The 115,343-nt window shown below is 68.3% G+C and carries 86 protein-coding genes, 2 tRNA genes and 2 pseudogenes (1 of these 90 running past the window's edge); 37 read left to right on the top strand and 53 right to left on the bottom strand.

Going from position 1 to position 115,343, the window contains the following annotated elements; genetic code table 11:
* On the top strand, window positions 1–922 hold the 3' portion of the coding sequence (locus tag SAZ01S_RS03380; protein ID WP_084580052.1) for an adenosine deaminase family protein. 593 nt of this gene lie to the left of the window's left edge; the window shows 922 of its 1,515 coding nt (coding positions 594–1,515); its start codon lies beyond the left edge, outside the window; it ends in the stop codon at window positions 920–922.
* Here the strand turns inward: SAZ01S_RS03380 and SAZ01S_RS03375 are convergent.
* The 4 genes from SAZ01S_RS03375 to SAZ01S_RS03360 form a co-directional block, all read right to left on the bottom strand.
* Window positions 909–2,303, bottom strand: a complete 1,395-nt coding sequence (locus SAZ01S_RS03375; protein WP_084580050.1) for a nucleobase:cation symporter-2 family protein — start codon at window positions 2,301–2,303, stop codon at window positions 909–911. The two genes, SAZ01S_RS03380 and SAZ01S_RS03375, sit on opposite strands and share 14 nt — an antisense overlap.
* A complete protein-coding gene (locus SAZ01S_RS03370) occupies window positions 2,300–3,661 on the bottom strand; it encodes an 8-oxoguanine deaminase (protein ID WP_084580048.1) in 1,362 nt (453 codons plus the stop codon). Before SAZ01S_RS03370 ends, SAZ01S_RS03375 begins: the two co-directional genes overlap by 4 nt.
* Before the next feature lie 4 nt (window positions 3,662–3,665).
* On the bottom strand, window positions 3,666–4,688 hold the full coding sequence (locus SAZ01S_RS03365) for a purine nucleoside permease (protein ID WP_245824562.1): 1,023 nt from the start codon (window positions 4,686–4,688) through the stop codon (window positions 3,666–3,668).
* Window positions 4,689–4,850: 162 nt separating this feature from the next.
* Window positions 4,851–7,346: a TonB-dependent siderophore receptor gene (locus SAZ01S_RS03360; protein ID WP_084580047.1), complete on the bottom strand. Its 2,496-nt coding sequence runs from the start codon at window positions 7,344–7,346 to the stop codon at window positions 4,851–4,853.
* Window positions 7,347–7,602: 256 nt separating this feature from the next.
* Between SAZ01S_RS03360 and SAZ01S_RS03355 the strand changes: the two genes are divergently transcribed.
* Both SAZ01S_RS03355 and SAZ01S_RS03350 read left to right on the top strand, forming a co-directional pair.
* Entirely contained in the window at window positions 7,603–8,544 is a 942-nt protein-coding gene (locus tag SAZ01S_RS03355; protein ID WP_084580045.1) for a LysR family transcriptional regulator, read from the top strand.
* A gap of 83 nt (window positions 8,545–8,627) precedes the next feature.
* Complete coding sequence (locus SAZ01S_RS03350; protein ID WP_084580043.1) at window positions 8,628–9,152, top strand: phosphoribosyltransferase; 525 nt, start codon at window positions 8,628–8,630, stop codon at window positions 9,150–9,152.
* On the opposite strand, the gene SAZ01S_RS03345 is transcribed toward SAZ01S_RS03350, so the two are convergent.
* The 17 genes and pseudogenes from SAZ01S_RS03345 to SAZ01S_RS24700 form a co-directional block, all read right to left on the bottom strand.
* Window positions 9,129–10,247: a nucleoside hydrolase gene (locus tag SAZ01S_RS03345; RefSeq protein WP_084580041.1), complete on the bottom strand. Its 1,119-nt coding sequence runs from the start codon at window positions 10,245–10,247 to the stop codon at window positions 9,129–9,131. The two genes, SAZ01S_RS03350 and SAZ01S_RS03345, sit on opposite strands and share 24 nt — an antisense overlap.
* Before the next feature lie 221 nt (window positions 10,248–10,468).
* A complete protein-coding gene (gene guaD, locus SAZ01S_RS03340) occupies window positions 10,469–11,761 on the bottom strand; it encodes a guanine deaminase (protein WP_084580039.1) in 1,293 nt (430 codons plus the stop codon).
* A complete protein-coding gene (gene xdhC / locus SAZ01S_RS03335) occupies window positions 11,758–12,669 on the bottom strand; it encodes a xanthine dehydrogenase accessory protein XdhC (RefSeq protein WP_084580037.1) in 912 nt (303 codons plus the stop codon). The genes guaD and xdhC overlap by 4 nt, the downstream gene beginning before the upstream one ends.
* Window positions 12,666–14,975, bottom strand: a complete 2,310-nt coding sequence (gene xdhB / locus SAZ01S_RS03330) for a xanthine dehydrogenase molybdopterin binding subunit (protein ID WP_084580035.1) — start codon at window positions 14,973–14,975, stop codon at window positions 12,666–12,668. Before xdhB ends, xdhC begins: the two co-directional genes overlap by 4 nt.
* A complete protein-coding gene (gene xdhA / locus SAZ01S_RS03325) occupies window positions 14,962–16,401 on the bottom strand; it encodes a xanthine dehydrogenase small subunit (protein WP_084580033.1) in 1,440 nt (479 codons plus the stop codon). Before xdhA ends, xdhB begins: the two co-directional genes overlap by 14 nt.
* Window position 16,402: 1 nt before the next feature.
* Window positions 16,403–16,732 carry a hydroxyisourate hydrolase gene (gene uraH / locus SAZ01S_RS03320; RefSeq protein ID WP_084580085.1) on the bottom strand — a complete coding sequence of 110 codons (330 nt, stop codon included), beginning with the start codon at window positions 16,730–16,732 and terminating at the stop codon, window positions 16,403–16,405.
* Window positions 16,729–18,171 (bottom strand): FAD/NAD(P)-binding protein, encoded by a 1,443-nt coding sequence (locus tag SAZ01S_RS03315; RefSeq protein ID WP_139809913.1) that lies wholly within the window; start codon window positions 18,169–18,171, stop codon window positions 16,729–16,731. The genes uraH and SAZ01S_RS03315 overlap by 4 nt, the downstream gene beginning before the upstream one ends.
* On the bottom strand, window positions 18,168–18,608 hold the full coding sequence (gene uraD, locus SAZ01S_RS03310) for a 2-oxo-4-hydroxy-4-carboxy-5-ureidoimidazoline decarboxylase (RefSeq protein WP_084580031.1): 441 nt from the start codon (window positions 18,606–18,608) through the stop codon (window positions 18,168–18,170). Before uraD ends, SAZ01S_RS03315 begins: the two co-directional genes overlap by 4 nt.
* On the bottom strand, window positions 18,605–18,985 hold the full coding sequence (gene hpxZ, locus SAZ01S_RS03305; protein WP_084580029.1) for an oxalurate catabolism protein HpxZ: 381 nt from the start codon (window positions 18,983–18,985) through the stop codon (window positions 18,605–18,607). Before hpxZ ends, uraD begins: the two co-directional genes overlap by 4 nt.
* On the bottom strand, window positions 18,982–19,869 hold the full coding sequence (puuE, locus tag SAZ01S_RS03300) for an allantoinase PuuE (RefSeq protein WP_084580027.1): 888 nt from the start codon (window positions 19,867–19,869) through the stop codon (window positions 18,982–18,984). The genes hpxZ and puuE overlap by 4 nt, the downstream gene beginning before the upstream one ends.
* Window positions 19,866–21,047, bottom strand: a complete 1,182-nt coding sequence (locus SAZ01S_RS03295; RefSeq protein WP_218018014.1) for a pyridoxal-phosphate-dependent aminotransferase family protein — start codon at window positions 21,045–21,047, stop codon at window positions 19,866–19,868. The genes puuE and SAZ01S_RS03295 overlap by 4 nt, the downstream gene beginning before the upstream one ends.
* A 43-nt stretch (window positions 21,048–21,090) precedes the next feature.
* Window positions 21,091–22,335, bottom strand: coding sequence for an allantoate amidohydrolase (locus tag SAZ01S_RS03290; RefSeq protein WP_084580023.1), 1,245 nt, complete (start codon window positions 22,333–22,335; stop codon window positions 21,091–21,093).
* Window positions 22,329–23,912, bottom strand: coding sequence for a gamma-glutamyltransferase family protein (locus SAZ01S_RS03285; RefSeq protein WP_084580021.1), 1,584 nt, complete (start codon window positions 23,910–23,912; stop codon window positions 22,329–22,331). The genes SAZ01S_RS03290 and SAZ01S_RS03285 overlap by 7 nt, the downstream gene beginning before the upstream one ends.
* A complete protein-coding gene (locus SAZ01S_RS03280; protein ID WP_084580019.1) occupies window positions 23,909–25,258 on the bottom strand; it encodes an NCS2 family permease in 1,350 nt (449 codons plus the stop codon). The genes SAZ01S_RS03285 and SAZ01S_RS03280 overlap by 4 nt, the downstream gene beginning before the upstream one ends.
* Window positions 25,255–26,592: an AtzE family amidohydrolase gene (locus SAZ01S_RS03275; protein ID WP_084580017.1), complete on the bottom strand. Its 1,338-nt coding sequence runs from the start codon at window positions 26,590–26,592 to the stop codon at window positions 25,255–25,257. Before SAZ01S_RS03275 ends, SAZ01S_RS03280 begins: the two co-directional genes overlap by 4 nt.
* Window positions 26,589–27,725: a bile acid:sodium symporter gene (locus SAZ01S_RS03270; RefSeq protein ID WP_084580015.1), complete on the bottom strand. Its 1,137-nt coding sequence runs from the start codon at window positions 27,723–27,725 to the stop codon at window positions 26,589–26,591. The genes SAZ01S_RS03275 and SAZ01S_RS03270 overlap by 4 nt, the downstream gene beginning before the upstream one ends.
* A 163-nt stretch (window positions 27,726–27,888) precedes the next feature.
* Window positions 27,889–28,077 (bottom strand): annotated as a pseudogene (locus SAZ01S_RS24700) (hypothetical protein); the annotation flags it as partial.
* Window positions 28,078–28,345: 268 nt separating this feature from the next.
* On the opposite strand from SAZ01S_RS24700, the gene SAZ01S_RS03265 reads away from it, so the two are divergent.
* Window positions 28,346–28,422, top strand: a tRNA-Trp gene (locus tag SAZ01S_RS03265).
* 319 nt (window positions 28,423–28,741) lie between these two features.
* Here SAZ01S_RS03265 and SAZ01S_RS03260 read toward each other — a convergent pair.
* Window positions 28,742–29,758, bottom strand: a complete 1,017-nt coding sequence (locus SAZ01S_RS03260) for a glycoside hydrolase family 43 protein (RefSeq protein WP_245824560.1) — start codon at window positions 29,756–29,758, stop codon at window positions 28,742–28,744.
* A 355-nt stretch (window positions 29,759–30,113) separates the two neighbouring features.
* On the opposite strand from SAZ01S_RS03260, the gene SAZ01S_RS03255 reads away from it, so the two are divergent.
* From SAZ01S_RS03255 to SAZ01S_RS03235, 5 genes are read left to right on the top strand one after another with little or no spacing between them, the layout of a single operon-like run.
* Window positions 30,114–30,311 (top strand): DUF1289 domain-containing protein, encoded by a 198-nt coding sequence (locus tag SAZ01S_RS03255; RefSeq protein ID WP_084580011.1) that lies wholly within the window; start codon window positions 30,114–30,116, stop codon window positions 30,309–30,311.
* Window positions 30,308–31,102, top strand: coding sequence for a HoxN/HupN/NixA family nickel/cobalt transporter (locus SAZ01S_RS03250; protein WP_084580009.1), 795 nt, complete (start codon window positions 30,308–30,310; stop codon window positions 31,100–31,102). The genes SAZ01S_RS03255 and SAZ01S_RS03250 overlap by 4 nt, the downstream gene beginning before the upstream one ends.
* 36 nt (window positions 31,103–31,138) lie before the next feature.
* Window positions 31,139–33,319 (top strand): TonB-dependent receptor, encoded by a 2,181-nt coding sequence (locus SAZ01S_RS03245; protein ID WP_084580007.1) that lies wholly within the window; start codon window positions 31,139–31,141, stop codon window positions 33,317–33,319.
* Entirely contained in the window at window positions 33,306–34,829 is a 1,524-nt protein-coding gene (locus SAZ01S_RS03240; protein ID WP_245824558.1) for a PepSY domain-containing protein, read from the top strand. Before SAZ01S_RS03245 ends, SAZ01S_RS03240 begins: the two co-directional genes overlap by 14 nt.
* Window positions 34,830–34,838: 9 nt before the next feature.
* Window positions 34,839–36,854: a M1 family metallopeptidase gene (locus SAZ01S_RS03235; RefSeq protein ID WP_245824556.1), complete on the top strand. Its 2,016-nt coding sequence runs from the start codon at window positions 34,839–34,841 to the stop codon at window positions 36,852–36,854.
* Between the two features lie 17 nt (window positions 36,855–36,871).
* On the opposite strand, the gene SAZ01S_RS03230 is transcribed toward SAZ01S_RS03235, so the two are convergent.
* Both SAZ01S_RS03230 and SAZ01S_RS03225 read right to left on the bottom strand, forming a co-directional pair.
* Window positions 36,872–38,014, bottom strand: a complete 1,143-nt coding sequence (locus SAZ01S_RS03230; protein WP_084580003.1) for a CobW family GTP-binding protein — start codon at window positions 38,012–38,014, stop codon at window positions 36,872–36,874.
* The gene (locus tag SAZ01S_RS03225) at window positions 38,011–38,634 is read right to left on the bottom strand and encodes a DUF1826 domain-containing protein (RefSeq protein ID WP_084580001.1); all 624 of its coding nucleotides are present in this window, start codon (window positions 38,632–38,634) and stop codon (window positions 38,011–38,013) included. The genes SAZ01S_RS03230 and SAZ01S_RS03225 overlap by 4 nt, the downstream gene beginning before the upstream one ends.
* A gap of 337 nt (window positions 38,635–38,971) precedes the next feature.
* Between SAZ01S_RS03225 and acpA the strand changes: the two genes are divergently transcribed.
* Window positions 38,972–40,621 (top strand): acid phosphatase, encoded by a 1,650-nt coding sequence (acpA, locus tag SAZ01S_RS03220; protein WP_245824554.1) that lies wholly within the window; start codon window positions 38,972–38,974, stop codon window positions 40,619–40,621.
* A gap of 81 nt (window positions 40,622–40,702) precedes the next feature.
* Window positions 40,703–42,739 (top strand): S46 family peptidase, encoded by a 2,037-nt coding sequence (locus tag SAZ01S_RS03215; protein ID WP_084579997.1) that lies wholly within the window; start codon window positions 40,703–40,705, stop codon window positions 42,737–42,739.
* A gap of 428 nt (window positions 42,740–43,167) precedes the next feature.
* Here SAZ01S_RS03215 and SAZ01S_RS03210 read toward each other — a convergent pair whose 3' ends face one another.
* Together SAZ01S_RS03210 and SAZ01S_RS03205 are read right to left on the bottom strand one after the other, a co-directional pair.
* Window positions 43,168–44,616: an alginate export family protein gene (locus SAZ01S_RS03210; protein WP_084579995.1), complete on the bottom strand. Its 1,449-nt coding sequence runs from the start codon at window positions 44,614–44,616 to the stop codon at window positions 43,168–43,170.
* A gap of 12 nt (window positions 44,617–44,628) precedes the next feature.
* Complete coding sequence (locus SAZ01S_RS03205; protein WP_084579993.1) at window positions 44,629–45,984, bottom strand: dicarboxylate/amino acid:cation symporter; 1,356 nt, start codon at window positions 45,982–45,984, stop codon at window positions 44,629–44,631.
* Between the two features lie 222 nt (window positions 45,985–46,206).
* Here SAZ01S_RS03205 and SAZ01S_RS03200 point away from each other — a divergent pair, with 222 nt between their 5' ends.
* Both SAZ01S_RS03200 and SAZ01S_RS03195 read left to right on the top strand, forming a co-directional pair.
* The gene (locus SAZ01S_RS03200; protein WP_084579991.1) at window positions 46,207–47,889 is read left to right on the top strand and encodes a sensor histidine kinase; all 1,683 of its coding nucleotides are present in this window, start codon (window positions 46,207–46,209) and stop codon (window positions 47,887–47,889) included.
* Complete coding sequence (locus tag SAZ01S_RS03195) at window positions 47,886–49,151, top strand: sigma-54-dependent transcriptional regulator (RefSeq protein ID WP_084579989.1); 1,266 nt, start codon at window positions 47,886–47,888, stop codon at window positions 49,149–49,151. The genes SAZ01S_RS03200 and SAZ01S_RS03195 overlap by 4 nt, the downstream gene beginning before the upstream one ends.
* Before the next feature lie 172 nt (window positions 49,152–49,323).
* Here SAZ01S_RS03195 and SAZ01S_RS03190 read toward each other — a convergent pair whose 3' ends face one another.
* Complete coding sequence (locus SAZ01S_RS03190) at window positions 49,324–50,415, bottom strand: ROK family transcriptional regulator (RefSeq protein ID WP_245824552.1); 1,092 nt, start codon at window positions 50,413–50,415, stop codon at window positions 49,324–49,326.
* Between the two features lie 164 nt (window positions 50,416–50,579).
* Between SAZ01S_RS03190 and SAZ01S_RS03185 the strand changes: the two genes are divergently transcribed.
* Both SAZ01S_RS03185 and SAZ01S_RS03180 read left to right on the top strand, forming a co-directional pair.
* Window positions 50,580–53,087 carry a TonB-dependent receptor gene (locus SAZ01S_RS03185; protein ID WP_084579985.1) on the top strand — a complete coding sequence of 836 codons (2,508 nt, stop codon included), beginning with the start codon at window positions 50,580–50,582 and terminating at the stop codon, window positions 53,085–53,087.
* Window positions 53,087–54,244 carry a YdcF family protein gene (locus SAZ01S_RS03180; RefSeq protein ID WP_084579983.1) on the top strand — a complete coding sequence of 386 codons (1,158 nt, stop codon included), beginning with the start codon at window positions 53,087–53,089 and terminating at the stop codon, window positions 54,242–54,244. Before SAZ01S_RS03185 ends, SAZ01S_RS03180 begins: the two co-directional genes overlap by 1 nt.
* A gap of 835 nt (window positions 54,245–55,079) precedes the next feature.
* On the opposite strand, the gene SAZ01S_RS03175 is transcribed toward SAZ01S_RS03180, so the two are convergent.
* The 3 genes from SAZ01S_RS03175 to SAZ01S_RS03165 all read right to left on the bottom strand — a co-directional run bounded on the left by SAZ01S_RS03175 (window position 55,080) and on the right by SAZ01S_RS03165 (window position 59,279).
* Complete coding sequence (locus tag SAZ01S_RS03175; RefSeq protein ID WP_439951210.1) at window positions 55,080–56,543, bottom strand: MFS transporter; 1,464 nt, start codon at window positions 56,541–56,543, stop codon at window positions 55,080–55,082.
* 273 nt (window positions 56,544–56,816) lie between these two features.
* Complete coding sequence (locus SAZ01S_RS03170; RefSeq protein ID WP_084579979.1) at window positions 56,817–57,707, bottom strand: N-acetylmuramic acid 6-phosphate etherase; 891 nt, start codon at window positions 57,705–57,707, stop codon at window positions 56,817–56,819.
* A 12-nt stretch (window positions 57,708–57,719) separates the two neighbouring features.
* Window positions 57,720–59,279 (bottom strand): sodium:solute symporter, encoded by a 1,560-nt coding sequence (locus tag SAZ01S_RS03165; RefSeq protein WP_245824548.1) that lies wholly within the window; start codon window positions 59,277–59,279, stop codon window positions 57,720–57,722.
* A 175-nt stretch (window positions 59,280–59,454) separates the two neighbouring features.
* Between SAZ01S_RS03165 and SAZ01S_RS03160 the strand changes: the two genes are divergently transcribed.
* From SAZ01S_RS03160 to SAZ01S_RS23930, 4 genes are read left to right on the top strand one after another with little or no spacing between them, the layout of a single operon-like run.
* Complete coding sequence (locus SAZ01S_RS03160) at window positions 59,455–60,765, top strand: serine hydrolase domain-containing protein (protein WP_139809912.1); 1,311 nt, start codon at window positions 59,455–59,457, stop codon at window positions 60,763–60,765.
* The gene (locus tag SAZ01S_RS03155; protein WP_084579975.1) at window positions 60,762–61,826 is read left to right on the top strand and encodes a beta-N-acetylglucosaminidase domain-containing protein; all 1,065 of its coding nucleotides are present in this window, start codon (window positions 60,762–60,764) and stop codon (window positions 61,824–61,826) included. Before SAZ01S_RS03160 ends, SAZ01S_RS03155 begins: the two co-directional genes overlap by 4 nt.
* 12 nt (window positions 61,827–61,838) lie before the next feature.
* A complete protein-coding gene (locus SAZ01S_RS03150) occupies window positions 61,839–62,723 on the top strand; it encodes a glucosamine kinase nucleotide-binding domain-containing protein (RefSeq protein ID WP_084579973.1) in 885 nt (294 codons plus the stop codon).
* Entirely contained in the window at window positions 62,720–62,857 is a 138-nt protein-coding gene (locus SAZ01S_RS23930; protein WP_167693054.1) for a hypothetical protein, read from the top strand. Before SAZ01S_RS03150 ends, SAZ01S_RS23930 begins: the two co-directional genes overlap by 4 nt.
* Here SAZ01S_RS23930 and SAZ01S_RS03145 read toward each other — a convergent pair.
* From SAZ01S_RS03145 to SAZ01S_RS03110, 8 genes are all read right to left on the bottom strand, one after another.
* Window positions 62,843–64,933, bottom strand: a complete 2,091-nt coding sequence (locus SAZ01S_RS03145) for a S9 family peptidase (RefSeq protein ID WP_084579972.1) — start codon at window positions 64,931–64,933, stop codon at window positions 62,843–62,845. The two genes, SAZ01S_RS23930 and SAZ01S_RS03145, sit on opposite strands and share 15 nt — an antisense overlap.
* A gap of 83 nt (window positions 64,934–65,016) precedes the next feature.
* Window positions 65,017–66,426, bottom strand: coding sequence for a D-alanyl-D-alanine carboxypeptidase/D-alanyl-D-alanine endopeptidase (dacB, locus tag SAZ01S_RS03140; RefSeq protein ID WP_245824546.1), 1,410 nt, complete (start codon window positions 66,424–66,426; stop codon window positions 65,017–65,019).
* Window positions 66,427–66,437: 11 nt separating this feature from the next.
* Entirely contained in the window at window positions 66,438–67,322 is an 885-nt protein-coding gene (locus SAZ01S_RS03135) for a LysR family transcriptional regulator (protein WP_084579968.1), read from the bottom strand.
* A gap of 24 nt (window positions 67,323–67,346) precedes the next feature.
* Window positions 67,347–68,597: a dicarboxylate/amino acid:cation symporter gene (locus tag SAZ01S_RS03130; RefSeq protein ID WP_084579966.1), complete on the bottom strand. Its 1,251-nt coding sequence runs from the start codon at window positions 68,595–68,597 to the stop codon at window positions 67,347–67,349.
* Window positions 68,588–69,586 carry an N-acetyl-D-Glu racemase DgcA gene (gene dgcA, locus SAZ01S_RS03125; RefSeq protein WP_084579964.1) on the bottom strand — a complete coding sequence of 333 codons (999 nt, stop codon included), beginning with the start codon at window positions 69,584–69,586 and terminating at the stop codon, window positions 68,588–68,590. The genes SAZ01S_RS03130 and dgcA overlap by 10 nt, the downstream gene beginning before the upstream one ends.
* Window positions 69,544–70,590 carry an N-acetyltransferase DgcN gene (gene dgcN / locus SAZ01S_RS03120; RefSeq protein ID WP_084579962.1) on the bottom strand — a complete coding sequence of 349 codons (1,047 nt, stop codon included), beginning with the start codon at window positions 70,588–70,590 and terminating at the stop codon, window positions 69,544–69,546. The genes dgcA and dgcN overlap by 43 nt, the downstream gene beginning before the upstream one ends.
* A 71-nt stretch (window positions 70,591–70,661) precedes the next feature.
* Window positions 70,662–72,248, bottom strand: coding sequence for an N-acyl-D-amino-acid deacylase family protein (locus SAZ01S_RS03115; RefSeq protein ID WP_084579961.1), 1,587 nt, complete (start codon window positions 72,246–72,248; stop codon window positions 70,662–70,664).
* Complete coding sequence (locus SAZ01S_RS03110) at window positions 72,248–74,581, bottom strand: penicillin acylase family protein (RefSeq protein WP_084579959.1); 2,334 nt, start codon at window positions 74,579–74,581, stop codon at window positions 72,248–72,250. The genes SAZ01S_RS03115 and SAZ01S_RS03110 overlap by 1 nt, the downstream gene beginning before the upstream one ends.
* A gap of 261 nt (window positions 74,582–74,842) precedes the next feature.
* Here SAZ01S_RS03110 and SAZ01S_RS03105 point away from each other — a divergent pair, with 261 nt between their 5' ends.
* Together SAZ01S_RS03105 and SAZ01S_RS03100 are read left to right on the top strand one after the other, a co-directional pair.
* Complete coding sequence (locus SAZ01S_RS03105; RefSeq protein WP_084579957.1) at window positions 74,843–77,794, top strand: TonB-dependent receptor plug domain-containing protein; 2,952 nt, start codon at window positions 74,843–74,845, stop codon at window positions 77,792–77,794.
* Between the two features lie 76 nt (window positions 77,795–77,870).
* Window positions 77,871–79,022: a serine hydrolase domain-containing protein gene (locus SAZ01S_RS03100; protein ID WP_245824544.1), complete on the top strand. Its 1,152-nt coding sequence runs from the start codon at window positions 77,871–77,873 to the stop codon at window positions 79,020–79,022.
* Between the two features lie 2 nt (window positions 79,023–79,024).
* Here SAZ01S_RS03100 and SAZ01S_RS03095 read toward each other — a convergent pair whose 3' ends face one another.
* Both SAZ01S_RS03095 and SAZ01S_RS03090 read right to left on the bottom strand, forming a co-directional pair.
* Complete coding sequence (locus SAZ01S_RS03095) at window positions 79,025–79,456, bottom strand: DUF983 domain-containing protein (RefSeq protein WP_084579955.1); 432 nt, start codon at window positions 79,454–79,456, stop codon at window positions 79,025–79,027.
* Window positions 79,457–79,578: 122 nt separating this feature from the next.
* Window positions 79,579–80,607: pseudogene (locus SAZ01S_RS03090) on the bottom strand (glycoside hydrolase family 43 protein); the annotation flags it as partial.
* A gap of 214 nt (window positions 80,608–80,821) precedes the next feature.
* On the opposite strand from SAZ01S_RS03090, the gene SAZ01S_RS03085 reads away from it, so the two are divergent.
* The 3 genes from SAZ01S_RS03085 to SAZ01S_RS03075 all read left to right on the top strand — a co-directional run bounded on the left by SAZ01S_RS03085 (window position 80,822) and on the right by SAZ01S_RS03075 (window position 84,534).
* Window positions 80,822–82,042 (top strand): NADP-dependent isocitrate dehydrogenase, encoded by a 1,221-nt coding sequence (locus SAZ01S_RS03085; RefSeq protein WP_064312683.1) that lies wholly within the window; start codon window positions 80,822–80,824, stop codon window positions 82,040–82,042.
* Window positions 82,043–82,225: 183 nt separating this feature from the next.
* Entirely contained in the window at window positions 82,226–84,013 is a 1,788-nt protein-coding gene (locus tag SAZ01S_RS03080; protein WP_084579951.1) for a cation:proton antiporter domain-containing protein, read from the top strand.
* A 5-nt stretch (window positions 84,014–84,018) separates the two neighbouring features.
* Window positions 84,019–84,534 carry a hypothetical protein gene (locus tag SAZ01S_RS03075; protein ID WP_084579949.1) on the top strand — a complete coding sequence of 172 codons (516 nt, stop codon included), beginning with the start codon at window positions 84,019–84,021 and terminating at the stop codon, window positions 84,532–84,534.
* An 11-nt stretch (window positions 84,535–84,545) separates the two neighbouring features.
* On the opposite strand, the gene alaS is transcribed toward SAZ01S_RS03075, so the two are convergent.
* A complete protein-coding gene (gene alaS, locus SAZ01S_RS03070; RefSeq protein WP_084579947.1) occupies window positions 84,546–87,197 on the bottom strand; it encodes an alanine--tRNA ligase in 2,652 nt (883 codons plus the stop codon).
* A gap of 101 nt (window positions 87,198–87,298) precedes the next feature.
* Window positions 87,299–87,694 (bottom strand): rhodanese-like domain-containing protein, encoded by a 396-nt coding sequence (locus SAZ01S_RS03065; RefSeq protein WP_084579945.1) that lies wholly within the window; start codon window positions 87,692–87,694, stop codon window positions 87,299–87,301.
* Window positions 87,695–87,778: 84 nt separating this feature from the next.
* On the opposite strand from SAZ01S_RS03065, the gene ftrA reads away from it, so the two are divergent.
* Entirely contained in the window at window positions 87,779–88,807 is a 1,029-nt protein-coding gene (gene ftrA / locus SAZ01S_RS03060; RefSeq protein WP_084579943.1) for a transcriptional regulator FtrA, read from the top strand.
* On the opposite strand, the gene SAZ01S_RS03055 is transcribed toward ftrA, so the two are convergent.
* Entirely contained in the window at window positions 88,767–90,020 is a 1,254-nt protein-coding gene (locus SAZ01S_RS03055) for a M24 family metallopeptidase (RefSeq protein WP_084579941.1), read from the bottom strand. The genes ftrA and SAZ01S_RS03055 overlap by 41 nt on opposite strands.
* Before the next feature lie 97 nt (window positions 90,021–90,117).
* Between SAZ01S_RS03055 and SAZ01S_RS03050 the strand changes: the two genes are divergently transcribed.
* Window positions 90,118–91,743 (top strand): hypothetical protein, encoded by a 1,626-nt coding sequence (locus tag SAZ01S_RS03050; RefSeq protein ID WP_084579939.1) that lies wholly within the window; start codon window positions 90,118–90,120, stop codon window positions 91,741–91,743.
* Window positions 91,744–91,809: 66 nt separating this feature from the next.
* Window positions 91,810–93,132, top strand: a complete 1,323-nt coding sequence (locus SAZ01S_RS03045) for a dicarboxylate/amino acid:cation symporter (protein WP_084579937.1) — start codon at window positions 91,810–91,812, stop codon at window positions 93,130–93,132.
* A gap of 15 nt (window positions 93,133–93,147) precedes the next feature.
* Here SAZ01S_RS03045 and SAZ01S_RS03040 read toward each other — a convergent pair whose 3' ends face one another.
* The 4 genes from SAZ01S_RS03040 to recA form a co-directional block, all read right to left on the bottom strand.
* Entirely contained in the window at window positions 93,148–93,774 is a 627-nt protein-coding gene (locus tag SAZ01S_RS03040; RefSeq protein WP_084580076.1) for a glutathione S-transferase family protein, read from the bottom strand.
* A gap of 98 nt (window positions 93,775–93,872) precedes the next feature.
* Complete coding sequence (locus SAZ01S_RS03035; RefSeq protein WP_084579935.1) at window positions 93,873–95,960, bottom strand: catalase; 2,088 nt, start codon at window positions 95,958–95,960, stop codon at window positions 93,873–93,875.
* Window positions 95,961–96,003: 43 nt separating this feature from the next.
* The gene (locus SAZ01S_RS03030; protein ID WP_245824543.1) at window positions 96,004–96,291 is read right to left on the bottom strand and encodes a hypothetical protein; all 288 of its coding nucleotides are present in this window, start codon (window positions 96,289–96,291) and stop codon (window positions 96,004–96,006) included.
* A gap of 151 nt (window positions 96,292–96,442) precedes the next feature.
* Window positions 96,443–97,513, bottom strand: coding sequence for a recombinase RecA (gene recA, locus SAZ01S_RS03025; RefSeq protein WP_084579931.1), 1,071 nt, complete (start codon window positions 97,511–97,513; stop codon window positions 96,443–96,445).
* A 139-nt stretch (window positions 97,514–97,652) separates the two neighbouring features.
* Between recA and SAZ01S_RS03020 the strand changes: the two genes are divergently transcribed.
* On the top strand, window positions 97,653–98,372 hold the full coding sequence (locus SAZ01S_RS03020; RefSeq protein ID WP_084579929.1) for an MOSC domain-containing protein: 720 nt from the start codon (window positions 97,653–97,655) through the stop codon (window positions 98,370–98,372).
* A 142-nt stretch (window positions 98,373–98,514) separates the two neighbouring features.
* Here SAZ01S_RS03020 and SAZ01S_RS03015 read toward each other — a convergent pair whose 3' ends face one another.
* The 4 genes from SAZ01S_RS03015 to SAZ01S_RS03000 form a co-directional block, all read right to left on the bottom strand.
* Window positions 98,515–100,560, bottom strand: coding sequence for an alpha/beta hydrolase family protein (locus tag SAZ01S_RS03015; protein ID WP_084579927.1), 2,046 nt, complete (start codon window positions 100,558–100,560; stop codon window positions 98,515–98,517).
* Between the two features lie 64 nt (window positions 100,561–100,624).
* Window positions 100,625–101,071 carry a DUF2497 domain-containing protein gene (locus SAZ01S_RS03010; RefSeq protein WP_167693053.1) on the bottom strand — a complete coding sequence of 149 codons (447 nt, stop codon included), beginning with the start codon at window positions 101,069–101,071 and terminating at the stop codon, window positions 100,625–100,627.
* A gap of 37 nt (window positions 101,072–101,108) precedes the next feature.
* Window positions 101,109–102,671, bottom strand: a complete 1,563-nt coding sequence (locus tag SAZ01S_RS03005) for a TolC family outer membrane protein (protein ID WP_084579925.1) — start codon at window positions 102,669–102,671, stop codon at window positions 101,109–101,111.
* A gap of 17 nt (window positions 102,672–102,688) precedes the next feature.
* Complete coding sequence (locus SAZ01S_RS03000; protein WP_245824541.1) at window positions 102,689–103,372, bottom strand: protein-L-isoaspartate O-methyltransferase family protein; 684 nt, start codon at window positions 103,370–103,372, stop codon at window positions 102,689–102,691.
* A gap of 163 nt (window positions 103,373–103,535) precedes the next feature.
* Between SAZ01S_RS03000 and SAZ01S_RS02995 the strand changes: the two genes are divergently transcribed.
* The 5 genes from SAZ01S_RS02995 to SAZ01S_RS02975 all read left to right on the top strand — a co-directional run bounded on the left by SAZ01S_RS02995 (window position 103,536) and on the right by SAZ01S_RS02975 (window position 110,520).
* A tRNA-Cys gene (locus tag SAZ01S_RS02995) sits at window positions 103,536–103,609 on the top strand.
* 478 nt (window positions 103,610–104,087) lie between these two features.
* On the top strand, window positions 104,088–105,068 hold the full coding sequence (locus SAZ01S_RS02990; RefSeq protein ID WP_084579924.1) for a prenyltransferase/squalene oxidase repeat-containing protein: 981 nt from the start codon (window positions 104,088–104,090) through the stop codon (window positions 105,066–105,068).
* 136 nt (window positions 105,069–105,204) lie between these two features.
* On the top strand, window positions 105,205–107,931 hold the full coding sequence (locus SAZ01S_RS02985) for a TonB-dependent receptor (protein WP_084580072.1): 2,727 nt from the start codon (window positions 105,205–105,207) through the stop codon (window positions 107,929–107,931).
* Between the two features lie 233 nt (window positions 107,932–108,164).
* Complete coding sequence (locus tag SAZ01S_RS02980; RefSeq protein ID WP_245824539.1) at window positions 108,165–109,613, top strand: MFS transporter; 1,449 nt, start codon at window positions 108,165–108,167, stop codon at window positions 109,611–109,613.
* A 214-nt stretch (window positions 109,614–109,827) separates the two neighbouring features.
* The gene (locus SAZ01S_RS02975; protein ID WP_084579922.1) at window positions 109,828–110,520 is read left to right on the top strand and encodes a VIT1/CCC1 transporter family protein; all 693 of its coding nucleotides are present in this window, start codon (window positions 109,828–109,830) and stop codon (window positions 110,518–110,520) included.
* Between the two features lie 21 nt (window positions 110,521–110,541).
* Here SAZ01S_RS02975 and SAZ01S_RS02970 read toward each other — a convergent pair whose 3' ends face one another.
* Window positions 110,542–111,144: a DUF1772 domain-containing protein gene (locus tag SAZ01S_RS02970; protein WP_218018011.1), complete on the bottom strand. Its 603-nt coding sequence runs from the start codon at window positions 111,142–111,144 to the stop codon at window positions 110,542–110,544.
* A gap of 150 nt (window positions 111,145–111,294) precedes the next feature.
* On the opposite strand from SAZ01S_RS02970, the gene SAZ01S_RS23500 reads away from it, so the two are divergent.
* Complete coding sequence (locus SAZ01S_RS23500) at window positions 111,295–111,441, top strand: VIT1/CCC1 transporter family protein (protein WP_439951208.1); 147 nt, start codon at window positions 111,295–111,297, stop codon at window positions 111,439–111,441.
* Between the two features lie 546 nt (window positions 111,442–111,987).
* On the opposite strand, the gene SAZ01S_RS02965 is transcribed toward SAZ01S_RS23500, so the two are convergent.
* Window positions 111,988–113,484, bottom strand: a complete 1,497-nt coding sequence (locus SAZ01S_RS02965) for a replicative DNA helicase (RefSeq protein WP_084579920.1) — start codon at window positions 113,482–113,484, stop codon at window positions 111,988–111,990.
* An 81-nt stretch (window positions 113,485–113,565) separates the two neighbouring features.
* On the opposite strand from SAZ01S_RS02965, the gene SAZ01S_RS02960 reads away from it, so the two are divergent.
* The 3 genes from SAZ01S_RS02960 to dcd all read left to right on the top strand — a co-directional run bounded on the left by SAZ01S_RS02960 (window position 113,566) and on the right by dcd (window position 115,239).
* Complete coding sequence (locus SAZ01S_RS02960) at window positions 113,566–114,048, top strand: UPF0262 family protein (RefSeq protein WP_084579918.1); 483 nt, start codon at window positions 113,566–113,568, stop codon at window positions 114,046–114,048.
* A 5-nt stretch (window positions 114,049–114,053) separates the two neighbouring features.
* On the top strand, window positions 114,054–114,503 hold the full coding sequence (locus tag SAZ01S_RS02955) for a cytidine deaminase (RefSeq protein ID WP_084579916.1): 450 nt from the start codon (window positions 114,054–114,056) through the stop codon (window positions 114,501–114,503).
* A gap of 181 nt (window positions 114,504–114,684) precedes the next feature.
* Window positions 114,685–115,239 (top strand): dCTP deaminase, encoded by a 555-nt coding sequence (gene dcd / locus SAZ01S_RS02950; protein WP_084579914.1) that lies wholly within the window; start codon window positions 114,685–114,687, stop codon window positions 115,237–115,239.
* Window positions 115,240–115,343: the final 104 nt, after the last annotated feature.

Genomic DNA, 115,343 nt, shown 5'->3' with positions numbered 1-115,343 from the left:
TTTCGCCGGGATGCTGGCGAAGCTGGAACCGCTGCTTCCCCAGGCAGTGGCTGCCACCCGCGCCGATTATGACGCGTTCGAGCGCGACGCCGCCATGATCGACGGCTGTAGCGGCGCCTCCCCTGCCCCGGCCTGCGGCGTGGAGATGCGCTATCTCTACACCGCGATCCGCACGCTGGCGCCGCGACAGGTGTTCGCCGAACTGGCGCTGGGCTTCGCGCTGGCCCAGGCCGACCCCCGCTTCGTTGGCGTCAACATCGCCGCACCCGAACATGATCCGATCGCCGTCCGCGATTATGCGCTGCACATGCGGATGCTCGCCTTCCTCAAGGCGCGCTATCCGGCGGTGCGGCTGTCGCTCCATGCCGGCGAACTCACCCTCGGCTTGGTCCCGCCCCGCGACTTGGCATTCCACATCCACGATGCAGTGGCGGTCGCCGGTGCGCGGCGGATCGGCCATGGCGTGGACATCAGCTATGAGACGGATGCGCCCGCACTGCTCCACCGCATGGCCCGGGAGAAGGTGGCGGTGGAGATCAACCTCACCAGCAATGCGGTGATCCTGGGCGTGAAGGGCACCGCGCACCCGCTGTCGCTCTACCGCGAGGCGGGCGTGCCGGTGGTGCTGTCGACCGACGACGAGGGCGTCTCGCGCAGCGACATGACCAACGAATATCTGCGCGCGGTGACCGAACAGGGGCTGCGCTACCGCGATCTCAAGCAGATCGTCCGCAATGGGATCGAGTACAGCTTCCTCCCCGGCGCCAGCTTGTGGCGCGACCGCGTCGGTGGCGCGCGGGTGGCGGCGTGCCAGGTGATCGCGGCACCCGCCTGCACGGCGTTCCTCGCCGGCAGCGTCCGCGCCACCCAGCAGCTGCGGCTGGAGCGCGAACTCACGGCGTTCGAAGCTATCCCGCGCTGACCGCCAGCGCACCGGCGCTGCGGCCCGGCACGACAAGGTTGAGCACCACCGCGATCAGCGCGGCGGGCAGCACGCCCGAGGTCAGCATGATCCGCAGCGTTTCGGGCAAATGGCCCACCGCCTGCGGCTCCAGCTCCAGCCCGATGCTCGCCGAAAGCGCCAGCCCGAAGATCAGCATGTTGCGCTGGCTCCACTCGACGTCGGAAAGGATCGAGATCGCCGCGGCGGCAACCATGCCGAACATCACGATCACCCCGCCGCCCAGCACCTCGATCGGGATCGTCGTCACCAGCGCCCCCACCTTCGGCACCAGCCCGCACAGCACGAGGAAGCACGCGCCGATCGTGACGATGTGGCGGCTCATGATCCCGGTAATCGCGATCAGGCCGACATTCTGGCTGAACGAGGTGTTGGGCATCGCCCCGAACACCGCCGCCAGCGCGGTGCCCACGCCGTCCGCGCAGGTCGCGCCGATCAGTTCGCGATCGGTCGCGCGCCGCCCGGCGGTGCCCTCGCAGATCGCCGAAACGTCGCCGATCGATTCGATCGCCGAGATGAAGCCCATCAGGCAGAAGCCGAGGATCGCCGAGGCCGACAGGGCGAAACCAAAATGGAAGGGCGACGGCACCATCACCCAGCCCGCGCCCGCCACCGGCGCGAGCGAGACGCGCCCCATCGCGGCCGCCGCCGCATAGCCCGCGAGCAGCCCGAGCAGCACCGCCGCGGTCGACCAGATGCCCCGGCCGAAGAAGCTCAGCGCCACCGTCGTCACCACCACGATCCCGGCAAGCAGCCAGCTCGCCCCGCTGCCATAGGCCGCCGTGCCCTGCGCGGCGACGCCGCCGGCGGCATAGACCACCCCGATCCGCATCAGCGACAGGCCGATCAGCAACACCACCAGGCCGGTCACCATCGGCGGCAGCGCGAAGCGGATGCGCCCGACGAAGAAGCTGAGGCAGGTGTGGAATAGCCCGCCGATCATCGCGGCGGTGGCCAGCTCGGCCATCGCTCCCACCCCGCGCCCGGCGACGATCGGGATCATCACCGGCAGGAAGGCGAAGCTGGTGCCCTGCACGATCGGCAACCGCGCGCCGACCGGGCCGATGCCGATCGTCTGCAGCAGCGTCGCGACGCCAGCGAACAGCATCGACATCTGGATCAGGTAGATCATCGGGCCGGGATCGGCCGATCCGAAGCCGAACCCCGCCGCGCCCGCGACGATGATCGCCGGGGTGAGATTGCTGACGAACATCGCCAGCACATGCTGGATGCCCAAAGGCATTGCGACCGCGAGGCCGGGGAAATATTCGGTGTCGCGCGCCTGTTCGGCGGTCATCGGGCCGCGGCTGGTTGCCAGTGTCATCGTCCGCTCCGCTGTCATGCCAGTTCCTTCAGCCGCGCGACCGATGCCTGTGCGGCACGCACCACGTCCTCGCGCCGGGCCTGGACGAGGTCGCCGTCGCGCACCACCGCGCGGCCATCGACGAACACGTCGCGGGCTTGCGGCGGCGGCGCCAGCACCAGCCCCGCGACCAGATCCCAGGCGCCGAGCGACGACGGCCCGGCCATGTCCCAGATGGCGAGATCGGCGCGCTTGCCGGGCGCGAGCACGCCGCACTCGTCGCGCCCCAGCACCGCCGCCCCGCCGCGCGTCGCGAGAAACAGCGCCTGCCGCGGATCGAACACCGCCGCGCCGCCGACAACGCGCTGGAGCAGCATCGCCTGCCGCGCCTCGAGCAGCAGATTGCCGCTGTCGTTGGACGCCGAACCGTCCACGCCGAGGCCCAGCGGCACCCCGTGCGCGACCATCGCCGGCAGCGGCGCGATGCCGGAACCAAGCCGGCAGTTGGAGCAGGGGCAATGCGCCACGCCGGTGCGGGTCCGCGCGAACAGCGCAATCTCGCGCGCATCGAGCTGAACGCAGTGGGCATGCCACACATCGGGCCCGGTCCAGCCCAGCCGCTCGGCATAGTCGCCGGGGCGACACCCGAACTGCGCGAGCGAATAGGCGACGTCGTCGGCATCCTCGGCGAGATGGGTGTGGAGCATCACCCCCTTGTCGCGCGCGAGCAGCGCGGAATCGCGCATCAGCCCCTCGCTTACCGAGAAGGGCGAACAGGGCGCCACCGCGACGCGCACCATCGCGCCCTCGGCCGCATCATGGAAGCGGTCGATCACCCGGATCGTGTCGCGCAGGATCGCCGCCTCGTCCTCGACGAGCGCGTCCGGGGGCAATCCGCCCGCGCTCTCCCCCACGCTCATCGATCCGCGCGTCGCGTGGAAGCGAATGCCGATGCCCTCAGCGGCGGCAATCGAATCGTCGAGCCGCACGCCATCGGCATAGAGATAGAGATGATCGCTGCTCATCGTGCAGCCCGACAGCGCCAGTTCGGCGAGGCCGAGCTGGGTGGCGGCGAACACGTCCTCCGGCCGATACTGGCCCCAGATCGGGTAGAGCCGTTTGAGCCAGCCGAACAGCGAGGTGTTGATCGCCCCCGGCAGCGCGCGGGTCAGCGTCTGGAACAGATGGTGGTGGGTGTTGACCAGCCCCGGCGTCACCACGCAGCCGCGCGCCTCCACCACCAGATCCGCCGCCGTGCGCAGGTCGGCGAGCTCCGCGCTGGTGCCCACCGCCTCGATCACGCCGTCGCGGAACGCCACCGCGCCATCGGCGATCTCGCGGCGGGCATCGTCCATGCAGACGAGCATTTCCGCATGATCGACGACGGTCAGGCCCATGCGGTCACCGCGGCACGGTTTTTTCGTAGCGGTCCCAATGGTCGCTGAGTTCGTCGACCACCCTGGAGCCCACCGCGTACAGGCTCTCCAGCGCCGCCCGCATGCCCGAATAGCCCTCATTCTCGCGCAGCAGATAGTCGGCGGCACCGATGCCGGGCGGCGGCCGGGTGTAGTTGCTGCCCGCGCGCAAAACCATGAAACGGTTGCGGTCGACCCGGCCGATCCGGTCGAGATACAGGATCGACTGGTAGGTGCCGGTCTCCTCCATCGCCGAGGTGACGAACTCGCCCTTGCCGCCGGTCCAGCGATTTACCCAATCCTCCGCCCAGCGCGTCAGCAGCGCGCCGTGCCAGAAGGTCATCGCCGCAAGCTGGTCGCCCTTCAGCACGAAGGGCGGGCGCTGCGCCATCGAGTCCTCGGTATAGCGCATCCGCTCGGCGGCGACCTTGGCGTCGTCGGGCAGCACCATGTCCTTGGTGAGCGCGAAGGCCCAGTCGCGCAGGCCCGAATTGATCTCGTAGACTTCGCCTTGCCCGGTGGGCGGCGCGGGGTCGTTCGGCCCCTTGCTGTGCAGCGCGAAATAGCCGGTGCTCCAATCCTTGGGGATTTCGCGCCCGTCGATCTCATGCGCGAGATCGCCGTCGACGAGGAAGCGCGCCCAGGCCGCCGAGCCGATCGAGGCCTTGGCCGGATCGATGCCGGCAATGCCCGCCACCAGCCAATAGGCGTGCCGCAGATCGAACCGCTGGTCGAGCCCGAGCGCCAGCGTCGCGGTCGCCGAGCGGATCGACCCCATGCCGGTGACCATGCCGAGGATCTTGGTCTTGGGGTTGTAGTAGAGATCGTGGTGCGACTGCGGGAACGGGATCCGCATATCAAGATGGCGCCGTTCCTTCCAGAACTGGAACTCGCCCGGCGCATCGCCGCTGTCGGCGCCGATCTCGAACATGGTGACGATGACAATGCGCACCGGCAGCGGATGCGCGCAGGGAGCGCCCGGCGCGCACGCCGTGGTAGGCTGCGCCATGGCGGCGTTCCCGAGCAGGAGCCCCAGCAAGGCCGCGAAAAGGGTAACAAGAAAACGCATGGGTTCGAACATCCAACCGGGAGGGAGCGGGGTGCAGTGCAACCGCCGCTTCGCCTCCAAAAATCGCGGGACGGCGCCGGGCAACCCGGCGCCGTCCTCCCATCAGAACTTGTACGAAACGGTCGCCTGGTAGCTGCGCGGCTTTTCCGGAAGCACGATGGTGCTGCCGAACAGCTCGGTGAAGTTGGCGCGATAATAGGTCGCGTCGGTGGCGTTCTTCACCGTCACCCGGAACAGGAACGGCCCGGTCGTGTACGAGGCGCCCAGATCGACCAGCGTATAGGCCGGCAGTTGCACCACGCGCGACTGGCCCGAGAACACCGAATCGACATGCACGACGCTGCCGCTGAGCGCGATGCCGTTGTCGAACGCATAGGTCGCCGTGCCCGAGACGAGGTTGGTCGGGATGCCCTGGCGGCGCGACGCCTCCTTGTTCGGGATCGGCACCAGGCCACCCGGCTGGCCGCCCAGGAACAGCGCCGGATTGGTGACGTTGATCAGGTCGCCGATGCCGAAGAAACTGAAGGTCGATCCGGCATCCAGGAAGGTGAGGTTGTACACCTTGGTGCGGGTATAGGCGCCGGTGAGCAGCAGGTGCCGATCCACCGACCAGCGCGCCTCGGCCTCGAGCCCTTGCGTCTGCACCGACTGGTTGACCGTCGACGACTGGATGTTGTGGTCCGTGCGCTCCTGATTGTAGACCGACAGCGCCGCATAGAGCCGCCCGCCCAGCCAGCTGCCCTTGATGCCGCCTTCGGTAAGCTTCGAAGCGGTGAGGAAGGTGCCGCCGGCTGCCGTGACCGGATCGATTTCCGATCCCTGGCCGGCGATCACCGTGGTCTGCCGCGACGCGGTAAAATAGGGGATCAGCCCCAGCGGCAGCTTGTACGAAACGCTGCCGTTCCACGACCAGCCGCCCTTGCTGCCCGATCCGGTCGGCCGCACGCCATTGGTGACGCGCAATTTCTCCAGGATGTTGACCGACTTCACGTCGACCGTGTCGTAGCGCGCGCCCAGGATCACATCGAGGCCGAAGGCGAAATCGGCGTCGAGCAGCCCGGCGAAGCCCCAGTCGGTATAATGGCCCTTCAGATAATTGGCATAGTCACAGCCGCACTCGTTCGACAGCAGCCGATCGGACAGCGGCGTATAGCCCACCGACAGATCGACGCGGTGGAAATATTCGAAGTTGAAGTCATCGCCGTGCAGGAACTTGGTGTAGCGCAGCGAGGGTGACAACTGCAGCGAGAACTTGCCCAGCGAATTGGTGAAGGTGTTCGACGCAACCACCTTGTCCTCGATCGCATAGGAATCGTGGAACTGCGAGAAGCCATAGGCATTGTTGTTGTGATTGACGGTGCCGTCATAGAAGAACTGGTTCTTGATCTCGAGATCGCCGGGACCCTCCCAGATAACGTCGAAATATGCGGTCTTCTGCTTGTTCTTCAGGAAGTCGTTCGGGCCGGTGAGCACGTCCTTGCGGCTGAGCGTGGTGGTGCCGACATTGGTGAGGCCCAGATAGGGATAGGCCTGCTGGAAGCACGCATTGGTGAACGATGCGGCGGACGTGGGCGAAACGCCCGGCGTGGTGGTGCCCGCCGGGCAGCCGAAGGTGCCGAACGGCGAGAAGGTGCCGACCGAAGTGAATTCGCTCGGCGAGATCTGGCCGTCGCCATTGGTATCGAGCGGCTTGGCCGCGCCGGTGATATAGGTGCCGTGATCGACCAGCGCCTGGGTCAGGCGGTTCCAGCCGCCATTCTGCTGGCCGTCATATTTCTGGTACATGCCGCCGAATTCGACGCGCAGGCTGTCGGTGATGCGGTTGTCGAACGCCGCCTGCAGCACGACGTTGCGGGTCGACATGTTGCGATAATAGCTGCCCGAATCCTCGATCTCGCCATAGAGGCTGTAGCCGAATTCGGTGGCGCCCACCTTGAGCGGGCCGCGCACCTGCCCCTTGATGACGTTGTACGACCAGCTGCCGCCGGTATAGCTCAGTTCGCCCTCGGGATGATCGAGCAGCGCGCCGTCCTTCACGCGCGCCGATTTCGGCACGAAGTTCATGTAGCCGCCGGTCTTGGACGGGCCATAGATCGGCGAGGAAGGACCGCGCACGATGTCGATCCGGTCCGAAGCGCCGATCGGCGTGGGATAGTTGCCCGGATTGTCGAGGCGCCGCATGCCGCGGAAATAGACTTCGCCGGGCGTACCGCGAATGTCGAGCGCACCGCCCACGCCGAAGAACGAGTTGGTGAAGGTGCCGGGCGCCTGCGAGACGAGATCGTAGATGCTGGTGACGCCGAAGCGCTCGATCTGGTCGCTGCTCACCGTCGATGCGGAGCGCGGCGTCTCGACCAGCGTCTTGGCGAAGCCGAAGATCGAGCCGACGTCCTTGTTCGGCAGCGCGTTGAGCGCGCCGGTGACAACGATCTCGCCATCGTCGGACTTGTCCTTCGTCGTGCCTCCATCCTGCGCAAAGGCGGTCCCGGTCATCGCCGTTGCCGCCAGCAGGCTGGCCATCACGGTCGCCAGACGACGACCGGCCGCACCTCGCGCCGTGCCGCGGTGCAATACATATTCGATATGGACGTGTTTCATGGATGCATGCCCCCGATAATGGCCCTTCCCGGAATGCCCCGGCATTCCGTGACCCGTTTTCCTTCGCGCATCCTCACCCGTTCCTCACAAGACTTTGTGATTACACAATATTTCTATCTTTTTCGCATGCTGTACGAGCTGAACGGAGGATGCGAATTGTGTTTCACAATGGTCCAATCGTGAGCCTAGGGGCTTGACGTAGTGCTATCAAATGCAATGAATTCGATACCGCGTTGCAAAAAATAGGACACATTCGATGCCCGCGTTCTCGCGCTTCCTTCGCTATTTCGTCGCAGTCGGGCGGCTGGGGTCGATCCGCAAGGCGGCCGACGAGCTCAACGTCTCGGCATCGGCGATCGACCGGCAGATCCTCAACGTCGAGGCGGATCTGGGCATGCCATTGTTCGAGCGGCTTCCCTCCGGCCTGCGGCTCACCGCGGCGGGCGAAATCATGATGGCGGCAGGCGGGCGCTGGCAGAAGAGCATGGCCGAGGTGCGCAGCCAGATCGAGGATCTGCGCGGACTGAAGCGCGGCCATGTCGAGATCGCGGTGATCGATGCGCTCGCCAAGGGCTATGTGCCGCAGGCGCTGTGCGCGATTCGCGAACGCTATCCGGGCATCACCGTCAACGTGCGGGTGCTGAACAACGATGCGGTGCGCCTTGCGATCATGAACGGCGAGGTCGATTTCGGCATCTTCTTCGAGCCCCAATCCTATCGCGGCATCACCGTGCGCGCGTTCGTCGACGTCGTGCTCGGCCTGCTCACGCCGCCAGGCCATCCGCTCGGCGCCCTGCGCGAGACGCGCTTTTCCGCCTGTGCCCAGTCGCCGCTGATCGTCCCCGCCGACCCCCTCGCCGTCTGCCAGCAGATCGCGGTGCTGGAGGGCACCACCGGCATCGAACTCCACAAGACGGTGACGTCGGACAATATCCAGATGATCGTGTCGCTGGTGCTGCAGGGCGTCGGCATCGGCATCCTCACCTCGATCGACGTCGTCACCGAGGTGGAGCGCGGCCTGCTCTCGTTCACCCGGATCTCGGATGCGATCCTGCGCCCGATGACGCTGGCGCTGTGCACCGCTTCCACCCGCACCCCGTCCTACGCGGCGGGCATCGTGCTGGCCGAGATCGAGAACGGCTTTTCGCGGCTTGGCTATCCTGCTTCGATCGGCAATGATGATCCACATCCCGCATGATGCGGGGACACCACAATTGCCCGGCGGACGGGTTGCGCATATCTCCGCCCGCTTCTTCCTTCCGCCACCTTGGATTCGCGCAGATGAGCAGCACCCCGGAACTCCATTATATTGCCTATGAACAGTTCCTCGCAAATGCGCGTGCTGTCGCGCAAAAGATCGCCGGCGATGGGTGGCAGCCCGATTTCGTGATCGGCATCGGCCGCGGCGGCCTCGTCCCGGCTGTCTACATTTCGCACCAGCTCAACCTGCCGATGCTGTCGATCGATCATTCGTCGAAGGTGCCGGGTTTCGCCGACGAGCTGCTCGGCAAGGTCGCGGAAAAGAGCGCCGACGGCACCAAGCTGCTGTTCGTCGACGACATCAACGACAGCGGCGGCACGATCGACTATATCCGTCGCCTGCTCGCCGACGATGGCGGCGCGGCGGAGAACCTCCGCTTCGCGGTGGTGCTGAGCAACACCCGCTCGAAGGTCGCGGTCGATTACTGGGCCGAGACGATCGACCGCGAGATCGATAAGCGCTGGTTCGTCTTCCCGTGGGAAGCCGTGGGCAAGAGCGACACGATCGTCGAGGAAGCGCTGTCAGTGCCCGAGCGGCTTGCCTGATCCTGCGTGCGCGCGGCCGGTACTGTTGCCGATCGTGCGCACCATCCAGCCTTCGAGCCGGGCGACGTCGATGCTGCGGACGATCGTCGCCGGCTGCTCGCCAAGACCCGGCTGATAGCCCTCGCGCCATGACAGCATGTCGCCATAGCCGGCGGAAAACTGCGTGTTGTAATCGACATAGCGGCGATCGCTGGCGGTGACGATCGAGGGATCGAGCCACACCCCGGCGGCAATCTCGTCCCACAGCGGAAAGCCCGGTTCTAGGCCGGCGATGAAGCGCCCGACCTCGGGGCTGGCGGCCTTCGCAAGCCGGTCAAGCAGGTCCCGCCGCAGCTGCGTTGCGGTCGAGGGATCGACCGGCACCACGGTGATCTTCCGCCAGGGGCTGTGCGACACGATGCTGGCGGCCTCGGGATCGAAGCGCATGTTGAACTCGCGGCGCGGCGTATCGACGAACTCGCGCGCGAAATCGGCGGCGGAGCGGTTGTCCAGCAGCTGATGCGGGTTGAGACTGCCGCCCATATAGACCAGTTCCTTGGCCAACCGGGCGAAGTTCGGATCCAGCCGCTGCGCCAGCGCGAGATTGGTCAGCGGCCCGGCGGCGAGAATGGTGATCTCGCCGGGATGGAGATGCACCATCCGGATCAGGAAATTGGCGGCGATCTCGGGCGAGGCATGGATCTTGGGATTGCCGCCCGGCAGGTCGACGGGATCGTCCGGCCCGTAATGGCGCGGCGTGCTCTGCTGGGTGGGCTCCACCCAAGCCCGCATCCACGCGCCCTTCCAGGTGAGCTTGCCGTACAGCGCCTCCCAGCGTTCGGTCAGCGCCTCCGAATTGACCAGCGGGAAGGTCGCGCCCTGCACCACCGGCACGTCGGTGCGCCCGGCGATCTCCAGCCCGCGCAGCGCCATGGCAGTCGCGCGGTTGGCCCAGGCATTGCCCGAGACCGTGGTGATGCCGAGCACGTCGACATTTTCCGCCTCCAGCAGCATCAGGTGCATCAGCGCGAAGCCCTCGTCGTCGATGATCACCTTGCGCTTCGCCGGCTGTGCCTGCGCCGCGCCGGCGCCGAGCAGCACCAGGCCGCACAGCATCACCGTCCGCAACAGCGCGGCGTGCCAGAGCTTCGCAGGACGTATCCCGGAGCGAATGAAAGCGCGAGCCTTCCCCCTGGGTTCGTCATCCCGGCGGAAGCCGGGATCCAGACGCCTTTCGGCTGCAGCAAGAGCCTGGACGGAGCACCCAATGGATCCCGGCTTACGCCGGGATGACGGGCCCTCGGGAGGCGACTGGATCCTGTCACCGAATCCTTGCCTCACGCGCGCGTCCCCCTTTCCCATGCACATTCCCCCAGAATATAGGTTCGCCGGATCGCGCGGTCGTCGCCCAGGATCTGGAGCGCGAACAGCCGCTCGGCGAGCGTGGCGCCGGCGGTGCGGCGCGCCAACAGCGGCGTCGCAGCGGGATCGAGCTGGACGAAATCCGCCTCCTGCCCAGGCTCGAGCGCGCCCACGCGATCGTCGATATGCAGCAGCGCCGCCGATCCGGCAGTGGCGAGATACAAGGCGCGGAACGGATCGAGCGCGGCTTCACGGGAAAGCGCCGCCTCATAGGCATGGCCGGCGGTGCGGAGCATCGAAAAGCTCGTCCCCGCGCCGACATCGCTGCCCAGCCCCAGCCGAAGCCCATGCGCATCGGCCTGGCCGAAATCGAAAAAGCCGGAGCCGAGGAACAGGTTGGAGCTGGGGCACACCGCGATCCCCGCCCCGCTTTCCGCGAGCCGGGCGCAGGCGCGATCGGGCAGATGCACGCCGTGCGCGAACACCGAACGCGCGCCGACCAGCCCGAACCGGTCATAGGCGTCGAGATAGTCGCGCGCCTCAGGGAACCGCGCCGCTACCGCCGCGCATTCATGGACGTTCTCGGCAAGATGGGTGTGCAGCAGCACCTCGGGATGCTCCGTCAGCAGCGCACCCGCCGCGTGCAGCTGCGTATCCGAGGAGGTCAAGGCAAAGCGCGGCGTCACCGCATAGCCGAGCCGCCCCCGACCCCGCCACCGCCGGATCAGCGCCTCGCTTTCGGCGCGTGCGCTGTCGGGCGTGTCGGCCAGCCCCTCCGGCCCGAGGTCCATCAGCACCTTGCCCGAGACGATCCGCATCCGCCGCGCCAGCGCTGCCTCGAACAGTGCGTCCACCGAATGTTCGTGCACGGTCGCGAACACCAGCGCGCTGGTCGTGCCGTTGCGCAGCAACTCACCCAGGAACGCCGCCGCCACCGCATCGGCATGCGCCCGATCGGCAAAGGCCTTTTCCGCGGGGAAGATGTGGCGATCGAGCCAGTCGAGCAACTGCGCGCCGTGCGAGGCTATCCGGTCCATCTGCGGATAATGGACATGCGCGTCGATGAAGCCGGGCACGAGGATGCCGTCCAGCCTCTCGGTCGGCACATCGGCATGCGCACCGGCAAGCTCGGCATAAGCCCCGCGCGCGACGACGATGCCATCCTCGACGACGAGCAGCCCATCGGCCTCGTGGCGCACCGCGTGCGGATGGTCGCGCGGATCGTGCGCGACCGAGAGGATCTCACCGCGAAAGGCTCGACGGGTCATGGCGTCCCCAATTGCAGCAGTTGCGCCAGCGCCGCGATCGCGATGACCTCGGGTTCCTTGCCCAAGATGCCGGGCACGCCGATCGGGCAGGTCAGGCGCGCGCGGGCATCCGCATCGATGCCGTCGCCCTCCAGCCGGTGGAGGAAGCGCGCGCGCTTGGTCGCCGAGCCGATCAGCCCGACAAAGGCGAGCGGCGAGCGCGCCAGCGCCGCCCGGGTGAGCCGGTAATCGAGCGCATGATCGTGGGTGAGGATCAGCATCGCCGCCTCGGCCGGCGCATCCTCGACGCAGCGCTCGATCGAGTCCGCCTCGACGATCACCGCGCCGGCCTCGGCATAGTCCGCACGCGTGTCGAACCAGGCGAGCCGCAGCGGCAGCGCGCCGGCATGGCGCGCGATCGCCTGGCCGACATGCCCGGCACCAAACAGATAGACGACGCGCCGCGCCTGCCCGATCGTCTCGACAAACTGTGCCCCCACGCCCGGCCGCTCGCCCCGCGCGCCCACCGACACCGGCACCGCATCGTCGCACACGCGCCGCTCGACGCGCGGGACGGTGAGCGTCGAGACGAGCCGCCGCCCCTCGGCCGCCTCGCCCAGCCAGCCGAGCGCTTCGGGATCGACATGCTCGACCAGCAGCCGCACCCGGCCGCCGCAGCATTGGCCAAGCAGCGGCCCGAGCGGATAATCCTGCACCCGCCAGCTTCCCGGTGGATGCCCGAGCAGCGCCCGCGCCTGCTCGACCGCGCGATATTCGAGCTGCCCGCCGCCGATCGTGCCGCTGCTACCCGTCGCCGTCACCAGCATCCGCGTGCCGCTGCCGCGCGGTGCCGACCCTTCGGTCGCCAGCACGGTGATCATCGCCCGCGGCGACTCGGCCTCCGACAGCCCTGCCAGCCAGTCCGTCATGCGGCGCGCTGCGCGGCCACGGCGCGGAGGATGCGTTCGGGCGTCGCCGGCGCATCGAGCAACGGCAGGCCGCGAACCTCCGGTGCCACGGCAGCAATTGCTTGGTTGAGCGCGGAGAAGACCGAAATGGCGAGCATGAAGGGCGGCTCCCCCACCGCCTTGGACCGATGGATGGTCGGCTCGACATTCTCCCCGTCCCACAGCGCGATCGACAGATGCCGCGGCCGATCGGAGGCGGTCGGGATCTTGTAGGTCGCCGGCGAGTGGGTCAGCAGCCGGCCGCGCGCGTCGAACACCAGTTCCTCGGTGGTCAGCCAGCCCTGTCCCTGGAGGAACCCGCCCTCGATCTGGCCGAGATCGATCGCCGGATTGAGCGAGCGCCCGACATCGTGGAGGATGTCGACCGCCAGCACGCGGTGCTCGCCGGTCAGCGTGTCGATCACCACTTCTGACACCGAGGCGCCATAGGCGAAATAGTAGAAGGGCCGCCCCCTATGCGCGACGCGGTCATAGGCGATGTCGGGGGTGGCATAATAGCCGGTGGCGGACAGCGAGATGCGGCCGATATGCGCCTTGCGGCACAGGTCGCCGAACGGCATCTCGGTGCCGCCTACCCGCACCAGCCCGTCAGCAAAACGCACGGCGTCCGCATCGCAGCCGAACGTCCGCGCGGCGAAGGCCGTGATCCGGTCGCGGATCGTCCTCGCCGCATTGTAGGCCGCCATACCGTTGAGATCGGCGCCCGAAGACGCCGCCGTCGCCGAGGTGTTGGGCACCTTGTCGGTGCGCGTCGCGGTGATCCGCACGCGGGCCACGGGCACACCGAACACGTCGGCCACGATCTGGGCGACCTTGATGTACAGGCCCTGCCCCATCTCGGTGCCGCCATGGTTGATCTGGATGCTGCCATCGGCATAGACATGCACCAGCGCCCCCGCCTGGTTGAGGTGGGTGGTGGTGAAGCTGATGCCGAATTTGACCGGCGTCAGCGCGATCCCCTTCTTGAGCACCGAATTGCGCGCGTTGAACGCGGCGATCTCCGCCCGGCGCGCACCGTAGCGGGCGGTGGTACGCAAGCGATCGATCAGTTCCGGCGCGATATTGTCGGCCACCGTCATGCCGTACGGCGTCGTATCGCGTGCCGGGCCGTAGAGATTGGCGATCCGCACCGCGAGCGGATCGCTCCCCAGATGCGCCGCGACATCGTCCAGCACCCGCTCGATCGCGAGCATCCCCTGCGGGCCGCCAAAGCCGCGAAACGCAGTGGCAGAGACGGTGTTGGTCTTCAACCGCTCCGAGACGATCTCGACATTGGGCAGGAAGTAGCAATTGTCGGCATGGAACATCGCCCGGTCGTTAATCGCCGGCGACAGGTCGACCGTGGCGCCGCAGCGCGAGGCCAGCGCGAGCCGCAGCGCAAGGATGCGGCCCTCCGCATCGAAGCCGACGCGATAGTCGACGCGGAACTCGTGGCGCTTGCCGGTCATCACCATGTCGTCGTCGCGGTCGCAGCGGAACTTGGCCGGCCGCCCGGTCTTGTCCGCCGCCAGCGCCGCCGCCGCCGCGAACAGCGCCGCCTGGGTCTCCTTGCCGCCAAACGCGCCGCCCATACGCCGCACCTCCACCGTCACGTCCGCCGACGAACGGTGGAGCAGATGCGCTACCAGATGCTGGACTTCGCTCGGATGCTGGGTGGAGCTGAGGACATGGACCTGCCCGTCCTCGCCGGGCGTCGCGACCGCCACCTGCCCTTCCAGGTAGAAATGATCCTGGCCGCCCATTGCGAACCCGCCGACCAGCCGGTGCGGCGCGGTCGCCAGCGCGGCTTCGGCATCGCCCCGCGCCATGCGCTGGGTCGGCTCGATCAGCGACCCCGCCGCGCGCGCTTCGTCGATCGTAACGTGCGCCGGCAGCGGCGCATAGTCGATCCGCCCGAGCCGCGCCGCCTTGCGCGCCGCGCGCTGGCTGGTCGCGGCGACGAGGAAGACCGGCTGGCCGATGCTGATCACCGCGTCCTCGGCGAGCAGCCGGTCGTCGCCCGCCACCGGGCTCACATCGTTGGCGCCGGGGATGTCGGCGGCGGTAAACACCGCAACCACGCCCGGGGCGGCACGCACCTCGCTGAGGTCCATCGCCACGATCCGGGCATGCGCTTCGCTGCTCTGGCCGAAGGCGAGGTGGAGCATATCGGCGGGTTCCGGCTCGTCATCGGCATAGCGGGCGGTGCCGGCGACGTGGAGATGCGCGCTGTCGTGCGGGTGCGACGGCCTGGCGCGCGTCGTGCGGGGGGCGTCATGCTCCGCCAAGCGCGTCCTCCAGTTCCAGAACGGAGACGGCCTCGCCCTGCGCCTTCGCCCAGAGCCGCAGCAACAGGTTCGCCGCCGCGTCCAGCCGATAGGCGGCGGAGCCGCGCACGTCGCTCACCGGGGTGAAATCCGCGCGCAGCGCCGCTGCGGCGCGCTCGATCGTCGCCAGGGTGAAGGGCTGGCCGGTCAGCGCCGCCTCGCACGCGGAGGCGCGGCGCGGCGTCGCCGCCATGCCGCCGAACGCAATCCGGGCGCTGGCAACCACCCCCTGCTCCACCCGCAGCGCGAACGCGCCGCACACTGCCGAAATATCGCTGTCGAAGCGGCGCGAAAGCTTGGAGATGTGGATCAGGTCGTTCGCTCCCGGCCGGGGCACATGGATCGCCTCGATGAACTCGCCCGCGCGGCGGTCCTGCCTGCCATAGTCGAGGAAATAGTCCTCCAGCGGCATCGTGCGTTTGCCGCCCGCGCTGCGTAGCGTCAGCGTCGCACCCAGCGCGATCAGCGCCGGCGGCCCGTCCCCGATCGGCGAGCCATTGGCGATGTTGCCGCCGATCGTCGCCGCGTTGCGCACCTGCAGCCCGCCGATCCGCCGCACCAGTTCGCCCAGATCGGGATGCAGCCGCGCAAAGGCCGCATGGGCATCGGCATAGCGCACGCCGGCACCCAGGGTCAGACCCTCGCGGCTTTCGTCGATATGCTGCAGTTCGGGAATGTCGCCGATAAAGATCAGGGTCTCGAGGTCGCGCAGGCCCTTGGTAACCCACAAACCGACATCCGTCGCCCCCGCGACGATCCGCGCCTCGGGCCATGCGGCGAGCAAATCGGCAAGCGCCGCGGCGGTGCGCGGCACGAACCAGCGCTGGCCCGCGCTTTCGCCCGAGAGCGTCTCCGAACGCGCCAGATCGCGCAGCGTCGCCACCATGGCAGCATCGTCGCGCGGCAGCCGCTCCACCGTCTGCGCCGCCGCCAGGATCGGGCCATAGCCGGTGCAGCGACACAGATTGCCCGCGATCACATCGGTCACCGGCAGCTCGGCGCCCTTCGCACCGATGCAGCGGCCATAGAGCGACATCACGAATCCCGGCGTGCAGAAGCCGCATTGCGAGCTGCCATTTGCTGCCATGCAGGCCTGCAAGGGATTGAGCGCGCCCGCCGCGCCCAGACTCTCCACGGTGAGCAGCGCCTTGCCGTCGAGCATCGGCAGGAACAGGATGCAGGCATTCACCGCCCGCCACGTAATCGCGCTACCCTCGGCGTCAAGCGTGCCGACCAGCACCGTGCAGGCGCCGCAATCGCCCTCTGAACAACCTTCCTTGGTGCCGGTCCGCCGCAGGCGATAGCGCAGATGATCGAGCAAGGTCGCGGTGGGCAATACCGCGTCCAGCGCCACCACTTCGCCGTCGAGAAGGAAACGCACCATCATCTCAACTGCCCCGATAGGTCGAATAGCCATAGGGCGCGACGAGCAGCGGCACGTGATAATGGCCATCGTCGGCGACGCCGAACTCGATCGTCACCACGTCGAGAAACGGCGGATCGGCGAGCGTGACGCCGTGCGCGCGAAAATAGTCGGCGATGGCGAACGACAGCCGATAGCGCCCCGGTGCGGCACCCGGCAGGCCGGGGCAACGCCCGTCTGCATCGGTCGCGCCTTCGAACAGCAGCGTGCCGGCGGCATCGGCGAGTTGCAGCGCAACGCCCGCCGCCGGTCGGCCATGGGCGGTATCGAGAACATGGGTCGAAAGGCTGGTCATGCCGCCGCCTCCGCGGTCTGGCGGGGCCATTCGCCGAGAAATTCGGGCTCGTCATAGGCGATCAGCGCGCCCAGCAGCGCGTCGCGATCGTCGAGGAACAACTGGTCTGCCACGCCCTTCACCAGCCGCGGCAGTGCCGTCGCCAGCCCCGAAAGTGCCGAGGCCGAAAGGCCCAGGCTGATCAGCGCCGAATAGTTGAACGCGAATAGGCCGTGCAGCTTGGCCGCATCCTCAGGTGTGCGCGGCAGTAGTTCGAAGCCCTCCCCCAGATAGGGATGCGCATCGATCAGCGCATTGCGCGCCTCGGCAGGCGCCGCAAACCGATCGGCCCAGCGCGCAATGCCATCCGCCACCAGCGCCAGTTCGGGGCGCAGCGCGGGATCGCTGACCAGTCCGGTCGACAGCACGACGAAGTCGAAATCATGCTCGCCCTGCGGCGTCACCACCTGCACCCCCTCGCCGCGCTGCGCGACCGACAGCCAGGGCGCTCCAAGGTGCAGCGCAAAGCCCGGCCAGGCGGCGGCGCGCGCGAAGGTGTCGTTGGTCGGCGGCTGGTTGTGGCCGAGGAAGGTGGCCATCACCGCATATTTCTCGGCATCGCCCAGCGCCGGAAACCGCCCGGTGAAACCCACGCGCTCCATGAAGCGGATCGGGTTGATCCGCGGCAGCACCTTGCGGCGCAGGAACACCTCGACCGCGCCCGCGCCTTGCCCAAGCGCCGCATGCGCATTGTCGAACGCCGAGGCGCCACCGCCGAGGATGCCGATGCGCTTGCCTGCCAGCGCGGCGAAGTCGATCGGCTCGCTGGTATGGGCATAGAGATGGCGCGGCAGCGCCTCGCGGATCATCGCCGGCACATGCCATTCGCCGCCTCCCTGGATGCCGGTAGCGAGCACCACCTTGCGCGCCAGCAGCGGCGCCTGCCCCTCCAGATGCAGCCGGTGCAGCCCCTCGCCGATCGGCTCGATCAGCGTTGCCCGCGTCTCGTTGCGCACCGGCAGCGCCAGCACCCGGCGATACCAACGCAGATAGGCCATCCAGTCGCCGCGCGCGATCTTGTCGAGCGCCGCCCAGCCCGCTGCACCATGCTGCGCCTCCCACCAGGCGCGGAAGCTCAGCGCCGGCACGCCGTAATCGATCGGGTTCAACCCCTTCGGCGTGCGCAGCGTGAGCATCCGCGCATAGGTTTCCCAGGGTCCTTCGAAACCCTCCGGATTCTCGTCGAGGATCAGCAGGTTCGCAATGCGCTCGCGCTTCAGGCCATAGGCCGCGGCAAGCCCGCTCTGCCCGCCGCCGACGATCACCACGTCATAGACATGGCCCTCAGGATGCTGGCGGGGCTGCGTCCAGTCAGGTCCCTCGCGGCCGATCAGCACCAATTGCCGGGCAAGCTCCGCCTCCAGCCGGGGCAGGCCGATCGCGTCTTCGATGGCGTTCATGCTGCATCTCCCAGGCGCAGGCGCACGATCTCGCCGATCTGCGCGATCGCTTCTGCCCGCTCGGTTTCGGAATCGCGGGTGAGCCGGTGCTCCATCGCGGCGAGGATGCCCGCCTTGTCGGTCAGGCGGACGCAGATGATGAAGGGGAACCCGAAGCGCGTGCGATAGGCCGCGTTGAGTTCGTGAAACCGCGCGAACTCCGCCGGGGTCAGCCGGTCGAGCCCGGCCGAGGCCTGTTCGGCGGCAGAGGTCTCGGTCAGCGTGCGATCGATCGCCGCCTTGCCCGCCAGCTCCGGATGCGCGCGGATCAGCGCGAGCTGCTCCTCGGCGCTCGCGGCATGGACCACCGCCATCAGATCGGCATGGCGATCGCCCGAGGACGGCGCCGCGTCAGCCCGCGCCTCCACCCAGGGGCTATGTTCGAACAGTGCGGTCAATGCGTCGCCCCCTCCAGGCTGACATGCGCAGAGACGACCTTCCAGCCATCGGTGAACTTGACCCAGCTCTGCGTCTGGCGGCCGCGCCGGTCGCTGTTCTCGCGGAAGAATTCGGCATCGGCGGTGGCGAAGGAGTCGCCATAGACGGTGATCGAGACGGTCCCGAGCCGCCGCTGCGGCGATCCGCCGCGCCCCTTGCGGAATTCGCGGATCGCCTCGATGCCGTACAGCACTTCGCCGACGCCGTAGCGGTTGGTGGTCGGCGCATCGTGGAACAGCGAGTCCATCGCCGCCACGTCGTCGGCCATCAGCGCGCGCTCATATGCGTGGAAGGCTGCGGTGACTTCCTGCAGCAGAACCGGATCGTTGATCTTCATGCCGGGTGTACCTCCCTCCAGTGTCGCGCGATATCGATGCGGCGCGCCACCCAGGCACCGCCGCTGGCCAAGACGTGATCGAGGAAGCGGGCGAGCGCCGCAGCACGCGCCGGGCGGCCGGCGACGCGGCCGTGCAGCCCCACCGACATCATCCGCCCGCCTTCTTGGCGCAGCTGGTCGAACGTGTCGCGCAGATAGCGGAAGAACTGTTCGCCCTCGGTGAAGCCGTTGAGCGCGACCATCTTCATGTCGTTCGCATCCAGGCTGTAGGGCACGATCAGCTGGGCGCCGCCATTCCGTCGGTCCCAATAGGGCAGGTCGTCGGCATAGCTGTCGGCATCGTAGAGAAAGCCGCCTTCCTCGGCGACCAGCCGGGCGGTGTTGGGCGAGGTGCGCCCCTGATACCAGCCAAGCGGACGGCTGCCGGTCACGCGGGTGTGCAGCGCGATCGCCTCAGCGATGTGCGCGCGCTCCACGTCCTCGGGGACGGTCTGATAGTCGATCCAGCGCAGCCCGTGGCTGGCGATCTCCCACGCGGCCGCCTGCATCGCCGCGACTGCCTGCGGGTTGCTCTCCAGCGCCTGGGCCACCCCGAACACGGTGACGGGCAGACCGCGCGCGGTGAACAGCCGGTGCAGCCGCCAGAAGCCGGCGCGGCTGCCATATTCGTACAGGCTCTCCATCGCCATCGCCCGCGCCGGATGGCTGGCCGCGCCGACCATTTCGGAGAGGAACGCCTCCGAGCCGGCATCGCCGTTGAGCACGCTGTTCTCAGCGCCTTCCTCGTAATTGATCACGAACTGCACGGCGATGCGCGCGCCGCCCGGCCAGCGCGGGTCCGGCGGGGTCTGCCCATAGCCGACCAGATCGCGCGCGGGCATCATGCCTCCCATGCCGCGAGCGCCGCCGCGACCGCCGCGCCGGCGGGCAGCGTGACGCCCTCCATCCGCAGACACGCCTCCAGCGCGCCGAGGGTGAGCAGCACCTTGTGCTTCATCGCATTGTAGCCCATCGCGCCGAGCCGCCAGATCCGCCCCTGGAGCGGGCCGAAGGCGGTGCCGATCTCGATCTCAAAATGGTCGCGCATGGCGGCGCGCACCCGCTCGCCATCGACGCCTTCGGGGATGAACACGCCGGTGACGTTGGTCATGCGGTGCGCGTCGTCGCCGAACACGGTGAGGCCCATCGCGCGCAAGCCCGCGGTCATCGCCCGACCGGCGGCGGCATGGCGGGCGAAGCGCGCAGCCAGCCCCTCGCCCAGCGCCACCCGCGCGCATTCCCGCGCGGCATAGAGCATCGAGGTCGCCTCGGTATGGTGGTTGAGGCGCTTCTCCGACCAATAGTCCATGATCATCGCCAGGTCGAAATAGTTGGAGGCGATGCGCGCGCCGCTGCCGTCCGCGATATCCGCCCGGCGGATGCCCCGCTCGACATGGCGGCGCGCGGAAATGTGACGTGCGGCAGCGTCCGAGATGGTGATCGGCGCCGAGCCCGAGGGACCGCCCAGGCATTTCTGCAGGCCCCCGGTCACCACGTCCACGCCCCAGCGATCCGCCGCGATTTCCATCCCGCCCAGTGTCGCGGTCGCGTCGACATAGCTGAGCGCCCCCGCCGCCCGGCACAGCGCGCCGAGGCCATCGAGCGGCTGCGCCATCGTCGTCGAGGTATCGCCGTGGACGCAGGCGACGAGCTTCGGCCCGCTCCGCTCGATCGCCGCCGCAACCGCGTCGAGCGGCACCACTTCCCCCCAGGGCGCATCGACCGTCTCGATCACCGCGCCGATGCGCGTCAGGATCTCGGTGAGCAGCAGCCCGAACCGGCCGAAATTGAGCACGAGCACCCGGTCGCCGGGCTCGACCAGACTGACCAGCGATGCCTCGATCGCCGCGCGCGCGGTGCCGTCGATCAGCATCGTCCAGCGGTTCCCGGTGCCGAACACCGGCCGATACAGCGCCATCACCTGGTTCATGTAGCCGGTCATCTCGGGATCGAACTGGCCGAGCAGATCGGCCGACATCGCCCGCAGCACGCGCGGATGGGCATTGACCGGCCCCGGCCCCATCAGCAGCCGCTGCGGCGGATCGATCTCTCCGAACAACAGGGGGTCAAGCTGGCTCAAACGTCGCTCCCAATCGATCGATGAAGCCGAGCATCCCCTGCAGCGCGATCTCCGCATCGGCAGGGTCGACATGCTCGGCCGGGTTGTGACTGATCCCGCCCCTACACCGCACGAACAGCATCGCGGTGGGGCACAAGGCGGCCATCACCATCGCGTCGTGCCCCGCACCGGAGACGATCCGGCGCGGCAACTGGCCTGCCGCCGCGAGCGCGGCATCCATCAGGTTCATCAGCGCGGGGTCGCACGGGCTCGCCGGCAGATCGTGAACCGGCTCGATCACGCTCTGCAGGCCACGCGCCTCGGCGATGGCGGCGATCGCCTCGACGATCGCATCCGCCGCGCGATCGCGCCGCTCGATATCGCCGGAGCGAATGTCGATCGTGCAGCGCACCGCGCCGGCGATCACGTTTGCGGCACCCGGCAGCGCCTCGATCCGTCCGACCGTGGCGACCAGATCCGAGGCATCGTCGCGCGCGATCCGCTCGACCGCCAGGATCATCTCCGCAGCCCCCGCCAGCGCATCGCGGCGCAGCGGCATCGTCGTCGTGCCCGCATGCCCCGCCATGCCGGTGACGGTGAGCTGCAAGCGCAATTGCGCGGCGATGCCGGTGACGGTCGCGACGGCCAGCCCCTCGGCCTCCAGCAGCGGGCCCTGCTCGATATGCGCCTCGAGATACGCGAGCGTCGTGCCCGGCGCTCGGGCCGCATCCAGATAGGTCACCGGATCGATCAGCGCGGCCAGCGCCACGCCCTCCGCATCGGCCATGTCCAGCGCCTCGGCAGCCAGGGTGCCCGCAACCGCGCGACTGGTCAGCATCGCGGCAGGGAAACGCGAGCCCTCCTCGTCGCCGAACGCGATCACTTCGATCGGGAAGGGCAGCCGCCTGCCGGCGCGGTGCAGCGCCGCGACGCACTCGATCCCGAGCAGGATGCCCAGCGGCCCGTCATAGCGGCCGCCGTCGCGCACGCTGTCGATATGGCTGCCGATCAGCAGCGCGGGCGCGTTCGCAATCGTGCCTTCGTAGCGGCCGATACAGTTTGCGGCGGGATCGCAGCGGACCTGCATGCCCGCATCGTCCATCCATGCGGCCAGCCGCTCGCACGCCGCCCAATAGGCCGGGGTCAGATAGCCGCGATACAGCCCGCCCGGCATGTCACTATAGGGCGCGCTGCCCAGCAGATCGCACCGCGCCACCGCGCGCGCGCCGCCGGAGAGGGACGCGCTCACCACGCCGCCACCGCGCCGTCGCTGCGCGGATCGGTCGCCCCATCGAGCCGGCCATCGCCGTGGCGCACGATCGCGCCGGCATGGCCCATCATCGCGGTCAGCGGGCCGACCCGCTCGACTTCGTGCCCGGCCTCGGCAAGCTGGCGGTAGAGGTCGTCCGCGAAGCCATCCTCCAGCTTGAGCGTGGTACTCTGCTCGCCCCAGGTGCGCCCGAGCAGCCAGCGCGGCGCGCGGATCGCGTCCTGCAAATCGACGCCGTAGCGGGCATAGCGGGTGAACAGCGCCGCCTGGGTCTGCGGCTGCCCCTCGCCGCCCATCGTGCCATAGGCCATCACCCGGCCGTCATCGAACGCGGCCAGCGCCGGGTTGAGCGTATGGAACGGCTTGCGCCCCGGCCGCAGCGCGTTCCAGCCAGATGCGGCGAGACGGAAAGAACTGCCGCGATTCTGCCAGGTGATCCCCGTTTCCGGCAGCACCAGACCCGATCCGAATTCGAAATAGGTCGACTGGATGCAGCTTACCACGCGGCCCGTGGCGTCGGCGGCGCCGAACCAGCAGGTGTCGCCCCATTGCGGCGGCTGCGGCCAGGGCAGCGCACGGGCAGGATCGATCGCCGCCGCCATCGCGTCCAGCACCCCGGCATCGTCGAGCAGCGCCTGCGGATCGGCATCGCCATGCACCGGATCGCCGCAATGCCGGTCGCGCCACAGAAACGCCTGCTTGGTCGCCTCGACCAGGCCGTGGACATGGTCGAATCCATCGCACGCCGCCGCTTCCAGCCGATCGAACAGCGCCAGGATCAGCAGCGAGGCGATGCCCTGCGTTGGCGGCGTGCTGTTGTAGAGCCGCGCGCCGCGGATGGGCACCGACAGCGCTGGTGGCGTGGTCGCCTGGTGCGCGGCGAGGTCGGCGCGTGACACCGGACTGCCCAGCGCGGCAAGGTCCGCCGCGATGCGCTCGGCAAGGCTACCGCGATAGAAGCCGTCGAGCCCCTCCGCCGCGAGCTGCCGCAGCGTCGCCGCAAGCCTAGGCTGGGTCAGGATGTCGCCTGCCTGGAGTGGCCGGCCCTGCGGCTCGAAGGTCGCCGCATAGGCGCCGGGTTGCGCGCGCAGTTCCTCGCCCTTGGCGGATGCGATCGCCGCGCCTCCCGCCGTCACCGCCACGCCGCCTTCGGCATACGCGACGGCATCGCGCAGCAGGCGGTCGAGCGGCAAGGTGCCGCCAGCCTCCGCCAGCGCCGCCGCCCAGGCCGAAACCGTACCCGCCACCGTATTCGCCGCGAGCGGCCCGCGCGTCGGCACCGCCGACAGTCCAGCATAGCGCGCGAGATCCGCAGCGGCTGCCGCGCCGCCGCAGCCATGCACCGAATGCACCCGACCATCGGGCTCGCGGATCACCCAGAAGCCATCGCCGCCGATCCCGGTCATGTGCGGATAGACCACCGCCAGCGCCGCCGCGACCGCGACCGCCGCCTCCACCGCGTTGCCGCCGTCGCGCAGCACCGAGAGCCCGGCCTCGGACGCGAGGTAATGCGGCGCGGTCACCATGCCGCGCGTGCCGTGGCGGGTGGCGAGGCTCATGCGCCTGCGCTCAGCCAGACGAAGCGGACCACGAACAGCCCGGCCAGCACGAACAGGAACCAGTCGCTCTTCACCGCGCGGCCGCGCAGCAGCTTGAGCAGCGCATGCGCGGTGATCCCGAACGCGAGGCCATTGGCGATCGAAAAGGTCAGCGGAATCATCGCGACGGTGAGGAAGGCCGGCAGCGCCGCCAGCGGATCCCCCCATTCCACCTCGCGCAGCGGCAGCAGCATCAGCCCGCCGACCACGATCAGCGCCGGCGCCGTCGCCGCAAGCGGCACGATCTGCGCATAGGGCGCGACGAACATCGTCAGCAGGAACAACACGCCGGTCACCACCGCGGTAAGCCCGGTGCGCCCGCCTGCCTGCACCCCCGCCGCGCTCTCGACATAGCTGGTCACCGTGCTGGTGCCGGCGGTCGCGCCGACCATCGTCGCGGTGGCATCGGCGATCAGGATGCGGTTGAGCCCCGGGATCCGCCCCGCCGCGTCGATCAGTCCGGCGCGCTTGGTCACCGCCACCAGCGTGCCGATATTGTCGAACAGGTCGACGAACAGGAACACGAACAGGATCTCGAACAGCCCCAGCCCATGGCTGCCGGTGAGCCCGAACACGCCCGGCAGGTCGAGCTTGAACGCCGTGCCGGTCAGCGCCGAGAGGCTGTAGGGCTCGGGCTTGAGCACCACCTGCCCCGTCGCCCAGCCGATGATCGTCGTCGCGACGATACCGATCAGCATCGCCCCGCGCACGTTCCAGATGCTCAGCGTGCCGATCAGCGCCAGCCCGAACAGCGCCAGCGCCGCGCCCGGCGCCTTGAGGTTGCCCAGCGCCACGAAGGTCGCGGGATCGGCGACGATGATCCCGGCATTCTTCAGCCCGATAAAGCCGATGAACAGCCCGATCCCGCCCGCCACCGCAGCGAACAGATGCTGCGGGATCACCGCGACGATCTGCTGCCGCACGCCGGTCAGCGTCAGTGCGAGAAAGGCGACGCCCGAAATAAACACGCAGCCCAGCGCCACCGGCCACGGCACGCCCATGTGCTGAACGACGGTGAAGCTGAAATAGGCGTTGAGCCCCATCCCCGGCGCGAGCCCGAGCGGCGTGTTCGCCACCAGCCCCATCAGGATCGAAGCGAACGCCGCAGCAAAGCACGTCGCCGCCGCCACAGAGGCCACCGGCATGCCCGCCAGCCCGAGGATCGACGGGTTGACCAGCACGATGTACGCCATGGTTAGGAAGGTGGTGAACCCCGCCAGCACCTCGGTCCGCACGCTGGTGCCGCGCGCCGACAGCGCGAAATATTTCTCGAGTGCCCCGGCCTGCGCCGCCCTCGCCTCGCTCATTGCATGCTTCCCTCAAATCCCCCGGGCGGCGGGGAGACCCCGACCACCCCCTGTTGCTCCAGCCACGCAGCATAGGCGAACAGCGTCGCCTCCGAACCCGGTTTGCCGATCAGTTGCAGCCCCAGCGGCAGCCGGCCGGGGCGCAGCAGCGGCACCGCCAGCGAGGGCAGCCCCAGAAAGCTGATCGGCTGGGTATGGATGCCCAGGTCCGCGCGCGCCGGCACCATCGCGCCGTCGATGCAGATCCGCGGATCGGCGACCGCGGGCGCCGTGCAGGGCGTCGCCGGAGCCAGCAAGATGTCGATATCGGCCATCAGCACTGCGACCTGCGCCCGGAAGGTGGCACGGAAGGTCTGCGCTTCGTCATAGAGCCCGCGCGGCAGCAGTGCGCCAGCGATCAGCCGGTCGCGCGTCGCCGGATCGAACAGCATCGCATGCTCGGCCAGCGCGGCGCGGTGCAGCGCGCCGCCTTCGCAGGCGGTGATCAGGAACGCCGCCGATCGGGCGCGGGCGATGTCCGGCAGCGTCACCACCGGCGCATCGGGTGCGATCGCCGCCATGGCCGCGACCTGATCGGGATCGACATTCTCCGCGAACCGACCGCCGAGCCGCGCCACGCGGACCTCGCCTGGCTGCGGCGCTGTCTCCGCCCCGCGCAACACCGCCCAGATCTGCGCCATGTCAGCGGCGGAGCGGGCGAAATGGCCGACATCGTCGAAGCTCTCGGCGAACGGGAACACGCCCGCCAGCGGCAGGTCGGCATGGGTCGGCTTCAGGCCATAGACGCCGGTCAGGCTCGCCGGCACCCGCACCGATCCGTTGGTGTCCGATCCCAGCGAAAAGGGCAGCAGCCCCGCCGAAACCACCGCCGCCGATCCGCCCGACGATCCGCCCGCGAGCCGCTCGCGATCGTGCGGGTTGCGCGTGGTGCCGTGGCGCGCGTTGATCGTCGCGAAGCCATAGGCGAACTCGTCCATATTGAGCGTCGCCACCAGCACCGCACCGGCCGCGCGCAGCCGCGTGACGGCTTCGGCATCGGCGGCGGCGGGCGGCGCGTCGGCATAGAGCGTGGATCCGGCGGTCGTCGGCAGGCCGGCGATGTCGAACAGGTCCTTCACGCCATAGGGTACACCGGCGAGCGGTCCGGGATCGCGCCCCGCCGCCGCCGCCGCATCCACGGCCTGCGCTTCGGCACGGGCGCGCTCGGCAAGGGTCCGCGTCACCGCGACCAGCGGCGCCGCCTCGGCCAGTCTGGCAAGACACTGCTCGAGGATGGCGGACGCGGTGGTGCGGCCGCCACGAACCGCCTGCGCGATGTCGATCGCGCCCATCATGCGACGGTCGTGCCGCGCAGCGTCGCAGCGTGACGCTCGAGCAGGGCGAGGTTCGCCGTCACGCCGGCCCGGCACGCCTCGGGGATCGGCAGTCCGGTCCTTGCCGACGCCTCGGCGATCTCCGCATCGCTGCGCGGGACCGCCACGGCGTCCCGCTGCTCGGCCTGCTGGCGGTAGCGTCCGGCGAGCGCGGCACAGAGGAACAGCTGGAGTTGGTGGAAAATCATCAGCGGCAGCACGATCAGCCCCACCTGCGCCGGCGCGAACAGCGCGCCCGCCATCGGCACGCCGGAGACCAGGCTCTTCTTAGATCCGCAGAACAGCAGCACGATCGCGTCCTCGCGCGGCAGCCTGGCCAGCCGGGCGACCAGCAGGTTCGCCCCCATCACCCCGCCCAGCAAGATCGCGCTGAGCACCACCACTGCGAGCAGGTCCACCCCGCCGACGCGCCGCCAGATGCCGTTCACCACCGCGGCGCTGAACGCGGAATAGACCACGAGCAGGATCGAGCCGCGATCGACCGGCTGGAGGAGCTTCCGGTGCCGCTCGACGAAACCGCCGATCACCGGGCGAAGCAGGTGCCCCGCCAGGAAGGGCGCCAGCAATTGCAGCAAAATCGATTCTACCGCCTGCCACGAAGACACAGCCGCACCGCCGCCCGTCCGCAGCAGCAGGCCCACCAGCAGCGGCGTCAGGAAGATGCCGATCAGGTTGGACAAGGATGCGCTGCACACCGCTGCCGCGACATTGCCGCGGGCGATCGCGGTGAACGCGATCGACGACTGCACCGTCGATGGCAGCAGCGTGAGATACAGCAGCCCCGCCACGATCAGCGGATTTCCGGCGCCACGCAGCCCGGCGAGCAGCGCCAGTCCCAGCGCCGGAAACAGCAGATAGGTGGAGCCGAGCACCAGCCCGTGCAGCCGCCAGTTACCGACGCCCTGCACGATCGCGCTTCGCGAAAGCTTTGCTCCCTGCAGAAAAAACAACACCGCGATGGCAAGATCGGCAAGGATTCCGACCGCGCCGGCCACCCTTCCCTGCGCAGGAACGACCGACGCCGCTGCCACGACGGCGATCAGGTACAACAGAAATGGATCCAACCGCAGCGGCACGTGCATCACTCGCGTCATTGGCGAGGCTATGCCCGACCGGCGGCGCGCGATCCAACGCAATGAGCTGGATGGATCGTTGCAAAAAATAGAACACTCACCTCATCGTGCTTGTGGGTATTTGCCGAAAACGCACCGCGATAACGGCTGGCTCTTCAATGGTGGATAGCATCGTGCTGCATCATTCCTTCGGACCCATCGGCGTATCTTCCACAGACTGCCGATGCCGCATTTCAGGACGTCTTCTCGTTGCTCCCATACCCCTTCGCGAGGCTTGCGGTCGCTGTAGCTCGCGAATGGCGTGCGTAGTCGTGGCACTGCCGTGAAGAAATCTGCCCCATAGCTCCCTCCACGGCGATGGCGATAAATCCACACCGTCACATGCTACGACGCCAGCCGAAGCGGGCATCCACCCCATCAGTTCAGACATCCACAGTCGGTGACACAATCCTGCGCACAAGCTGTGCCCTTCTGTGCCCCTACATGTCTTGCGGTGTCCTTCGAGCTGCGCTTCGCGGCGGGGGAGCCCGAACAGACCCCGAAATAATTATTGTTTTTCAACACCTTACCAAAATATCCAAGCCCGAGAGCGGATCACTCTTGCCCTTGCCGAGGGCGCGCGCTAAACGCGCGGTCCGCACAGGGGTGTAGCTCAGCTGGTTAGAGCGTCGGTCTCCAAAACCGAAGGCCCTCGGTTCGAATCCGAGCTCCCCTGCCACTTCCGGTAAGCGCCGGTTCGCGCGCGCACTCCCCCCCTCCAGCCAAGTCTTCTCGGCGAAGATTGACGCGGAGCGCATCATGGCGAACACAAAAGCGCTGGCAAGCAAACCGGTACGAAGCGAAATGTGCAACGCCAAGTCCCTTGTGCCTGGTACGGGCACCGGCCCCGGTCGTGGCGCCCCCTTCCGCAACGTCCGGCGACCATCCGGCCCGCCAGCGACACGATATGTTGTGACGCTATGCGAACCGCTGCACAAGCGAGAGGATTGTCACGGAATGTTGCCGCGCACCGAAGCAGCGGCGCCCAGGCGGTGGCGTTACCGGCCGCGCGGTGCGGTGACGCCTGCCTCGGTCTGCACCACCGGCTTCATCGTGCCATCCGCATTGTACTCCAGCCGCTCGACGGTCACCCCCCGGCGGCCGATCGCGCCGCTCAGGTCGCCGATGGCCAGTGTGGCGTTGTGCAGGAACAGGTACCAGTCGCCCTTGAACTGAACGATGCCGGGATGGATCGTGAAGCTGTACTTGCCCGAGCCGGTCAGTTCACCGCGATAGGTCCAAGGCCCCTGGATCGACGGTGCAGTGGCGTAGGACACCTTCTCGTCGCGATGCTTCGAACGGTCGAGCGAGGCATAGGTGAGGTAGTAGAGGGCGCCGCGCTTGTGCAGCCATGGCCCTTCCTCGAAATGCGGCGGCGTGATCTCGGTGATCGGCCCGTCAATCTCGATCATGTTGGGCTTCAGTTTGGCGATATAGCATTGGCGGTTGCCCCAGGCGAGCCAGGTGGTACCGTCGTCGTCGGTGAATACAGTCGGGTCGATGTCTTCCCAACTGTGCGTTCCCTTGGGCGTCATGCTGTTGGTGATCAGCGCCGAACCCTTGGCATCGACGAACGGCCCGGTCGGGCTGTCGGATACCGCCACCGCGATCGACTTGCCCGGATTGGTCGCGTCATGCTCCACGGCGGCGTAGAACCAGAACTTGCCGTTCTTCTGGATCGCCTGCGAGGCCCAGGCATCCTTCTTCGCCCATTTGAAATCGGCGACGTTCAGGATCGGACCGTGGTCGGTCCAATGGCGCATGTCGGTCGTGGAATAGACCAGCCATTCGCGCATGTTAAACATCTCGTCGCGCTGCGCCTCGTCGTGCCCGACATAGAGGTACAGCCGGTCTCCCACCACCAGCGGGGCAGGATCGGCGGTAAACTTGTCGCGGATGATCGGGTTCGATCCGGGCACGGGTCCCGCGGCTGTCTGCGCGGCGGCCGAGAATGTGGCGCCAAGCGGCACCAGACACGTGACCGCCAGCAGCGCGCGCGAAAATGCCTTGGTCATCATCCTCTCCTTGGGGCCAAGATGCGACAATAGTCCGAGTAGATCGGGCGTCAATAAAGGATGCCCACCGCGTATCGGGCTGCGGCGAACTTCGCACTGCTTCGAACCGGCTATGGAACCGGCAAGGCTTTTGCGAGACTTGGAGTATACACCTCATACACCATGCAGCAGGTACCGGGTCGCGTGCCACGCGCCCGGCCACCGTGCGACCATCGCCGCGGACGTCGAAGCGCTTGATTTCCGCAGCGACATCCGCAAGAGTAATGATACATTATATCATTCGAGCGTTCATGGCCTGCTGTTTCTCCCCGTTCTCTCCGATCTGCGCGATCGCTATGCCCGCTGGAGCGCGCGCATGAAGAGCCCATGCATCAGCATCTGTCGGTTCGACGGTCGCACCGGCTGGTGCGTCGCCTGCGGGCGCACGCTGCCCGAGTGCCGCGAATGGAAGAAGGCGCCCCGCCCCCGGCTGCTGGCGATCGGCAAGGCGCTGCCGGCGCGGCTGGCCAAGCTCGACGCGCGCGGCGTGCGGGTCACCGAGGAAGAGGCATGATCGAGCTTTCCGCGCTCTGGCTGGTGTTCGTGCTTGGGCTGCGCCACGGCCTCGATCCCGATCATGTCGCGGTGATCGACAATATCGTGTTCCGCACCGTGGAGGCCCGTCCCCGGATCGCCTTGTGGACCGGCACGCTGTTCGCGCTGGGCCACAGCCTTGCGGTCGCGTCGGTCGCCATCGGCGTGTCGCTGGCGGCGGATGCCTTCGCCCTGCCCGCCTGGTCCGCACCGATGATCGACCTCGCCGTGATCGGCCTGTTGCTCATCGTCGGTACACGCAACCTCCACGCATTGTGCACACAGACGCGCTATGCGCCGATCGGCTGGCGGAGCGGGCTGGTGCCGAAGCGGCTGCGTACCAGCACGCATCCGCTGGCGGTGATCGCGATCGGGGCAGTCTTCGGGCTGGTGTTCGATACGGCCACCCAGGCGGCCGCCTGGGGCGCCGCAGCGACGGCAAAGGGCGGGACGATGGCCGCGCTGGCAATCGCCGCAAGCTTTGCGATCGGCATGATGCTGGCCGATACGCTGGACAGCCAGATCGTCGGTCGACTGCTGCGCGCGGGCGGCCGCGCCACCGCGACTGCGCAGCGCTATCGCCGCGCGGTGGGCTGGGTGGTGGTGGCGCTCAGCTTCGGGACCGCCGGCTATGCGCTGGCCGAACTGGCAGGGCTGGATGTGGTGCTTTCCGATGGCGCATTCACCGCGATCGGAGTCGCTGCCGCGACGACGATCATTTTCCTGCTGCTCGTCAGCCGCTGGCGCGCCCATGCGAGCAAGCGCGCCTGACGGCAGTTCAACGATGGTTCGAGGGGGTATTTCTGCATGACGACGAACGTGCGGGGCGCATCGCGCCTGGCGCTGGCCGCATTCGCGGCCCTGGCCGCGGCGCCCGCATTCGCCCAAAACGCTTCGCCGGGCGGCACGGCCACGAGCGCGAGCGACGAGATCACCGTCACCGGCTGGCGCCTGCGCCAGCTCGACACGATCGCGCCGACCGGCAGCCGCCTGGATCTGACGATCCGCGACACCCCCGCGACGCTCGACCGGATCGGCGCCGACGAGATGCTGACGCGCGGCTTCCGCACGGTGGAGGAAGCGACCGACAGCCTGCCGGGAATCACCTCCGGCGGCTCGCCGGGCGATCCCTCGCTGTTCTCGATGCGCGGCTTCACCGGCGAGCAGATCACCATCCTGCACAACGGCCTGTATCTGGGGCCCGCCAACATGATCAACCGGCCGGGCAACAGCTTCAACCTCGCCGGCATCGACGTGCTGAAGGGACCGGGCTCGGTGCTCTACGGCCAGGGCGCGGTGGGTGGCGCGGTCAACATCGTCAACAAGCGGCCGGACTTTCAGGGCAATAGCGGCCAGGCGCTTGCCTCCTATGGCGAGTTCGACACGGTCAGCCTCGGCCTGGGCGGCAACCGCGTGCTGAGCGACACGCTCGCCGCGCGGGTCGATGCGAGCTATCATCGCTCGAGCGGCTATGTCGACGATACCGGTCCGCATTCGTTCAACGTGACGGGCGGGCTGCTCTACCGCCCGTCGAGCACGCTCTTGGTCGAGCTCAGCGTCGACTATCTGCGCGATCGGCTGTCGACCTATTACGGGACCCCGCTCCTGCCCGCAGGCGCGGCAGCGGATCCGATCGGCGGCATCCTCACCAGCGCGAACGGCGCGGTGGTCGATCGCCGCACCCGCTTCGTCAACTACAACGTGGCCGACAGCCGGGCGAACAGCTGGCAGGTCTGGCCGCGGCTTGCCGTCACCTGGTCGCCCTCGGATACGGTGACGCTCGCCAACACCGCCTATTATTTCCATGCCGACCGCCAGTGGATCAACGCGGAGAACTTCACCTACAATGCCGGCACCGGCCGCATCGACCGCGACCGGTTCTTCGTGTTCCACCGGCAGGACCTGATGGGGGACCAGGGCAGCGCCACCTTCCGCCACCACCTCGCCGGGCTTTCGAACAAGCTGGTGATCGGCTTCGACTACAGCCATCTCGATTTCGTCCGCAGCCGCGGCTTCCCGGACGGCGACAGCGTCGACCTGCTGCGACCGGTGCGCGGCAGCTTCGGCCCGCTCGACCGGCGGGTGAGCCCGACGCGCTGGGACCAGCTCGCGCTGTTCGCCGAGGATGCGCTGGACCTGACGCCCAGGCTCAAGCTGGTCACCGGCCTGCGCGCCGAGCGGCTGTACCTGACGCGCGAGAACTTCAACCTCGACGGCAGCTTCAACGCCCGATCGAGCTTCCGCCGCGTCTACAAGCCGTTCAACTGGCGCGCCGGCCTCGTCTATGACGTGACGCCGACGGCGACCGCCTATGCGTCCTACAGCACCGGGCAGGATCCGGTGGGCGCGAACATCTTCCTGGTGAATGCGGGCCAGAATTTCGCGCTGTCCAATTCGCGGCAGGTCGAGGCGGGGGTGAAGGCGTCGCTGCTCGGCGACCGCGGATCGGTGACGCTCGCCGCCTATGACATCGAGCGCCGCAACATCCTCACCCAGGTCGCGATCGACACGGTGAGCAATATCGGCCGTCAGCGTTCGCGCGGGATCGAGCTTTCGGGCGAGGCGCGGCTGACGCCGCACTGGGCGGTCACCGCCAGCGGCACCTATGTCGATGCCCGCTACGACGACTTCGTCGATCCCAATTACGGCGTCGCCGCATCGGGCAACCGGCCGCCGAACGTGCCGGACTGGACGGCGAATGTGTGGAGCAGCGTCCAGAAGATCGCCGGGTTGCCGCTGGAGGCGGGTGGCGGGGTGAAGTTCGTGGGCAAGCGCTTCGGCAACACCGCCAACACGCTGGTGCTGCGCCCCTATGCGACCGGCATCGTCTATGCCACCTGGGCGCTCACCCCGCGCCTGTCGCTGACCGGGCGGATCAACAACCTGTGGAACAAGACGTTCGTGCAATGGGCCGACATCTACTATCCGGCACAGGTGATGTTGGGAGAACCGCGCCGGGCCGAGGTGAGCCTGCTTGCCCGCTTCTGAGATGCATCCGTCACGGCGCCTGCTGGCCGTGCTGGTCTGGTTCCACCGCTGGATCGGCATCGCCACCTGCCTGATCTTCGCCGCCTGGTTCGCCAGCGGCGCGGTGATGCTGTTCCAGCCCTTCCCGTCGCTGCCGCATGGCGCGCAGATGGCGTTGCAGGCGCCGGTCGCCCCCCAGACCGATCTGGTCGCACCCGCGCAGGCGGCAGCGGCGGTTCCGGGCGCCGAGACGCTGCGGCTGATCCAGCGTGCCGCACGCCCTGCCTATGTCGTGGAAGGCGGCGGCCTGATGCGGGCTTTCGATGCCCGCACGGGCGCGCCGCTCCCGCTGCTTTCGCCTGCACAGGCGCTCGCCGAGGCGCGCCGGATCTTCGGCCACGCCGCCAGCGCCACCGGCCCGTTCGACTATGACCAATGGGTGGTCCACAACCGGTTCGACCCCGCCCGCCCCTTCTATCGCCTCGACGCGAACGACACCGACGGGACCCAGCTCTATCTGTCCGCGCGCTCGGGCGAACTGCTCCAGCGCACCAGCCGCAGCGCGCGCGCATGGAACTGGCCGGGCGCCGTCCTTCACTGGGCCTATGTAACGCCGCTGCGCAAGCACTGGCGCGCCTGGGATGCCAGCGTCTGGTGGCTGTCGCTGGTCTGCATGCTCGTCGCGATCGCGGGCATGGTCCTGGGGATCGTGCGCATGCTGGCGGCGCGGCGCCTCCATCCGCCCCGGCTCACCTTCTTCCGGCGTCCATGGCTCCGCTGGCACCATCTGCTCGGACTCGGCGCAGGCGTGTTCGTGCTCGGGTGGATCGTGAGCGGCTGGCTGTCGATGGACCATGGCCGCCTGTTCTCGCGCCGCACGCCCAGCGCAGCGCAGGCGCAGGCCTATGCCGGCTGCCCGCTGGCGGCAGTGCTCGGGCAGGTGGATCCCGCCCGCATGGCGGCCGGGCCGGTTCGCGAGATCGGCGTGACCCCGCTCGCCTGCCGCCCGGTGGTCACGCGCACCGCCGCGGACGGCAGCATCGAACGGGTCGACGGCAGCGGGCGCCGGATCGACGACGCGGCGATGCAGGCGCTGGTGCTGCGCGCCGTGGCAGCGGGCTGGCCGCAAGCGGCGGAGGCACGGATCCTGCCGGCCGATCCCACCGCGACCGACGCCTTGGCGGAAGGCTGGCCTCCCACGGCCTGGCGGGTGCGCCCGCACGCTCCCTCCGCAGCCGATCTCTATCTGGACGGCAACACCGGCCGGCTACTGACGGTGATGGATACCAGCCGGGCAGCCTATGCCTGGGCCTATTATGCGCTGCACACCGGCAATGTCCCCGGCCTGACGACACGCCCTGCGCTGCGCCGCACCCTGCTGCTCATTCCCCTGGCGGCGGGCTTGCTGTTCAGCGTCACCGGGGTCGTACTCGGCTGGCAGCGGCTGCGCGCTGGCGCTGCGCGAGCGGACGGTGCAGCGAGCGATGCCGATCCGGCGCGCCGCCCGAAACGCCACCGTGCGCGTCGCTGACAAGAGACTTTGCGCCGTGCCAAGGCGGTGGACGCGGCGGCGCATCCTCTTATGCTTGCCCCGCAACCCATATGGAGCCGTTCGCTGAAACACCTGGCCTATCCCCTCGCCGGCGCGCTCGCCCTTGCGGCGCTGCCCGCGGCCGCGCAGACGCGCTACGATCCCGCCGCGGCCTTCGCGCCGCTCACGCTGCCCAGCGCCGCGAACACGATCCGCGGTGCGAACGGCCTGCCGGGCCCCGGCTATTGGCAGAACCGCGCGGACTACCAGATCCACGCCACGCTCGACCCTGCCGTCAAGCAAATCCGCGGGACGGCGACGATCACCTACACCAACAACAGCCCCGATCGACTCGACTATCTCTGGCTTCAGCTCGACCAGAATCTCTACCGGCCGGGATCGCGCGGGGCGATGGCGAGCGGGCGCGTGCCGGGCGGCACCACCGAGGGGATGGTGATCGAGGCGGTCGAGCTGCTGTCCGGCGGCAAGACGATCGCGGTCACGCCGGTGATTTCGGACACGCGCATGCAGGTGCCGTTGCCGGCGGCACTACCCTCGCACGGCAAGCTGAGCCTGCGCATCCGCTACCATTTCACCATTCCCGGCGAATGGGGCGGGCGCATGGCCTGGGGCAAGGCGCAGGGCGGCGAGGTCTACAACATCGCGCAATGGTATCCGCGCATGGCCGTGTATGACGATCTGCGCGGCTGGGATCCGCTCCCCTATCTCGCCCAGGAATTCTACCTCGATTATGGCGACTTCGATTATTGGGTGACGCTGCCCGCCACCATGATCGTCGCGGGATCGGGCGAATTGCAGAACCCGCAGGACGTGCTCACCGCCACCCAGCGGGCGCGGCTCGCCAAGGCGCGGACCAGCGATGCGACGGTCGAGGTGATCGCGCCGGGCGAGATCGGCACCCCGGCTTCCCGCCCCCGGCAGGACGGCACGCTCACTTGGCATTTCCGCATGGAAAACAGCCGCGACGTCGCGTTCGCCGCCTCCTCCGCCTTCGCCTGGGATGCGGCGCGGATGAACCTGCCGGGCGGCAAGACCGGCCTCGCCATGTCGGTCTATCCGGCCGAGAGCCAGGGCCGCGACAAATGGGGCCGCTCGACCGAATATCTGAAGCACGCGGTCGAGGAATTCTCGCGCCGCTGGTATCCCTATCCCTGGCCCAACGCCGTCAACGTCGCCGGCATCGCGACCGGCATGGAATATCCCGGCATCGTGTTCGACGGGATCGAGGACAGCGGCAAGGAGCTGTTCTGGATCACCGCGCATGAGATCGGCCATAGCTGGTTCCCGATGATCGTCGGCTTCGACGAGCGACGCGACGCCTGGATGGACGAAGGCTTCAACACCTTCATCGACGTGTACGAATCCGATGCCTTCAACCACGGCGAATATGGGCCGAAGCGTGACAGCGAATATGCCGAAGGCGGCGGCAATCCGGTGGACGAGATCCTGCCGATCCTCGCCGATCCGAACGCGCCGCCGATCCTCTCGCGCGCGGATACGGTGACCGAGAAATACCGGCACGCGGTGACCTATTTCAAATCGGCGCTGGGCCTCACTCTGCTGCGCGAGCAGATCCTGGGCCCCGAGCGGTTCGATCCCGCCTTCCGCCGCTTCATCGCCGCCTGGGCGTTCAAGCATCCCAAGCCCGCCGATTTCTTCCGCGCGATCGAAGACGCCAGCGGCGAGGACCTGAGCTGGTGGTGGCGCGGCTGGTATCTCCACAATTGGACGCTCGACCAGGCGGTCACCCGGATCAGCCCGGCGCGCGGCGGCGCGGGCTCGCTGGTGACGGTGGAGAATCGCGATCCGATGGTGATGCCGGCCACGCTGCGCGTCACCTTCGCGGACGGTTCGAAGCGCGACATCGCCCTGCCGGCGGAAACCTGGATCCGAAAGGCCAGCACCGACGTGTATGTGCCCGGCCCGCAAGCTGTGGTTCGCGCCGAGATCGACCCCGACCACAAGCTGCCCGACCGCGACAGGAGCAACAACGTGGCAAGATGATATCGGGGCGGCCGCCGTTAGGCCCAGCTGCTCCCGATCACACCGCCCGGTACGCCAGGCGCCGGGATCTGCTCCACCAGTCCCTGCAGCTCAAACTGGTCGAGGCCAATCGTCATCAGCGCCAGCGTGCCGCGCAGCTGATCGGCGGTGATGTTGCGGGTGATGAACACCAGCCGCGTCCGCCGGTCGTCGGTAGGCCAAGCGTCCAGCTCCACCGGCGGGTGGAACAGATGCTGCACCCCGTGCACCACCACCGGCCTGGGGTGATCGAGCAGATGCACGATCCCTTTCACGCGCAGAATGTCCGCGCCCTTCAGGCTTGTCAGGATGTCGATCCACCGCTCGAACGCCTCGACGCGCAGCGGCGCGTCAAAGGTCAGGCAGGTCGCGCGGATGTGATCGTCGTGGCGGTTCACGTCGTGATGGTGATGATGGTGATCGTGGTCACCATGCCCGTGCGCGGCGTCATAGGCCTCGGCCTGCAGCCAGCGCTGCACGTCGAGGCTCTTAGTCTCGGGATTGTACAGGCCGGCGTCAAACAGCCGGTCGGCCTCGACCACGCCGTGGAGCACCGACACGATCGGCGCGGCCGGGTTGATCGCGCGCAACCGCGCCTCGATCTCCCGCCGGGCGTCGCTGGACAAAAGATCGATCTTGGTGAGCACGATGCGATCTGCGACCGCGGCCTGGCGCACCGCCTCTGCCTGGGTGTCGAGAGTCGCCATGCCGTTGAACGCGTCCACCGTGGTGATCACGCCGTCCAGTCGGTAGAGCGTGCGCAGCTGCGGATCGGCCATCAGCGTGTGCAGGATCGGCGCGGGATCGGCGAGGCCCGTCGTCTCGATCACGACGCGATCGAACCAGCAGCGGCCTTCGCGCGCGAACCGCCAGGGCGCGTCGCGCAGGGTGGCGCGCAGGTCGCCGCGGATGGTGCAGCACAGGCAGCCGCCCATCATCTCGACGACCATGTCCTCGTTCGATCGCGCGATCAGATCATGGTCCAGCCCCACGGCGCCGAACTCGTTGATGATCACCAGCGCGCGGCGCAGCGTCGGCGTGCGTACCAGATGGTTGAGCAGCGTCGTCTTGCCGCTGCCCAGGAACCCGGTGAGCACGCTGACCGGGATCAGCGCCTGTTCGCCCGCGATCACGCCGCTCATGCCGGAAGGCCGGGCGCGGGGGCCGGATCGATCGCGAGCAGCAGGCGCGTCTCGCCGGTGTCGCCGATCGGCGGCGAACGATGCAGGATCGCCAGCGCGTCGGTCGCAAGCCGGCCCTTGAAGATGGCGACGTCGGCGGTCCGCATCTGGCGGATCGGCGTGTCGGGGCCCGCCTCGACATGGACCCACTGCGTGCCCGATCCCACCAGGGTGGTGAGCAGCCGGGCGATCACATGATCCGCATGGAATTTGCGGCAGGCGTCGGTCTCGATCACCTCGAGCCGGATGGCGAGCGCGTCGATCTTCTGGATCGCGCCGAAGCGGCGGGCATGGCCGACGATCTCCCCGGCCAGCGCGTCCGCGCGGGCGCCCGCCGGGTAGCCTGCTTCGGCGAGCCCCTCGGCGACGTCCGCCTCCAGCATCGCCAGCGTCGTCGCGAAGTCGAGATCGTCGATCTTCCGCCAATCGAGCTGCGGCAGCCAGGCGAGCGCGATGGGCAGCCGTCGGTTCCAGATCGCGAGGTGTACCTCCGGTCGCGCCACGGCTTCCAGCACGCTGGGATCGCCGCGCTCCACCGCTATCGCCGATGGCGCCCTGCGCGCATGTGGCCACGCGATCATGCCGCCGCCGCGCAAGGTACGACCGGGCGAAGCAGCGGGTTGTGCGGCACCGTCTCTCCGGCTTCGCGGAAGCCGAACGGCGATGAGGAACAAGGCTTGGGCGCGCGGCCGGGGCCGGCAAAGGCGATGGGAACCAACCGACAATCCTCGATGGTATGATATGATGTATCATCCCTATCAACGAAGACGTCGTAGCTCAAGTCGCCGCGCGACGGGAAAGCCGGACATGGCGCAGGCCCTCGCGATCGGGCCTGCCGACTCGCGCGCGGCTGACAAACTGGCGTAATAAAATATTGTCACCCACCCCTCGCCACGCCACAGGGCGCGGAGCGGAGACATGACGATGCACGACGACAAGCCCCTTGCCCCCGAACCGGCCGACGCCCCCGAGGCGGTGGCGAACCCCGAGCGGCGCGCGCTGCTCGGCGCCGTCGGCATGGCCGGCGTGCTGGCGGCAGCGCCGTCCGAAGCGGCGCGTCGCAGCGCCGGAGGATTGGCCGAAATCGAGACCGTCGTGGTGATCTACGCCGAAAATCGCAGCTTCAACAATCTGTTCGCCGGCTTCCCCGGCCTTGCCGACCCGCTCGCGGCGGCGCCCGCTGCCCGCACCGCTCAGCGCGATCGCGACGGATCGGTGTTGAAGGCGCTGCCCAAGATATGGGAAGGCATGGTGCCCGACGAACAGGTGGTGGAGCATCGCCGCTACAAGATTGGGCCGGACGATCTGCCGCCGCTGGCCAATGCACCCTTCGCGCTGGCGACACCCGAGGGCGATCCGCTGCCGCACGGCGTGGTGACCCGCGACCTCGTCCATGCCTTTTACCAGAACCAGCTGCAGATCAACGGCGGCCGCAACGACGGCTTCGTCGCCTGGGGCGACAGCGGCGCGCTGGTGATGGGCCATTATGGCGAGGCTTCCGCCAAGCTGCGCCTGTGGCAGATCGCGCGCGAGTTCACGCTGTGCGACCGCTTCTTCATGGGCGCGTTCGGCGGGTCCTATCTCAACCACCAGTATCTCGTCGCGGCGCGCCCGCCCTTCTATCCCGATGCCGACAAGAGCCCGGCGCGCGGCCGCATCGCCCAGGTGGAGGGCCAGGATCCCAAAGGCATCCGCCTCAAGCTGAAGCCCGCTTCGCCCAGGAGCGCGATGGACGGCCCGCCCGATTTCGTCCCCAGCTCGCTGACGCCCGATTTCTGGTCGGTCAACACGATGCTGCCGCCCTATGCGCCGACCTACCAGCTCGATCCCGAGCGGCCCGGCTATGCCGACTGGAGCGACGCCAAGACGATGGTGCCGCAGCGGCACGCGACGATCGGCGACCTTCTTTCCGCCAAGGGCGTGTCCTGGGCCTGGTATGCCGGCGGCTGGGCCGCCGCGCTGGCGGGCCATGCCAATGACGGCAGCTTTCCCAGCCGGCCCAATTTCCAGCCGCATCACCAGCCGCTCAACTATTTCGAACAGTTCGCGCCCGGCACCGCCGCGCGGGCCGCGCATCTGCGCGATGCGGGCGAAGGCGAAACGCCGCGCACCAACCACTTCCTCGCCGACGTGGCAGCCGGCACCCTGCCCGCGGTGAGCTTCTACAAGCCGCAGGGCAACCTCAACATGCATGCCGGCTATTCGGACGTCGAAGCGGGCGACCAGCATATCGCGGTGGTGGTCGATGCGCTGCGCCGGAGCCCGCAATGGCACAAGATGGTCGTCGTCATCACCTTCGACGAGAATGGCGGCTGGTGGGACCATGTGCCCCCGCCCAAGGGCGACCGCTGGGGCCCGGGCACGCGCATCCCCGCCGTGATCGTCTCCCCCTTCGCCAAGCGCGGGCATGTCGACCACACCACGTACGACACCGGATCGATCGCGCGCTTCCTCACCCGCCGCTTCGGCCTGCCGACGCTGCCCGGCCTGGTGGAGCGCGAGCGCGCAATGGTCGCCGCGGGCGGGCCGGCACCCGGCGACCTCACGGGCGCACTGACGATCGGCTGAACGGCGAGCGAGAAGGATATATTGTATCATTCCCGGGCACCCGCTAGGGGGCGATGCGTGATCAACAACATTGGACCCTGCATGCGCGCCTCTCGTCTTCTCGCTCTCCTCGCCACCTCGATGCTGGCGCACCCGGCCTATGCCGACGAGGGCATGTGGACCTTCGACAATTTCCCCGCCGCCAAGGTGAAGGCGACGTACGGGGTGACGATCGACCAGGCATGGCTGGACAAGGTGCGCGGCGCGGCCGTGCGCCTCTCCGGCGGCTGCTCCGCTTCGGTGGTGGGCGCGCGCGGGCTGGTGCTGACCAACAATCACTGCGTCGCCGAATGCGCGCAGGACCTCTCCTCCAAGGGCAACGACCTGTACATCCAGGGTATCGTCACCGCCCGCCCCGAGGAGGAGCGCAAATGCCCCGGCATGCAGGGCGAGATCCTCGAGGGCATCACCGACGTGACCGCGCAGGTCCGCAAGGCGGGCGACGGGCTGGCCGGCGCGGCGCTGATCCAGGCCCGCACCGCGGCGATCGGCGCGATCGAGGTGCAGGGCTGTGCGCAGTCCCCGGCAACGCTGCGCTGCCAGGTGGTCGATCTCTACCATGGCGGGCAGTACAAGCTCTATCGCTACCGCAAATATGCCGATGTCCGGCTGGTCTTCTCGCCGGGCGTGCCGACCGCCTTTTTCGGCGGCGACCCGGACAATTTCAACTTCCCCCGCTATGCGCTCGATGCCGCGTTCGTGCGGCTCTACGAGAACGACAAGCCGGCGGCGACCCCGCAGCATCTGCGGTGGAACCCCATGGCTCCCAAGGCGGGCGAGCCGGTGTTCGTCGCCGGCAATCCCGGCGGCACCGATCGCCAGCTGACCGTCGCCCAGCTGGAGCGCCAGCGCGACCGCACGCTGCCGCTCACCCTGCTGCGCATGGCCGAACTGCGCGGCCGGCTGATCCAGTTCGGCGCCGAATCCGACGAGCATCGCCGTCTCGCCCAGGATCTGCTGTTCGGCATCGAGAATGGCTACAAGGTCTATTTCGGCCGGCTGTTCGCGCTGAACGACGCGGCCTTCCTGGCCGACAAGCGCGCCCAGGAGGCGGCGCTACGCGCCAAGGCGGGCATCGGCGATGCCCCCTGGCAGCAGATCGCCGGGGCGCAGGCGCAGGCGGAGAGGCTCTATCTCGACTATAGCTATATCGCCGGCGGCCCGATGGGATCGTCGCTGTTCGGCTATGCCCGCGCGCTGGTGCGCGCCGGCAGCGAGCGCGCCAAGCCGGCGGCGCAACGCCTGCCCGGCTTCGCGGACTCGCAGTTGCCGCTGCTCGAGAAGCAGATCCTCGACGCAACCCCCGTGTCGCCGGAACTGGAGCAGCTGACCCTCACCTTCTGGCTGTCCAAGGCCCGTGAATATCTCAGCAGCGACGGCGCCGGCACCCGGCTGCTGCTCGGCAAGGACAGCCCGGAGACGCTGGGCGCGGCGCTATCCCGCTCGCGGCTCGGCGATCCTGCCTATCGCAAACAACTTTGGGAAGGTGGCTCCGCGGCGATCACGGCGTCGGACGATCCGCTGATCGTCTTTGCCCGCCGCATCGATCCCGAGGCGCGCCGGCTCCAGGCGGCGTGGAACGACACGGTGACCGGCCCGACAGTGGCAGCGAGCGAGCAGATCGCCCAGGCGCGCTTCGCCGCCTTTGGCGACAGCCTCTACCCCGACGCGACCTTCACGCTGCGGCTATCCTATGGGAAGATCGCCGGCTGGAACGAGCGGGGCAGCGCGGTGCCGCCCTTCACGACCTTCGCGGGGCTGTATGCGCGGGCGACCGGCCAGGCGCCGTTCAAGCTCGATCCGCGCTGGGTCGCGGCGAAGGACCGGCTGAACCCGAACACGATCTTCGACATCAGCACCACGAACGACATCATCGGCGGTAATTCGGGTTCGCCGCTGATCAACGCCAAGGCCGAAGTGATCGGGGCGGTGTTCGACGGCAACATCCACAGCCTGGGCGGCAACTATGGCTATGATCCCGCCACCAATCGGGCGATCTCGGTATCGGCGGCAGCGGTGAGCGAAGCACTGCGCAAAGTCTATGGTGCCACCGCACTCGCGGATGAACTCGGCAGTTGAGCTGGTTGGGGAGAGGCTTCGCTCCCCGACCATAGCCTAGATGGTTGATCCCAGCATGTGGAGGGCCGTGACCTGAGGGGGTGGGCGGCCCTCCACCAACGTAGCTGTACAAGGATATGGCCGTTGAACCATGTGGGAGCCGCAATCGACGTGCGGGTTGTCAAAATGGCGGTCCCGGGGGAAACCGCCGAGCAAATGTATTTCGGCAGCCTTCGTAGAACGGTTTTTCGCGATCGCATCAGCCCGCTATCCTGGGGTTTGTATCGCCACCGGATAGGCAGCGACGGACGACTGTCCGCATGCGGGTGACCACCTTCGCCTGCTCCTTGTTCGTGGCCATGGTACGGTGTCCTGTTCCTTGATGCGGCACGACATTCGTCTCGGCGGCGTTGCGCAGGCTTGAGCAGCCTTGCGCATCGCGAGCGCGATCAGAAGCGGAAGCTGATCCAGCCGGCCACAAAGTCCGAACTGGCATATCCTGCCTTGGTCAGCGAAGGGCCTGCGGCGAGGTGCTCGTAACGCCCCGTCACCGACAGACGCGGCGTGACCGTCCAGATCGCCTGCAACTGGAGCACGTCGCCGATCCTGGCATCGGGCACCTTCTGCGTGCCGGCGAACGGGGCGCCGTTGGCGCGGTACACCGCGTCGTGCACATCCGCCCGCCATGCCCGCTGCAGCGCGCCCGACAGGCGAAGCTTCGGCGTCGGCGACACGCTGAAGGTCGGCGCCACGGCGATCAGGTTGCTCGGCGTCAGGAACAGCGCATAGCTGTAATAGATGTTGTTGCCGAACGGGGCATAGGCATTGCGCAGCTTGCCGTCGCCATAGCCGCCCCCGCCGCTGGCATAATCGGCATGGAAGCCGATCCGCGGCGCGGCAGCGCTGTTCCCCAGTCGGACATTCTGGGCGAACAGCAATTGCCATGCGTCAATCGTCTGGTCGCGATAGGTCCCCCATTGATGGTTGGCGGTCCAGTCGATCGTCACCCGCCCCGCCTCGCCGAAAATATGGGTGCCGAGATAATAGCGCGTCGCCGGACCGACGCGACCGCCCCAGGCGCCCACCTTGTTGCGACGGCGCCAGAAGAAGGGATCGACATAGAGCTTCGAGCCACCGAACCAGCGCTTGGGCACGACGAAGCCCAGCGTCACGCCCGAAAAGCGCCGCGCGGGATCGATGACATCGTCGTCGGTCCCCAGATCGCCATATTGGGTGGGCTTGAGGTCGAACGCGTCGACCCGCATCGTCGCGGTGCGCGCCCAGGCGCGCAGGCCGTTCACGGTATAGCGGATCGTGTTGTTGTCGCGCTGGGAGACGAGCAGATTGGGGCCGTCGACGAACTCTTGCCGGCCATAGCGCGCGCCGACCTCCACGTCCGCGATTCTGCCCTTTGCCTCGACGAACAGCTGCTGCATGGCGACGGCGTTGCGCAGCGTGGCGGCGGGCGCGCCCAGTTCCACGCCGCTGATGCCGCCATGCGCCAGCTCGGCATAGACGCGCAGATGCTCGCCGACATGCACATCGGCACCGCCGACCAGCCGGACGATGTCCTGGCGCTGGGCGCGACTGTCGCGGAGGTTGGGGTTGGTCGTGTGGTTGACGCGCAGCCGCGCCTCACCCGAAAGCGTGACGTACACGTCGCCGCTGGGCGTGACCTTCACGCATTTGAGGGCGTCGATCGGATCGTCGCGCTTGGCGGGGTCGCACAGCTTGCGCCAGTCCTCCGCCCAGCGCGAGAGGTTGTAGCCGCCGGTGGTGGCACCGTCGCCGGCGGCAGCGGCGGGATAGAGGCTGGCCTTGTCGGCGGTCTGCGCGGAGGCCGACATCGCCAGGACGAGCGCCGGGGTGGCGCCGAGGGCGCGAAGCAGAAGCTGCATGGAGGCGCTCCCTTATTCGGCCGGGAAGGCGGTGGTGGGACGCTGCTCGATGCCCGGCGCGGCGGCGACCGCCGGGCCCTTCAGCGCGGCATGCAGAGCCGCCGCATCGAGCTGGCCTTCCCAGCGGGAAACGACGATCGTCGCGACCGCATTGCCGATGAAGTTGGTAAGGCTCCGGCATTCGCTCATGAACCGGTCGACGCCGAGGATCAGCGCCATGCCGGCCACCGGCACGCTCGGCACGATCGACAAGGTCGCTGCCAGCGTGATGAACCCCGCGCCGGTGACGCCCGCCGCCCCCTTGGACGACAGCATCGCCACACCGAGCAGCAGCACCTGCTGCTCCAGCGATAGGTGCACGCCGGTAGCCTGCGCGATGAACAGCGCCGCCAGCGTCATATAGATGTTGGTACCGTCGAGATTGAAGGAATAGCCGGTCGGGACGACGAGGCCGACGATCGTCTTCGGGCAGCCGGCACGCTCCATCTTGTCGATCAGCGCCGGCAGCGCGCTTTCGGACGACGAGGTGCCGAGCACCAGCAGCAATTCCGTCTTGAGATAGGCGATCAGCCGGAAGATCGAAAAGCCCGCCAGCGCCGAAACCGCGCCGAGCACCACGACCACGAACAGTGCCGAGGTGAGGTAGAAGGTGCCGAGCAGCATCGCCAGGTTGGCGAGCGTGCCGACGCCATATTTGCCGATGGTGAAGGCCATTGCGCCGAACGCGCCGATCGGGGCCGCCTTCATCAGGATCCCGACGACCTTGAACATCGCCAGCGACACGTCCTCCAGTGCCGCGACGATGCGGGTGCTGCGATCCCCGAGCAGCGCGAGGCCGATACCGAACAGGATCGCGACGAACAGCGTCTGCAGGATGTTGCCCTCGGTGATCGCCGACACGAAGGTGTCCGGGATGATGCCGAGGAGGAAGCCGGTGATCGTGGTATCGTGCGCCTTGGCGGTATATTGCGCGACCTTGCCGGCATTGAGCGTCGCCGGATCGATGTTAAGCCCCGCCCCGGGCTCCACGACATTGCCGACCACCAGGCCTACGACCAGCGCGAGCGACGAGAAGAACAGGAAATAGGCGAACGCCTTGCCCGCGACCCGGCCGACCGCGCGCAGATCGCGCATGCCGGCGATGCCGGTGACGATGGTGAGGAAGATCACCGGCGCGATGATCATCTTGACCAGCTTGATGAAGCCGTCGCCCAGCGGCTTGAGCGCCTCGCCGGTTGCCGGCGCGAAATGCCCGATCAGCACGCCGGCGACGATCGCCGCCAGCACCTGGACGTAGAGATGGCCATACCAGGCCCCAGCCTTGGTGGGCGGTGCAGTTCCGGCGCCGGATTCGATGATGCGTGCCATGATATTCCTCTCCCCGCTCCGGCTGCATTGCCGGTAGCGTCTCACGCCTCGCTTTTCGCTCGTCCTTCAGCGCGGTCAAAATATTGACCCCTCCCCATTATATCTATGTTTTTCAGATTCTTATGAAATCCGCAGGCAGACCGATGGCTAAAATCTGACACAGCGCGCGGGCGAGATGTGCCAAAATTTGCACATCCCGGTGCAGCGGCGATAGGCTGCGGCATGGCCGATGATTCGCTGCACAACTGGCGCTTTTGGGCGATCACTGCGCTGATCGCCGTCGCAGCCGGGATCGGCGCGGGCTGGCTCAGCGGCGAACGCACGCGGCAGGCCGTGGCGGCGACGGCCGCGACCGGCGCGCAGCTTCGCGCGACGCTTCTCGACAGCGAGATGGCGCGGTTCCGGCTATTGCCCCTGGCGCTGGAGGACGACCGCGACGTGGCAACGGCGCTGGCCGGTGGCAGCGCCGCGCCGCTCGACCGCAAGCTGGAGTCGCTCGCGCAGACGACGGGCGCGGCAGCGATCTATCTGATCGCGCCGGGCGGGGTCACGCTCGCGTCGAGCAACTGGCGCTCGCCGCGCAGCTTCGTCGGCTCGGACTATCGCTTCCGTCGCTATTTCCGGGAGGCGCGCAGCCGGGGCGAGGCCAGCCAATATGCGCTCGGCACGGTCAGCGGCCATTCCGGCCTGTATCTTTCCCGACGAACGCGGCTGGGCGGCGTGCTCGTCGTGAAGCTGGAATTCGATGCGATCGAAGCAGCATGGCGGCGCGCGGGCGGCGATACCTTCGTCAGCGACACGGCCGGGCTGGTGCTGATATCGAGCAACCCGCGCTGGCGTTTCGCGGCGGCGCGTCCGATCCTGCCGGCCACGCTCGCCCGGCTTCGGCAGGAGGCCGCGCTTCCGGCCAGCGTCGCGCCGGGCCAGCTTCCGCCCGCGGGTGCCGAGATGGTCGAAGCCTCGGTTGCGACGAGCCAGCCCGGCTGGTCCCTGTCGCTGCGTCGGCCGGTGGCGGAGGCGGTGCGGGTCGCGCAGCGCACTGCAGGGTTTGCGGCGTTGTTCGCGGTCCTTGCGCTCGCCGCGCTGCTCTGGGGCCTGCGCCAGCGCGCGATCCTGATGCGCCGACGCACCTCGGAACTCGAAGCGGCGGTGACGGAGCGCACCGCCGCGCTGCGACGCGAGATCGAAGAGCGCGCGGCCATCGAAACCCGCGCGGCCGAATTGCGCGAAGGCCTGCGCCAGGCCAACCGTCTCGCCACGCTCGGGCAGGTGACCGCCAGCGTCGCCCATGAAACCGCCCAGCCGGTGGCCGCGATCCGCACCTATGCCGAGAACAGCATGGTGTTGCTGGAACGTGCGTCGATCAGCCAGGTGCAAGCCAATCTGGAGGCGATCCGCCGCCTGAGCGACCGGATCGGTGCAGTCACCGCGCAGCTGCGGGGCTTCTCCCGCCGGCAGCCCGGTGTCATTCGCCCCTTGCCGCTGGGGGACGCGCTGGACGGCGCCCTGCTCATCCTGAAGGAACAGTTGCGCCCCATCCATCTCGTCCGGCCCGCGCTCGATCCGGCGCTGCTGGTGCTCGGCGGGCGCGTGCGGCTGGAGCAGGTGTTCGTCAACCTCCTCCAGAACGCAGCCGAGGCGTTGTCCGGGCGCCCGGACCCGACGGTCACGATCACCGTGAACGCGGACGCGGATCGGGTCCGGGTCCGCATCGCCGACAACGGCCCCGGCATCGCGCCGGACATCGCCGCAAGGCTGTTTACCCCGTTCGCCACCAGCCGCAGCAACGGCCTGGGACTGGGCCTGGTGATCGCCAGCGACATCATGACCGACCTTGGCGGCAGCTTGCGCTGGTGCCCCGACGAGGCCGGCGCCTGTTTCGAACTGGAGTTGCAGCGGGCATGACGGTGACGATCGCCCTGGTCGACGACGATCGCGATTTCCGCGCGGCGCTGGCCCAGGCGCTGGAACTCGCCGGGCACAGCGTGCAGCCGTTCGTCGACGCGGCCAGTGCGCTTGCCGCGATCGATGCCGGCTTCCCGGGCGTGGTGGTGACCGATGTCCGCATGCCAGGCATGTCCGGGATCGACTTGTTCCACCAGCTCCGTGCGATCGACCCCGAGCTGCCGGTGATCCTGATGACCGGGCATGGCGACGTCGCGATGGCGGTGGATGCGATCAAGGCGGGCGCCTGGGATTTTCTCACCAAGCCCTTCCCCGGTGAGGCGCTTGCCGCCGCGTTGCAGCGGGCCGGCACCGCGCGGGCGCTGGCGCTGGAAAACCGGCGACTCCGCGCCGCCGCGAACGCGGCAGACATCGCGCTGGTCGGCGAGGCGCCTGTCATCCGTCGCCTGCGCGAGATGATCCCAATGCTGGCCGAGACCGCCCTCGACCTGGTGCTCGAAGGCGCGACCGGCACGGGCAAGGAGCTGTTCGCCCGACTGCTGCACCGTGCCGGCCGGCGCGGCCGCCATCGCTTTCAGCTGCTCGATTGCGCGACGGTGCCGCTGACGATCGTCGAACGCGAGCTGTTCGGCCGGGGTGGCATCGTTGCGCGGGCCGATCGCGGCACCTTGTTCCTCGATCACCTCGATCTGGCGCCGGCCGAGCTCCACCACCGGCTCGCCCAGTTCGCCGAGGCACGCACCGTGGCGACCGATCAGCGCGATCCCGATCCGGTCGACATCCGCATCATTGCCGCGATCGACGATGGCGCGGCCACCCGCCTGCCGCCGGGGCTGTATCATCGGCTCGCGGGCGTTTCGCTCCGATTGCCGACGCTGGCGGAGCGCACAGACGACATACCTTTGCTGTTTGCGCACCTCGCCGCGCAGGCGGCGGAGCGCCATCGCCGACCGCTCCCCGCCCTGTCCGAAGCGGCGCATGCCGCGGCAGCGCGCGCCTGGCCCGGCAATGTGCGCGAGCTGGAGCGCGCCGCCGAACGTTTCGTTCTCGGCCTGGACGCACCGGCCGGGCCGTCCCCCGTCGATGCGCAAACACTGACCGAGCGACTGGATGCCTATGAGCGCATGTTGATCCTGGAAGCCATTTCCGCGTCGAACGGCGAGATCAACGCTGCCATCACCGCGCTCGGCCTGCCGCGCAAGACCTTTTATTATCGCGTCAAGCGACTGGGCATCAATCTGCGCGAGGCGCGCGGACGATGATGTCATCAACATCTATATTGCGTTGGCGGTACATCTTGCACGATTCTTAATGGATATTTTCGATATTACTTGACATCCCCCGCATCCATCGACAGCATCTTCTCGCTGCTTTCGGAAAATTCCAGCACGGCTGAACAAAATCTATCAATGCCTGGCGGATGCCGCGCCCAGGCTACACCCGGGCGATCGATGCGTGGATCGGTAACAGCGCAGCGCCGAGCGCGGAGCCAGCACCGCCCAGCTGCGAAATCTCGATATCGAACCGTCCCCGCTCGCTATCCGCGATATGGTCGCCCCAGGCGAGCGCGCTGCCGTTCAGCCGGGCGGCGAGGCCGTGCATGATCGTCGCGGGCAAGGGGCTCATCAGCCGAATCGCCCCCGGATCGAACCACGCCAGCGCCGCGTTGATCGTGGGCAGGAGTTGATCGGCCGCGCGCTCCATCCAGCTATCGATCACCGACTCGTAACCGGCGATCGCCTCGGCGAAATCGGCCAGCGACTGGACCGCGCAGCCTGCCGCCTGCAGCGTGGCGATGAGGTCGAGCGTCGTCGGGCGCGGACGGTGGCCGGGGTAGAACATGCCGATCTCCCCCGCCCCGCCGCATTCACCGCGCATCAGCCGCCCGTCATGGACGATCCCGGCGCCAATGCCATGCCCGAGCAGGATCACCACGGCGGTGGTGCAGCGACCGATCAGCCCGCCCAGATAGAATTCCGCCAGCGCCGCCGCGGTCGCATCGTTTTCGACCCATATCGGCAGGCGCAGCGCCTCCTCGAAGATCGTGCGCAGAGATGCTTCCTTCCAGCCCGGCAGGTTGTGGACGACGTGCCAGCGATTGCCGTCGCGCGACAGCGCTGGCCCAGGCACGCTGAAGCCGACGCCGTAGAGCCGGCTGCCCAGCAGACGATGCTCGATCGCCAGATCATGGATGCGCCGGTCGACATGCCGGGCGAAGCGGTGCGGATCGATCGGCGCGATCTTCTCGGCGGTCAGCGACACCACGCCGCCGGCATAATCGACCAGCGCGATCTCCAGCAGCCCGGCATGGATCGCCAGCCCGACCGAATAGCCGCCGGCCGGCGAGATGCGCAGCGGCACCGTCGGGCGACCACGCCCCGCCAGCGCCTCGGCCGGCAGTTCCTCGATCAGCCCTTGGGCGAGCAACCCCTTGGTGAGCTTGGAAATACCGCTATTGCTAAGCTGCAAGGTCTCCGCCAGCGCCGAACGCGGGCGGGGTCCGCGCGTGCGCAGCTGCCAGAGCAACCTTTTCTCTTCGTCGAGCAGGTTCGGCGGCGGGTATCTCATCCTCGGTAGCGAATAGCAGGCCGCCCGACGCGCTGCGATTTATTTCTTCAGAAATAAATAAATCTGTCATCGCCGCCGCCCATCGGCGCCCCAGTCGATAAGAACCAACGGGGAAGCCACCAATGAAAACGTTCCATCTCGCCGCGGGCTGCGCGGCGATCGCGCTGTGTGCGCTCACCACGCCCGCCTTCGCCCAGGCGGCCGATACGCCTGCCGCCGATCCGGCCCAGGCCGACGACGCCGCTGGCGCCGGCACGGACATCATCGTCACCGGCTCGGCCCGCGCACAGCGCCGCTTCGACGTGTCCTACGCGATCAACTCGCTGAGCCAGGCCGACGTCCAGAAGATCGCGCCGAAGAGCTTCGCCGATCTGCTCGGTACCGTGCCCGGTATCCAGGTCGAGGCGACCGGCGGTGAGGTGCAGAACATCACCCGCATCCGCGGCATCCCCACCGATCGCGGCTATCTGATCTTCCAGCAGGACGGCCTGCCGCTCTATCACGAGATCGACGGCGTCTTCTTCAACTCCGGCGAAGGCATGAACCGCTATGATCTGATGACCGAGCGGGTCGAGATCGTGCGCGGCGGCCCGGCGCCGATCTACGCCAGCAGCGCGGCGGCGATCGCCAACAACATCACCGTCTCGGGTGGTCCGGTCGCGCGCGGCAAGGCGCAGCTCACGCTCGGCGATACCGGCCTCTACCGGCTCGACGCGATGCAGTCCGGCCCGATCAGCGACAACACCTTCTTCGCGATTGGCGGCTTCCTGCGCCAGCATGACGGCTATCGCTATGCCGGTTTCCCCAGCGACAAGGGCGGCCAGATCCGCGCCAACATCAAGCGCCAGCTGAGCAACGGCACGCTCAAGGTATCGGCCGAATATGTCAACGACCATAACGTCTTCTACCTGCCAATCCCGACCAACGATCCGCGCAACCCGTCGGTCTCGCTCAACCAGTATATCGACTATTTCGAGGGCACGCTGAACTCGCCGTCGCTGCGCAACGTCAACATCAAGTATCGGGACGGCGCCGGCAACGTGCAGAGCATGCAGCGCGACCTCGCCAATGGCCGCTACATGCGCTTCTTCAACGCGGCGCTGGATTACGAGGCCGATTTCAGCGGCTGGCAGGTTTCCGCGAAGATCGGCGGGACCAAGGGCAAGGCGAGCTTCGACGCCTTCTACTCCACCACCAACCCGGCCGACGCCAACAGCTTCGCCGCGGGCTATCTGAGCGCCGCGCGCACCGCGTTCGGGCCGAACGTCGCGCGGCTCGGCTATGCCTTTGCGGGCACGGGCGGCGCCTCGGTCTATGATCCGTCGACCGCCTCGGGCCTGGTCATGTCGGGCCAGTATCGCGCCTCGGAATCGAGCTTCTACTCGGTGCAGGGCGATCTGAGCGTCACCCGCAAGTTCGAGACCGGCCTCGGCACGCATGACCTGCGCGTCGGCCTGTACAGCAGCTTCTACGGCAACACCCTGCTCCAGGCCTATGACGACATGCTGATCGAAGTGCGCAGCCAGCCGCGCACGCTGGACCTGGTTGCTTATTCGGCAACGGGCCAGGTGCTGGGCTCGGTCACCCAGAACGGGGTGCTGCGCTACACCACCACGCTCGCCCAGGGCAAAGCCGATGCCCAGATGATCGCCTTCTACGCCAACGACACCTGGGACATCACCCGCGGCCTGCGCGTCGATGCCGGCATCCGCACCGAGCGCTACGACTATAAGGGCTATGCGCTGCCGACGACCCAGGTCAATCTGGGCGACGCCACCACGCTGGCCGACGACACCACCCGCGCCTTTACCGGCCAGGTGCTCGACCAGCGGCGCAAGCCCAAGGCGACCAACTGGACGGTCGGCATCAACTACGACCTGAACGGCCATTTCGGCGCCTATGGTCGTATCTCCAACCTGGAAGTGCCGCCCCAGATGGGCGTGGTGAGCAGCATCAATCCGACGATCCTCAAGACCAAGGCCCGCCAGTACGAAATCGGCCTCAAGGCCAGCTTCGGCCCCAACTATCTCTACGCCACCGGCTTCTACACCAAGTTCAACCCGTTCAACGCCTCCTTCGCGGCGTTCAACCCGGTGACCGGCCGCAACGACCAGACGCTGCCGTTCATCGGCGAGGCCTCGGTCAAGGGTGTCGAGGTCGATGGCCGGGTGGTGCCGATCCGCTGGTTCTCGCTCGATGGCTCGGTGACCTGGCAGAAGCCGGAATATGCCAATCTCCAGAACAGCTCGGGTGCCGATCCCAGCGCGGTGAACGGCAACCAGATCATCCGCGAGGCCAAGTTCTTCGGCAATCTGCGCCCGAGCTTCGATTTCGACCTGGGCGACAAGAAGGTCTCGATCTTCGGCCGTTTCGAATGGGTCGGCCGCCGCTATGTCGACCTGTTCAACCGCACCGCGATGCCGGGCTACCAGACGACCGGCGCGGGCGCGTCGCTCGATTGGGGCGCCTGGCGGGTCCAGGTGGTCGGCGACAATCTGTTCGATGCGCACGGTCTGACCGAGGGCAATACCCGCACCGACCAGTTCGCCGGCCAGGGTACCTCGCAGGCGATCTATGGCCGCCCGCTGTTCGGCCGCAACTTCCGCCTCATCGTCAGCCGCAGCTGGTGATGCGGCCCCTCGTCTTCGCCGCCGCGCTCGCCGCAACGGCCCTCGCTTCCCCGGCTTCGGCCGGGGAGGTTGGCGACGGGGTAATGGCGGCACTGTCGGCACGGCTGTTCCCGATGCTCGACGCCGCCGGGCACGATCCGGCGGCGCTCGAGCGCCTCGCCCGCGCGCCCGGCATGGCAGCGGTGCTGCAGGCCCGCCGCGACCGCCACGCCGCCTGCGCGCAGGATCTGCCCTGCCGCGCCCAGGCGCTGCTGTGGAACGATAGCGAGGCGGAAACCCTGCGCCGCGCGGTCGCGGCGCTTCCCGGCCTGCCCGTGGCCGATGACGGCGCCGCCGCACAGGCAGACCGCGAGATCGCCGGCATCAACCAGATCCTGCGTCTCTATGCGCTGGGGGTAAAGCCCGCCAACCCGATCGACGGCCCCGGCCCGGTAACGCCGCAGGACCAGCAGGCGCGCCTCCAGGCCGCCGACTGGATCGCGGGCACGCCGCGCGCCGGATCGGCCCAGCCGCTCGATCCCAGCATCGACTATGCGCTGGCCCTGCTCGATGTGAGCGACCGCACCGATGCGATCGGCCATGAACCGCTTGCCGGCGGCGCCAATGCCGCCGCGACGGCACGGGCAAAGACGCTCGACTGGAAGCGCTATCGCTACAGCGCGATGATCGTCACCGGCGTCGGCCCAGAGATCGAGGGCGAGCCGCTCAGCCCATTCGGGAAATACCATCTGCGCCTCGCCGCGCAGCATTTCGCGCGCGGCGATATCGCCTTCCTCCTCCTCACCGGCGGCCGCGCCCACCCCCGCGCGACGCCGTTCACCGAGGCGGACGAGATGCGCAAGGCGCTGATCACCCGCTACGGCATTCCCGCGGACGCGATCCTCAGCGAGCCCTATGCCCGCCACACCACCACCAATTTGCGCAACGCCAGCCGTCTGCTCGCGCGGATCGGCGCGCCGCTGGCGCAGGAGACGGTGATCATCTGCAACCCGCTGCAGAGCGCCTATATCGAAAGCCCGCGCTTCACCGATCGCAACGCCGCCGAACTCGGCTACCAGCCCGGTACCGTGATTCGCCGCATATCGCCCACCGAACTGGTTTTCCGCCCGTCGCGCGCTTCCGAGCGCGTCGACCCGCGCGATCCGCTCGATCCCTGAAAGGAACCGCGATGCGCCGCTTTGCCCTCGCCGCCGCCCTCACGCTCTGCCCCGCCGCCGCCCATGCCTGGGGCGGCACTGCGCATGCGGTGATCGATCGCGCCGCGATCCAGGCCATTCCCGATGGCGGCCCGGTGTTCCTGCGCCGCTATGTCGACTATATCGCCGCCTCTGCATCGCTGCCGGACAGCTGGCGCGGCGATGCCGAGGGCTTTTCGAAGATCGAGGAGGACCCCAACCATGGCTGGTTCCGCGAGCAGTTCACCTTCCTCAAGCCGATCCCGCGCTCGCGCTATGCGTTCGTGATCGCGCTCTACAAGCACTATGAGACGATCAAGGACAGCGACCCCGCCACCGCGGCGCGCACCAATGTCCGCTGGACTGGCACGCTACCCTATGCGGCGATGGAAGCCTATCAGCGGCTGATCGTTTGCATGCGCTATGTCCGTAAGGCGCAGGCGAGCGGCGGCGACACCTCCGTGCCCGAGCAGCATTGCGCGTTTCAGGCAATCCGACTCGGCCATTATATCGGCGACGGATCGCAGCCGCTGCACGATTCGGTGAACTCCGATGGCTGGCTCGGCGCCAATCCCAACAACTATACCCGCGACCGCACCATCCACAGCCGGTTCGAGAGCAGCTTCGTCGACGGCATGGGGCTCACCGCAGCGGACATCGCCCCCCGCATCGGCGCACCCGAACACCAGCAGGGGGACATGTTCGATGCGGTGCTCGGCTTTCTGGACCGGTCGGGTGACCGGATGGAGTATGTCTACCAGCTCGAAAAGCGCGACGGCTTCAGCAACTTCGCCGACAAGGACGTGCGCGGCCTGGTCTATGAACGGACGGCGGCCGGTGCGGCGATGCTGCGCGACATGCTGTGCCGCGCCTGGGCCGAAAGCGCGCTGCCGCCGGCCAAGGTCACGCCCTCGCCGCTCGATTTCACCAACCCACGCTTCGATCCGGAGACCGGCTCGGCCCCGGCCTGACGCCGGCGCAAGGCGCGCAGCAGCCGTGCATGGCGGCCATGGTCGAGCGTGAAGCGGCGCAGCAGCAGCATGGCGAGCAGCGCCCCCACCATCGGCAGGCCCAGCCCCAGGCCCAGCATGCCGAGGCGCACCCCGGTCGGCTGGGCGGCGCCGGGCACATAGCCGAGCGCATTCAGGGTCCAGCCGATCGTCGCGGTGGAGGCCGCCCCGCTCGCCTTCACCAGCACCAGGTAATAGGCGAACAGTCCCGTCTCGAACCGGCGCCCATGCCGCCACTCGACGACGTCGACCGCGTCGGCGAGCAGTCCCCAGGGCAGCATGAACACGCTGGCAAAGCCGAATCCGATCAGCGCAGCGCCGGCCAGCTGCCAAACCGGCCACGCCAGGCACAGGCCGAACAGAACGAGGCCCGCGGCGCTGACCGCATGTCCCGCCGCAAGCAATCGGCTCTTGCTGAACCGATGGGTGAGCGCGGTCCAGGTGAGCACCCCGGCTAGCTGACCGGCGGTCATCGCCGTCAGCAGCAGCGTGACCGCCCCCGGGCGATCGAGCACATAGCTGCCGAGATAGATCAGCATCCGGCCGAAAGCTGGCATCGCAAAGCCGGTGATCAGCGCGAGCGCCCCCAGGCCCAGCACCATCGGGTCGCGCAGCGGCACGGCGATGCCGTCGCCGTGCAATCCCCGATCCTCGCCGTGACCGTCGCGCGCACCGGAGGCCCAGACGCACAGCAACATCGTCGCGGCGAAGGCGCAGCCTGCGCCGATGCCGGTCAACGCCAGCGCACCGAAGTGCCTTGCATGGCCCGCCTGCTGCACCAGCGGCGTCAGGATAGCAGCGATCGCCAGCGCGCTCGCGGTGCTGAACAGGAGACGATAGCCGGAGACGCGCCCGCGCGCGCGGCTGTCGCTGGTGACCTGCGCCATCAGCGCATTGTGCGGCACGTCGACCAGCGCATAGGCACCGCGGAACACGAGGGTCGCCGCTGCCAGCATCCAGCCGCGATGCAGGCCCAGCGCCGGCATCGCATAGATCAGCGCGAACGCCGCCCCGCAGGGAAGCGCGGCAAAGGCAACCGTCCAGCGATAGCCGCGCCCCGCTGCCCGCCAGTGCAGGACGAGGCGGGCCGCCAGCAGATCGAATACCAGATCGCCGAGGATCGCGAACAGCATCAGGCCGGCTGCCTGGGCACCGCTCAGCCCCAATATGTCGGTCAGCAGAAACAGGATGGTCAGGTCGGCGCCGCTGAAGACCAGCGCCTTGCCGAAATTGCCGGAAGCATAGGCCAGCATCCGGCTCTCTACGGCCATGTGTGCGATCGGAGCATCTTTCAACCAATTGGCGGCGAGGGCGTCCTCGCCAGCGTCGCAAGGCACCGTCTACCGGCCGATGATGTCAGTTTGGCGAACCAGCCGGCGCGCGAAAGGGTGAACGGACAATTATCATCGGCAAGCGCTCGAACCATGCCGCGCCCTGAAAGCGTGTCACCGTAACGCGACGGTGAAACGTTCATGTTTGTCGAGAGCTGCCGGACAAGCGTGCGACGATCGTTCCTGCAGCAAAGACTCAATCCGCACCAGCGGCTATTCAGCCCCACACCACGCAAGCAGCGCCGCCCGCAAATTTGCGTTGTTTGCGCTCAAGAGCGCCCTAGCCTCGTCCACATCTGCCCCGGATGCGATCAAAACCCCCGTCTTGATGTCATGGTCGCCGCGCTCGAGGGCTGCCCCTGCCGCACCGAGATCGACCTGGGCCAGATCCGCCACCATGCGCTGCGCGCGGATCCGCAATTTCGCGTTCGACACGCGCATGTTCACCATCCGCCCGCGATAGATCAGACCCATCCGCAGCATGATCGCGGTCGACAAGAGGTTCAGGATCGCTTTCTGGGCGGTCCCGGCCTTCATGCGAGTTGAGCCTGCGACGATCTCCGGCCCCGTGTCCGCGACCAGCGGATGCTCCACCGCGTCCAGCAGCGGCGTGGCGGGATTGTTGGCGATGCCGATCGTCAGCGCGCCGCTGGCCCGCGCCGCCTGCAGTGCGGCGACGGTGAACGGCGTGCGGCCGCTCGCCGCGAGGCCGAACACCACGTCCGCCGGCGCCAGCTGCGCGTCGCGGCTGGCCTGTGCACCCGCTTCCGCATCGTCCTCGGCACCTTCCACGGCTTCGGTAAGCGCGCGCAGTCCGCCGGCCATCAGGAAATGGACCCGCGCCGGCAGCCAGTTGAAGGTCGGATAGAGCTCGACGCCGTCCTGCACCGCGATCCGGCCGGACGTGCCCGCGCCGACATAGACCAGGCGCCCCGTGCTCCCGAGCCGCGCCGCTGCCGCTTCCGCCGCTGCGGCGATCGCGCCGGTCAACGGCCGTACGCTGGCGATCGCCGCGAGTTGGCCTTCCACCATCGCCTCGATCGCGGAGGCGGTGGGCCATTGGTCGAGGTCTTCGTAACGGGGATCGATCGCTTCGGTCGCCATGAGTCTGCGTCCTTATCCGTGGGCAGCAGCGGTGGGGGAGCGCGGCGCGATGCATATCAGGAAGGCGACGAGCGTCCCGATGCAGAGCTGGAACGGGAACGCCAGCGCGCTCAGCACGCCCGGCAACCCGATCGCCTGCGCGATGGCCGGCTGGAGCAGCGCGACGGTGCCGAACCCGGCGAGCAGCGCGGCGATGACCGAGCCGGTCGTGCCCCGGGCGGTGAATACCGCCGCGAAATAGACGCCGAGCAGCCCTGCATAGGCGAACACCATTACCTGCAGCGCGAACTCCAGCAGCCCCATGTTGGAATGGTGCTGCCAGAAATAGGAGGCCACCGCCATGGCGAGCATCGCCAGCCCGATCACCGCCATCCCCGCCCGCCCGGCCACGACATAATGCCGGTCCGAGGGACTGCCGCGCTTCTCGCGCCACGGGCGATAGAAATCCTCGATCAGCACCGACGACATCGCGTTGAGCGCCGAGTTGGTCGTCGCCACCGCCGCCGCGGTGATGCCGACGGTGACCAGCCCGCGCAGCCCGGGCGGCACCTGGGTGAGGATATAGTGCATGAACACACTGATCTTCTCGCCGCCGAAATGCTGCCCCGCCTCCGCGGTCGCCCCCCGCATCAGGTCCGGCCGATCGTAGAACACGTAGAGCAGCAGCCCGATGGTGACGAACAGCGCGACCACCGGCACCGTCGCCAGCACCGAGAAATAGAGGCCGCGCGCGCCGGTCCGTGCGTCGCGGCAGGCGAGCAGACGCTGCGTCATGTCCTGGTCCATCCCGGCCGAGGCGGTGTGGAGCAGCGCGACCCCGGTGACGATCGCGAGCAGCGAGAAGGGCTTGTCCAGGCTGGTCGACAGATCGAACAGCCGCAGCTTGTTGATGCCCTCGGGCGTGTGCGCCAGACCCTGGAGGATTTCCGCGTTGGAGGCGGGGATCGACAGCCGCAGGAACACCAGCACCGCGATCGCCGATCCCAGATAGATCACGAACTGTACCAGATCGTTCCACAGCACCGAGCGCAGGCCGCCGACAAAGGTGAACAGGAAGCTGGCGGCAACGAGCGCGGCGGCGGCGAACAGGATGCTGGTGGCGCTGACCGTCATCGTCGCGACCATCGCGATGGCGATCGCGGCGAGATAGATGCGCGCGCCCCCCGCGAAGACGCGACCGACCAGGAACATGCCGCCCGCCCAGCGGGTCGCGCGCATGCTGAAGCGCTGGGTGAGCAGTTCATAGGCGGTGGTGACGCGCGCGGCATAGAAGCGCGGGATCAGCACCCGCGCGACGAAGACCGCCCCCAGCAGCACGCCCAGGTTGGAGGCGACATAGCTGAAGTCGCCGCGATAGCCGTAGTCGGGCGCGCCGAGAAACGTCGCGGCCGATTGCGTGGCGGACAGGACCGACACCGCCGCCAGCCAGGCCGGCACCGTGCCGCCGGCGAGGAAATAGTCGCGCGCGTTCTCAGTATGACGCGGCATGAACACCCAGCCGCCGATCACCAGGATCGCGACATAGGCGGCGATCACGATCCAGTCGGCCAGGGTGAAGGAAAGAGCCATCATCGTCGCAATCCATGCCCGAGGGGTGCCCGCGCCCCTCGCAGCCTCCGCTCCCCCAACGGGTCGCACATCTTTCCAAGGCCTGTAAAGCTGCGCCCATGGCCGACCGTTATGGCCGCCCGCCATGGTGGAATGGGTCGCACACAACCGCCATGCTATGGCTGGGAGGATGGAGCGCATGAAGATCCGCGCGGCGCGAACGGGCCTTTTTCGAAGCGCGCTGCTGCTGGCGTGGCTGGCAGCCGGCACCGCACAGGCCAACGCGGCGCCCGCCGCCTGCCCGATGCTGCGCAACCAGCCCGCCGCGCGCCCGGACACGCGCTTCGAGGCGATCGACGCGGCAGTTCGGAGCGGTGTCGGAACGCTCTATCCTGGCGCGGTCCTGCTCGTCACCGATAGGGGACGGATCGTCCACCGTGTCGCCTTCGGCCATGCCCAGACGCTGGCTTCGGCCCCCAATGGCTCCTTGCGGCCGCTCGCCTCGCCACGCCTGATGACCGTCGGCACACCCTTTGACATGGCCTCGATCACCAAGATCGAGGCGACGACCGCGGCGATCCTCCAGCTGGTCGGCAGCGGGCGGCTGTCGCTCGACGACCGGCTCGGCGCGCTGCTGCCGGGCTTCGAAGGCACCGACAAGGCGGCGATCACCGTCCGGCAGTTGCTCATGCACCGTGCCGGCCTGTGGGAATGGCAGCCGACCTGGCTGCACCGCGATGCATCCGGGGCGGTGCTGCCCTATCTCGCGGCGCTGCCGCTGCGCTATCCGGTGGGTACGCGCTACGCCTATTCCGATCTCGGTTTCATGCTGCTCGGCGCGATCGTCGCGCAGCGTAGCGGCATGCCGCTCGATCGCTATGTGCGCGAGCGGCTCTACCGACCGCTCGGCATGCGCGACACCGGCTTCCGCCCTGCCCCCGCGCTGCGCCGGATCGCCGCCGCTACATCGGAAGGCGACGGCTACCAGCGGCGCATGGCGGAGACCGGCAAGCCCTACCCTGCCGCCCCCTTCCCGCCCGCGCAGCCGTTTACCGGCTATCGCACTCATATGCTGGTCGGCGAGGTGAACGATGCCAACGCCGCGCTCGGCTGGAACGAGGTCTCCGGCCATGCCGGGTTGTTCTCGACCGCTACCGACCTTGCCCGCTATGCGCAGGCGCTGCTCAACGGCGGCTGCTATGGCCGCTGGCGCCTCGCCCCCGCCGCCACGGTCGCCACGTTCGAGCAGACACCGTTCGACGCCGATCAGGCGCTCGGCTTCCACAAAACGCAGCTCACCGGCATCGCCGCGTCCTTCTACGGCCACACGGGCTTTACCGGCACCTGGTTCGCCTTCTCGCCACAGCTGGAAATGAGCGTGGTGCTGCTCACCAACCGGCTTCACCGGCCGGACGGCGAACCCTATCCCGCGCTCGACGCGCTGCGCGAGACGGTGCTGCGGGGTGCGGTGGCAGCGGTGCATGCGAGCCGGAACAAGGAGACCCCATGACGCTGAACCTGGGCGTGATCGAAGGCTTTTTCGGCAAGCCGTGGAGCTGGGCGGACCGTACGACCGTCCTGCACACGCTGGCCGGCGCCGGCTACCGCTTCTACCATTACGGCCCCAAGGCCGACCCGTTCCTGCGCCGCCGCTGGCGCGAGCCGCATCCGCCCGAGCAGTTCGCCGCGCTCGCCGCCTTCGCCGCCGAGTGCCGGGCGCGCGGCGTCCGCTTCGGCGTGGCGCTGACGCCGGTCGGCAGCACCCACCCGTTCGGCGAGGAATCGCGCGCCGCGCTGAAGCAGAAGCTACGCCAGCTCGATACGCTGGGCCTCGACGATCTCGCCATCCTGTTCGACGATCTTCCCGCCGAACTGCCCGACCTCGCCCGCGGCCAGGCCGAGCTCGTCGATTTCTGCGCGAACAACAGCCGCGCCACCCAGGTGTTCTTCTGCCCGAGCTTCTATTCGGACGATCCGATCCTCGAGCGCGCCTGGGGCAAGCGCCCGCCGGCCTATCTGCCCGAGCTGGGGCGCTATCTCGATCGCGCGGTGCGGGTCTACTGGACCGGCGAGGAAGTCGTCTCGCGTGAAATCGGCGTCGCCCATCTCGAACGGGTGCAGCACGAACTCGGCCGCAAGGTCTGCCTGTGGGACAATTATCCGGTCAATGACGGCGTCCGCATGTCGCAATATCTGCATCTGCGTGCCTTCACCGGCCGGCCCGCGGCAATCCGCCACCATGTCAGCGGCCATGCGATCAACCCGGCCTCGCAGCCGATCCTGTCGTGCATCCCGGCGCTGACGCTCGCTGCCAGCTACCGCGAGGGCGAGCGTTATGCCTATGGCACGGCGTTCCTCGATGCGGCGACCAAGGTGCTGGGCAGCGAGCTCGCGACCATTCTCCGCCGCGACATCCTGCCGCTGCAGGATACCGGGCTCGACAATCTCGGACCCCGCTTCGCCGAGTTGCGCACGCGCTATGGCGCGATCGACCATCCGGCGGCGCGCGAGATCACCGATTGGCTGGACGGCCGCTTCCGCACCACGCTGGAAGAAGTGCAGACGCAGTAGCGGAGGACCGGAGTGACGCAATTCTACCTCGGCGTGGATGCAGGCGGCAGCAACTGTCGCTGCCGCCTGACCGATGCGCGCGGCCGCGTGCTCGCCACCGCCCAAGCCGGCCCGGCGCACGCCGTGCTCGGACTGGAGGCGCTCTACGCCACGCTGCGCGATGTGACCGACGCGACGATCGCGGCGTCGGGGCTCGGCGCGGCGCAGGTCGCGGAGATCCATGCGGCGATGGGGATAGCCGGCATCTCGCGCCCCGGCGTGCGCGCGGCGCTGGAGGAGGTGGCATTTCCCTTCGCCTCCACCGTGTTCGATACCGACGCCGCCATCGCCAATCTGGGTGCGCACGGCGGCGGCGACGGCGCGGTGCTGATCCTCGGCACCGGCAGCGTGGCGCAAGTCCAGCTGCGTGGGGAGCGCTTCCGCATCGGCGGCTATGGCTTTCCCATCTCGGACGAAGGCAGCGGCGCGGCGCTCGGCCTGAGCGCGATGCGCCACGCGCTGCGCGCGCTGGACGGGCGGACCCGCGCGACGCCGCTGAGCACCGCGGTTACCGAACGCTTCGGTCACGACACCGCGCGCGCCATCGCCTGGATGGACCAGGCAACCCCGCGCGATTACGGCAGCTTCGCGCCGCTGGTGATGGACTATGCCGAGGCGGACGACGCCATCGCCCGCTCGATCGTCGAGGATGCGGCCGGGCATATCGAGCGGTTCATCGAAACCATCTTCGAACGCGGTGCTACCCGCTGCGCGCTGCTCGGCGGCCTTGCACCGAAGATGCGGCCGTGGCTGCGCGCCCGCACCGTTGCCCGCCTCAGCGAGCCGCTGGGGGACGCGCTGAGCGGGGCGCTCTATCTCGCGGGCCTGCCCGCCCAATCGCAGGAAACCCAGCCATGATCGCCCGCCGCCAGTTCCTCACCGCCGCCGGCGCCGCCGCGCTGGCACCCGCCACAAAGCCGGTGGTGCAGGCGCTGCCCGCGCCCGCCCCCCGGCCGCTCGCCTCCAACGCCCTCGCGCTACTGCGTGGCTGATCCGCCGAGGGTGCGGGCGAGGAACGCGTCGGTCGCGGCATAGGCCGCCAGCCAGCTCTGGTAGCGGAAGAATTCGTGCCGCTCGTCGGGCAGCATCAGCGTTTCCAGCGGCACGCGCCGCGCGGTTAGCGCCTCAGCCAGCCGCACCGACTGGGCGAAATCGACATTGCGATCGTCATCGCCATGGACCAGCAGCACTGGCGAGCGCCAGCGATCCAGCGCCGCCGCCGGGGAGGATTGCCACGCCGTCTCGCGCCAGCGGACCTGCATGTCGGGCGGCAGCATCGGCGGCGGTGTACGGACCAGATCATGGACGCCGTGCAGATCCACCCCGGCGGCGAAGGTGCCGCTGTCGCGCGCCAGCCCCAGCGCGGTCAGATAGCCGCCCCAGCTGCCGCCCCACAGCCCGATGCGCCGGGCGTCGACATCCTCCCGCGCTGCCAGCCAGCGCGCAGCGGCCAGCACGTCGCGATATTCGCTGGCGCCCTCGCGCCCCGTTTCCGCCGCCTCGCGAAAGGCGCGGCCATAGCCGGTACCGCTGCGATAGTTGATCGCCAGCACGTCGAAACCGTCCATCGCGAGATGCTGGTTGAGCAGATAGGCGCTAGCGTAATAGGGCATCAGGTGGAAGGCAGGCAGCATCTGCCGCCGCGGGCCGCCGTGCAGGAAGATCAGCGCCGGATGCCGGCCCTTCCCACGCGCCCGGAACAAGGTGGCATGGACGATAACGCCGTCCTCGGCAGTGAAGCGCACCGGCTCGGGCAGGACAAACTCCGCGGTCTCGGCGGGTGCGCCGCCGGTGGCCAGCGGCATCAGCCCACCCCCGAGGGGGACCAGCGCGACATGCGGCGGCGTGCGCACGCCGCTCGCCACCAGGGCCAGCGCGTCGCCCGCGACGGTCGGAAAGCCCTCGATCCCGTCGCCGGCCGTCACTTGCTGCGCGCTGCCGCCGGCGAGCGCCCTCCGCCAGAGGTGCCGCCGCTCCAGATCGCCCTGGTTGCCGGCGTAGAGGAGCGTGCGGCGATCGGCGGACAGGGTAAAATTCTCCACCTCGGCCGCGCCCGGTGTCAGGTCGATCGCCGCGCCGCCGCGCGCCGGCACCGCCAGCACATGCACCCAGCCGCTCGCTTCCGAGGGGAAGAGCAACCGGTCGTCCGCGCTCCAGAACAGATTGGCGGTGCGGGTGCCGTAATAGCTCCCGCCCTCCCCAGGCGCGGCACGCCAGGCGGTGTGGGCGGCGCCCGTTGCCAGATCGACGACGCGCACGCTCCAATAGGCGGCCTCGGTGCCGGTCGCGCCGTAGGGCGGCGTGGTGGTGCGGACAAAGGCGATCGCGCCGCCATCGGGCGAGAAGATCGGCGACACGTCCTGCGTCATCGCCGGATCGGGATAGGTCAGCGTGCCGCTCGCCAGATCGAACAGCGCGACCAAGCCATGGTCGCCGCGCCGGCTGACGAACAGCAGCCGCTTGCCGTCCGGCGACCAGGACAGGTCCTCGATCGCGCCCGGCAGTTGCGCCAGCTTCGTCGTCGCGCCCTCCGACACCGGCGCGAGCAGCAGCGCCCCGCCTGAGACGAACGCCAGGCGGCTGCCATCGGGCGAGAAGACCGGTGCATGGCCCTCCCCCAGCGAGCGCGGGGCTGCTCCGACGGTGGTGGCGCGAACCCACACCGTCTCGCTGCCGCCACCCGGCGCATGGGCGCTGTTGGGCGGGGTCAGATCGGGGAACTCCGCGTCGCCGCCTTGCGTCCAGGCGATCCGCGCACCGTCGCGGCTGAGCGCCAGGCTGTGGAGGTCGATACCGTCATCCGCGGCGCGGTCGGTCAGCCGACGCGGTTGCTCCCCAGGGGCCGGCAAAAGCCAGATGTTGCGGACGCCGGCGCGCATCTCCACCCAGGCAAACACGGGCCGTTCGCTGGCCCCGACCAGCCCCACTGTCACCGGCAGCGCAAGCAGCCGGGCGATGGCCGGGCGATGATCGGGGGCAGCCGGTGCGCCGCCGGCGGTCAGCAGCGCGACCCCCAGCAGCAGCGCGGGTCGCAGGAGCAGGCGAGCAGGAGCGGCGCGTCTCGACATGCCCGAACTATGCGCGGGCCGTCGCGGCGCGACCAGATACCTGGGGGCTATGGCCTGCCTATCGGCAGGTTATGCACCCGCACTCAATTGGCCGCGGCGATCGCCACCAGCGCCGCGTCGATCGCCGCGGTGGCGCTCGCCCCACCCGGCATGTCGTTGGCATAGGCCGCGAAGGTCAGCGTGCGCCCGCTCGCCGCGATCATCGTGCCGGCGAGCGCATTGGCCGCGTTGAGCGTGCCGGTCTTCGCGAACAGCCGCCCGGCCAGCGGGGTGCCGACGAAACGGCGCGCGAGCGTCCCGTCGGTGGCACCGACCGGGAAGGTGGCGCGCCATGCCGCGCCCCAGGGCTGGGTCTCGGCCCAGCGCAGCAGCGTCACCGTCGCGCGCGGCGTCACCCGATTGTAGCTAGACATGCCCGCGCCATCGGCAAAGTCGTAGTTCGTGCGAGCGATACCCGCACGCGCGAGCAGCGCATCGACGGCCGCATGACCATCGGCGACCGAGCCGCTCGCCCCCAGCCGGCGCAGCAGAAGCTCGGCATGGAGGTTCTGGCTCGTCTTGTTGGTCTGGCGCAGATCCTCGACCAGCGGCGGCGGGGTCAGGGCGGCCAGCACCGGCACGGCAGCCACTGCCGGGGCAGGCGCACCGCCGCGCTGGGCCGGGTCGTCGGCAGCGGTCAACGGCCGGTGACGCACCGTGATCCGCCCCATGACCTTCACCCCCGCCGCCCGCAACAGCTGCGCGAACCGCCACGCCGCCCGGTGCGCCGGATCCTCGACCCCCATCGTCAGCACGATCGGCGCATGGCCCACGGCGATGCTGCCGGTCAGGCGGACCACGTCGCTGCCCGGCCTGCGCTCGGCCGAGAGCGTCCGCGGGCTGCCCGACTCCCCGGTCGTCGCGGCATTGTCGATCCGGTAATAGCCATCGCCGAGAACCTGCGGCGGCGCCCCCGGTGCAGCGGGCGCCACGCTCAGCGTCGCGACATTGTCGTCCGACGTCAGCGCCGAGATGCCGGTGCCATAGGGGCTGTCCATGTTGTTCCAGCTCATCCCCAGCGGCCAGCGCTCGTCGGGAAAGGCCGTGTCATCGCCGACCACGTCGCGCACCACCCGTGTCTTGCCCGCCACCGCCGCCGCGAGATCCGCGAGGCAATCGACGCGGCACTCGGGCGCCGACGAGAGGCGCGCATCGCCGTGCCCCGCCAGCACCACGGTCGGCGTGTCTCGGCCCTCCAGCCGCACGGTCGCGCCGCCCGCCGCGTCCGGTGCCGCAACGTTCAGCGTGGCAAAGGCCGCGGCGGTGGTGAACAGCTTGGTGTTGGAGGCCGGGACGAAGCGTTCGTCGGGTCGCAGGGCAACGATTTCACGACCTTGCGCATCGACCACCACCAGGCCGATCCGCGTCCCCTGCGGCGCATTGGCCAGCGCTTCCGCCACCGCCGGCGGCAGCGGGGCATCGGCTGGCGCGGCCGCCAGAAGCAAGGGCAGCATCAGGCTCCACATCATCGACGCTCGATCTCTTCGCTCAACAGGGTCAGGAACTCGGCGGCCAGCGCCGAGGGCGGGCGGTCGAGCAGGTGGATGGCGTGGACGTCGAAGGTGATCGACGGGCGCAGCGGCCGCATCGCCAGCCCTGGCACCATCGAGGCGGCGGCAGTGAAGTTGTCGACGATCGCCAGCCCCACGCCCGCGCGGACCAGTGCGGCGGCGATGTAGAAGGTCCGCGCAACCACCACCTCGTCCAGATCGACGCCGAGCCGGTCGATCTCCTCGGACAGCAGCTTGCCGATGGGGCCGCTCCCCTTCAGCGAGATCAGCGGCCGCCCGGTGAGCTGCGACAGTTCCAGCCGCGGCGGCGCGTCCGGCATGTCGCGCTCGCGGTACAGCACCATCAGCTCGCCCTCGCCCAGCCAGCTATGGGTGAGCGCGACGCCGCGCGGCGGCTCGCTGGCAATCGCGATGTCGCTTTCGCGCTCGTAGAGCTTGCGCAGCAGATCGTCGTGATGCACCGTCTGCAGGTCGAAGCGGACATTGGGCCGCCGCACCAGGAAGCGCGACACCGCGTCCGGCAGCACCCCCAGCCCGAGGCTGGGCAGTGCCGAAATGCGCAGCGTCGTGCCCGCGCCCATCCGCAGGTTGCGCCCCGCCTCGCGCAGCGCGCGCACCCGCTCCTGGATGTCGGCGACATCGGCGAACAGGGCATGGGCGTCCTCGGTGGGCAGCAGGCGGCCGTTGGAGCGCTGGAACAGCTCGAACCCCAACAGGCTCTCGGCATGGCGGAGCGTCTTCGAGACCGAGGGCTGCGATACGTTGAGCGCTCGGGCGGCGGCGGAGACCGATCCGTTGACGTACACGGCGTGGAAAATCTCGATATGGCGCAGGTTCATGGATGCAGCCTAGCGACCCCTTGCCTATTCGACCACAGGGCCGCGAAAGCGCGCCGTATCGAGCTCGCCCTCGCTGCGCGCGACCAGCATGGCGACTGCCAGATTAGCCGAGGCCGAGGGCACGGTGCGGGTCATGTCGAGCAGCCGATCGAACGGCAGCACCAGCCCGACGACCAACGCCGTCTGCTCCGCCCCCACCCCCACCGCCGAGAGCATCGCCGCCAGCATGAACAGCGAAGCCGACGGGATCGGCGCGGTGCCGAACGCCGCCAGCGCGCCGGTGAGCAGCATCGTGACGAGCATCGTCGCGTCGGGCACGATCCCCAACGCCTGGAGCGCGAACTGGCCGAGCAGCCCTACATACATGGCGGTGCCGTCCTTGCCGATCGAGGCGCCGAGCGGCAGCACGGTGGAGGCAACGCCGCGCGACACCCCCAGATTGTCCTGCGCCACCCGCAAGGCCACCGGCAGCGTCGCCGAAGACGAGGCGGTGGAAAAGGCGACGACCAGCGCGTCGACGATGCCGCGGAAGAAGCGGACCACCGGCAGCCGCGCGACCAGCCCGATCAGCGCGGCATGGACCACCAGCATCTGGATCAGCGAGGCGAGCACCACCCCCAGCGCCAGCCAGCCGACATGGACGAACACCGCCGCGCCGTTGGCCGCCACCGCCTGGGCGATCAGCGCCAACACGCCGAACGGCGTCACCTCCATAACGGCGCGAACGATATGTAATAGCACCGTCGACAGGCCGTGCAGGAGCGCGACGACCGGCTTCCCCGCCTCGCCTGCCAGCACGCTGCCGCTGCCGAGCAGCACTGCAACGAAGATGATCGCGAGCATGTCGCCGCGCACCAGCGCGTCGAAAATGTTGAGCGGGACGATCGCGAGAAGCTGCTCGGCAGGCGGCACCGGCGGCCCGAGCGGGTGCGACACGACGCCGGCCAGCGGCATCGCCAAGCCCGGTCGCAGCAGCAGCCCCGTTGCCATGCCGATCGAGACGGCGATCAGTGTCGTGAGAGCAAACAGCCCGACGGTGCGCCCGCCGATTGGCCCCAGCCGCCGCGGATCACCGAGCGTCGCGATGCCCGCCGCGATGGTGACCAGCACCACCGGCACCACCAGCATCTTGATCAGCCGGACGAACAGCTCGCCGACCAGCCGGATCGCTCCCGCCGCCTCCGGCCAGAACAATCCGATCGCAACGCCCAGCAGCAGGCCACCGACCACGCGCTGCCACAGCGGAATGGCGAACCAGCCCCGGATCAGGCGCAAGCGTGGGTTCCCCAGAAACCAGGCACGGGCGCGGTCAGGATGCCAGCATGATCGCGCGCGCCGCCCGGCCGGTCCTCGGCCAACCAGAGCGGGCCGTCGAGATCGACGAAATCGGCCCCGCCCGCCACCAGCATCGCCGGCGCGATCCCCAGCGACGAACACACCATGCACCCCACCATCACGCCAAATCCCCGCGCCCTTGCTTCCGCCACCAGGGCCAAAGCTTCGGTCAAGCCGCCGGTCTTGTCGAGCTTGACGTTGACATGGCTGTACAGCCCGGCGAGCCGATCGAGATCGGCGCGGGTGTGCAGCGCCTCGTCGGCGCAAATCGGGATGGCACCTCCCAGCGCGGCCAGCCCGGCATCCTCGCCGGCGGGCACCGGCTGTTCGAGCAGGTCGACCCGGTGCGCGCGCAGCATCGGCAGCCGCGCCGCGATATCCTCCACGCGCCAGCTTTCATTGGGATCGACGATCAGCCGCGGCGTCGGCGCGACGGCGCGGACGGCGGCGATCTGGTCGGCCGCCCCGTCGCGATCGACCTTGATCTTGAGCAGCGGCACCTGCGCCGCACGGCTCGCAGCCCCGGCCATCGCGTCCGCCGTGTCGATGCCGATGGTGATCGCCGAGGCAATCGCGTCGACCGGCCTGACACCCGCCAGCGCGGAGACACTGGTGCCCGCCAGCCGCGCTTCGAGGTCCCACAGCGCGCAATCGACGGCGTTGCGTGCGGCCCCCGCCCGCAACGCCGCGGCGATCTCCGCGCGGGTGGCGCCGTCCTCGATCAGCGACCGCACCGCCTCGATCTGGGCAAGCGCGCCGTCGATCGTCTCGCCATAGCGCGGATAGGGGACGCCCTCGCCGCGCCCGACCATACCGCCCTCGCCGATCGTTACCGACACCACATCGGCGGCGGTCTTCACGCCGCGCGCGATGCGGAACGGCGTCCTTAGCGGGAAACGGTCGTGGCGAGCGTCGAGGGTGCGGCGCATGGCGTCTCCAGCAACAGGTCGATGATGGCATCCGACCCGAAGCGATAGGGATCGGTACAGGGCAGGCCCAGCGCGTCCTCGGTCTCTCGGCACAGCCGGCGCGCCTCCGCCTCGTCGAGCTTGGCGGTGTTGAGCGCCACGCCGACGGCGCGCACGTCCGGACTGGTCAGCCGGGCGACGCGGAGATTGGCTTCGAGGCATTCGGCAAGCCCAGGCATCGGATAATGCGGCAGGCCGCGCATGTGCGGGCGCAGCGGATCATGGCACAGCACCAGCGCCGACGGTTGGGCACCGTGGAGCAGCCCGGTCGAAACCCCCGCGAAAGCGGGGTGGAACAGCGACCCCTGCCCTTCGATCAGATCCCAGCCATCGTCGGCACGCGCGGGCGCGAGCGTCTCGATCGCGCCGGCGATGAAGTCGGCGATCACCGCGTCGAGCGGCACGCCGTCGCCGGCGATCAGGATGCCGGTCTGGCCGGTCGCACGGAAATCGGCAGCGACGCCGCGCGCCCGCAGCGCATCGCGCAGGCACAGCGTCGCATACATCTTGCCGACCGAGCAGTCGGTGCCGACGGTGAGCAGCCGGTTACCCGCGCGCCGCCGGCCATTGCCGACCGGCAGTTCCTCGGGCGCGTCGCGCACATCGAACAGGGTGACCCCCGCTTCGGCCGCCGCCGCAACCAGCTCGGGCACGTCGCGCAGCCGCTGGTGCAGCCCGCAGGCGATGTTCAGCCCGGCACGGATCGCGGCGAGCGCGTCGCCGATCAGCCACTCGGGGAAGCGTCCGCCCGGATTGGCGATGCCCAGCACCAGCGTCCGCGCGCCCGCGGCACGACCGACGGCCGCATCCATCCGCGGCAGGCCGAGGGTGAACGGGCAATCGTCGTGCCGCCACTCGCCGACGCAATCGTCGCGGCGAAAGGCGGCGAGGCCGCGCGACGTCTTGAGGCCGATCTCGTCCTGCGAATGGCCGAGATAGAGGAGATAGGGGGCGGGAATGGTCATGATGCGAGCATGATAGGAGCGGTGGTGCGCGCGCCGCCAATCGCGCTCGCACCACCGCCTATAACGCGCGGCTATTGGCTGCAGTTCTGGGGCCGCGGCCGCAGCAGCGCCCGCCCCGCCGCCACGCCGGTCGCCGCACTGTCGGACAGCGCCAGCCGGCCGTTGACGAACAGCGCCGTGACACCGACGCTCGGGATGCGCGGATGGAGGTAATCGGCCCGCGGCGCGTAGTGCTTGGGATCGAGCACCACGACATCGGCATAATAGCCCCGCCGCAGATAGCCGCGCTGCGGAATGCGGTACATGTCGGCGGTGGCACCGGTAGAGCGGCGGATGAACTGCTGGAGGGTGATCACCTTCCGCTCGACGACATAGGTGCGATAGAGCCGCGGGAAGGTGGCGTATTGGCGCGGGTGCCCGTTCGACCCGTCCGACGAGGTGACCACCCAGGGTTGCCGCATGATGAGGTCGACATCGCGATCGATCATGTTGAAGCTGGCCACGTCGGTACCCGCCGGACCGGTGCCCGCCGCATCGGGCGTGCGCAGGATGCGGATCGCCGCGTCGATCGGCGAGATCTGCCACTGCGTCGCCATCTCCGCCAGCGTCTTGCCGGTCCAGGGCTGGCCCTGGGCGGTCAGCAACAATGACTGTGCGCCGCCGCGCCGGCGCAGATTCTCCGCCATCTCGACCTTCAGCCGCGCCATCGTCGGCGGATCGTCGAAGCGGGCGAGCAGCTTCTTGTAGCCGCCGTCCATCGCCCAGCCCGGCACCAGCGACGCATCGACGCTGGACCCCGAGGCGAGCCACGGATATTGATCCGCAGTAACAATCTGGCCCGCCCGCCGCGCCGCCTCGATCGTCGCGATCAGCGCCGGCGCCTGCCCCTGCACCGGCACGCCGAGCGCCTTGAGATGCGCGAAATGAACGGGCGTGCCGGCGACCCGGCCGATCTCGATCGCTTCCCTGGTCGAGGCGAGCAGGCCGATCGAATAGTTGGATTCGTCGCGCTGGTGGGTGTCGTACATCCCGCCGCGCTTGCCCGACTCGCTGGCGACCGCAGTCACTTCGTCGGTCTTGGCGAAGCTCTGCGGCGGGTAGAACAGGCCGGTGGACAGACCATAGGCGCCCTCGCACATCGCCTTCGCGGCGAGGCGCTTCTCCTCGGCGAGCTCGCCCGACGTGGGCGCGCGGGCGTCCTGCCCAAGGACATGCTCGCGGATCGCGCCGAAGCCGACGAACGGCACCACGTTGGTCCCGATGCCGCTCGCCTCCAGCGCGTGCGCATCCTTGGCGACCTCGAACGTGCCATAGCCATCGACGCCGATCACCACGGTGGAAACGCCTTGCGCCAGCCAGGGCAGGTTGAGCCGCGCCTTGGGATCGGCCGAGCGGATATAGCTGTCCGGGTGGGTATGCGCGTCGATCAGCCCCGGCGCGACGATCATGCCGCGGGCATCGACCACCTTGGCGGCGGCGGTGCCTCGCCCGCGGCCGACATAGACGATCCGGTCGCCCTCCAGCTCGACATCGCCGACAAAGGGCGGCGCCTCGGCACCGGTGTAGATGGTGCCGCCCCGGATCACGACGTCGACACGCGGCGCGCTCGATGCCGTGGCGGCGCACCAGACAAGGGCAATCAGGGCAAGGCGCTTCATCAAAGGCTCCTATCCGGCTGGAGGCGGGTGGTCGTGACCGCCGCCGCATCGACGGCGGCGCGACTGAACGGCATGGGCTGCATCGTGCCGGCGATCCAGGGCGCAACCTGGTCGCGCGCATGCGGCGACCGCGGATCGTTGGACTGCCCCGGCAGGTTGAGCATCACCGAACGATCCCAATCGCCGACATCGATCACTTCAAGGTAGCTCGCGCCGCCGCCGACCCGCCAGTCCGGTCCGCTGCCGAGCCAGCGCGCCATCACCGTGAAGCTGTCGCCGCCCGATCCGCCCGCCTCGATCGGCGGAAATGCGGCAGCGATCGCCGGGATGCGCGCCAGCGGGTGGGTGATGCGGACGCGGTGAAGCGCATCCCAGCGCCACGCCGCCGGATCGCTGCCGAGCAGCTTCCCCGCTTCCGCCCAACCCGCGGCGAGCGCCGCATCGATCAGGTCGGGCCGGTCGGCGGCGACGCGAATGAGTTCGGGCGGCTCGATCGCCGGGATCAGGCTGCGCGCCCGCTCCGGCACGAGCGCCGCGAGCATCCGCGCGTTCAGCTGGCGCAGCACGATCTCGTAGAGCGCCGCCGCGGCGCTCGCGCCATCGATCCGGGCATCCCAGCGAGCCAGCATTGCCGCGGCGGGCGCGGCTTCGGGCGACGGCGAACGCGGCAGCATGGCCTGGAAGCGCTGCGCGAGCACCGACAGCGTGTCGTGCTGGAGCGCGACGCTGTCGGCAATGCTGTGCCGCGTCTGCGTCGACAGCACCTGCGCGATGCGGTCGTAGCGCGCGGGATCGCGGAACGAGAAGGCCGGGCTTCGCTCGGCGGGCCAGCCGGGCGGCAAATTGTCCTGGTTGGCGGAGGCGGACCAGCCTGCGGGTGGGTCATAGTCACCGGGCAAGGCGCGGAAGTCGCGCATGCCCACCCAGTCATAGCGACCGTCGCCGGGCACCGGCAGCAGCCCGTTTCCGCGCTTGCGTTGCGGCCAGAAGCCGATCGACTGGCGACCGTGATGTCCGTGCACGTCGGCATAGTGAAAGTTGGTGGGCGACGGGTGCAGCTTGAACGCCGCACGCAGGTCTTTCCAGTCGCGGGCAAGATTGATCGCGACCATCGAGAACGCGCCCGATCCCCCCGGCTGCATCCCCACCGAGGCGAGCGCAGTCGCCCGCGAGCGGGCGGGATCGTGCGAGATCACCGGGCCCTGCACGGCATAGCGGAGCACCGCCCGCTGCGGCGCGGCGTCCTTTACCGGGATGTCGACCACATGCTGCTCGAACCGCTTCCAGCCGCCGTCATGGCGGTAGCGCTCGGGATCGGCGGGGTCGAGCTCCAGCACGAACAGGTCTTCCTGGTCGATGTGGAAATTGGTGCGGCCGAAGGCGAAGCGATCGGTGTGCCCCTGCATGATCCCGGCCAAACCCGGGGCGCCGCCGCCGATCACATCGAGCCCCGGCGCAGTGAGGTGCGCGACATGGCGCGGGCCGAACCCGCCGATGCCGAGATGCGGATCATTGGCCAGGATCGGGCGCCCGGTGGCGGTACGGCTGCCCGCGACCGTCCAGGCGTTCGATCCCGCATTGGTGGCGCTCAGCCGTTCGTCCGGATCCTGGGTCGGCGTTTGCCGGCTGAACGGCAATGGGCCCAGCCGCAGCACGCCCATGTCCGCCTCGCTGACCTGGGCAGGATCCAGGCCGTCCGGCACGGACATCGCGAACGCGGGGCGCAGCGGCGCCACCAGCCGGTCGAGATCGAGCAGCCCCAGCGCCGCCAGCCGCGCGCGGCGGATCTCGTCGTCGACATTGCCGACCGATCCGCCCCGCGCCAGCACCAGGTCGCGAACGTCCCAGCGCAGCGGCATCACGCCGAGGATGCGATATTCCAGCGGCAGCAGCGTCGGATCGCGCTCCACTTCGGCGATGCGGGCGTTGATCCCCGCGACATAGCCACGCACGCAGTCCAGCACCGGGCGCGGGATCCGCGCCAGCTCGGCGTCGAGATCGCCGCGATAGTGGAACAGCCGCGCCGCCGCGTCGTGGGCGGCAAATGCTGTGCCGAACGCCTCGGCCATCTGCCCCATCTCGCGGCGATGGCTGAAATCGATCTGGAACAGGCGGTCGCGCGCGACGACATAGCCCTGGCCGAAAAAGGCATCCGGCTTGGTTGCGGCCCGAATGTGCGGCACGCCCCAGCGATCGTCGACGATCTCGACCGGGTGCGACAGTCCGGCAACTGTCGCATAGGACGGCAAGCCGCTCGGACGCGCGACCGCACGCACCGGCAGCAGCGCGCCGAACGCGGTGGCGCCGAACAGGAAGCTGCGGCGATTGACCATGATGTCCCCTTGTTGCGGTGCGCAGCGACAGGCGCGGCGAACGTATTGGCGTGGCGCTTGCAAGGGGAGCATAGAGCGGCGGCGCGCCGGTGCAATCGCACCATAATCGAAGGCTATGGCATACCCAACGATCGATTGTCGGGTAAGCCTTGACCTGCTTCGCATTCGGCCTGCACCATCGCCTAAAGCACGGATCAGCGACAAGAACATGACCGTCCGCAGGGAAATCAGGCTCCAAACGCATAAAAAGGGGGATTGCAGATGACCGACGGATCATGGCGAAGGCAGTTCGCAACCGGCGCAGGGCTGGCTGCCTTGTCGCTGGCCCTGGCGACGCCCGCCCTGGCGCAGACAGCGCCGCCCGCCGATAGCGCGGAATCTCCGTCGCAGGCCGAGGCGGATCGGGTTTCGCCGGACGATCTGGTCGTCACCGGCACGCGCATTCTTCGCAATGGCTTCCAGTCCCCGACGCCGCTGACGGTGGCGACGCAGGAGGACATCCGCAACACCTCGCCGACCAACAACCTCGCCGATTTCGTCAACCAGCTGCCGGCGCTGGCGGGATCCACCCGCCCTTCCAACTCGCGGCTGGCAATCAGCTCGGGCCTGGCCGGCATCAACGCGCTCAATCTGCGCGGGCTCGGCGAAATCCGCACGCTGGTGCTGCTCGACGGCCGCCGTACGGTGGGGTCGAGCGTCACCGGGCTGGTCGATATCAACACCTTCCCCCAGGCACTGGTGAAGAGCGTCGAGATCGTCACCGGCGGCGCCTCCGCCGCCTATGGCTCGGACGCGGTGGCCGGCGTGGTCAACTTCGTGCTCGACAAGAAGTACCAGGGCATCAAGGCCTCGGCCGATAGCGGCATCACCGGCCACGGCGACGGCGGCAACTATTCCTTCAGCCTCGCCGCCGGCACCGCCTTTGGCAGCGACGGGCGCGGGCACGTGCTGCTCAGTGGCGAATGGGCGCACCGCGACGGCATCTTCCAGGTCGACCGCGACTGGAATGCGCGCGGGCGGGTGCGCATCACCAACCCGGCCTACACCAACACCAATGGCCAGCCGCAATATCTGATCCGCCAGCCGGTAGGCGTCGCCAATGCGACGCCCGGCGGCATCATCCTCAACTCGGCCGGCGGCGTCGCGAACCGGCTGCGCGGCATCTATTTCGGGAATGGCGGTGCGCCGAGCCTGTTCCAGTACGGCGCGCTCACCTTCCCCGCGGCGGGCGGCACCACGGCCCCCTCGCTGACCCAGGGCGGCGACTGGCAGCTCAACGACCAGGGCCGCAACATCGGGCTAGATGCGGACGACGATCGCCGCGGCGTGTTCGGCCGGGTCAGCTACGACGTCACCAGCGGCATCTCGCTGTTCGCCGAGGCCTCGTACAACTGGCAGAAGACGCTGTTCAACGCCGGTCCGCAATTGACCACCAGCACGACGCTTGCCGCCGCCAACCCCTATCTGCAGGCGGCGCTGGGCAATGCGGTTTCGGCCGGCCTGATCACCGCGGCGGAGCGGGCTGCCGTCACCTCGGTGACGATCGGCACTACCGCGGTCGACCTGCCCTATCGCAAGAACAACAGCAGCCGCGACGTGCAGCGCTACGCGATCGGCGCGGAAGGTGAGTTCCAGGCGTTCGGCCACAAGGCGATCTGGAACATCTATGGTCAATATGGCGAGACCAACGCCCACGAGCAGTTGCGCGACATCATGAACACCACGCGCATGGCCAATGCGACCGACGCGGTTGCCGCGCCGGCGGGCAACACGCTCGGCGTTCCGGCGGGCACCGTCGTGTGTCGCTCGTCGCTGACCGCGCCGACCAATGGCTGCGTGCCGCTCAACCGGCTGGGCATCGGCGTCACCAGTTCCGCCGCGATCGACTATGTGCTCGGCGACCCCTATCGCGACCAGAGGCTCAAGCAGACGGTGGCCGGCGCCAACCTGTCGCTAACCCCCTTCGCCACCTGGGCGGGCGACGTCAGCGTCGCGGTGGGCGGCGAATATCGTCGGGAGTCGGTCTCCGGCTATGTGCCGACCGACTATCAGACCGGCTGGTCGGTGGGCAATTTCCTGCCGACTTTCGGCAGCTATCACGTCAAGGAAGCCTATCTCGAGACCGTCGTGCCGCTCGGCCTCGGCATCGAGTTCAACGGCGCGGTTCGCGCCACCGACTATTCGACATCGGGCTATGTGACGACCTGGAAGGTCGGCGCGAGCTGGCAGCCAATCCCCGACATCCGCTTCCGCGCCACCCGCTCGCGCGACATCCGTGCACCCAACCTCAGCGAGCTGTTCCAAGCGGGGACCTCGCGGACCAACACGCTCACCGATCCGGCGACCGGCCGGACCACCGTGACCTTCCGCGAACTGACCACCGGCAACCCCAATCTGCGTCCGGAAAAGGCGGACTCGGTCAATATCGGCGTCGTGCTCCAGCCGCGCTTCCTGAGCGGGTTCTCGGCGTCGGTCGACGGCTTCGACATCAAGCTGAAGGATGCCATCGGCCAGTTCTTCGCGCAGGACATCATCAATCGCTGCTATGAAGGGCGCAAGGAGTTCTGCAACGCCTATGGACCCGATCCGACGGGCGATCGCGAGCTGTTCTTCCGCGCCAGCCCGTTCAACTTCGCGCGGCAATGGGTGCGCGGAATCGACTTCGACGCGACCTATCGCGTCGACCTAGACCGGATCTTCGGCAAGGCGCCCGGCGCTGTCACGCTGCACGGCCTCGCCACCCGCTATATCCACAACATCACCGACAGCGGCGTGCCGAACGTCGTGCCGGTCGACGCGGTGGGCCAGTTGAGCGGGATCAGCCCGCCCAAGTGGATCTATCGCATCAACGCCACCTATGAGACCGAGCGCTTCTCGATCACCGGCACCGCCCGCGGGGTGAGCAGCGGTACCTATGGCAACAACTACATCGTCTGTAACGGCAATTGCCCGGTCGGCCGCCCGGCCGCGACCGTTTCGCAGTTCCCGACGATCGACAACAACCACATCTCCGGCGCCGCCTATGTCGATCTGAACCTCACCGCCAAGATCACGCAGGGCGAGAAGATTCGCGGCGAGGTCTTCCTCAACGTGACCAACCTGTTCGATCGCGATCCGATCCTGCTGCCAGAAACCGGCTTGGCGGCGAACAGCACCTATTCGGACCTGCTGGGCCGCGCCTTCCGCGTCGGTTTCCGGTTCGAAATGCGGTGAGCCGGCCCGGCGGGGTGTTCGCACCTGCGGGGCTGCACGCGCGGCATCCCAGCCGCGCCGTCGAGTTTCGCTCGTGATGATCGACCGGCGGCGCTTTGTGCAAGCGATGGGCCTTGCACCGCTGGTCGCAAGCCTGGCGGCACCCGTGGAGGGTATGGCCGCGGCACGCGACCCACGGTTCGGCGCGGCCTTCGACGTTATCAACGGCTGGGTGGGCAAGGCCTTTCCGGGCGCGGTCGTCGCGATCGGGATGCAGGGGCGCCTGGCGGCGCTGCGCAGCTTCGGGCGGATGTGGTCCGCACCGAATGCCCCGGCCATGCCGCGCGACGCGATCTTCGACCTCGCCTCGCTCACCAAGGTGGTCGGCACGACGACCGCCGCCGAGTTGCTGTACGATCGCGGCCTGCTGGACCTCGACCGCCCGGTGATCGCATACCTGCCACGCTTTGCCGGCACGCCGGGGCATGCGCAGATCACCGTGCGGCACCTGCTCAGCCACAGCTCGGGCCTGTTCACCACCGATCTTCTTTGGCAGCACAGCGACAGCCGGCAGGCGCTGCTCGCGCTCATCGATCGCATGCCCGTCGCATGGGCGCCCGGTTCGCGCTACCAATATCGCGACGAGAACATGATCCTGATGGGCGAGATCGTCGAGCGCCTCTCGGGCAAGCCGCTCGACCGTTTCCTGCACGACCATGCGTTCGTACCACTGGGAATGAAGGATACCGGCTTCAACCCGCCGGCCCGCCTGCTACCCCGGATCCCGCCGACCGAGCAGGACGATGTCTTCCGGCACCGGCTGGTGCGCGGGGTGGTGCATGACGAGAATGCCTATGTGCTCGGCGGCGTCGCCGGACATGCCGGGCTGTTTTCGACCGCGCACGATCTCGCGAAGCTTGCGGAACTCTATCTGCGCGGCGGCAAAGGCTTGCTGAAGCCGGCCAGCATCGCCGCCTTCACCACCCGCCAGGCCGAGCCGCCGGGCACCTCGCGGGCGTTGGGCTGGGACATGCCGGACGCCGCCGGCAGCTTTGCCGGCCCCCGCGCCTCTCCCGACGCGCTGATCCACACCGGCTTCACCGGCACGTCGCTCTATATCGATCGGCAGCGCGACGCGTTCATCGTGCTGCTGAGCAATCGGGTCAATCCGACCCGCGACAACAAGGGGATTTTCGACGCCCGGATCGCGATCCACACCGCGATACTGTCGGCGATCGACGGCCGGTAACCCTATCCCTCGAACAGATCGCTGCCGGCCGCGCGGCCGTCCAGCCGGTTCCACAGCGCCTCGGTGCCGGCCTCGCGAGCGCGGTTCACATATTGCGAGGCGACCAGCCACCCCTTGATCGGCCGCAGCGGCAACAGGCTACCGAGCACCATCAGCGGCAACGAAGTGAATAGATGCAGCCACAGCGGCGGTTCGAATGCGACCTGCACCCACACCACCACGAAGGTGAGCGGGAACACCACGATGCACAGCGAGAAAAAGGCGGGGCCGTCGTCCGGTGCGGCGAACCGATAGTCGAGACCGCAGGCCTCGCACTTGTCGACGACCTTGAGCCAGGATCGGAACATCCGCCCCTTGCCACACCGCGGACAAACACCTTTCCAACCGGATTTCAGGATCCAGGGGAACGCGCCCGTTTCGTCTGACCTCGCCATAGCCGTTGCTCCAGAAGCGCCAGTGACGGCCCGAACATAGGGAGGGGAAGATGCATACACAATGCCACTGCAGGCATTATGCATGCATTTTGCAAGGGAACGCCCGCTCCTCAGCGCAAGAGCAAGCGGCCATTCGCGACCGGTTCGCCGAAATCGGGCGAACCATCGGGGCGATAGCGGAAATATTGCAGCCGCGTATGTCGGTTGGGGTCGAACAGCGGGTCGCCCTGGATCGCCTCGTAATCGCGGGCGTGATAGACGAGCACGTCGCGGCCCCGCTCGTCGACGGTGAAGCTGTTGTGCCCCGGGCCGAACACCTGGTTGACGGCGGAGCTCCGGAACACCGGCACCGGCGACTTGGACCAATTGGCAGCGTCCATAAGCTCGACATCGGCCGCGCAGCTCAGCATCCCCATGCAATAGCGCGCATCGGTGGCACTCGCCGAATAGGTCATGAACAGCCTGCCGTTGCGGGCGAGCACCGCCGGCGCTTCGTTCACCTTGAACCCCTGGACCTCCCAGTCGAGCGTCGGGATCGACAGGCGTACCGGCCTGGCGGCGAACGTCAGCGGCGTCGCCAGCGGCGCGAGATAGAGATTGGAGTTGGTGTCGATGCCCGGCTCGTGCTGCGCCCAAGCCAGATAGCGGCGCCCGCGATGCACGAAGCTGGTCGAATCTAGGGTAAAGCTGTCCCATTCGGTCTGGAGCTGGCCCAGCACCTGCCAACTGCCGGTCATCGGGTCCGGGCCGCTGCACGCGATCGCAAAGGTGCGGATGTGGAACACGTCCTCGCCGCCGCCGCTGGGCCCCGCGGCAAAATACATCACCCAGCTGCCGTCGATGCGATGCAGTTCGGGCGCCCAGAGAAACCCGGACATCGGCCCCCGCGCCGGATGCCGCCAGAGCACTTTCTCGGCTGCAGTTGCCAGGCCCGCCAGCGTCTTCGACCGGCGCAGCACCAGCCGGTCATATTCGGGGACCGACCCGGTCATGTAATACCAGCCATCGGTGTGGCGAAACACCTGCGCGTCGGCCCGCTGCCGCACGACGGGATTGACGATGGCATTCTGCGCCCCTGCCCGCGCCGCCGCCGGCATCGACGAAGCCGCGGCAGCGCCAACGATGAATCCGCGTCGTGTCAGCAAGCACATCCTCCCCTGGTTCCATGTCCCGGATACCGGCGGTCGCCGGTCAATTTGTCTGACATATCCACGAAGTGGTTCTGACATCAAGGCCGTATCGGTGCCCCCCCCAACCATCACCGGTGGGCGCGACGATCCCGCTTTGCGCCCGCAGCCGCTTGATCCCCCCTGCCCTTGCCCCTAGACGCTGCCGGGAACCCACCTGTCTCAGGAAAGCGAGCTTATGGCGAAGATCAAGGTAGCAACGCCCGTCGTGGAGATCGACGGCGACGAAATGACGCGGATCATCTGGGAATGGATCCGCGAGCGCCTGATCCTCCCCTACCTCGACATCGATCTGAAATATTACGACCTCTCCGTGCAGAAGCGCGACGAGACCAACGACCAGATCACGATCGATTCGGCCAACGCCATCAAGCAGTACGGCGTCGGCGTGAAGTGCGCGACGATCACCCCGGACGAGCAGCGCGTCGAGGAATTCAGCCTCAAGAAGATGTGGAAATCGCCGAACGGCACGATCCGCAACATCCTGGGCGGCGTGATCTTCCGCGAGCCGATCGTCATCTCGAACGTGCCGCGCCTGATCCCGGGCTGGACCAAGCCGATCGTCGTCGGCCGCCACGCCTTCGGCGACCAGTACAAGGCGACCGACTTCAAGGTGCCCGGCAAGGGCAAGCTGACCATGAAGTGGGAAGGCGAGAATGGCGAGACGATCGAGCACGAAGTGTTCGACTTCCCGCAGGCCGGCGTCGCCATGGGCATGTACAATCTCGACGAGTCGATCCGCGATTTCGCGCGCGCCTCGATGAACTATGCGCTCGGCCGCAACTGGCCGCTGTACCTGTCGACCAAGAACACGATCCTCAAGGCCTATGACGGCCGCTTCAAGGACATCTTCGCCGAGGTGTTCGAGACCGAGTTCAAGGACCAGTTCCAGAGCGCCGGCATCGTCTACGAGCACCGCCTGATCGACGACATGGTCGCCTCGGCGCTCAAGTGGCACGGCGAATTCGTCTGGGCCTGCAAGAACTATGACGGCGATGTCCAGTCGGACCAGGTCGCGCAGGGCTTCGGCTCGCTGGGCCTGATGACCTCGGTGCTGATGACCCCGGACGGCAAGACGATCGAGGCGGAAGCGGCGCACGGCACCGTCACCCGCCACTATCGCCAGCACCAGCAGGGCAAGGCGACGTCGACCAACCCGATCGCGTCGATCTTCGCCTGGACCGGCGGCCTCAAGTATCGCGGCAAGTTCGACGGCACCCCCGAGGTGACCCGCTTCGCCGAGACGCTGGAGAAGGTGTGCATCGAGACCGTCGAGAGCGGCAAGATGACCAAGGATCTCGCGCTGCTGATCGGCCCGGACCAGGCCTGGATGACCACCGAGCAGTTCTTCGAGGCGATCCGCGTCAATCTCGAGACCGCGATGGGCAGCTGGCAGTAAGCCGCTTCCCGCTACGTAATGCTACGGAAAAGCCCGCCATTGGCGGGCTTTTCTACTTGCAATGCCGGGCCTCGCATCGTCTCTAGGGGGCATGACCGAGCGAGCAAAACCCGCCACCGGCCATCGGCCTTTCTGTTCCTCCCATTCCCGCCCCGCGCCCGCACCTCGCCACCGGGACATCACATGCTGAGTCTGTCCAATCACGGCTTCAGCGACACGTTGGTGGTCCTCGGCGCGGCCGGCCTCGTCATCCCCGCCTTTGCGCGCTTCCGCATCAGCCCCGTGATCGGGTTCATCCTCGCCGGCCTGCTGGTCGGGCCGTTCGGGCTCGGCAGCTTGGTAGGCAAGGCGCCCTGGCTCTATTACCTCACCATCTCGGACGCGCACTCGATCGAGCCGTTCGCCGAGTTCGGCATCATCCTGCTGCTGTTCTCGATCGGCCTCGAGCTCTCGTTCAAGCGGCTATGGGCGATGCGGTCGCTGGTGTTCGGCACCGGTGCGGCCGAACTGTTCGGATCGGGACTGATCCTGGCCGCGCTCCTCTACCTGACCGGGCTCAGCACCGGCGGCGCGATCGGGCTGGGGCTTGCGCTCGCGCTGTCTTCCACGGCGCTGGTGATTCCGATCGCCGGCACGACCAGCCCCGTCGGCCGCGCTGCCTTTGCGATGCTGTTGTTCGAGGACCTGGCGCTGGTGCCGATCATCTTCGGCCTCGGTGCCATGGCGCCCAATCCGGATGGCGCTGGGCTGACCAAATTGCTGATGACGCTGGGTATCGGCGCGGCGACCGTGGCTGCCCTGTTCATCGGCGGCCGGATCGTGCTGCCGCGCATGTTCGCCCAGGCGGCGCGGACCAAAAGCCCCGAACTGTTCCTCGCCGCCAGCCTGCTGGTGGTGATCGTTGCCAGCCTCGCCACTACGGCGGCCGGGCTCTCGCCGATCGTCGGCGCGCTGATCGCGGGCCTGCTGATCGCCGAGACCGAATATCATGGCGAGGTCGAAGCGATCACCGCCCCGTTCAAGGGGCTGGCGCTTGGCGTGTTCCTGCTCACCGTCGGCATGCAGCTCGATCTCGGCTTCGTCGCGGCAAACTGGGCGGCGCTGCTCGGCGCCAGCCTCTTGGTGATGGCGGTGAAGGTAGCGGTGACGACGGCGCTGCTGCGGTTTTCGGGCGCTCGCATGGGCACAGCGGCGGAGACCGGCGTGCTGATGGCAAGCCCCTCCGAGACCACGCTGATCGTACTCGGCGTGGCGGGCGCGGCGGGGCTGATTGCGCCGGCCACCGCCGCCTTCTGGAGCGCCGTCACCGCAATCGGCCTCACCGCGACGCCGCTGCTCGCCCAGGCCGGCCGCAGGGTCGCGCGCAGGATCGAAGGCAAGGACGGCGCGCTGATCGCCGATGAGGATCTCGCCCCCGTGCAAGGCGGCACCGTCGTCATCGGCTTCGGCCGGGTCGGCCGCACCGTGGCGGATATGCTGCGCCGGCACGACAAGCCCTATGTCGCTGTCGACGCTGATATCGACACGGTGGTGCGCGCCCGCCGCGCCGGCTTCCATGTGCTGTTCGGCGACGTGACCCGCAGCGAGCTGGTCGACCAGCTCCAGCTCGGTCGCGCCCGCGCGCTGGTGCTGACGATGGACGATCCAGTGCTTACCGTGCGGCTCACCAAGCGGGTGCGCGGCTGGGTCCCGAACCTGCCGATCATCGCCCGCGCGCGCGACGCCGGCCATGCCGCCGAGCTCTATCGCGCCGGCGCCACCGATGCCGTACCCGAGACGCTGGAGAGTTCGCTCCAGCTCTCCGAGGCATTGCTGGTCGATCTCGGGCTCGGCGTCGGCCCAGTGATTGCATCGATCCACGAAAAGCGCGACGAGATGCGCCGCTCGATCAAGGAAGCCGCCGGGCTGCAGCGCGAACCGCGCCTCAACCGGTCGCGCCTGAACCCGAGCACCGAACCAACCGAGGCCTGAACCTGATGCTGCTTCCCCTTGCCCTTGCCCTGCTCGCGCCCGTGCAAGCCGATTCCGTTCCCGATCCGCTAGCGCCAGCCAAGGCCGGCAGGATCCGCTGCGTCGATCCGGATCGTACCGCCCGCACCTGCAGCACGATCGTGCGCTATACGCTGCGCGGCGACGGCGCGTTCGACGCGCAGGTGACCGGTGTGGTCAATCGCGATCCGCTGATCGTACTGGAATATTCGACATTTGGGCAAGTTCGCGACGGTGCGGTGTGCAGCCGCATCCGCCCGGCCGATATCAACGCCGGCAAGCTGACGAGCAACGGCACCGCCCTCAGCCCAGCACTGGAAGCCAACACGCGAATGAAGCTGATGGATGTGCTCCAGCCGCTGGCCGGGCATGAGCGCTGCTATCGCGATTCGGGCGCGGGGGAACTCTCCGTCAACGTGCTGATCGACGGGCTGCTGCGCCCCGACATGGCGCAGACCGCGATCTGGGTGCTGCCCGAGGACGGCTACGCCCCCGGGCGCTGACCCTCTGAGGATCAGGCGGCGACGGCAGCCTCTGCCAGCGCCGCCTTCACCGCCGCGAGCGCATCCGCGCCCTTGGCACCGTCCGGACCGCCGCCCTGCGCCATGTCCGGACGGCCGCCACCGCCCTGGCCGCCGAGCACGGCGACGGCGACCTTCACCAGGTCCACCGCGCTGACGCCGATCCCGTCGGACACGCCGACCGCGACCGAGGCACGGCCTTCGTTCACCGCCACCAGCGCGACCACGCCGCTGCCGATTCGCGCCTTGGCCTCGTCGACCGCGCCGCGCAGCGCCTTGGCTTCCAGCCCATCGAGCACCTGGCCGACGAAATTGATGCCGTTCACCTGTTCCGGACCCGCCGGGGCAGCCCCCGCCCCGCCGCCGAGCGCCAGCGCCTTCTTGGCCTCCGCCAGCTCGCGCTCGAGCTTGCGGCGTTCCTCGACCAGCGCCGCGACACGCGCGGGCACGTCGTCGGGCGACGTCTTGAGCGCCGCCGCAGCCTCACGCAGCCGCTCGTCGCGAGCGTTGAGCCAAAGCCGCGCGCCCTCGCCGGTCAGCGCCTCGATGCGGCGCACGCCCGAGGAAACGGCGCTTTCGGAGATGATCTTGAAGATCGCGATGTCGCCCGTCGCATTGACGTGCGTGCCGCCGCACAGCTCGACCGAGTAGGACGCATCCTCGCCCAGGCCCATCGAGAGCACGCGGACCTCGTCGCCATACTTCTCGCCGAACAGCGCCATCGCGCCGGCGGCGATCGCATCGTCCGGCGTCATCAGCCGCGTCTCGACCGTGCCGTTGTGGCGGATCTGCGCGTTTACATCGGCCTCGACCAGCGCGATCTGCTCGGGCGTCAGCGCCGAGGGGTGCGAGAAGTCGAAGCGCAGCCGCTCGGGCGCCACCAGGCTGCCCTTCTGGCTGACATGGGTGCCGAGCCGCTTGCGCAGCGCCGCGTGCAGCAGGTGCGTCGCCGAGTGGTTGGCGCGGACCTGGTCGCGATGCTCGACATCGACCGAGAGGTGCACCGCGTCGCCCACGGCAACCTCGCCGCTCTCGATCTTGGCGTGATGCGCATGCAGGCGGCCGAGCGGCTTCGACGTGTCGTCGACGAGCGCGCGCAGCTTGTCGTTGCCGATCACGCCGACATCGCCCATCTGGCCGCCGCTTTCGCCATAGAAAGGCGTCTGGTTGGTGAGGATGGTCACGGTGTCGCCGGCAACTGCCTTCTCCACCCGCGCGCCGTCCTTCACCAGTGCCACCACCTGGCCCTCGCCCTCGGTGCTGACATAGCCGGTGAACTCCGTCCCGCCGAGCTCGTCGGCGAGGTCGTACCACAGCTCTTCCGACGCCTTCTCGCCCGAGCCCTTCCAGGCCGCGCGGGCGGCGCGCTTCTGCTCGGCCATCGCCGCATCGAAGCCGGCGCGATCGACGCCGATCTCATGCACGCGGAGCGCGTCCTCGGTCAGGTCATAGGGGAAGCCGAAAGTATCGTAGAGCTTGAACGCGGTCGCACCGGGCAGCGTGTCGCCGGCCTTCAGCCCCACCGTCGCCTCGTCGAGCAGGCGCAGGCCGTTGGCGAGCGTCTGGCGGAAGCGGGTTTCCTCCTGCAGCAAGGTCGCCTCGATCAGCGGCTGCGCGCGAACCAGCTCGGGATAGGCGGCGCCCATCTCGGCGACCAGCGACGGCACCAGCCGGTGCATCAGAGGATCCTTGGCGCCGAGCAGATGCGCATGGCGCATCGCGCGGCGCATGATGCGGCGGAGCACATAGCCGCGGCCCTCGTTCGCCGGCAGCACGCCGTCCGCAACCAAAAAGCCCGAGGAGCGCAGGTGATCGGCGATCACGCGGTGGCTGGCAACCTGCTCGCCGGTGGCCGAGGTGCCGGTCAGCGCCGCCGACTGGTCGATCAGCGCCTTGAACGTGTCGATGTCGTAATTGTTGTGGACGCCCTGGAGCACGGCGGCGATGCGCTCCAGCCCCATGCCGGTGTCGATGCTCGGCCGCGGCAGGTCGCCGATGATCTCGTCATTTTCCTGCACGAACTGCATGAAGACGAGGTTCCAGATCTCGACGAAGCGGTCGCCATCCTCCTGCGGAGAGCCCGGGGGGCCGCCATAGATGTGCTCGCCGTGATCGTAGAAGATTTCCGAGCACGGGCCGCAGGGGCCATCCGCGCCCATCGCCCAGAAATTGTCCTTGGTCGGGATGCGGATGATCTTGTGATCGGGAAGCCCCGCGATCTTCTTCCACAAGTCGAACGCCTGGTCGTCGGTGTGGTATACCGTGACCGTCAGCTTCTCGGCCGGGATGCCCCATTCCCTGGTGAGGAGCGTCCAGGCATGCGTGATCGCCTGCTCCTTGAAATAGTCGCCGAACGAGAAATTGCCGAGCATCTCGAAGAAGGTATGGTGCCGGGCGGTATAGCCGACATTGTCGAGATCGTTATGCTTGCCGCCCGCGCGCACGCACTTCTGGCTGCTGGTCGCAGTGCTGTAGGGCCGCGATTCCAGGCCGGTGAACACGTTCTTGAACGGCACCATGCCCGCATTGACGAACATCAGCGTGGGATCGTTGTGCGGCACCAGCGGCGCGCTGGGGACGCGGGCATGGCCCTGGCCCTCGAAATAGTCGAGAAACGAGCGGCGGATATCATTGGTCGACGTCATGAGGCCGACTTAGGGGCGAGCGGGCTTTCGCTCAAGCGAAACACGTCGATTGACGCGATCGTTCCTGATGCGCGATCAGACGCGGTGGATCCGACACCAGTTCACGCCTGGGCGAGCGCAAAGCCCTCGTTGATCCAGCCGGTGATCCCGCCAGCCATCAGCTTCACCGGGCGCCCAAGCTGCGCCAGCCGCAGCGCCGCCCGGGCCGCGCCGTTGCAGTGCGGCCCGGCGCAATAGACCACGAACAGCGTATCCGCCGGCCATGCCGCCAGCTTCGAGGCGATGATTTTGCCATGGGGCAGGTTGATCGCGCCCGGCACATGCCCCTTGGCGAACAATGCCGGTCCGCGGACGTCGAGCAGCACAAAGCCGGGGTCGCCGCTCGCCAGCGCGTCGTGCGTGTCCCAGCAATCGGTCTCGTAGGCGAAGCCGGCGGCAAAATGCGCCGCGGCATCGGCACTGGGCGCGGCGGGAATGGCGGTCACGGCATTGGTCATCGGTGCAAGGCCTCCTTTAGGGGACCTTATCGCCACGCATTTCATCACTCGCCAGCGGCAGCTTTGCCGATTATCGAAAGGATTATGCCAAGCGCATCGCCCCGCCCCAACCGCCGCGTCGTCGCGCTCGCCTATCCCGGGCTGTGCGCCTTCGAATTCGGCATCGTGGCCGAAGTGTTTGGGCTCGATCGACCGGAGATGGGCACGGACTGGTACCGCTTCGGCGTTTGCGCGGAGAATGCCGGGACGCTCGCGACCAATGCAGGGCTCAGCGTCACGGTCGAGCACGACCTTGCGATGCTGGCCACGGCGGGAACGATCGTCATCCCGGGCTGGAGGAGCGACGGTGCGCCACCCTCGCCCACCCTGCTGGAAGCGCTGCGGGCGGCGCATGATCGTGGCGCGCGGCTGGTGACGATCTGCTCGGGCGCCTTTCTGCTCGCTGCGACCGGGCTCCTCGACGGTCGCCGCGCGACGACGCACTGGCGCTACGCCGAGCGGCTCGCCGCGGCGCATCCGGCGATCACGGTCGAGCCCGACCGCCTCTATGTGGAGGACGGTGCGCTGTTCACCTCGGCAGGGTCCGCCGCCGGCATCGACCTGCTGCTCCATCTGGTCCGCCAGGATTTCGGCGCCGATGCCGCCAACAGCGTCGCCCGCCGGATGGTCGTCGCCGCGCATCGCGCCGGTGGACAGGCGCAGTTCATCGAACGCCCCGTGCCTAAGAGCCCGGACCATCGCTTCGCCGCGCTGCTCGATCGCATCCGTGCCGAGCCCGCACGCGCCTGGACGATCGCGGAGATGGCCGCAGCGGCGATCCTCAGCCCGCGCACCTTCGTCCGCCGCTTTCGGCAGCTGACCGGCACTACGCCGGGCGCATGGCTCGTCGCGCAGCGTCTCGATGTCGCGCGCGTCCTCCTGGAGACCAGCGATCTGGCGATGGAGCAGGTCGCCGAGCAGGCCGGCCTGGGTACCGCCGCCAATCTGCGGCTGCATTTCGGCCGCCAGCTCGGCATTCCACCCGGCCAGTATCGTCGGCAGTTCCGGGCGCAGGCGGCTCGACCTGCGCGGATCAGCCCATCGGCTGATCGATCGAGACCGGCGGCGCACTGAACCATTTCGGCCCCGCCTCGGTCATGTGGAAGCAATCTTCCAGCCGCACGCCGAAGCTGCCGGGGATGTAGATGCCGGGCTCGTTCGAGAAGCACATGCCCGACGCGAGCGGCGTCTTCTCGCCGCGGACGAGGTTGACCGGCTCGTGCCCGTCGAGCCCGATGCCGTGGCCGGTGCGGTGCGACAGGCCGGGCAGCTTGTAATCCGGTCCATAGCCGAGCGAGGCATAATAGCCGCGTACCGCGTCGTCGACGCTGCCCGCCGCCGCACCGAGCTTGGCCGCGGCGAACGCCACCTGCTGGCCCTTCGCCACCGCGTCCCACACCTTGCGCTGCTGCGCGCTGGCGGCGCCGTGCACGAAGGTGCGCGATACGTCCGACTGATAGCCCATCACGTTGCACCCGCAGTCCATCAGCACGATCGCCCCGTCGCTCACCGGCGCGGGCGTCTTGGTGCCGTGGGGATAGGCGGCACCCTCGCCGACCAGCACCATGCTGAACTCGGGATCGCCGCCGAGCTTGCGCGTCGCCGCATCCATGAGCTGCGAGACGTCGCGCTGGCGCATGCCCTTTTCGACGCGTGCATAGACAAAGCGATAGGCGGCGATGGTGATATCGGTTGCGAGCTGCATCAGCGCCAGTTCGGCCGGGCTCTTGATCATCCGGCAGCCACGCACGACCGGATTGGCCGAGGTCACCCGCAACCCGTTCTTCTGCAGCCCGTCGACCGCGAAATAGCGCACCGTTTCCTCGATCCCGACCGGGCGCCCAGCCAGCTTGCGGTCCTTGAGGAAGCCGGCGACGATCTTGAGCGGATCCTCGTCTTCCTGCCACACCCGCACCTCGGCCGGGATCGCCAGCGTCTCGCGGGTGCGCGGCTCCTCGAAGAACGGCGTAACGATGCACGGCTCGCCCTCGGCCGGCAGGACCGCCGCGGTCAGCCGCTCGCTGCGGCCCCAGCGGATGCCGGTGAAATAGACGAGGCTCGCGCCGGGCTCGATCAGCACCGCACCGATGCCTTTCGCCTGCATCAGCGCCTGCGCCCTGGCCAGCCGCACGCGGCGCTCGTCGGCACCGATCGGCCGGGCATTGCCGGTCATGTCCTGCAATTGCGCGAGGTCCGGTTCGGCGGCGCGGACAATGGCGGGCAGCCCCAGCAGCGGCAGCGCCGTCATGCCGCCCAACAGATTTCGCCGCGTCGTTTCCCAAGCCATCCTGCTGCGCCCTCGTCTTATGTGACCAAATCGGGTAGGACGAAGCAGGGTTTGACGGCAAGCACTTCAAGCGCGTCGAAAAGGGGTTTGATCTGCCATGCGACTCATTGCGCTCACGCCAGCACTGTTGCTGCTCGGCGCCACCGCGGCGCCGGCACGCCTGGAAACCGCGCCGGCGTTCAGCCCGCGCTGGTGCGGCGACGCGATCGAGACCGGCGAGCACCCCAAGATTCTCAGTGGCTATGGGCCGGGAGGCTTCGAGGTGCGGACGCACAGTGCCGAGGCGCAGGCCTTCTTCACCAACGGCATGCAGCTTGCCCATGCCTTCGCCCACAAGGCCGCCATCGCGGCGTTCCAGGAATCGCGCCGGATCGATCCGGACTGCGCGATGTGCGCCTGGGGCGAGGCCTATGCCGCGGGCCCGACGATCAACTATCCGATCGACGACAAGGAGCGCGCGCGCCTTGTCGAAGTGAGCGCAACCGCCGAGCGCCTTGCCGCCACCGGTCCCGAAAAGGAGAAGGGCCTGATCGCGGCGATGAAGCTGCGCTATACCGGCAGCGCCGATCAGGGAAACCGCGCCTTTGCCGATGCGATGGAAGCGCTTGCAAAGACCTATCCGGACGATGACGCCATCGCCACGATCGCGGCGGATGCATCGCTGGTCGCCTCGGGCGAGAATGCCGTGCTGGCGGCGCGGCCGGTCGCGCTGCTGGAAACGGTGCTCAAGCGCAGTCCGGACTATGCGCCTGCCATCCACTTCTACATTCACGCGACCGAGATTGCCGGCTATCCCAAGCGCGCCGAGCCCTATGCCGATCGGCTGGGCAGCATCGCACCGGCTGCGAGCCACCTCGTCCACATGCCCTCGCACACTTTTTACTGGGTGGGCCGCTACGAGGACGCAGCGGTCGCCAATCTGCGCGCGGTCGAACTCGGCTTCGCCAACGCGCGCCGGCTGAACCTGGCCGAGCCGGACGGCGTGTGGACGCTCGCCTATCACGCCCACAACGTCCAGTTCGGCATCGGCGGCGCGCTGATGGCGGGTGACGGGGTGCGCGGCCTCGCCATCGCCCGGCCGCTCGTCGCGATGGGCACGCGGGCCAAGAAGCTCGATCCGTTCAAGCAGGCGGTGCTCGGTCAGGGCTATATCGCCCTGGCGCGTTTCGCGCCCCTCGACGAGGCGCTGGCGATCCCCGCCCCGCCCCAGGATGCGACGCTGGCGCAAGCCTTCTGGCACTATGCGCGCGGCGAAGCCTATGCCCGCGCCGGCCGACGCGCCGAGCTGGAGGCGGAAACGCGGGCGCTGCCCGGCAAGATCAAGCCCGACGGGCTGGAAGGCAGCGCCACCGCCGCCGTCCGCCTCGCGCGTCTGGTGCTCGAAGGCCGCGCGGCCATGCTCGACAACCGCCCGGATCGCGCCGCCAAGGCGTTTGCCAAGGCGGCGGCGATGGAGGAAGCCAAGCCGCTCGCCGAATGGACCGATCCGCCATTATGGTGGTATCCGGTCCGCCGAGATCTCGCCGCGGCGCTGCTCGCGCAGGGCAAGACGCGGGAAGCATTCGCGGAAATCGAAGGCTCGCTACGCCATCGTCCGCTCGATCCGGTGGCGCTGGCGACGCGCGGCCAGATCCAGGCCAAGCTGGGCAATGCGAGCGCCGCAAGGCGGGATCGCGCCGCCGCCTTGGCGCGCTGGCAGGGGACTGCCGTCACGCTCGGTTAACCCAGCGGGCTTGACCCGGGCCCAACAATCCCCTTCCCTCCCGCGACGATTCTTCGGGGAGCAAAAGTGGGTAAACGACTAACCTGGTTCATCCTTGCGGCGCTGCTGCTGGGCGGACTGATCGGCTGGGGCCTCAACCTCGGCTATGGCGGCACTGCCGCAGGCAAGGCGACGCTGGCGTCGATCGCCTATGGCCTCGACATCCCCACCCAGATGTTCCTCCATCTGATCAAGATGATCATCGCGCCGCTGGTGGTTTCCACCCTCGTCGTCGGCATCGCGCATATGGGCGGCGGCGGCGCGATCGGCCGTGTCGGGCTGAAGGCGTTCTTCTGGTTCGTCTGCGCCAGCCTGGTCTCGCTCACACTCGGCCTGCTGCTCGTGAACCTGCTCCAGCCGGGCACCGGATTGCACCTGCCACTGCCGCCCGCCAATGCCTCGAGCGGCGTCGACCGCACGGCCTTCGACGCCGCCAAGTTCTTCACCCATATCGTGCCGACCAGCGCGATCGAGGCGATGGCGAGCAACGACATCCTCCAGCTGGTGATCTTCTCGCTGTTCTTCGGTGTCGGCATGGCGGCGGTGGGCGACAAGGCCAAGCCGCTGCTCCAAGGGCTCGAAGCGCTGGTCTCGGTGATGCTTACCGTCACCGGCTATGTGATGCTGTTCGCGCCGGTCGCGGTGTTCTGCGCCGTCGCGCGGACGCTGGCTACCCAAGGGCTGGGCGTGGTCGGCGATCTCGCCTTCTTCATGGGCAGCTTCTATATCGGCCTTGCAGCCCTTTGGACGGTACTGCTCGGCGCCTGCTTCCTGGTGATCGGGCCGCGCACCGGCCTGCTGTTCCGCTATCTGCGCGATCCGATCCTGCTCGGCTTCTCGACCGCGTCGTCGGAAGCGGCCTATCCGCGCACGCTCGATGCGCTCGATCGGTTCGGCGTGCCGCCGCGCATCGCCAGCTTCGTGCTGCCGCTCGGCTATTCGTTCAACCTCGACGGCTCGATGATGTACATGACCTTCGCGTCGATCTTCATCGCGCAGGCTTACGGCATTCATCTCGACTGGGCGACGATGATCCAGATGCTGCTGATCCTGATGGTCACCAGCAAGGGCATCGCCGGCGTGCCGCGCGCCAGCCTGGTGGTGATCACCGGCACGCTGGCCCATTTCAACATCCCCGAGGCAGGCGTGCTGCTGATCCTCGCGGTCGACCATTTCCTCGACATGGGCCGCACCGCGACCAACGTCGTCGGCAATGCCGTGGCAGCGGCCGTCGTGGCGCGGTGGGAAGGCAAGCTCGACGATCCCGACGAAGCCGAACCGGCGGTGCGGCCGCTCCCCGCCGGGGGGCCGCACGATGCCGAGCGGTTCGAGGATTATGCCGGGCGCTGAACGCACCCGGCGAGCTTACGCATAGGCGTACGGCCCGCCCGCCTTCAGCGCCCGCTGATAGGCCGGGCGGGCATGGATCTTCTCGAGGAACGCCGCGATGTGCGGGCGGTCATCGAGAATCCCGGCACGCTTGACGGCCGCCTCGATCGGGAAGCTCATCATCACGTCCGCCGCGGTGAACTGGTCACCGGCGAACCAGGGGCGGCTGGCGAGCTCGCCCTCGACATAATCGAAATGCACCTCGGCCATCGGGCGGAACTTCTTGAGGCCGAGCTTGCCGAAGATCGGCACGCGGGCGAGCACCAGCATCACCAAGAGCGGCGGCATCAGCGATCCCTCGGCATAATGGAGGAAGTGGCGGTAGCGCAGCGCATCCTCGCGGTTCGCCGGGGCGCCGAGCTTGCCCTCTGCCTTGTCGACCAGATATTGCAGGATCGCACCGGTTTCGGCGACCACCGTGCCGCTATCCTCGATCACCGGCGACTTGCCAAGCGGATGAACTTTCTTGAGTTCGGGCGGGGCGAGCATTGTCGCCTTGTTCCGCTCGTAGCGCTTCACCTCATAGGGAAGCCCCAGTTCCTCGAGCAGCCACAGCACCCGCTGCGAGCGGGAATTTTCGAGATGGTGGACGATGATCGTCAAGTCGGCCCCTCCGGTCGGCGCGGCATTCGCCGTCGCTTGCTGCACAAGCTTGCAGCTTGCGCGACGGCGGTGCGCCGCGCAAGCTGGGCTGGTGCCGGTCAGGCGAGCGTGCGTACCTTGGGCTCGCGATCCCAGTAGCGCCGCTTTGCCGCTTCGACGAAGCCGGCGAGATCGGTAACGCCCTCGTCCGCCTCCACACCCGCCTTGTCGAGCAGCGGCTGGGCGGCGGCATTGGCACCGATCGCCTTGAGATGGCCGAATGCGTCCATCACCCACTGCACCGCCGCGCCCTCCTTGACGAGCTTCGCCGCGGCTTGCTCCGAAAGGATCACCGCGCAGGCGTCGACCGTCACCGAGGGCTGGCCGAACAGCTGCGCATCGGCGGCGATCTTCGAGCCGTCCGAGAGCGGCACCGCGCCCACCTTGGGCGCGATCGTCATCGCCTTGCCACCGGCCGCCTCGATCGCGTCCTTGAGCGTCGCGAGGTCGTCCGCATCGGTGCCGTCGGCGATCAGGATACCGACAGTCTTCCCCTCCACCGTGTGCAGTTCGCGCGGGCCGCGGATGATGCGGAGCGCGGGCGACGGCTCCATGTCGAGCACCGGCGCTGCCGTCGGCGCGGCCTCGGGGAGATCCATCGCCAGACCATCGGCGACGCGCTGCGCCAGCGTCTCATCGACGTTACGGAGGTTGGCCATCACCTGCACCCGGACATGCTCAAGGCTGACCTTGGACAGCTCGAACACCAGCGCCGAGGCGATATGCGCCTGCTCGGCCGGGTCCATCGAGCGGAAGAACAGCCGGGCCTGGCTGTAGTGGTCGGCGAAGCTCTCCGGCCGGATGCGAAGCTTCTCGCCCTGCTCCTCCGACGGGAAGGTCTTGTAGCCCTTTTCCGGATCCTCACGCGCGCCGCCTTCCTCGCCGGCTTTGGCAAGGCTGTTGGGCTCGTAATTGGCGCGCCCCTTGGGCACCGCCATCTGCATAAGGCCGTCGCGCTGCTGGTTCAGGAAGGGGCAGCCCGCCGCCGCCGCACGACCCTTGGCGCTGTTGATCGGCAACTGATGGAAATTGACCGAGCCGAGCCGCGACAGCTGGGTGTCGGTATAGCTGAACAGCCGGCCCTGGAGCAGCGGATCGTTGCTGAAGCCGATGCCGGGGACGACATGGGCAGGCACGAACGCGGCCTGCTCGGTCTCAGCGAAGAAATTGTCGGGATAGCGATCGAGCACCATCCGGCCGACAATGCGCACCGGCAGCACTTCCTCGGGGATCAGCTTGGTCGCGTCTAGCACGTCATAGGGCTGGGCGTTGGCGAAGTCCTCGTCGAACAGCTGCACGCCCAGTTCCCATTCCGGATAATCGCCGCGCTCGATCCGCTCGAACAGGTCGCGGCGCTGGAAATCGGGATCGGCACCGGCGATCTTCACCGTCTCGTCCCAGATCGTCGAAGCGAGCCCCGCCTTGGGCTTCCAGTGGAACTTGACGAAGGTGCTCTTTCCCTCGGCATTGATGAAGCGGAAGGTGTGGATGCCGAAGCCTTCCATCGTCGCGAAGCTACGCGGCAAGGTGCGGTCCGACATCGCCCACATCACCATATGGGTGGATTCGGGCATCAGGCTGATGAAGTCCCAGAAGGTGTCGTGCGCGGTCGCGGCCTGAGGATAGCCGCGATCGGCCTCCATCTTGGCGGCGTGGATCAGATCGGGGAACTTGATCGCGTCCTGGATGAAGAACACGGGAATGTTGTTGCCGACCAAGTCCCAATTGCCCTCGCGGGTGTAGAATTTGACCGCGAAGCCGCGCACGTCGCGCGGCGTGTCGACCGAACCGGCGCCGCCCGCGACGGTGGAGAAGCGGACGAACACCTCGGTGCGCTGGCCCTTCTTCTGGAACAGATCGGCGACGGTGATGTCGGCGAGGCTGTCGGTGCATTCGAAATAGCCGTGCGCGGCCGAGCCGCGGGCGTGGACGATGCGCTCTGGGATGCGCTCGTGATCGAAATGGTTCATCTTCTCGCGGAAGATTTCGTCCTCGATCAGCACCGGGCCGCGGGCGCCCGCCTTCAGCTGGTTCTGGTTGTCGCTGATCGGCGTGCCGTGGTTGGTGGTGAGCACCGGGTGCTCGGCATCGGTCACCTGGTGGGTCTCGCCCCCGGCGGGGGCGTTGCGGCTGTTCTGATCGGTCATGGGGAGTCCTCGCAAAGCGTGCGAAGGCCCAACGAGCCGTGGATCAAGCAGTTGCGCCAGATTTGGGGTCCATGTCGATTTCGGTCGTGGCAGAGGTGCTAGCCGCCGCAACAGCGATCAGCGCCCGCAGCGCCGGTTCGTCGCCCGAAGCAATGGCGCCCAGGCAGACATAGCGCCCACGCCGCCCCTCACCCCGCAGCAATCCCGCCGGGTCGGGTAACCGGGCCCCTTCGGCAAAGTGGAGCAGCAGGTTGGGCGGATCGAGGACCAGCCGCAGTACCGCCGTGCCCCCATCCGACGGGCCGCCACCCGACGACGTGTAGAGAAACATCCGCCCAGCCCCGCGCGCGGCTACCCGCTCCACCGCCTCGGGCCATGCCGACTGCAGCAAGGCCCGGGCAGCAGCGAGGCGGGTGGTGAGGTCCGCCGAGGACGCGGCATCGCACGCCTCGGCCGTCCCCGCTACGGCGGAGGTTCCCAGATCAGATATCGTCGTCGGGCTCCGGACCCGCCATCAGACCCTCGGCGACCTGCTCGGTACGCCCGCGGATCGCGGCCTCGAGCCGGTTGCAGACCTCGGGGTTCTCGCGCAGGAAGTTCTTCGAATTCTCGCGCCCCTGGCCGATGCGGATGCTGTCATAGCTGAACCAGGCACCCGATTTCTCGACCAGCCCGGCCTTCACGCCGAGATCGAGGATCTCGCCGATCTTCGAGATGCCCTCGCCGTACATGATGTCGAATTCGACCTGCTTGAACGGCGGCGCGACCTTGTTCTTCACCACCTTGACGCGCGTGGCGTTGCCGATGATTTCGTCGCGGTCCTTGATCTGGCCGGTGCGGCGGATGTCGAGGCGGACCGAGGCGTAGAACTTGAGCGCGTTGCCGCCGGTCGTCGTCTCCGGGTTGCCGTACATCACGCCGATCTTCATGCGCAGCTGGTTGATGAAGATCACCATGCAGCGCGAGCGGCTGATCGAGCCGGTCAGCTTGCGCAGGCTCTGCGACATCAGTCGCGCCTGCAGGCCGACATGGCTGTCGCCCATCTCGCCCTCGATTTCGGCGCGCGGCACGAGTGCGGCCACCGAATCGACCACCAGCACGTCGATCGCGTTCGAGCGGACCAAAGTATCGGTGATCTCGAGCGCCTGCTCGCCGGTATCGGGCTGCGAGACGATCAGTTCGTCGATATTGACGCCCAGCTTCTTGGCATAGACCGGGTCGAGCGCGTGCTCGGCGTCGACGAACGCGGCCACGCCGCCATTCTTCTGCGCCTCGGCGATCACGTGCAGCGCGAGCGTCGTCTTGCCCGAGCTTTCCGGACCATAGACTTCGATCACGCGGCCGCGCGGCAGGCCGCCGACGCCGAGCGCGATGTCGAGCCCGAGCGAACCGGTGGAGATCGCCTCGACCTGCATCGTCTCCTTCGAGCCCAGCCGCATCGCCGAGCCCTTGCCGAAGGCGCGGTCGATCTGCGCGAGGGCGGCGTCGAGCGCCTTCTGCTTGTCCGTGGGAGTGGCCATGTTGCCGTCGATCACCTTGAGAGATGCTGCCATTGGGAAGCCCCGTCGCTAGAGGGTTTACGCACTGCGTTCAACCGTGTTGGGCCTTGTGTATCGCATTTGTTCCATGAGAACAAGAGCGGAACGCGCGGGAACATTTGCAGCGGCGCGCGGGGCTGGCTAGCGATGCGGCATGACCATGATCGTCGGCCATGTCTCCGCGCTCGCCCGTTTTCCGGTGAAGTCCATGGCAGGGGAGGCCTTGTCCATGGCGGAGATGGACTGGCAGGGCATCGAGGGCGACCGCCAATATGCCTTTGTCCGCGCGAGCAACGGCACGCGTTTTCCGTGGCTTACGGCGCGCGAAGTGCCGGGCATGGTGCTCCACCGCGCCCGCTTCGCCGATCCCGCGGCGCCCAAAACCAGCGCCATCGCGGTCGAGGCGCCCGATGGCGGTGTCCGCGCGCTGCACGACCCTGGCCTGCATGCCCACCTCGCCGAAGCGGCGCGTGAGCCGGTTTCGCTGATCCAGGTAGCGCGCGGCGTCTATGATTCCATGCCGATCTCGCTCCAGACCAGCGCCGGCCACCGCGCGCTGGAGACCGCGCATGGCGGCCGGATCGATCCGCGCCGCTTCCGCATCAACGTCACGATCGAGAGCGAGCTGCTGCCCGAGCAGTGGCAGGGCCTGCGCCTCGGCTTCGGCGACACGAGCGAGGACGGTGCGATCGTGCACTGCGCCGATCCGATCCAGCGCTGCGTGCTGGTCACGATCGATCCGGACACCGGCGCCAAGGACCCGACGATCCTGCGCACCGTCGCGCAGCGGTTTTCGGCCTGTTACGGGCTCTATTCGGCGCCGGCGCGGCCGGGGCTGATCCGGGTGGGCGATCCGGTGCGGGTGCTCGGGTAACCTCTCAAATGGTCACCCCGGCGGAAGCCGGGATCCAGACGCCACTCGAGCTCGGCAAGAGCCGCGACGGAGGCCCCAATGGATTCCGGCTTTCGCCGGAATGACGGAAGGAGGGGACGGTCGCCCGGCTCCCCTCCCCCTCTTACTTACCCGACTTGCCCGTCCACTGGTCCATCCAGCCGAGCACCGTGCCATACCATTGCAGCGAGTTCTTCGGCTTGAGCACCCAGTGGTTCTCGTCCGGGAAGACCAGCAGCTTCGAGGGGATCTCGCGCCGCTGAAGCGCGGTGAAGGCCGCCAGCCCCTGGGTATAGGGGATGCGGAAGTCCTTCTCGCTGGTGATCACCAGCTGCGGGGTCTTCCAGGCGTTGACATAGTTGACCGGGTTCCAGCGCTCGAACGCGGCGGGGTCCTCGAAATAGGCCTTGCCGCCATGTTCCCACTCGTCGAACCAGAGTTCCTCGGTCTCATAGGCCATGGCGCGGGCGTCGAACACGCCGTCATGCTGGACAATGCATTTGAAGCGATCGGGCCATTGGCCCTCGATCCAGTTCATCATATAGCCGCCATAGGAGGCGCCGAGCGCGCAGGCCTTGTCGCCGTCGAGGAAGGCGAAGCGGTCGGTCGCGGCCTTGAGGCCCTTCTTGAGGTCCTCGAGCGGCGACCCGCCCCAATTGTTGCGGATCGCGTCGGTGAAGGCCTGACCATAGCCGGTCGAGCCGTGGAAATCGACCGCGACCACCGCATAGCCGGCGCCGGCGAACACCGCCGGGTTCCAGCGGTACGACCAGCTATTGCCCATGCTGCCCTGCGGCCCGCCATGGACGATGAAGGCGATCGGCGCCTTGGCGCCCGCCGCCAGCCCGGCGGGCTTGGCGACATAGCCCCAGACGGTGTCGCCATTGGCGCCGTTGAAGCTGTAGCGGGTCACCTCGGGCATCGCGATGCCGGCGAGCTTATCCGCGTTCACCGCGGTCAGGCGCGTGCTCTTCTTGCCCTTCAGCCAGTAGAAATCGTCCGGCGCGGTGAGGCTGTTCATCGCATAGACCACCCCACCCCTGGTCGGCACCACGGCGGAGACGCTGCCCTGCTGGGTCAGCCGCTCGACCTTGCCTTCGAGCGAGACCGCGAACACCGGTTCTTCCTGCACGTCGCCCGCGGTGACGTAGATCGTCTTCGAATCCGTCCCCCAGGCGATCGAGGCGACCGAACGGTCCCACTTGGCGGTGAGCGCGCGGACGTCGCCGGTGGCGAGGTTGCGGAGCATCAGCACCTGACGATCGGCCTCATAACCCGGCCGCGCCATCGCGAACCAGGCAAGCCACTTCCCGTCGGGCGACGGCGTCGGCAGATTGTCCATTCCGCCATTGCCCTTGGTGAGGTTCACCGGAGCCGAGGAACCGTCGGCAGGCGCGGCGAAGATGTCGAGATTGGTCGAGAGCGATTCGATCCGGCCTGCCTCGCGCAGCGCGAAATAGACGGTCTTGCCGTCGGCGCTCCATGCGACCTCCTCGCCGCCGCCCGAAGGCTTGGAGGGGGTGTCGCCGACCAGCCCGCCCTCGATCGCGACGCCGTCGCCGGTCGCGCCCTGCGCCCCGAACGGCAGCACGAAGAGCTGCGAGCGGGTGCCGTCGGCCCAGGTGTCCCAGTGGCGCACGAAGAGTTGGCTGTAGACGCGGCCGGAGCCTGCATTCGGATCCTTCTTCTCCATCGCCGGGGTAATGGTGGGGGCGCCGGGCTTGCGATCGGCCCAGACGAGCAGCTTCGATCCGTCCGGCGAGACCTTGAAGCCGTTGAAGCCGCCCTGGATGTGGGTCAGCTGCGTCGGCGTGCCGCCGGTGATCGCAACCGACCACACCGCGTCCTCCCCACCCTTGTCGGACTGGAACCACACGGTCTTGCCGTCGGCGGAGAATTGCGGCGCGGTTTCGTTGACCAGCGGCTCGGCAACCAGCTTCTCGGGCTTGGCGCCCTTGGCGGTCAGGTCGAGCCGCCACAGGTCATAGCGGCCCTTGTTGGCGGCAAGGTCGGTCTCGCGCTGCTGCCAGACGAGCCAGTGGCCGTCGGGCGACACGGCCGGTGCCCCGACGCGGGAGAGGCCGACAACGTCCTGGATGGTGAGGTCTCGCGCCGAAGCCGGCGCTGCGATGGCGGCGAGCGCGACGCCCGCGACGAGGAACTGCTTCATGTGGCAACGATAGCGCCAAGCCGACGCCCGATACAATCGGACGTTTTGCCCGAGCTTCCGCCGGTCAGCGGCTGCCGGTGATCCGGGCGATCTCGCTCGCGACGATGCGCTCGACGATCTGCGGCAGGTTCTGATCGAGCCAGTCGCGCAGCATCGGCTTGAGCATCTCGCGCACCAGCCCTTCCAGCGTATCCGCACCCGGCACCTGCGGCTTCACCACCAGCCGCGACAGCGCCTCGAGCTTCTCCCGGCTGGCCTCGGCGACGCGATCCGAAAGGATCGGATCGGCAGCCACGGCCGGGGACGCGGGCGCATGGACAATCGGGTCGCTCAGCTCCAGCACGTCCTCGTGCGGTGGGTCGAGGGGCGCGGGCTCGGGTGCGTCCTCCGGCCCCGGCACCGCCCGCAACGACCGGCCGGGTGCGAACGCGCCGGGCTCGTCATCGGCGATGATCCGTTTGATCGATGCGAGGATTTCCTCCATCGACGGCTCGCTGCTGGCAGTCCCCATCGCGTCCATCCTGGCGTTCGAGTGCGAACCCCCTCAATCAGGGATTCGGCCGGTCGCTGTCAACCGGACGCTGGAGCGTCGGATCGAGCGGCGCGCCGACGACCTCGGCACCCTGCGCGGGCGTGTTGCGGGTGCTGGTCGCCACCGGCTTGGGCGCCTTGTCGTCAGCCCAGTCGCTGATGCGGTTGCGCACGCGGACATAGTTGACGCTCGGATCGTAGAGCAGCCGGCTGTCGAAGTTGAGGTCCTTGGCCTGCGCCCGGCCCATCGCCGCCAGCAGGCTGAACCCGGCGACATAGGCGTCGCGCTCGGCCGTGACATACTGGACCTGCGAGTTGAGCAGTTCCTGCTCGGCGTTGAGGATGTCGAGAATGGTGCGCGTGCCGACGCTGTTCTCCGCGCGCACGCCCTCAAGGCTGAGCTGGTTGGCCTGCACCGCGGTGCGCGACGATTCGATCACGCGCAGCGCCGCCTGGTAGCTGGCATAAGCCGAGCGTGCCTGGGCGATCACGCCGCGCTCGGTGAGCGTCACCTGCTCGATCGCCGCACCCTCGCGCGCCTGCGCCTGACGGACCTGCGCGGCGGGTCGCCCGGCCTGGAAGATCGGCATGGTGACCTGCACGCCAATCGTGGCCGAGCTGCCGTTGCCGCGTACGCCGGAAAACTGGGCGGACGGGCTGCCGGTGTTCACCGAACCCAGGTAATTATAATAATTGCCGCTCACCCCCAGGCTCACCTGTGGCAGGCGGGCGGCCTGTGCCACGCGGGTGTCGTACCGCGAGGCATCGCGCGCAAGCTGGGCAGCATCGAGGAACGGATTGTTGGCGAGCGCGACCTGCTCTGCCGTCTGCACGTCCTGCGGCAGGTTGGGCAGCGGCGGCGGCGGCGCGAGCACGCCCGGCGGCGTGCCGACAACGCGGATATAGGTTTCGCGGCTGCCGATCAGCTGGGCCTCGGCGCTGCGCAGCTGGGCCTGGGCAAGCGCGAGGCGTGCCTCGGACTGGGCGACGTCGGTGCGGGTCAGGTCGCCGACCTGGAAGCGGTCGCGCGTCGCCTGGAGGTTCACCTGGAGGACGTGAACGTTTTCCTGGTTCAGCCGGACGATCGATTCGTCGCGGATGACGTTGAGATAGGCGGTCACCGTCTGGGTGAAGATGTCCGCCTCGGTGCCGCGCAGATTGGCGCGGCCGGCATTCACCCGCACCTCGGCCGCGCGCACCGAATTGCGCACCCGGCCGCCGCTGTAGATCGGCTGCGAGAGGTTAAGCCCCAGCTGCGCCTGGCGCGCCGGCGTCAGCGGTGTCGAATCCGAATTGTGCAGGCTGTCATTGGCGCTGCCGGAGGCGCTCAATCCAGGCAGCCCCTGCGACCGGGCGATCGGAACATTTTCATCGTTGGCGCGCTGGTTCGCCCGCTCGCTCTGCAGATCGGGGTTGGTCGCATAGGCCTGCGACAGCGCATCCTGCAGCGTCGTCGTCGGCGCGGCGGTCTTGGCGCCGGGGGACGGCACGTCCTGCCGGCCACTGGGCGCGGTCTGCGCATACGCCGGCGCCCCGAGGGAAACGAGGCTCACACCCATGAGCAAAATGTTCAGTCGCATGAGCCCCGCTTTTAAGGTTAAAAGGTAAATTTTCTCGGTTTCTCAAAGCCCGGCAGCGTCGCCACTTCGATGTCCATGAAGTCGGCGAGACCGAAGCCCCCTTCGGTGCGGCGGCCTGCTGCCAGCCGCGTCACGCCGCGATCGATGATGCCGGAAACCACGCGTCCGCCGATCTTGACCTGATCGACGATCGCCTGCGGCAGTTCCTCGACGGCGCCGTCGATCACCACCAGATCATAGGGACCGCGCGCGGCCCAACCGGCGTTGAGCGGACCCTCTACCAGCTCGACATTCGCCGCGCCGGCAAGGCCGCCGCGGGCAATCGCGAGCAGTGCCGGCGCTTCCTCGAGCGCGACCACCGAGGCGACCAGCGGCGACAGCAGCGCCGCGGCATAGCCGCCGGCCGCGCCGATCAGCAGGACATGATCGCTCGGCTGCAGTTCCGCCTCGGTCAGCAGCCGGCCGATCACCAGCGGCGAATCGTGGCGGCGGCCGTTGCCGAGCGGCAGCAGCGTGTCGCGATAGGCCATCGCACGCTGCTCGGGCGGCAGGAACACTTCGCGTGGCACTTGCGACATCGCCGTCACCACACGGGGATCATTCACCGCGTTGGTACGCAGCTGGCTTGCCACCATGGCATGGCGCATCGCTTCGAAACGGGGCGCTTCGAGGGGCGCAGGGTCGACCATAAGGGCCATCATCACTCCGCTTGTCGCACAACCGTATTAGTTGCGCAATACACTAGTTGCTGTCCCGAGGCTTCTATCGCGGAGTGGCGGACTCGCCAAGCGAGCGCGACGTTATTTTGAAACTGTGTTGACAGGGCCCCACCCCAAGGGCATTTGCCGCGGCTCACCTCCGGATGGCCCGATGGCGGAGTGGTGACGCAGCGGACTGCAAATCCGTATACGCCGGTTCGATTCCGGCTCGGGCCTCCACTATAGCAATCATCCCGGATCCGCTGCCGCACGCCGCTTTCGGTGCCGCGACTCGCTGCGACCGGCGCTTCGCAACAGCGTCTGCGCGCTTGGATTGCCGCTCGATGCCCGCCGCGCCCCGCCAAACGCTACTCGATTGCTCCGATCCGGCAGAATAATCCCCCCTCAGCGTACCGCGATACGTCAACCCTTTGCACGTCCTTCGCGGCCGATGCTGCCACGGCCATGCGTGGCTAAGAACCTCGATTCCGGATAGATTTCTGCTTTCCACCCCGGGCTCGGCGCACAAGGATCGGTGCGTACCGATCTTCGCGGCGCGTTCTGCCGGGAGATCGCCGCGCTCCCGCTATCCCTCCAAGACAGCGGAGCCGCGGCAATGGACGAAAATGGAGAGGACGCTGCACATCCTGCCAAGCCGCCGCGCGTGCGACGCGGCGGAACCGGCAGGAACGGTGCACGGGCGAACGGCGGGGAACACATGGACGGGACAGGGCTGGACATCGTCGCGGAGCGCGCGCTCACCATCCTGCTCGACGAATCGCCATCGGACGCAGACGGAGCCGGCACTTGCGCGGCACCGGACGCGATCTTTCCGACCTGCGATGTCGCGGTCGACGTCAAGACCCGCCCCCTGTTCCTCCAGGCGATCACCGCCGAGGCACTGCTGGAGATCGCCCCCGACCTCCACTGCGTCCGCGTCGACCGCGCGATCCGCCAGATCGCCGCCGCCCGCGATGCGATCGCCCTGGACGATCGATACCCGATTGCCGACCGTGTCGAATTCCCGGCCGACGCACAGGAACTGGCGCAATTGCTCCTGCTGTTCGCGCGTGCGGGCCGCAGCGATCTCATCGCCCGGTACTGCGTGCCGCCGCTCGCCACGCTGCTGCCCTATGCCGAAGCCGACGGGATCATCCCGACCTGGATCCTGCCGCCGGCGGGGCGCGACCCGGCGGAAGGCGGCGGTGCGATTGCCGACCTGTTCTACGCGTTCGCGCGCTGGGATCCGCGCCGCTTTCTCGGCGGGATCGTCGCGGGCGCGCGCTGGGTGGGGACCTGCCAGCAGCCCGACGGGAGCTGGGGGGCAGGTCCCGGCACCGATCGCTTCTATGCGAGCTGGCAGGCGCTCCGCCTGTTGGGCGCGGTGATGCCGAACCACCCGGCGGTGCCGCGCGCCGTCGCCTTTTTGCACAATAGCCGTTCGCCCGCGGGTGGCTGGGGCGACGGGGCCGGCGACGATCCGCTGGCCACGGCCTGCGCGCTGCAGGCGCTGCTTGCCGCCCGCACCCGCCCTTCCGCCGCGCTGGTCCGGGAGGCGGTCGCCGCGGTCGCGCCGCACCTAGCCGCCCTCCCGCCGTCCGATACCGTTGCCAGCCGCCCCCTTCCCGGTGCCACCGTGCTTGCCGCCGGTTTGTTGCTGCGCGCCTTGCACACGCTGCAACTGACGTCCCACCAATGATCGCGACCTTCACGACAGCCGCACCCCAGTAGAAGCCACATCCGCGTCTTCACCAATCCTTAGCCGTCTCCATGCGATTTCGCCGAAAATACAAGGCGAAAGCGAATAAACCGCGGCGCGGGAGAGGATGTCGAACATGTCGAAGTGCGGGTGGTTGCTGTCTGTTGGCGTCGCCGCCATTCTTGCCACGCCCGCGGCGGCGCAAGACCTGCGCGGCTCTGCCGCCAACACGCCCCCCGCAGCGGCGGAATCGCCCAACACCGCCGACATCGTCGTGACCGCCACGCGCCGCTCCGAACGCCTGTCGAGCGTGCCGATCGCCGTCTCCGCCTTCGGCCAGGCCGCCCTCCAGAACTCGGGCGCGACCGATATCCGCCAGATGACGCAGATCGCGCCGTCGCTGCTCGTCTCCTCGACCGGCTCCGAAGCCAATGCCGCCGCCCGCGTGCGCGGCATCGGCACGGTCGGCGACAATCCTGGCCTCGAAAGCTCGGTCGCGGTGTTCATCGACGGCATCTACCGCAGTCGCACCGGCGCGGGCCTCAACGACCTGGGTGAGATCGAGCGGATCGAAGTGCTGCGCGGGCCGCAGGGCACGCTCTCGGGCCGCAACTCTTCGGCGGGCGCGATCAGCATCTACACCAAGCTGCCCGAGTTCAAGTTCGGCGGGTTCGCCGAGGCGACCTATGGCAACTATGATGCCGTGCGCCTTTCCGGCGCGCTCACCGGTCCCGTGGTGAAGGACCTGCTCGCCTTCCGCATCGACGGCGTCTATTCGAAGCGCGACGGCTATCTCCACGACGTCGTCAACAACACCGATTACAACGACCGCAACCGCTATTTCGTCCGCGGCCAGCTGCTGTTCACGGTCAACCCCGATCTCGGCATCCGCCTGATCGCCGACTATACCCATCGCAACGAGAAGTGCTGCGGCGCCGTCACCATGGACACGCGCGAGAAGCTCGATCCCACGCCCGGCGTCCCCGGCGACTTCGCGATCAACCCGGCCGGCAACCGCATCACCGCGATCCTGCGCAGCCTGGGCGGCGTGCTGCCGAGCGAAGGCGCTCCCTATAACCGCCAGATCGCGCTCACGCCCGGCCGCGCCTATGCCAATCTCACCACCGACTACGGACTCTCCGCACGCGTGCGCTGGAACTTCGGCGCGACGCAGTTGACCTCGCTCACCGCCTATCGCGAGTACAAGTCGGCGGGCGCCGGCGACATCGACTATGGCAATGTCGACATTGGCTATCGTCCCAAGGACGGCAACGCCTATCGCCAGTTCCACACCTTCAGCCATGAGAGCCGCTTCTCGGGCACCATCCTCGGCAACAAGCTCGACTGGCTGGTCGGCGGCTATTACGCGCACGAGACGCTGCGCGTGGCGGACAATCTCCGCTTCGGCACGCAATATGGCGCCTTCGCCGCCTGCCGGATGGTGGCGACGATCAACCCGGCGGCGGCGCTGCGCGACCCCACCCGCGCCGGCTGCCTCAGCCCCGCCGGCCGCGCGGTGCTCACCCCCGCCGTGGGCCCGCAGGTCATCGGCGGCGTCGATCGGCTGAGCACGCTCAACGATCTCGGCTCGACGCTCGACCTCTACGACCAGACCAGCGAGAACTGGGCTTTCTTCACCCACAATATCTACAAGCTGACCAAGACGCTGAGCTTCACCCTCGGCGCGCGCTACACGCACGAAAGCAAGTCGCTGAAGGCGTCGTTCGCCAACAACAACACCGTCTGCCCGGCGCAGCAGGCCGCGATGGGACCGCTGCTCGCCAGCAGCAACGCCACGCTGCAATCGCTGGCGGCGGGCATCGTGACGCTGACCTGCACCGGCAACTCGACCTCGGCGCTCACCGGCGTGCCCTTCGCCGACAAGTTCAAGGAGGGCCAGCTCACCGGCACCGCCGTGCTTTCGTGGAAACCGAGCGAGCGCACGCTCGCCTATGCCTCCTATGCGCGCGGCTACAAGGCGGGCGGCTACAATCTCGATCGCTCGGACCTGTCCGCCACCGTGTTCGCCACTCCGCGCCAGTCCGCGGTCACCAACCTGCGCTTCGATCCGGAGACGGTGAACGCCTTTGAGATCGGCGCCAAATACACCTCGCGCCACCTGACCGCGAACCTAGCGCTCTATCGCTCGGAGTTCACCAACTTCCAGCTCAACACCTTCAACGGCACCGCCTATATCGTCCAGAATATCGGCGGGTGCAGCACGCCGCTCAACGGTGCGGATCGCGACAACAGCTCGGCGACGGGCGCCTGCACCGGCAGCGTCGGCAAGGGCGTGGTGACCCAGGGTGTGGAAGTCGAGGTCGGCCTGTACCCCGCCTCGAACTTCACGGTGAACCTCGGCTACACGCTGGCCGACGCGAAATACCAGCACGATCTGGTCGGCAGCAAGGCGGGCGAGCCGCTCAACGCCGCGCTGTTCCTGCTGCCCGGCAGCCAGATGTCCAACGCGCCGCGCAACACGGTGACCAGTGCGGTCACCTGGACGCCGGCGCTGGGCAGCCACGGGCTGACCGGGCTGGTCTATGTCGATGGCCGCCTGACCAGCGACTACAACACCGGATCGGACCTGTTCGTCGAGAAGCTGCAGGACGGCTTCGTCACGATGAACGCGCGGATCGGCGTGCGCGGGCCGGACGAGAAATGGGCGGTGGAGCTGTGGGCGCAGAACCTGCTCGACACCGACTATCAGCAGGTGGCGTTCAACCTGCCCTTCCAGGGCGCGGGCAGCCGATCGCAGGTCCAGGCGTTCGGTGCGCCGAGCTTCGCTGTCGGCAACGCGATGATCGGCTCGTTCCTCGCCGAACCGCGCACCTATGGCCTGACGGTGCGTACGCGGTTCTGAGGGGCTGGTGGGAGCGCCCGAACGCTCCTCCGCCCGCCGGCGGGAGGGCCATCGAACGCTCCCGCAGTGCCGCGTCATCCCCGCGAAGGCGGGGATCCATTGGCGCTGATGCTGCGGTTCTTCCCCCAGCGCTCCGGGCAATGGATTCCCGCCTTCGCGGGAATGAATGACGATCCTTTTGAGGCGCGCCTGTTGCTTCGATACCCATATGATTGCCTGCCTAGGGAAGGAACATGCGCTTTCCGCGGCCTCCGCACCGGCTGGCCCTTGCCCCCCTCGCCCGCTACAGCCGCCGCCATGCAAAGCCTCCCCCGCCGATGACCGCCCCCGCCCCGCCCGCACCGCGCCATGGCGGCTGGATCATCGCGGCGTGCATGTGCGCCTCCAGCCTCGCCTTTCTCGACGGATCGGTGACCAACGTCGCCTTGCCGACGATCGGGCACAGCCTTGCCGCCGATCCGGCGACCTTGCCCTGGATCATCAACGCCTATCTGCTCCCCCTCTCCGCCCTCCTCCTGTTCGGGGGCGCGACGGGCGACTATTTCGGCCGACGCCGGATGCTGATCCTCGGCGTGGCGATCTTCGCGCTGGCCTCGCTCGGCTGCGCGCTGTCCAGGGGCACCGACCTGCTGCTCGCCTCGCGGGCGCTGCAGGGGATCGGGGCGGCGATCCTGATGCCCAACAGCCTCGGCCTGCTCGGCAGCAGCTTTCACGGCGAGGCACGCGGACGCGCGATCGGCACCTGGGCCTCGGCCGGGGCGATCGCCTCCGCCGTCGGCCCGCCGCTCGGCGGCTGGCTGGTCGACGCGGTCGGCTGGCGCGCGATCTTCTACCTCAACCTGCCCGTCGCGGCCGCCGCGATCGCCATCGCCTGGCGCTTTGTCCCCGAGAGCCCGCGCGGCAAGGGCGGGCTCGACTGGCTGGGCGCGGCGCTGGCTACCGCCGGGCTGGGTAGCCTCACCTGGGCGCTCACCCTCTGGTCGAGCAGCCATGCGGTCTCGACCCAGTCGACGATCGGCCTGGTCGGCGGCGTGGCGCTGCTGGCCGGCTTCGTGCTCCACCAGCACCGGCTGGGCGAGCGGGCGATGATGCCGCTGGCGCTGTTCGGCTCGCTGCCCTTTGTCGGCCTGACCGTGCTGACGCTGCTGCTCTATGGCGCGCTCGGCGGGCTGATCCTGCTGCTTCCCTATCTGCTGATCGTCGGCGGCGGCTATCCGCCCGCACAGGCGGGGCTGGCGCTGCTCCCCTTCTCCATCGTGATCGGCGTCTCCTCGCGCTTCGCCGGGCGGCTGGCGGCGCGGATCGGCGGGCGGTGGCCGCTCTCGATCGGGCCGATCGTGACCGGCCTCGGCTTCTGGCTCCTCTCGGGCGCCGACCCGCAGGCAAGCTACTGGACCAGCATCCTGCCGGGCATGCTGGTGCTCTCGCTGGGCATGGCGGGCGCGGTGGCGCCGCTTACCACCGCGGTGCTCGCCTCGGTCGACGATCGCTTCACCGGGACGGCTTCGGGCTTCAACAGCGCGATCGCGCGGACCGGCGGCTTGGTCGCGACCGCGCTGGCCGGCGCGGTGCTGTCGCAGACCGGCGCGGCGCTGGTCGGCGGGTTTCACGTCGCGGCGCTGGTGTGCGCGGCGCTGGCGGTGGCGGCGGGGATGACCGCGTTCCTCACACTGAAGGACTGAGCGGCCGCTCCCCTCTAGCCGTCATCCCGGCGAAAGCCGGGATCCATTGGGGTTTCCGTACCGGCTCCTGCTGCGACCGCGTGGCGTCTGGATCCCGGCTTTCGCCGGGATGACGGTGAAGGGGGAGGACCTTTCGCCGCCCCCGCGGGATGTGCCCCATTGCCACACCGCCAGCCCCGCCCCATCCTCCCGCCACCACCGTCGGAGAAACCCCATGCGCCCGCACCGCGAACAGCATCTCGTCGCCCGGATCGGCTGGCTGCGCGCCGCCGTGCTGGGGGCGAATGACGGCATCGTCTCCACCGCCAGCCTGATCCTGGGCGTCGCCGCCTCGGGCGCCGAGCGGCCGGCGCTGCTCGTCGCGGGCGTGGCGGGGCTGGTGGCGGGCGCGATGTCGATGGCGGCGGGCGAATATGTCTCGGTCAGTTCGCAGGCCGATACCGAACGCGCCGATCTCGCCCGCGAGCGGCTGGAACTCGCCACCTCGCCCGAGGCCGAGCTGCGCGAGCTGGCCGAGATCTACATCGCCCGCGGCGTCGACCCCGTCACGGCAAAAGCGGTGGCCGAGCAGATGATGGCGCACGACGCGCTGGAGGCCCATGCCCGCGACGAGCTCCACATCACCGAGGTGACGACCGCGCGGCCGGTAGTCGCCGCGCTCACCTCGGCGGCGACCTTCACCGCAGGCGCGGCGCTGCCGCTGCTGCTCGCCGCGCTGCTGCCGATGCGCTGGATGGCGGCGGGGGAAGCGGCGGGATCTATCCTGTTCCTCGCCCTGCTCGGCGCGCTGGGCGCGATCACCGGCGGGGCCAAGCCGATGAAGCCGGTGGTGCGGGTGGTATTCTGGGGCGCGCTGGCGATGGCGCTGACCGCGGGGATCGGGCGACTGGTCGGCACCAGCGTCTGACGGTTCCCGGAGCGGGTCGGCTCAGAACAGGTTGGAGACGAACCAGACGATGAACGCTGCCACGCCGAGCAGCGCCAGCCCGAGCAGGACGCGCACCACCGGCGGATCGCGCGGCACCACCGCCTGCGGATAAGGCAAGGTCAGCGCGCGCAGCGCGATGACATAGATGGCGCTGGCACATCCCACGCGCACCCAATCCAGCATCACCCAGCGATGCGCCATCGCGATCGATTCGGCATCGGTGATATGGTCCTTCACGTGGATCGCGTGATGGTAGAGCGCATAGTTCATCGGCCAGAAGGCGAGGACCGTCAGCACCAGCAGCAACAGGCTCCCGACCGACGGCATGCACAGCATCCAGCGATAGTGCCACGGCGTCCGCCAGCCCGCGATCAGCGCGCCGAACCCGGCGACCTGCGTCGCCGCCGAAAAGGGGATGAAGAACAAGCCGGTGTCGACGGGCCAGGCATCGCCATAGGGCAGCAGTGCGAGAGACGCGGGCGGATTGGCGCTCCACGCGCCGGCAAGCACCACCAGATCGAACAATTTCGCCCCGACCACCGGGCCGCCGAACAGCACCAGGATCCAGAGAAAGATTCGGGTCAGCTTTTCTCGAGTCACCATGATGCCCCCCGGACGTCACAACTGGTACTCGTGCGGGAACATCTCGTGAAATCTGCAGAAACGCAAGACCGCGTCTCCAGGCGATTGATAGCGGGGGATTCTTTGCAGGCGAATCGGATCGGAAGACGTGCGCCGCCGCGGGCGGGATCGATGCGGTTCCTCGCCCTGCTCGGCGCGCTGGGTGCGATCACCGGCGAGGCTAGGCCGCGCAAGCCAGTCGTGCGGGTGGTGTTCTGGGGCGTGCTGGCGATGGCGCTGACGGCGGGGATCGGGCGGGTTGTGGGGAGGAGTGCTTGAGTCCCCGCACTCCCCGAGCTACCTACATGAAGCAAACCTCGTTACTATCGACGTGGAGCAGATGTGCGATCAACATTAGCATTTCTCGTTTGCACCTGCTTAGCGGCATGTAACGGCTCAAGCACGCGTCTGGATGAAAGACCCGGATGGCACTATCGCAAATATGAGGATTCGAGCGGAGTTTTATACATTTTCAATGACACCCAAAAGATCTGGTTCAGAGGATTATGCAATGGTGAACCGCTCTACGCCCTGATGGGCGGCGCGTATGAACTAAACCCTAAAACCTTCACCCTAACCGTTGACAGCAAGAACTGGACCCTTCTTGTCTATCGAGGTCATCATGGGCGTGGGTTGATCGTTGACCGGCCCGAACCCAAGAAGGCAATTGGAGCAGCTAAGCAGCGTATCATTTTCCAAGTAGGTCGTTGGAAAAAAGAAATACCGGCTGCAGCACCGCTCCGTCGATTTGCGAGTGACTGCAGCTCCTCACGCTAAAGCCTCTTCCCTTAAGGGGTGCTTAGCAGGCTCCACTGCCGGTATACCTCAATACCCCTCCGGCGCCAGATCGCTGAACTTGGTGAACTGCCGGTCGAAGCGCATGTGCACCGAACCCGTCGCACCATGGCGCTGTTTGGCGATGATCACCGTTGCCTTGTTCGCCACTTCCAGCTGGCGCGCCTGCCATTCCTCATAGGCCATGCGCTCCTCGGCGGTTTCGGTGCCGTCGGGGATCTTCGTCGGCGCCTTGAAGTCGTGATAATATTCGTCGCGATACACGAACAGCACGATATCGGCGTCCTGCTCGATCGAGCCGGATTCGCGAAGGTCGGAGAGCTGCGGGCGCTTGTCCTCGCGGCTTTCCACCGCGCGGCTCAGCTGGGAGAGCGCCAGCACCGGAACATGAAGTTCCTTGGCCAGCGTCTTGAGGCCGCGCGAAATCTCCGAGATTTCCTGCACGCGCCCGTCGCCCGAGGCCTTGGCCGAGCCGGTGAGCAGCTGGAGATAGTCGACGATCACCATGCCGATCTTGTGCTGGCGCTTGAGCCGCCGCGCGCGGGTGCGCAGCGCCGCGATGGTGAGGCCCGGCGTGTCGTCGATATAGAGCGGCAGCCGCTCCAGATCGCCCGCGGCCCGCGCGAACTTCTGGAACTCGGCATTGCTCAGCTGGCCGGTACGCAGTTTTTCCGAGACGACCTCGGCCTGTTCGGACAGGATACGCATCGCCAGCTGGTCGGCCGACATTTCGAGGCTGAAGAACGCGACCGGCGCGCCGATCGACTTTTCCTCCGGGATGCCCGCGTCGAGATCGTCCATCCAGCGCTTGGCGGCGTTGAACGCGATGTTGGTGGCGAGCGAGGTCTTGCCCATGCCGGGGCGGCCGGCGAGGATCAGCAGGTCCGATCGGTTGAAACCGCCGGTCGAGGCGTTGAGGTCGCTGAGGCCGGTGGTGATGCCCGAGATGCCGCCGCCCGAGTTCATCGCCTTCTCGGCCTGCTTCACGGCGAGCGTGGCGGCGCGGGTGAAGGACTTCACGCCGGCTTCCGAATCGCCCTGCTCGGCGACCTGGTAGAGGCGGAGTTCGGCCTGCTCGATCTGCTTGGAGGGGTTGATGTCCTGGCTGGTGTCGAGCGCGCCCTCCACCATGCCGCGGCCGACATCGACCAGCGCACGGAGCTGCGCGAGATCATAAATCTGATCGGCGAAGGAGCGCGCGCCGATCAGGCTGGCCGGGTTGCCGGTCAGCTGAGCGAGATAGGCCGGGCCGCCCAGCTCCTTCATCGCCGGATCGTTGGCGAACAGCGGGCGCAGCGTCACCGGCGTGGCGAGGCGGTTGTCGCCGACGAGATGCGCGATCTGCTCATAGATGCGGCCGTGCAGCGGCTCGAAGAAATGCTCGGGGCGGAGTTTCTGGAGGACGTCTTCCGCGACTCGGTTGTCGATCATCATCGCGCCGAGCAGCGCTGCTTCCGCCTCTACGTTCTGGGGGAGGCTGAGGCCCTCTTGGGGCTCCTGGGTGGGGAAAGGGATCGGCTGTGCCATCCCTCCCTCTTCCTCCAATGCGGAGGCCACGGCAACCGCATGGCTTGTGGAAAACGGGGAATGCTTCCAAAGCTGGGGCCTATGGCCGATCCGCGGATCCTCGACGTGACCCTCGACGAGCGCACCATCCTGTGGCGCTCGGCGGATATCGAGCAGGAACGCCGGATCGCGATCTACGATCTGCTCGAGGACAATCACTTCGCCCCCCAGCGCGTGCATGCCGATGGCTATGCCGGACCGTACAAGCTGCACCTCAGCGTCGAGGAAGGGCGGCTGGCGCTGGCGATCAAGCGGGCGGACGATACGCCGCTGGAGACGATCGTGCTCGGCCTTGCCCGCTTCCGTCGGCCGATCCGCGACTATTTTGCGATCTGCGACAGCTATTACCAGGCGATCCGCAACGCCACGCCTGCGCAGATCGAGACGGTCGACATGGCGCGGCGCGGCATCCACAATGACGCAGCCGAGCTGCTCCGCACCGCGCTGGAGGGGAAGATCGAGGTCGATTTCGATACCGCGCGGCGGCTGTTCACGCTGATCTGCGTGCTCCACATCAAGGGATGAGTTTCATGACGACCGAACGCGACGCGCTGATCGCAGCCGCCCGTACCGCTGCGCGCAACGCACACGCGCCCTATTCCAACTTCGGCGTCGGCGCCGCGGTGCTGCTGACCGACGGCACGGTGGTGACCGGCGCGAACTTCGAGAATGCCAGCTACGGGCTGTCGCTGTGCGCAGAGACGGTGGCGCTGGCGACCGTCTCGGCACAGGGGCGGCTACGCGACGTGGCGGAGATCGCGGTGATCGGCGGGCCGATCGGGCCGGACGGGATGCCCAAGGGTACCGCGCCGGTGAGTCCGTGCGGGCGGTGCCGGCAGGTGATCAACGAGGCGGCGCAGCTCGGCAAGCGCGACCTGCCGGTCCATTGCGGCGCGGCCGAGGGCGATGCGGTGGCGAGCTACCGGCTGTCCGAGCTGCTGCCCCAGGCGTTCGGGCCGGGGGATCTGGGGATCAGCTGAGCCCTCCGCTATCGCCGTCATCCCGGCGAAAGCAGGGATCCAGACGCCACTCGGGGTCGGCAGAAGCCGCGACGTAGGCCCCAATGGATTCCGGCTTCCGCCGGAATGACGAGATGGTGGGGTTCAGCCCCTCCCGCCCCCAACCTTGACGCCGCGCCCCCTCCCCCGCAGTACCGCGCCCATGTCCATTCTTTCCGATCGCTGGATTCGCGAGCAGGCGCTCCACCACGGCATGATCGAGCCCTTCGTCGAGAGCCAGCGGCGCGAGGGCTGCATCAGCTACGGCCTCTCCTCCTACGGCTATGACGCGCGGGTGGCGGACGAGTTCAAGATCTTCACCAATGTCGACAGCGCGGTAGTCGACCCGAAGAATTTCGACGCGAACAGCTTCGTCGACCGCAAGACCGATGTCTGCGTGATCCCGCCGAACAGCTTTGCCCTCGCCCGGACCGTGGAATATTTCCGGGTGCCGCGCGACACGCTGGTGATCTGCCTCGGCAAGTCGACCTATGCGCGCTGCGGGATCATCGTCAACGTGACGCCGCTCGAGCCCGAATGGGAAGGCCATGTGACGCTGGAGTTCTCCAACACCACACCGCTCCCCGCCAAGATCTACGCCAATGAAGGCGCCTGCCAGTTCCTGTTCCTCAAGGGCGAGCAGCCCTGCGAGACGAGCTATGCCGACCGCGCGGGCAAATATATGGGCCAGCGCGGGGTGACCCTGCCGCGGCTTTGAGTGCATCGAAGTAGCGTTTCCTCCCTCGGCGAAGCCGGGGGAGGGGGACCGCCGCCGAAGGCGGTGGTGGAGGGGGCTTGCTGCGACTTCGGCCGTGTTCCCCC

This window comes from Sphingomonas azotifigens NBRC 15497 (assembly GCF_002091475.1).
In the GTDB taxonomy this organism is placed as follows: domain Bacteria; phylum Pseudomonadota; class Alphaproteobacteria; order Sphingomonadales; family Sphingomonadaceae; genus Sphingomonas; species Sphingomonas azotifigens.
The sequence above is the reverse complement of the archived record's forward strand: the minus strand, read 5'-3'. Positions and strand labels throughout refer to the sequence as shown.

Coding starts and splice junctions, on each gene's coding strand:
- SAZ01S_RS03000 (WP_245824541.1), bottom strand. CDS start 103,372: ATGATGGCCCTTATGGTCGACCCTGCGCCCCTCGAAGCGCCCCGTTTC.
- SAZ01S_RS02975 (WP_084579922.1), top strand. CDS start 109,828: ATGCGCCCGCACCGCGAACAGCATCTCGTCGCCCGGATCGGCTGGCTG.
- acpA (WP_245824554.1), top strand. CDS start 38,972: ATGACGATGCACGACGACAAGCCCCTTGCCCCCGAACCGGCCGACGCC.
- SAZ01S_RS03350 (WP_084580043.1), top strand. CDS start 8,628: ATGAGCAGCACCCCGGAACTCCATTATATTGCCTATGAACAGTTCCTC.
- SAZ01S_RS03365 (WP_245824562.1), bottom strand. CDS start 4,688: ATGGCGCAGCCTACCACGGCGTGCGCGCCGGGCGCTCCCTGCGCGCAT.
- SAZ01S_RS03195 (WP_084579989.1), top strand. CDS start 47,886: ATGACGGTGACGATCGCCCTGGTCGACGACGATCGCGATTTCCGCGCG.
- dcd (WP_084579914.1), top strand. CDS start 114,685: ATGTCCATTCTTTCCGATCGCTGGATTCGCGAGCAGGCGCTCCACCAC.
- SAZ01S_RS03180 (WP_084579983.1), top strand. CDS start 53,087: ATGCGGCCCCTCGTCTTCGCCGCCGCGCTCGCCGCAACGGCCCTCGCT.
- SAZ01S_RS03230 (WP_084580003.1), bottom strand. CDS start 38,014: ATGAGCGGCGTGATCGCGGGCGAACAGGCGCTGATCCCGGTCAGCGTG.
- SAZ01S_RS03185 (WP_084579985.1), top strand. CDS start 50,580: ATGAAAACGTTCCATCTCGCCGCGGGCTGCGCGGCGATCGCGCTGTGT.
- SAZ01S_RS03155 (WP_084579975.1), top strand. CDS start 60,762: ATGACGCTGAACCTGGGCGTGATCGAAGGCTTTTTCGGCAAGCCGTGG.
- SAZ01S_RS03105 (WP_084579957.1), top strand. CDS start 74,843: ATGACCGACGGATCATGGCGAAGGCAGTTCGCAACCGGCGCAGGGCTG.
- SAZ01S_RS02970 (WP_218018011.1), bottom strand. CDS start 111,144: ATGGTGACTCGAGAAAAGCTGACCCGAATCTTTCTCTGGATCCTGGTG.
- guaD (WP_084580039.1), bottom strand. CDS start 11,761: ATGACCCGTCGAGCCTTTCGCGGTGAGATCCTCTCGGTCGCGCACGAT.
- SAZ01S_RS03100 (WP_245824544.1), top strand. CDS start 77,871: ATGATCGACCGGCGGCGCTTTGTGCAAGCGATGGGCCTTGCACCGCTG.
- SAZ01S_RS03165 (WP_245824548.1), bottom strand. CDS start 59,279: ATGATGGCTCTTTCCTTCACCCTGGCCGACTGGATCGTGATCGCCGCC.
- SAZ01S_RS03225 (WP_084580001.1), bottom strand. CDS start 38,634: ATGATCGCGTGGCCACATGCGCGCAGGGCGCCATCGGCGATAGCGGTG.
- xdhC (WP_084580037.1), bottom strand. CDS start 12,669: ATGACGGACTGGCTGGCAGGGCTGTCGGAGGCCGAGTCGCCGCGGGCG.
- SAZ01S_RS02990 (WP_084579924.1), top strand. CDS start 104,088: ATGGACGGGACAGGGCTGGACATCGTCGCGGAGCGCGCGCTCACCATC.
- puuE (WP_084580027.1), bottom strand. CDS start 19,869: ATGATGCCCGCGCGCGATCTGGTCGGCTATGGGCAGACCCCGCCGGAC.
- SAZ01S_RS03055 (WP_084579941.1), bottom strand. CDS start 90,020: ATGGCTTGGGAAACGACGCGGCGAAATCTGTTGGGCGGCATGACGGCG.
- SAZ01S_RS03075 (WP_084579949.1), top strand. CDS start 84,019: ATGCTGCTTCCCCTTGCCCTTGCCCTGCTCGCGCCCGTGCAAGCCGAT.
- SAZ01S_RS03375 (WP_084580050.1), bottom strand. CDS start 2,303: ATGACAGCGGAGCGGACGATGACACTGGCAACCAGCCGCGGCCCGATG.
- SAZ01S_RS03345 (WP_084580041.1), bottom strand. CDS start 10,247: ATGCTGTGCGGCCTGGTGCTGCTCGGCGCCGGCGCGGCGCAGGCACAG.
- SAZ01S_RS03295 (WP_218018014.1), bottom strand. CDS start 21,047: ATGGGGCCGGGGCCGGTCAATGCCCATCCGCGCGTGCTGCGGGCGATG.
- xdhA (WP_084580033.1), bottom strand. CDS start 16,401: ATGATGGTGCGTTTCCTTCTCGACGGCGAAGTGGTGGCGCTGGACGCG.
- ftrA (WP_084579943.1), top strand. CDS start 87,779: ATGCCAAGCGCATCGCCCCGCCCCAACCGCCGCGTCGTCGCGCTCGCC.
- SAZ01S_RS03175 (WP_439951210.1), bottom strand. CDS start 56,543: ATGGCCGTAGAGAGCCGGATGCTGGCCTATGCTTCCGGCAATTTCGGC.
- SAZ01S_RS03020 (WP_084579929.1), top strand. CDS start 97,653: ATGACCATGATCGTCGGCCATGTCTCCGCGCTCGCCCGTTTTCCGGTG.
- SAZ01S_RS03110 (WP_084579959.1), bottom strand. CDS start 74,581: ATGGTCAATCGCCGCAGCTTCCTGTTCGGCGCCACCGCGTTCGGCGCG.
- SAZ01S_RS02980 (WP_245824539.1), top strand. CDS start 108,165: ATGCGCTTTCCGCGGCCTCCGCACCGGCTGGCCCTTGCCCCCCTCGCC.
- SAZ01S_RS03050 (WP_084579939.1), top strand. CDS start 90,118: ATGCGACTCATTGCGCTCACGCCAGCACTGTTGCTGCTCGGCGCCACC.
- SAZ01S_RS03115 (WP_084579961.1), bottom strand. CDS start 72,248: ATGAAGCGCCTTGCCCTGATTGCCCTTGTCTGGTGCGCCGCCACGGCA.
- SAZ01S_RS03035 (WP_084579935.1), bottom strand. CDS start 95,960: ATGACCGATCAGAACAGCCGCAACGCCCCCGCCGGGGGCGAGACCCAC.
- SAZ01S_RS03245 (WP_084580007.1), top strand. CDS start 31,139: ATGACGACGAACGTGCGGGGCGCATCGCGCCTGGCGCTGGCCGCATTC.
- SAZ01S_RS03200 (WP_084579991.1), top strand. CDS start 46,207: ATGGCCGATGATTCGCTGCACAACTGGCGCTTTTGGGCGATCACTGCG.
- alaS (WP_084579947.1), bottom strand. CDS start 87,197: ATGACGTCGACCAATGATATCCGCCGCTCGTTTCTCGACTATTTCGAG.
- SAZ01S_RS03085 (WP_064312683.1), top strand. CDS start 80,822: ATGGCGAAGATCAAGGTAGCAACGCCCGTCGTGGAGATCGACGGCGAC.
- SAZ01S_RS03355 (WP_084580045.1), top strand. CDS start 7,603: ATGCCCGCGTTCTCGCGCTTCCTTCGCTATTTCGTCGCAGTCGGGCGG.
- SAZ01S_RS03160 (WP_139809912.1), top strand. CDS start 59,455: ATGAAGATCCGCGCGGCGCGAACGGGCCTTTTTCGAAGCGCGCTGCTG.
- SAZ01S_RS03370 (WP_084580048.1), bottom strand. CDS start 3,661: ATGGGCCTGACCGTCGTCGATCATGCGGAAATGCTCGTCTGCATGGAC.
- SAZ01S_RS03135 (WP_084579968.1), bottom strand. CDS start 67,322: ATGAACCTGCGCCATATCGAGATTTTCCACGCCGTGTACGTCAACGGA.
- SAZ01S_RS03010 (WP_167693053.1), bottom strand. CDS start 101,071: ATGGGGACTGCCAGCAGCGAGCCGTCGATGGAGGAAATCCTCGCATCG.
- SAZ01S_RS02985 (WP_084580072.1), top strand. CDS start 105,205: ATGTCGAAGTGCGGGTGGTTGCTGTCTGTTGGCGTCGCCGCCATTCTT.
- SAZ01S_RS02960 (WP_084579918.1), top strand. CDS start 113,566: ATGGCCGATCCGCGGATCCTCGACGTGACCCTCGACGAGCGCACCATC.
- SAZ01S_RS03280 (WP_084580019.1), bottom strand. CDS start 25,258: ATGAGCGAGGCGAGGGCGGCGCAGGCCGGGGCACTCGAGAAATATTTC.
- SAZ01S_RS03145 (WP_084579972.1), bottom strand. CDS start 64,933: ATGTCGAGACGCGCCGCTCCTGCTCGCCTGCTCCTGCGACCCGCGCTG.
- SAZ01S_RS03275 (WP_084580017.1), bottom strand. CDS start 26,592: ATGATGGGCGCGATCGACATCGCGCAGGCGGTTCGTGGCGGCCGCACC.
- SAZ01S_RS03065 (WP_084579945.1), bottom strand. CDS start 87,694: ATGACCAATGCCGTGACCGCCATTCCCGCCGCGCCCAGTGCCGATGCC.
- SAZ01S_RS03095 (WP_084579955.1), bottom strand. CDS start 79,456: ATGGCGAGGTCAGACGAAACGGGCGCGTTCCCCTGGATCCTGAAATCC.
- SAZ01S_RS03255 (WP_084580011.1), top strand. CDS start 30,114: ATGAAGAGCCCATGCATCAGCATCTGTCGGTTCGACGGTCGCACCGGC.
- SAZ01S_RS03315 (WP_139809913.1), bottom strand. CDS start 18,171: ATGAACGCCATCGAAGACGCGATCGGCCTGCCCCGGCTGGAGGCGGAG.
- SAZ01S_RS03260 (WP_245824560.1), bottom strand. CDS start 29,758: ATGACCAAGGCATTTTCGCGCGCGCTGCTGGCGGTCACGTGTCTGGTG.
- SAZ01S_RS23500 (WP_439951208.1), top strand. CDS start 111,295: ATGCGGTTCCTCGCCCTGCTCGGCGCGCTGGGTGCGATCACCGGCGAG.
- SAZ01S_RS23930 (WP_167693054.1), top strand. CDS start 62,720: ATGATCGCCCGCCGCCAGTTCCTCACCGCCGCCGGCGCCGCCGCGCTG.
- SAZ01S_RS03250 (WP_084580009.1), top strand. CDS start 30,308: ATGATCGAGCTTTCCGCGCTCTGGCTGGTGTTCGTGCTTGGGCTGCGC.
- dacB (WP_245824546.1), bottom strand. CDS start 66,426: ATGCTGCCCTTGCTTCTGGCGGCCGCGCCAGCCGATGCCCCGCTGCCG.
- hpxZ (WP_084580029.1), bottom strand. CDS start 18,985: ATGAAGATCAACGATCCGGTTCTGCTGCAGGAAGTCACCGCAGCCTTC.
- recA (WP_084579931.1), bottom strand. CDS start 97,513: ATGGCAGCATCTCTCAAGGTGATCGACGGCAACATGGCCACTCCCACG.
- SAZ01S_RS03210 (WP_084579995.1), bottom strand. CDS start 44,616: ATGCAGCTTCTGCTTCGCGCCCTCGGCGCCACCCCGGCGCTCGTCCTG.
- SAZ01S_RS03215 (WP_084579997.1), top strand. CDS start 40,703: ATGCGCGCCTCTCGTCTTCTCGCTCTCCTCGCCACCTCGATGCTGGCG.
- SAZ01S_RS03030 (WP_245824543.1), bottom strand. CDS start 96,291: ATGTTTCTCTACACGTCGTCGGGTGGCGGCCCGTCGGATGGGGGCACG.
- SAZ01S_RS03015 (WP_084579927.1), bottom strand. CDS start 100,560: ATGAAGCAGTTCCTCGTCGCGGGCGTCGCGCTCGCCGCCATCGCAGCG.
- dgcN (WP_084579962.1), bottom strand. CDS start 70,590: ATGACCATTCCCGCCCCCTATCTCCTCTATCTCGGCCATTCGCAGGAC.
- SAZ01S_RS03360 (WP_084580047.1), bottom strand. CDS start 7,346: ATGAAACACGTCCATATCGAATATGTATTGCACCGCGGCACGGCGCGA.
- SAZ01S_RS02955 (WP_084579916.1), top strand. CDS start 114,054: ATGACGACCGAACGCGACGCGCTGATCGCAGCCGCCCGTACCGCTGCG.
- uraH (WP_084580085.1), bottom strand. CDS start 16,732: ATGACCAGCCTTTCGACCCATGTTCTCGATACCGCCCATGGCCGACCG.
- SAZ01S_RS03170 (WP_084579979.1), bottom strand. CDS start 57,707: ATGGCGACCGAAGCGATCGATCCCCGTTACGAAGACCTCGACCAATGG.
- SAZ01S_RS03285 (WP_084580021.1), bottom strand. CDS start 23,912: ATGAGCCTCGCCACCCGCCACGGCACGCGCGGCATGGTGACCGCGCCG.
- SAZ01S_RS03270 (WP_084580015.1), bottom strand. CDS start 27,725: ATGACGCGAGTGATGCACGTGCCGCTGCGGTTGGATCCATTTCTGTTG.
- SAZ01S_RS03005 (WP_084579925.1), bottom strand. CDS start 102,671: ATGCGACTGAACATTTTGCTCATGGGTGTGAGCCTCGTTTCCCTCGGG.
- SAZ01S_RS03080 (WP_084579951.1), top strand. CDS start 82,226: ATGCTGAGTCTGTCCAATCACGGCTTCAGCGACACGTTGGTGGTCCTC.
- SAZ01S_RS02965 (WP_084579920.1), bottom strand. CDS start 113,484: ATGGCACAGCCGATCCCTTTCCCCACCCAGGAGCCCCAAGAGGGCCTC.
- dgcA (WP_084579964.1), bottom strand. CDS start 69,586: ATGCGCCGCACCCTCGACGCTCGCCACGACCGTTTCCCGCTAAGGACG.
- SAZ01S_RS03205 (WP_084579993.1), bottom strand. CDS start 45,984: ATGGCACGCATCATCGAATCCGGCGCCGGAACTGCACCGCCCACCAAG.